This is a genomic window from Stenotrophomonas sp. KH_029, from assembly GCF_057839765.1.
This window is the reverse complement of record NZ_CM174498.1, coordinates 2,005,409-2,120,751: the sequence shown is the minus strand read 5'-3', so window position 1 is coordinate 2,120,751 and position 115,343 is coordinate 2,005,409. Positions and strand designations below refer to the sequence as shown.

General features: G+C 67.7%; 96 protein-coding genes (2 of these 96 running past the window's edge). 56 read left to right on the top strand and 40 right to left on the bottom strand.

Features of this window, described 5'->3' with window-relative positions:
* The 5 genes in view from AC3ITM_RS09710 to AC3ITM_RS09690 are tightly spaced (at most 10 nt apart) and all read left to right on the top strand, a layout consistent with a single transcriptional unit that may run on beyond the window.
* A protein-coding gene (locus tag AC3ITM_RS09710; protein WP_489269970.1) for a fimbria/pilus outer membrane usher protein crosses the window boundary here: on the top strand, window positions 1-1,917 show its 3' portion. It extends 759 nt beyond the left edge of the window; 1,917 of the gene's 2,676 nt are visible here — the last part of the coding sequence; its start codon lies off the left edge, out of view; its stop codon occupies window positions 1,915-1,917.
* Window positions 1,914-3,002: a fimbrial protein gene (locus AC3ITM_RS09705; RefSeq protein ID WP_489269969.1), complete on the top strand. Its 1,089-nt coding sequence runs from the start codon at window positions 1,914-1,916 to the stop codon at window positions 3,000-3,002. The genes AC3ITM_RS09710 and AC3ITM_RS09705 overlap by 4 nt, the downstream gene beginning before the upstream one ends.
* Window positions 2,999-3,514, top strand: coding sequence for a fimbrial protein (locus AC3ITM_RS09700; RefSeq protein WP_489269968.1), 516 nt, complete (start codon window positions 2,999-3,001; stop codon window positions 3,512-3,514). Before AC3ITM_RS09705 ends, AC3ITM_RS09700 begins: the two co-directional genes overlap by 4 nt.
* Window positions 3,515-3,523: 9 nt before the next feature.
* The gene (locus AC3ITM_RS09695) at window positions 3,524-4,018 is read left to right on the top strand and encodes a fimbrial protein (protein ID WP_489269967.1); all 495 of its coding nucleotides are present in this window, start codon (window positions 3,524-3,526) and stop codon (window positions 4,016-4,018) included.
* A 10-nt stretch (window positions 4,019-4,028) separates the two neighbouring features.
* A complete protein-coding gene (locus tag AC3ITM_RS09690) occupies window positions 4,029-4,544 on the top strand; it encodes a fimbrial protein (protein ID WP_489269966.1) in 516 nt (171 codons plus the stop codon).
* 159 nt (window positions 4,545-4,703) lie between these two features.
* On the opposite strand, the gene AC3ITM_RS09685 is transcribed toward AC3ITM_RS09690, so the two are convergent.
* Window positions 4,704-5,342 carry a twin-arginine translocation signal domain-containing protein gene (locus AC3ITM_RS09685; RefSeq protein ID WP_489269965.1) on the bottom strand — a complete coding sequence of 213 codons (639 nt, stop codon included), beginning with the start codon at window positions 5,340-5,342 and terminating at the stop codon, window positions 4,704-4,706.
* 281 nt (window positions 5,343-5,623) lie between these two features.
* Between AC3ITM_RS09685 and AC3ITM_RS09680 the strand changes: the two genes are divergently transcribed.
* Both AC3ITM_RS09680 and AC3ITM_RS09675 read left to right on the top strand, forming a co-directional pair.
* Window positions 5,624-7,210 carry an SDR family NAD(P)-dependent oxidoreductase gene (locus AC3ITM_RS09680; RefSeq protein WP_489269964.1) on the top strand — a complete coding sequence of 529 codons (1,587 nt, stop codon included), beginning with the start codon at window positions 5,624-5,626 and terminating at the stop codon, window positions 7,208-7,210.
* Window positions 7,211-7,257: 47 nt separating this feature from the next.
* Entirely contained in the window at window positions 7,258-7,782 is a 525-nt protein-coding gene (locus AC3ITM_RS09675; RefSeq protein ID WP_489269963.1) for a hypothetical protein, read from the top strand.
* A gap of 57 nt (window positions 7,783-7,839) precedes the next feature.
* Here AC3ITM_RS09675 and AC3ITM_RS09670 read toward each other — a convergent pair whose 3' ends face one another.
* Together AC3ITM_RS09670 and AC3ITM_RS09665 are read right to left on the bottom strand one after the other, a co-directional pair.
* Complete coding sequence (locus tag AC3ITM_RS09670; RefSeq protein ID WP_489270072.1) at window positions 7,840-9,027, bottom strand: autotransporter family protein; 1,188 nt, start codon at window positions 9,025-9,027, stop codon at window positions 7,840-7,842.
* On the bottom strand, window positions 9,009-11,630 hold the full coding sequence (locus tag AC3ITM_RS09665) for a beta strand repeat-containing protein (RefSeq protein WP_489269962.1): 2,622 nt from the start codon (window positions 11,628-11,630) through the stop codon (window positions 9,009-9,011). Before AC3ITM_RS09665 ends, AC3ITM_RS09670 begins: the two co-directional genes overlap by 19 nt.
* 1,048 nt (window positions 11,631-12,678) lie before the next feature.
* Here AC3ITM_RS09665 and AC3ITM_RS09660 point away from each other — a divergent pair.
* Window positions 12,679-13,191 (top strand): hypothetical protein, encoded by a 513-nt coding sequence (locus AC3ITM_RS09660; protein WP_489269961.1) that lies wholly within the window; start codon window positions 12,679-12,681, stop codon window positions 13,189-13,191.
* Between the two features lie 271 nt (window positions 13,192-13,462).
* Here the strand turns inward: AC3ITM_RS09660 and AC3ITM_RS09655 are convergent, their stop codons facing one another.
* A complete protein-coding gene (locus tag AC3ITM_RS09655; protein ID WP_489269960.1) occupies window positions 13,463-15,904 on the bottom strand; it encodes an autotransporter family protein in 2,442 nt (813 codons plus the stop codon).
* Window positions 15,905-16,300: 396 nt separating this feature from the next.
* Entirely contained in the window at window positions 16,301-18,643 is a 2,343-nt protein-coding gene (locus AC3ITM_RS09650; RefSeq protein WP_489269959.1) for an autotransporter family protein, read from the bottom strand.
* A 389-nt stretch (window positions 18,644-19,032) separates the two neighbouring features.
* Here AC3ITM_RS09650 and AC3ITM_RS09645 point away from each other — a divergent pair, with 389 nt between their 5' ends.
* The 3 genes from AC3ITM_RS09645 (at window position 19,033) to AC3ITM_RS09635 (ending at window position 22,674) form a co-directional block, all read left to right on the top strand.
* A complete protein-coding gene (locus AC3ITM_RS09645; protein ID WP_489269958.1) occupies window positions 19,033-20,553 on the top strand; it encodes a DUF2167 domain-containing protein in 1,521 nt (506 codons plus the stop codon).
* A 154-nt stretch (window positions 20,554-20,707) separates the two neighbouring features.
* Window positions 20,708-21,136 (top strand): PAS domain-containing protein, encoded by a 429-nt coding sequence (locus AC3ITM_RS09640; protein WP_489269957.1) that lies wholly within the window; start codon window positions 20,708-20,710, stop codon window positions 21,134-21,136.
* Between the two features lie 2 nt (window positions 21,137-21,138).
* Entirely contained in the window at window positions 21,139-22,674 is a 1,536-nt protein-coding gene (locus AC3ITM_RS09635) for a diflavin oxidoreductase (protein WP_489269956.1), read from the top strand.
* A 1-nt stretch (window position 22,675) separates the two neighbouring features.
* Here the strand turns inward: AC3ITM_RS09635 and AC3ITM_RS09630 are convergent, their stop codons facing one another.
* The 4 genes from AC3ITM_RS09630 to AC3ITM_RS09615 form a co-directional block, all read right to left on the bottom strand.
* Window positions 22,676-23,455: a helix-turn-helix domain-containing protein gene (locus AC3ITM_RS09630; RefSeq protein WP_489270071.1), complete on the bottom strand. Its 780-nt coding sequence runs from the start codon at window positions 23,453-23,455 to the stop codon at window positions 22,676-22,678.
* Between the two features lie 36 nt (window positions 23,456-23,491).
* Window positions 23,492-24,412: a M14 family metallopeptidase gene (locus AC3ITM_RS09625; protein ID WP_489269955.1), complete on the bottom strand. Its 921-nt coding sequence runs from the start codon at window positions 24,410-24,412 to the stop codon at window positions 23,492-23,494.
* Between the two features lie 146 nt (window positions 24,413-24,558).
* Entirely contained in the window at window positions 24,559-25,872 is a 1,314-nt protein-coding gene (locus AC3ITM_RS09620) for a protein-disulfide reductase DsbD family protein (RefSeq protein ID WP_489269954.1), read from the bottom strand.
* 488 nt (window positions 25,873-26,360) lie between these two features.
* The gene (locus tag AC3ITM_RS09615; protein ID WP_489269953.1) at window positions 26,361-27,290 is read right to left on the bottom strand and encodes a LysR substrate-binding domain-containing protein; all 930 of its coding nucleotides are present in this window, start codon (window positions 27,288-27,290) and stop codon (window positions 26,361-26,363) included.
* 104 nt (window positions 27,291-27,394) lie between these two features.
* Between AC3ITM_RS09615 and AC3ITM_RS09610 the strand changes: the two genes are divergently transcribed.
* Window positions 27,395-27,793 (top strand): tautomerase family protein, encoded by a 399-nt coding sequence (locus tag AC3ITM_RS09610; protein ID WP_489269952.1) that lies wholly within the window; start codon window positions 27,395-27,397, stop codon window positions 27,791-27,793.
* A gap of 5 nt (window positions 27,794-27,798) precedes the next feature.
* Window positions 27,799-28,350, top strand: coding sequence for a DUF4865 family protein (locus tag AC3ITM_RS09605; protein ID WP_489269951.1), 552 nt, complete (start codon window positions 27,799-27,801; stop codon window positions 28,348-28,350).
* A 278-nt stretch (window positions 28,351-28,628) separates the two neighbouring features.
* Here AC3ITM_RS09605 and AC3ITM_RS09600 read toward each other — a convergent pair whose 3' ends face one another.
* Together AC3ITM_RS09600 and fusA are read right to left on the bottom strand one after the other, a co-directional pair.
* Window positions 28,629-31,277 carry an autotransporter family protein gene (locus AC3ITM_RS09600; protein ID WP_489269950.1) on the bottom strand — a complete coding sequence of 883 codons (2,649 nt, stop codon included), beginning with the start codon at window positions 31,275-31,277 and terminating at the stop codon, window positions 28,629-28,631.
* A 312-nt stretch (window positions 31,278-31,589) separates the two neighbouring features.
* A complete protein-coding gene (gene fusA, locus AC3ITM_RS09595) occupies window positions 31,590-33,632 on the bottom strand; it encodes an elongation factor G (RefSeq protein ID WP_489269949.1) in 2,043 nt (680 codons plus the stop codon).
* 594 nt (window positions 33,633-34,226) lie between these two features.
* On the opposite strand from fusA, the gene AC3ITM_RS09590 reads away from it, so the two are divergent.
* Window positions 34,227-36,602, top strand: coding sequence for a TonB-dependent siderophore receptor (locus AC3ITM_RS09590; RefSeq protein ID WP_489269948.1), 2,376 nt, complete (start codon window positions 34,227-34,229; stop codon window positions 36,600-36,602).
* A 215-nt stretch (window positions 36,603-36,817) separates the two neighbouring features.
* Here the strand turns inward: AC3ITM_RS09590 and AC3ITM_RS09585 are convergent, their stop codons facing one another.
* The 6 genes from AC3ITM_RS09585 to AC3ITM_RS09560 form a co-directional block, all read right to left on the bottom strand.
* On the bottom strand, window positions 36,818-37,588 hold the full coding sequence (locus tag AC3ITM_RS09585) for a heme ABC transporter ATP-binding protein (protein WP_489269947.1): 771 nt from the start codon (window positions 37,586-37,588) through the stop codon (window positions 36,818-36,820).
* The gene (locus tag AC3ITM_RS09580; protein ID WP_489269946.1) at window positions 37,585-38,628 is read right to left on the bottom strand and encodes a FecCD family ABC transporter permease; all 1,044 of its coding nucleotides are present in this window, start codon (window positions 38,626-38,628) and stop codon (window positions 37,585-37,587) included. The genes AC3ITM_RS09585 and AC3ITM_RS09580 overlap by 4 nt, the downstream gene beginning before the upstream one ends.
* Window positions 38,625-39,671, bottom strand: a complete 1,047-nt coding sequence (locus tag AC3ITM_RS09575; RefSeq protein ID WP_489269945.1) for a heme/hemin ABC transporter substrate-binding protein — start codon at window positions 39,669-39,671, stop codon at window positions 38,625-38,627. Before AC3ITM_RS09575 ends, AC3ITM_RS09580 begins: the two co-directional genes overlap by 4 nt.
* A 52-nt stretch (window positions 39,672-39,723) precedes the next feature.
* The gene (locus AC3ITM_RS09570; RefSeq protein WP_489269944.1) at window positions 39,724-41,100 is read right to left on the bottom strand and encodes a YncE family protein; all 1,377 of its coding nucleotides are present in this window, start codon (window positions 41,098-41,100) and stop codon (window positions 39,724-39,726) included.
* Between the two features lie 131 nt (window positions 41,101-41,231).
* Entirely contained in the window at window positions 41,232-42,242 is a 1,011-nt protein-coding gene (locus AC3ITM_RS09565; protein ID WP_489269943.1) for an alpha/beta hydrolase, read from the bottom strand.
* A 128-nt stretch (window positions 42,243-42,370) separates the two neighbouring features.
* Window positions 42,371-42,979 carry a TetR/AcrR family transcriptional regulator gene (locus tag AC3ITM_RS09560; protein ID WP_489269942.1) on the bottom strand — a complete coding sequence of 203 codons (609 nt, stop codon included), beginning with the start codon at window positions 42,977-42,979 and terminating at the stop codon, window positions 42,371-42,373.
* Window positions 42,980-43,069: 90 nt separating this feature from the next.
* On the opposite strand from AC3ITM_RS09560, the gene AC3ITM_RS09555 reads away from it, so the two are divergent.
* Window positions 43,070-43,657, top strand: coding sequence for an NAD(P)H-dependent oxidoreductase (locus AC3ITM_RS09555; protein ID WP_489269941.1), 588 nt, complete (start codon window positions 43,070-43,072; stop codon window positions 43,655-43,657).
* 69 nt (window positions 43,658-43,726) lie between these two features.
* Here AC3ITM_RS09555 and AC3ITM_RS09550 read toward each other — a convergent pair whose 3' ends face one another.
* From AC3ITM_RS09550 to AC3ITM_RS09535, 4 genes are all read right to left on the bottom strand, one after another.
* Window positions 43,727-46,099 (bottom strand): autotransporter family protein, encoded by a 2,373-nt coding sequence (locus tag AC3ITM_RS09550; RefSeq protein ID WP_489269940.1) that lies wholly within the window; start codon window positions 46,097-46,099, stop codon window positions 43,727-43,729.
* A 345-nt stretch (window positions 46,100-46,444) separates the two neighbouring features.
* Complete coding sequence (locus AC3ITM_RS09545) at window positions 46,445-47,233, bottom strand: hypothetical protein (protein ID WP_489269939.1); 789 nt, start codon at window positions 47,231-47,233, stop codon at window positions 46,445-46,447.
* A 246-nt stretch (window positions 47,234-47,479) separates the two neighbouring features.
* A complete protein-coding gene (locus AC3ITM_RS09540) occupies window positions 47,480-48,253 on the bottom strand; it encodes a hypothetical protein (protein ID WP_489269938.1) in 774 nt (257 codons plus the stop codon).
* Between the two features lie 145 nt (window positions 48,254-48,398).
* Window positions 48,399-48,593, bottom strand: coding sequence for a hypothetical protein (locus AC3ITM_RS09535; RefSeq protein WP_489269937.1), 195 nt, complete (start codon window positions 48,591-48,593; stop codon window positions 48,399-48,401).
* Window positions 48,594-48,606: 13 nt separating this feature from the next.
* On the opposite strand from AC3ITM_RS09535, the gene AC3ITM_RS09530 reads away from it, so the two are divergent.
* Window positions 48,607-48,828, top strand: coding sequence for a hypothetical protein (locus AC3ITM_RS09530; RefSeq protein ID WP_489269936.1), 222 nt, complete (start codon window positions 48,607-48,609; stop codon window positions 48,826-48,828).
* A gap of 741 nt (window positions 48,829-49,569) precedes the next feature.
* Here the strand turns inward: AC3ITM_RS09530 and AC3ITM_RS09525 are convergent.
* The 4 genes from AC3ITM_RS09525 to AC3ITM_RS09510 all read right to left on the bottom strand — a co-directional run bounded on the left by AC3ITM_RS09525 (window position 49,570) and on the right by AC3ITM_RS09510 (window position 52,999).
* Complete coding sequence (locus AC3ITM_RS09525; protein WP_489269935.1) at window positions 49,570-49,944, bottom strand: DUF805 domain-containing protein; 375 nt, start codon at window positions 49,942-49,944, stop codon at window positions 49,570-49,572.
* A gap of 232 nt (window positions 49,945-50,176) precedes the next feature.
* On the bottom strand, window positions 50,177-50,548 hold the full coding sequence (locus tag AC3ITM_RS09520) for a DUF805 domain-containing protein (RefSeq protein WP_489269934.1): 372 nt from the start codon (window positions 50,546-50,548) through the stop codon (window positions 50,177-50,179).
* Window positions 50,549-50,801: 253 nt separating this feature from the next.
* Window positions 50,802-52,250 (bottom strand): amidohydrolase family protein, encoded by a 1,449-nt coding sequence (locus tag AC3ITM_RS09515; RefSeq protein WP_489269933.1) that lies wholly within the window; start codon window positions 52,248-52,250, stop codon window positions 50,802-50,804.
* Window positions 52,251-52,393: 143 nt separating this feature from the next.
* A complete protein-coding gene (locus AC3ITM_RS09510) occupies window positions 52,394-52,999 on the bottom strand; it encodes a glutathione S-transferase family protein (RefSeq protein WP_489269932.1) in 606 nt (201 codons plus the stop codon).
* Between the two features lie 131 nt (window positions 53,000-53,130).
* Here AC3ITM_RS09510 and AC3ITM_RS09505 point away from each other — a divergent pair, with 131 nt between their 5' ends.
* From AC3ITM_RS09505 to AC3ITM_RS09490, 4 genes are all read left to right on the top strand, one after another.
* On the top strand, window positions 53,131-54,117 hold the full coding sequence (locus AC3ITM_RS09505; protein ID WP_489269931.1) for a helix-turn-helix transcriptional regulator: 987 nt from the start codon (window positions 53,131-53,133) through the stop codon (window positions 54,115-54,117).
* A gap of 73 nt (window positions 54,118-54,190) precedes the next feature.
* Window positions 54,191-55,072 (top strand): LysR family transcriptional regulator, encoded by an 882-nt coding sequence (locus AC3ITM_RS09500; RefSeq protein ID WP_489269930.1) that lies wholly within the window; start codon window positions 54,191-54,193, stop codon window positions 55,070-55,072.
* A 326-nt stretch (window positions 55,073-55,398) separates the two neighbouring features.
* Window positions 55,399-56,016 carry a response regulator gene (locus AC3ITM_RS09495; RefSeq protein WP_489269929.1) on the top strand — a complete coding sequence of 206 codons (618 nt, stop codon included), beginning with the start codon at window positions 55,399-55,401 and terminating at the stop codon, window positions 56,014-56,016.
* Window positions 56,013-58,313 carry an ATP-binding protein gene (locus AC3ITM_RS09490; protein WP_489269928.1) on the top strand — a complete coding sequence of 767 codons (2,301 nt, stop codon included), beginning with the start codon at window positions 56,013-56,015 and terminating at the stop codon, window positions 58,311-58,313. Before AC3ITM_RS09495 ends, AC3ITM_RS09490 begins: the two co-directional genes overlap by 4 nt.
* A gap of 20 nt (window positions 58,314-58,333) precedes the next feature.
* On the opposite strand, the gene AC3ITM_RS09485 is transcribed toward AC3ITM_RS09490, so the two are convergent.
* The 6 genes from AC3ITM_RS09485 to AC3ITM_RS09460 all read right to left on the bottom strand — a co-directional run bounded on the left by AC3ITM_RS09485 (window position 58,334) and on the right by AC3ITM_RS09460 (window position 66,557).
* Window positions 58,334-58,606, bottom strand: a complete 273-nt coding sequence (locus tag AC3ITM_RS09485) for a hypothetical protein (RefSeq protein ID WP_228887047.1) — start codon at window positions 58,604-58,606, stop codon at window positions 58,334-58,336.
* Window positions 58,607-59,201: 595 nt separating this feature from the next.
* Entirely contained in the window at window positions 59,202-59,600 is a 399-nt protein-coding gene (crcB, locus tag AC3ITM_RS09480; RefSeq protein ID WP_489269927.1) for a fluoride efflux transporter CrcB, read from the bottom strand.
* Complete coding sequence (locus AC3ITM_RS09475; protein WP_489269926.1) at window positions 59,593-60,900, bottom strand: replication-associated recombination protein A; 1,308 nt, start codon at window positions 60,898-60,900, stop codon at window positions 59,593-59,595. The genes crcB and AC3ITM_RS09475 overlap by 8 nt, the downstream gene beginning before the upstream one ends.
* Window positions 60,901-61,385: 485 nt before the next feature.
* A complete protein-coding gene (lolA, locus tag AC3ITM_RS09470) occupies window positions 61,386-62,024 on the bottom strand; it encodes an outer membrane lipoprotein periplasmic chaperone LolA (protein WP_489269925.1) in 639 nt (212 codons plus the stop codon).
* 117 nt (window positions 62,025-62,141) lie between these two features.
* Entirely contained in the window at window positions 62,142-64,103 is a 1,962-nt protein-coding gene (locus AC3ITM_RS09465) for a DUF3857 domain-containing protein (protein WP_489269924.1), read from the bottom strand.
* An 84-nt stretch (window positions 64,104-64,187) separates the two neighbouring features.
* Window positions 64,188-66,557 (bottom strand): DNA translocase FtsK, encoded by a 2,370-nt coding sequence (locus AC3ITM_RS09460; RefSeq protein ID WP_489269923.1) that lies wholly within the window; start codon window positions 66,555-66,557, stop codon window positions 64,188-64,190.
* A 267-nt stretch (window positions 66,558-66,824) separates the two neighbouring features.
* On the opposite strand from AC3ITM_RS09460, the gene trxB reads away from it, so the two are divergent.
* Window positions 66,825-67,796 (top strand): thioredoxin-disulfide reductase, encoded by a 972-nt coding sequence (gene trxB / locus AC3ITM_RS09455; protein ID WP_489269922.1) that lies wholly within the window; start codon window positions 66,825-66,827, stop codon window positions 67,794-67,796.
* 72 nt (window positions 67,797-67,868) lie between these two features.
* Here the strand turns inward: trxB and AC3ITM_RS09450 are convergent, their stop codons facing one another.
* Both AC3ITM_RS09450 and AC3ITM_RS09445 read right to left on the bottom strand, forming a co-directional pair.
* Window positions 67,869-68,381: a hypothetical protein gene (locus tag AC3ITM_RS09450; RefSeq protein WP_489269921.1), complete on the bottom strand. Its 513-nt coding sequence runs from the start codon at window positions 68,379-68,381 to the stop codon at window positions 67,869-67,871.
* An 84-nt stretch (window positions 68,382-68,465) separates the two neighbouring features.
* On the bottom strand, window positions 68,466-69,956 hold the full coding sequence (locus AC3ITM_RS09445) for an N-acetylmuramoyl-L-alanine amidase family protein (protein ID WP_489269920.1): 1,491 nt from the start codon (window positions 69,954-69,956) through the stop codon (window positions 68,466-68,468).
* A gap of 192 nt (window positions 69,957-70,148) precedes the next feature.
* On the opposite strand from AC3ITM_RS09445, the gene AC3ITM_RS09440 reads away from it, so the two are divergent.
* The 4 genes from AC3ITM_RS09440 (at window position 70,149) to AC3ITM_RS09425 (ending at window position 73,084) form a co-directional block, all read left to right on the top strand.
* Window positions 70,149-71,276, top strand: a complete 1,128-nt coding sequence (locus AC3ITM_RS09440) for a GNAT family N-acetyltransferase (protein ID WP_489269919.1) — start codon at window positions 70,149-70,151, stop codon at window positions 71,274-71,276.
* Window positions 71,273-72,037, top strand: a complete 765-nt coding sequence (gene aat, locus AC3ITM_RS09435; RefSeq protein ID WP_489269918.1) for a leucyl/phenylalanyl-tRNA--protein transferase — start codon at window positions 71,273-71,275, stop codon at window positions 72,035-72,037. Before AC3ITM_RS09440 ends, aat begins: the two co-directional genes overlap by 4 nt.
* 238 nt (window positions 72,038-72,275) lie before the next feature.
* Entirely contained in the window at window positions 72,276-72,494 is a 219-nt protein-coding gene (gene infA / locus AC3ITM_RS09430) for a translation initiation factor IF-1 (protein WP_005409596.1), read from the top strand.
* A 218-nt stretch (window positions 72,495-72,712) separates the two neighbouring features.
* On the top strand, window positions 72,713-73,084 hold the full coding sequence (locus tag AC3ITM_RS09425) for a hypothetical protein (protein ID WP_489269917.1): 372 nt from the start codon (window positions 72,713-72,715) through the stop codon (window positions 73,082-73,084).
* Window positions 73,085-73,263: 179 nt separating this feature from the next.
* Here the strand turns inward: AC3ITM_RS09425 and clpA are convergent, their stop codons facing one another.
* Window positions 73,264-75,543, bottom strand: a complete 2,280-nt coding sequence (gene clpA, locus AC3ITM_RS09420) for an ATP-dependent Clp protease ATP-binding subunit ClpA (protein ID WP_489269916.1) — start codon at window positions 75,541-75,543, stop codon at window positions 73,264-73,266.
* Window positions 75,544-75,964: 421 nt separating this feature from the next.
* Window positions 75,965-76,297, bottom strand: coding sequence for an ATP-dependent Clp protease adapter ClpS (clpS, locus tag AC3ITM_RS09415; protein ID WP_228886955.1), 333 nt, complete (start codon window positions 76,295-76,297; stop codon window positions 75,965-75,967).
* Window positions 76,298-76,390: 93 nt separating this feature from the next.
* Between clpS and AC3ITM_RS09410 the strand changes: the two genes are divergently transcribed.
* From AC3ITM_RS09410 to AC3ITM_RS09380, 7 genes are all read left to right on the top strand, one after another.
* Entirely contained in the window at window positions 76,391-76,855 is a 465-nt protein-coding gene (locus AC3ITM_RS09410) for a hypothetical protein (protein WP_489269915.1), read from the top strand.
* A 1-nt stretch (window position 76,856) separates the two neighbouring features.
* Window positions 76,857-77,318, top strand: coding sequence for an NUDIX hydrolase (locus tag AC3ITM_RS09405; RefSeq protein ID WP_489269914.1), 462 nt, complete (start codon window positions 76,857-76,859; stop codon window positions 77,316-77,318).
* On the top strand, window positions 77,315-78,454 hold the full coding sequence (gene mnmA, locus AC3ITM_RS09400; protein WP_489269913.1) for a tRNA 2-thiouridine(34) synthase MnmA: 1,140 nt from the start codon (window positions 77,315-77,317) through the stop codon (window positions 78,452-78,454). The genes AC3ITM_RS09405 and mnmA overlap by 4 nt, the downstream gene beginning before the upstream one ends.
* Complete coding sequence (gene hflD, locus AC3ITM_RS09395; RefSeq protein ID WP_228886951.1) at window positions 78,451-79,065, top strand: high frequency lysogenization protein HflD; 615 nt, start codon at window positions 78,451-78,453, stop codon at window positions 79,063-79,065. The genes mnmA and hflD overlap by 4 nt, the downstream gene beginning before the upstream one ends.
* Window positions 79,066-79,224: 159 nt before the next feature.
* A complete protein-coding gene (locus AC3ITM_RS09390) occupies window positions 79,225-80,415 on the top strand; it encodes a methyl-accepting chemotaxis protein (RefSeq protein ID WP_489269912.1) in 1,191 nt (396 codons plus the stop codon).
* 97 nt (window positions 80,416-80,512) lie between these two features.
* Window positions 80,513-80,785, top strand: coding sequence for a hypothetical protein (locus AC3ITM_RS09385; RefSeq protein ID WP_489269911.1), 273 nt, complete (start codon window positions 80,513-80,515; stop codon window positions 80,783-80,785).
* A gap of 399 nt (window positions 80,786-81,184) precedes the next feature.
* A complete protein-coding gene (locus AC3ITM_RS09380) occupies window positions 81,185-82,345 on the top strand; it encodes a winged helix-turn-helix domain-containing protein (protein ID WP_489269910.1) in 1,161 nt (386 codons plus the stop codon).
* A gap of 206 nt (window positions 82,346-82,551) precedes the next feature.
* On the opposite strand, the gene AC3ITM_RS09375 is transcribed toward AC3ITM_RS09380, so the two are convergent.
* On the bottom strand, window positions 82,552-85,344 hold the full coding sequence (locus AC3ITM_RS09375) for an EAL domain-containing protein (RefSeq protein ID WP_489269909.1): 2,793 nt from the start codon (window positions 85,342-85,344) through the stop codon (window positions 82,552-82,554).
* Window positions 85,345-85,499: 155 nt separating this feature from the next.
* Here AC3ITM_RS09375 and AC3ITM_RS09370 point away from each other — a divergent pair, with 155 nt between their 5' ends.
* Together AC3ITM_RS09370 and AC3ITM_RS09365 are read left to right on the top strand one after the other, a co-directional pair.
* Complete coding sequence (locus AC3ITM_RS09370; protein WP_489269908.1) at window positions 85,500-87,605, top strand: PAS domain-containing sensor histidine kinase; 2,106 nt, start codon at window positions 85,500-85,502, stop codon at window positions 87,603-87,605.
* A gap of 4 nt (window positions 87,606-87,609) precedes the next feature.
* Window positions 87,610-89,367, top strand: a complete 1,758-nt coding sequence (locus AC3ITM_RS09365) for an EAL domain-containing protein (protein WP_489269907.1) — start codon at window positions 87,610-87,612, stop codon at window positions 89,365-89,367.
* Between the two features lie 675 nt (window positions 89,368-90,042).
* Here AC3ITM_RS09365 and AC3ITM_RS09360 read toward each other — a convergent pair.
* The 4 genes from AC3ITM_RS09360 to flgA all read right to left on the bottom strand — a co-directional run bounded on the left by AC3ITM_RS09360 (window position 90,043) and on the right by flgA (window position 92,755).
* Window positions 90,043-91,266: an ATP-binding protein gene (locus AC3ITM_RS09360; protein WP_489269906.1), complete on the bottom strand. Its 1,224-nt coding sequence runs from the start codon at window positions 91,264-91,266 to the stop codon at window positions 90,043-90,045.
* A 91-nt stretch (window positions 91,267-91,357) separates the two neighbouring features.
* On the bottom strand, window positions 91,358-91,690 hold the full coding sequence (locus AC3ITM_RS09355; RefSeq protein ID WP_489270070.1) for a flagellar protein FlgN: 333 nt from the start codon (window positions 91,688-91,690) through the stop codon (window positions 91,358-91,360).
* Between the two features lie 2 nt (window positions 91,691-91,692).
* A complete protein-coding gene (gene flgM, locus AC3ITM_RS09350; RefSeq protein ID WP_489269905.1) occupies window positions 91,693-91,995 on the bottom strand; it encodes a flagellar biosynthesis anti-sigma factor FlgM in 303 nt (100 codons plus the stop codon).
* 109 nt (window positions 91,996-92,104) lie between these two features.
* Window positions 92,105-92,755 (bottom strand): flagellar basal body P-ring formation chaperone FlgA, encoded by a 651-nt coding sequence (flgA, locus tag AC3ITM_RS09345; protein WP_489269904.1) that lies wholly within the window; start codon window positions 92,753-92,755, stop codon window positions 92,105-92,107.
* Between the two features lie 105 nt (window positions 92,756-92,860).
* Here flgA and AC3ITM_RS09340 point away from each other — a divergent pair, with 105 nt between their 5' ends.
* The 22 genes from AC3ITM_RS09340 to rpoN form a co-directional block, all read left to right on the top strand.
* A complete protein-coding gene (locus AC3ITM_RS09340) occupies window positions 92,861-93,805 on the top strand; it encodes a chemotaxis protein (RefSeq protein ID WP_489269903.1) in 945 nt (314 codons plus the stop codon).
* A gap of 914 nt (window positions 93,806-94,719) precedes the next feature.
* Window positions 94,720-95,115, top strand: coding sequence for a flagellar basal body rod protein FlgB (gene flgB, locus AC3ITM_RS09335; protein WP_259202569.1), 396 nt, complete (start codon window positions 94,720-94,722; stop codon window positions 95,113-95,115).
* A 3-nt stretch (window positions 95,116-95,118) separates the two neighbouring features.
* Window positions 95,119-95,526: a flagellar basal body rod protein FlgC gene (gene flgC, locus AC3ITM_RS09330; RefSeq protein WP_489269902.1), complete on the top strand. Its 408-nt coding sequence runs from the start codon at window positions 95,119-95,121 to the stop codon at window positions 95,524-95,526.
* A 26-nt stretch (window positions 95,527-95,552) separates the two neighbouring features.
* Window positions 95,553-96,239 carry a flagellar hook assembly protein FlgD gene (locus AC3ITM_RS09325; RefSeq protein ID WP_489269901.1) on the top strand — a complete coding sequence of 229 codons (687 nt, stop codon included), beginning with the start codon at window positions 95,553-95,555 and terminating at the stop codon, window positions 96,237-96,239.
* A 32-nt stretch (window positions 96,240-96,271) separates the two neighbouring features.
* Window positions 96,272-97,495 (top strand): flagellar hook protein FlgE, encoded by a 1,224-nt coding sequence (gene flgE, locus AC3ITM_RS09320; RefSeq protein WP_489269900.1) that lies wholly within the window; start codon window positions 96,272-96,274, stop codon window positions 97,493-97,495.
* A gap of 32 nt (window positions 97,496-97,527) precedes the next feature.
* On the top strand, window positions 97,528-98,280 hold the full coding sequence (locus AC3ITM_RS09315; RefSeq protein WP_489269899.1) for a flagellar basal body rod protein FlgF: 753 nt from the start codon (window positions 97,528-97,530) through the stop codon (window positions 98,278-98,280).
* A 115-nt stretch (window positions 98,281-98,395) separates the two neighbouring features.
* Window positions 98,396-99,181: a flagellar basal-body rod protein FlgG gene (gene flgG, locus AC3ITM_RS09310; protein WP_228886933.1), complete on the top strand. Its 786-nt coding sequence runs from the start codon at window positions 98,396-98,398 to the stop codon at window positions 99,179-99,181.
* A gap of 23 nt (window positions 99,182-99,204) precedes the next feature.
* Window positions 99,205-99,897: a flagellar basal body L-ring protein FlgH gene (gene flgH, locus AC3ITM_RS09305; protein ID WP_489269898.1), complete on the top strand. Its 693-nt coding sequence runs from the start codon at window positions 99,205-99,207 to the stop codon at window positions 99,895-99,897.
* Between the two features lie 7 nt (window positions 99,898-99,904).
* Window positions 99,905-101,056 carry a flagellar basal body P-ring protein FlgI gene (locus tag AC3ITM_RS09300; protein WP_489269897.1) on the top strand — a complete coding sequence of 384 codons (1,152 nt, stop codon included), beginning with the start codon at window positions 99,905-99,907 and terminating at the stop codon, window positions 101,054-101,056.
* 1 nt (window position 101,057) lies between these two features.
* Window positions 101,058-102,287 (top strand): glucosaminidase domain-containing protein, encoded by a 1,230-nt coding sequence (locus tag AC3ITM_RS09295; protein ID WP_489269896.1) that lies wholly within the window; start codon window positions 101,058-101,060, stop codon window positions 102,285-102,287.
* Window positions 102,288-102,295: 8 nt separating this feature from the next.
* A complete protein-coding gene (gene flgK, locus AC3ITM_RS09290; RefSeq protein ID WP_489269895.1) occupies window positions 102,296-104,176 on the top strand; it encodes a flagellar hook-associated protein FlgK in 1,881 nt (626 codons plus the stop codon).
* Complete coding sequence (gene flgL / locus AC3ITM_RS09285; RefSeq protein ID WP_489269894.1) at window positions 104,173-105,375, top strand: flagellar hook-associated protein FlgL; 1,203 nt, start codon at window positions 104,173-104,175, stop codon at window positions 105,373-105,375. Before flgK ends, flgL begins: the two co-directional genes overlap by 4 nt.
* Before the next feature lie 562 nt (window positions 105,376-105,937).
* Window positions 105,938-106,852, top strand: coding sequence for an IS110 family RNA-guided transposase (locus AC3ITM_RS09280; RefSeq protein ID WP_489266115.1), 915 nt, complete (start codon window positions 105,938-105,940; stop codon window positions 106,850-106,852).
* A 442-nt stretch (window positions 106,853-107,294) separates the two neighbouring features.
* The gene (locus AC3ITM_RS09275) at window positions 107,295-108,461 is read left to right on the top strand and encodes a flagellin (RefSeq protein WP_489269893.1); all 1,167 of its coding nucleotides are present in this window, start codon (window positions 107,295-107,297) and stop codon (window positions 108,459-108,461) included.
* Window positions 108,462-108,532: 71 nt separating this feature from the next.
* Window positions 108,533-109,708, top strand: a complete 1,176-nt coding sequence (locus tag AC3ITM_RS09270) for a flagellin (protein ID WP_489269892.1) — start codon at window positions 108,533-108,535, stop codon at window positions 109,706-109,708.
* Between the two features lie 81 nt (window positions 109,709-109,789).
* The gene (locus AC3ITM_RS09265; RefSeq protein ID WP_489269891.1) at window positions 109,790-110,962 is read left to right on the top strand and encodes a flagellin; all 1,173 of its coding nucleotides are present in this window, start codon (window positions 109,790-109,792) and stop codon (window positions 110,960-110,962) included.
* Between the two features lie 436 nt (window positions 110,963-111,398).
* On the top strand, window positions 111,399-112,781 hold the full coding sequence (fliD, locus tag AC3ITM_RS09260; protein WP_489269890.1) for a flagellar filament capping protein FliD: 1,383 nt from the start codon (window positions 111,399-111,401) through the stop codon (window positions 112,779-112,781).
* A gap of 133 nt (window positions 112,782-112,914) precedes the next feature.
* On the top strand, window positions 112,915-113,331 hold the full coding sequence (fliS, locus tag AC3ITM_RS09255; RefSeq protein WP_228886924.1) for a flagellar export chaperone FliS: 417 nt from the start codon (window positions 112,915-112,917) through the stop codon (window positions 113,329-113,331).
* The gene (locus AC3ITM_RS09250; RefSeq protein ID WP_489269889.1) at window positions 113,331-113,639 is read left to right on the top strand and encodes a hypothetical protein; all 309 of its coding nucleotides are present in this window, start codon (window positions 113,331-113,333) and stop codon (window positions 113,637-113,639) included. Before fliS ends, AC3ITM_RS09250 begins: the two co-directional genes overlap by 1 nt.
* Window positions 113,636-114,232: a PilZ domain-containing protein gene (locus tag AC3ITM_RS09245; protein WP_489269888.1), complete on the top strand. Its 597-nt coding sequence runs from the start codon at window positions 113,636-113,638 to the stop codon at window positions 114,230-114,232. Before AC3ITM_RS09250 ends, AC3ITM_RS09245 begins: the two co-directional genes overlap by 4 nt.
* A 119-nt stretch (window positions 114,233-114,351) precedes the next feature.
* The gene (locus AC3ITM_RS09240) at window positions 114,352-114,984 is read left to right on the top strand and encodes a response regulator (protein ID WP_228886921.1); all 633 of its coding nucleotides are present in this window, start codon (window positions 114,352-114,354) and stop codon (window positions 114,982-114,984) included.
* 274 nt (window positions 114,985-115,258) lie between these two features.
* Window positions 115,259-115,343: the start of an RNA polymerase factor sigma-54 gene (gene rpoN, locus AC3ITM_RS09235; protein WP_489269887.1), read on the top strand. Its footprint extends 1,325 nt past the window's final position; the window shows 85 of its 1,410 coding nt (coding positions 1-85); it begins with the start codon at window positions 115,259-115,261; its stop codon lies off the right edge, out of view.

Here is a 115,343-nt window from a genome sequence, read left to right as displayed (position 1 = left end):
ACCGCCGGGGAACTGTTCGACAGCGTGCGCCTGCGCGGCATGCGCCTGGCCAGCGATGACCGGATGCTGCCGCAGTCGCTGCGCGGCTTTGCGCCGGTGGTGCGCGGCATCGCCGATACCAACGCCAAGGTGAGCATCCGCCAGCGCGGTGTGCTGATCCACGAGGTGACGGTGGCGCCCGGTCCGTTCGCGATCGACGACCTCTACCCCACCGGCTACGGCGGCGACCTGGACGTGGAAGTCACCGAGGCCGATGGGCGGGTCAAGCGTTTCAGCGTCGCGTTCTCGGCGGTAACCCAGCTGCTGCGCCCCGGCCAGAGCCGCTGGAGCGTCAGCGCCGGCCGGCTGGCCGAGCGCGACCGCCTGGCCCAGCCGGCCCTGTTGCAGGGTACCTATCAGCGCGGGCTGACCAATGCGCTGACCGGCTATGCCGGGGCGATCGGCGCCGACGGCTATCGTGCCGCGTTGCTCGGCACCGCGCTCAACACCGCCAGCGGTGCCTACGCTCTGGACATCACCCGGGCCAGCACCCGCATCGCCGGCGACGCCGACCGCCATGGCGCCAGCATGCGGCTGAGCTACAACAAGAATTTTGCCGCCAGTGGCACCGATCTGGCGATGGCCGCCTACCGCTATTCCACCAGCGGCTATGTCAGCCTGCCCGACCTGGCGCTGATGCGCGATGCGCAGGCGCGCGGCACCGGCAGCGACATCGTGTCGCGCCAGCGCAACCGGATGGACGTCACCGTCAACCAGGTGCTCGGCGAACGCGCCGGGCAGCTGTACCTGATGGGGTCCCAGCGCGATTTCTGGAATGGCGCGGGGCGCCAGCTGGACTTCACCGCCGGCTACAGCAACCAGTGGCGTACGCTGAGCTACGGGCTGTCGGTGCAACGCACCCGCGACAGCCTGCTGCCGTGGCAGGCCAACGGCATGGCCGATGGCATGGCCGGCGGCAGCGATCCGCGCCTGTCGGCGCCGCGCACCGAGCGCAGCGATACCCGCCTGTATTTCACCCTGAGCATGCCGCTGGGGCGCGCGCCGGCCGCACCGGCGATGTCGGCCCTGTTCAACCGTTCGCAGCAGGGCGGCAGCAACGCCCGCGTGGCGGTGAGCGGCAGCGCCGGCCACGAAGAAAAATTCAACTGGGGCGCAGGCCTATCGCGCGCCAGTACCGGCACCACGGTGGATGCCAACGGCCAGTACAGCAACCCCTACGGCCAGTACACCGCCAATGCCAGCCGCGGCCCGAACTACAGCCAGGTCGGCGCCGGCATGTCCGGCGGCATGGTGCTGCATGCCGGCGGGTTGACCCTGTCCCCGCCACTGGGCGACACCATCGCCCTGGTGCATGCACCCGGCGCTGCCGGTGCGCGGGTGGAAAACGGCAACGGCACCCGGGTCGATGCGCGCGGCTATGCGGTGGTGCCCTATCTGATTCCCTACCAGCTCAACGACATCACCCTGGACCCGCGTGGCGCCAGCATGGGCGTGACCTTCAAGGAAACCAACCGCCGCGTGGTGCCGCGCGCCGGCGCGGTGGTCAGGCTGGACTACGACAGCAGCGCAGGCCGGGCGATGATCCTGGAGGCCTTCCTGGCAGATGGCAGCCCGGTCCCGTTTGGCGCGGACATCCTGGATGCGCAGGAACGCGTGGTCGGCGTGGCCGGCCAGGGCAGCCGCCTGCTGCTCAACGGCTTGACCCGGTCCGGCCCGGTCAGCGTGCGCTGGGGCGAAGGCCTGCAGGACCGCTGCCAGGTCCAGGTCACCCTGCGCAAGGAAGCGACGCCGCCGAACGGTTATCACGCCCTGCGCGCCACCTGCGAACAGACGCCGCTGCCGGTGGCTGCCAGCGCGCCGGTGCAGGCCCCGTCTTCCAGCGCCAACGCGCCCCTCCCGGATATCCAAACGCCATGAACAGTTCACCGCGCGTCGCTGTTGCCGTGCTGCTGGCGCTGCTTGCCGTGCTGTGGGCCGCGCCCGCGCAGGCAGGCCGCTGCAGCTACCTGCCCGAATTCCCGTCCCCGTTGCGCTTCAGCGTGCCGATCACCGGCAACATCACCGTGGGCCGCGACGTGCCGGTGGGCGCGGAAATCTATCGCCGCACTTTCTCCACCACCAGCGACTTCACCGTGACCTGCGACCGCGCTGTGTACGACTACAACCGCACCTACAGCGCCACGCCCTACCCGTTGTCGTCCTATACCCACCCCACCTACGGCGCACGCATCTACACCACCGCCGTCGCCGGGATCGGTGCGGCGGTACTGATCGGCCCGGGCACGGTCGCGCTGCCGGTGCAGAACCGGCTGGACTACAGCGCCACCCCGGGGATTCCGCGCATCTCCCTGTATGCCGATACCCAGTACATCCTGGTGCTGTTCAAGATCGCCGCCAACGTCGGCGCCGGCAGCATCCAGGGCAGCAGCCTGCCGTCGCCGTGGTTCAACGTGCAGGGCGACAACCGCCTGGATTTGCTGACGGCGCAGTTCACCGGTCAGCTCAACATCGTCTCGCGCACCTGCAGCACGCCGGACGTGCCGGTCGCGCTGGGCACCCACCAGATGACCGAACTGGGCGGCATCGGCACCGGCACCCAATGGGTCGATGTGCCGGTGCGTCTGAACAACTGTCCGGCCTTCTTCGCGCGCAGCCTCACCGGCAGCTACAACGACCGCGGCCAGGCCAGCCAGAGCGGCGTGGCCAACGCCGTGCAGTACCGGGTCGATCCGGTCACCAGCATCGTCAATGCCGCCCAGTCGGTGATGGCGCTGCAGCCCGACGGCGTCAACCAGACCGCCACCGGCATCGGCATCCAGATCGGCACCGCCGCGCTGGCCCCGGTCGGCTTCGGCACGCCGCGCAACAGCGGGCTGCCGTTGAACCAGACCGATGGGTCCAGCTATACCCTGTCGCTGAAGGCGCGTTACTACCAGACCGGCACCACCCCCACCTCCGGCCAGGCCAACGGCGCGGCCACCATCACCCTGGTGTACCAATGAACGCGGCGTTGCGCCGGCGCGGCGCCCTGCTGGCCCTGCTCGGCGGCCTGCTGTGCGCCGGCAGCAGCCATGCCGCCGACCTGACCCTGCGCTTCACCGGGCGTTTCCAGCCGGGCACCTGCGCCTTCGCGGTGGAAAACGCCGACCTGGGCCGTTACCAGGCCGCCAGTTTTACGGGTAGCTCGGTCACCGCCTGGCGGCGGGTGCGGATCACCCGCAGCGGCTGCACCCCGGACATCACCGTGGTGCATTTCCGCGCCAACGGCGTGGCCAGCACCGACAACAGCCAGTACTTCGCCGCGCGTACCGCCGGCGGCGCGCTGTCGGGGATCGCCATCGAGCTGTCCAACCTGAGCAGCCAGCGGCTGGTACCCAACAACACCTCGCTGGGCTGGGCCGGCGGTACCGGTACTGCCATCTACGACCTGCAGGCCCGCTTCGTGCAGACCCGTGCCAGCGTCAGCGCCGGCCAGGTCAGCACCCCCATCACCCTGCAGTTCACCTACAACTGAGGAACCACCATGCACCCGATCCGCCACGGCCTGTGCGCCGCCATCGTGTTTGCCGCCGCCAGTCTGGCCAGCCCCGCCCAGGCACAGTCGGTGACCTTCAACCTCACCGGTGAAGTGCTGCCGGGCGTGTGCCAGTTCACCGTCAACGACGTCGACCTCGGCAGCTACGTTGCCACCCAGTTCACCGGCGCCTTCAACGGCGCCTGGGTGAACGTGCCGGTCCAGGTCACCCGCTGCGACCCGTTGATCACCAAGATCGCCATGCGCATCACCGGCGTGGCCGATGCCAGCAGGGCCGCCTATTTCCGCGGCCTGACCGGGGTCGGGGTCGAACTGCAACAGGGCATCGCCCCCAATACCCCGATCGTGCCGGCCGGCACGACCCTGTCCTATACCACCGCCGCAGGCACCTACCTGCTGCGTGCACGCATGGCCCAGACCGCTGCCACCGTGGCCGCCGGCCGGTTCAGCGCGCCGGTGACCATCACTCTGTCCTACAACTGAGCCCATGGCGATGCCGGTCCCCCTCCCTTCCCGCGCGATGGCATTGGTCGGCCTGTTGACGGCGGCCGCTGCTGCGCATGGCACCGATTTCAACGTAAGCGGTGAGGTCATGATCGGCACCTGCGACTGGTCGATGGGCGATGCCGACCGCCAGGTAGTGCTGAATCCGGTCGGGGCCAGCATGCTGCCGGTCGCCCGTGGCAGTGGCTATGTCAGCTTCGAGCTGAATCTGCAGGACTGCGCCGCCGCCGTGCGCAAGGCCGTGTTCGGCTTCAGCGGCAGCCCGGCGCCGGGCGCGCCGACCCTGCTGCGCAACGTCGGCGACGCCACCGGCGTGGCCGTGGTACTGGAATCGGAGGATGGCCGGATCATCGCCGCCGATGGCTCCGACAGCGAGCGCGTGGCCACCGTGACCGGCCAACGGGCGCGGCTGCGCCTGCGCGCCGGTTATTGGCGGCTGGGCGCGCCGGCCGCCGGCGTGGGCAGCGTAGCGGCCACCGCCGTGGTCACCCTGCGCTACGAGTAGGCACTGCTGGCAACGCCTGGTGATGGCGGCGGCGGCCAGCGGGGTAGTGTTCAGCGCAGAGCTGAAGGCACGGATCAGCGACCGCTTCAGCGTGTTCGTCGCTGATGGCTGGGAGCACTCCACCGGTGATGTGCAGCATCAGCAGGGCACCGGCATCGCTCAGCTGCGGTACGCGATCGAGGCGATGAACCGGTCCCACACAGGGTCGCCGGTATGCCGGTCGGGGTAGCGGTCGACCAAGTAATAGGTATGCACCTGCGGCAGCCGGAACACCAGCACGCTCTGCACATACAGCGCGGCGCTTTCCCCGGATTCGAGCTGGTGCCGGTAGGTCCAGCGGCAGCGGGTGGCATCGGCACCGGATACCGACACCTTTACCGGTGCCTCCAGGATGCGGCACTGCTGGTAGGACCGCCCCAGCCAGCCGACCATATTGGCGTGCGCCTTCAGCTGATCGCGGGGCGTGCCGCCGCGCAATGGTTCGTCATACAGGGTAATCGCCGGTGCGAAATGCCCCTGCCGGTGTGCGCTGTTTTCAAACAGGAATACCGGCAGATTGGTCGGGTCCTTCAGCGCATGCAGCGCATCGGGAAACTCGTCCAGCAACAACGCCTGCGCGCGCAGGTTGGCGAAATCGGCAATCGAACTGAAACTCCAGCCGGCCGGCCTTTCCACCGCCAGGCCGATCCGGGCATTGCGGTAGATATCGCCCTCGGTGGACACCCCGTGCAAGGGTCTCAGCGCCAGCGACGCCGCTGCCGCGCCCAATCCCTGAAGAAACCCCCGCCTGGACAACATGCGCCACCCCTGGATCGTATCGTCCGTGATCAGGGCCAGAGAATACCAACCGGGCCGGACTTCTCAAGCCTGCCCGCTCCCCGGAAAGCACCCGGCAGCGGCCGCTGCGGCCGCTGCGGCCGGTTTCGTTCATCTCCACCGGCGCGCCATTGGCGCCCGCCCCCCCGGATCGAGGACAATAGCCGCCGCCCGGCGACCCTGGCCCGTCCCGCGTGGCCCAGCATCGACGCGGCCAGCTTTCCTGCACGTCCTGCCTTCCTGCTGCTTTCCCCGGATCCGAATTGAACACCATCGCCCCACCGCCTGCCGACGACGACCTGCCCCTGACCGACCGCCTGCGCGCCGCGCTGGACCTGCTGGAGGTGATCGAGGCCGACCGCAGCGTGCTCGACGCGCTGCCCGAGGCCGACCGCGTGCGGCTGCACCAGGTGGTGGCCAAGGTCTACCACCCCGAACCCAAGGCGCGCCGGCAGAAGCTCAAGCAGCAGGCCAAGGCCGCCCACCAGGAAAAGGTGCGCAAGGCCGAGGCATTGCTGGAACAGACCGGCATCCGCGCCCTGCGCCGCAAGCCGGTGTTCAGCACCCCGAACTATTTCCCGCCGCATGCGGCCGGCCTGCATGACGCCCACAACGGCGAGAATGCCGCCGCCGCGCCGGAGCCGGTGCACTCCCCGGAGCTGCGCCACTGCTATGTGTGCAAGCAGAAGTTCACCCAGCTGCACCATTTCTACGACCAGATGTGCCCGGCCTGCGCCGAACTGAACTTCCACAAGCGCACCGAAACGGCCGATCTGCGTGGCCGCGTTGCGCTGCTCACCGGCGGCCGGGTCAAGATCGGCTACCAGGCCGGGCTCAAGCTGCTGCGCGCCGGCGCCGAGCTGATCGTGACCACGCGCTTCCCGCGCGACTCGGCCGCGCGTTATGCCGAAGAGCCGGACTTCGCCGAGTGGGGCCACCGCCTGCAGGTCTACGGCCTGGACCTGCGCCACACGCCCAGCGTGGAAGCGTTCTGCAGCGAGCTGCTGGCCACCCGCCCGCGGCTGGACTTCATCATCAACAACGCCTGCCAGACCGTGCGCCGCCCGCCGCAGTTCTACGCGCACATGATGGCCGGCGAAACCGCCGCCCTGCACGAACTGCCCGAAACCGTGCGCAAGCTGGTGGGCCATTACGAAGGCCTGCGCAGCCCCGAACTGCTGCAGGCCGGTTCGGCCGCCGCGCTGCCGGCGGTACAGGGCCGCGGCCTCAACGGCGCCGATGGCTTGACCCGCGCCGCCGAACTGTCGCAGGTGCCGCTGCTGGATGACGAACTGGTCGGCCAGCAGCACCTGTTCCCCGATGGCCGGCTGGACCAGGACCTGCAGCAGGTGGACCTGCGCGGGCGCAATTCCTGGCGCCTGCTGATGGCCGAAGTGCCCTCGGTGGAACTGCTGGAAACCCAGCTGGTCAACGCCATCGCACCATTCATCATCAACGCGCGCCTGAAGCCGCTGATGCTGCGCACGCCCGAGCGCGACAAGCACATCGTCAACGTGTCGGCGATGGAGGGGCAGTTCTACCGCAACTTCAAGACCACCCGCCACCCGCACACCAACATGGCCAAGGCCGCGCTGAACATGATGACGCGCACCTCGGCGGCCGACTACCAGAACGACGGCATCCACATGAACAGCGTGGACACCGGCTGGGTCACCGATGAAGATCCGGCCGACATCGCCGCCAAGAAGGTGCAGGAAGAACGCTTCCATCCGCCGCTGGACATCGTCGACGGCGCCGCGCGCATCGTCGACCCGATCATCCACGGCTTCAACAGCGGCGAACACGTCTGGGGCCAGTTCCTGAAAGATTACGCGCCTACCGATTGGTAAGCGCGCGCCACGCACCATTCCCTTTCGCTCAAACCCTCCGAGACACCATGTCCGCACGATCCCTCGCCACCTGCGCCCTCCTCGCCCTCCTCGCCCCGGCCGTTGCCCAGGCCCAGGGCAGCACCGCAGCCACCTTGTCGCGCCTGCTGGAATGCAAGCTCACCGCCGCCGAAGTCGCCGGCTTTGTAGAGGCGATCAACGCCGAAGAAGTGACCGACTTCGCCCATGGCGATGCCGGCGGCGATTCGGCCCTGAGCCTGTGGAAGAGCGATGCGCCGGTCACCGCCTGGGGCGAGACCTCCACGCTGGTCAACATGTCCAGCACCACCGAAATGCACCTGGCCCTGCAGGTGCCGCAGGGCCAGGAACTGACCCGCGGCAAGGCGATCGTCGATCGCATCGGCGGCATGTCGCCGCGCCCGGACCAGGCCGCGATGGAAGCCACTTACGGTTGGAAGGGCATGGATTTCCGCAAGGCGCTGCCGGACAACCGCAACGCCCGCGTGCTGGTGGACCTGAGCTATTCGCCGGGCTGGGTGATCGTGGGCTGCTCGTACGGCGACATCCTGTAACGGCAGGCAGGTCGCTTTACCAGGCCACGGGCCGTCCATCGGCTACCTGCGCACCCACTACCAGTGGGCGCGCAGGCCGATCTGGCCGGCGACATTCTTGTAGCCAGCCTGTCCACGCTGCAGACCGAAGTCGCCCCAGGCGGTCCAGCGCCCGCCCAACTGCAGCGATGCGCCGGCCTTGGCCTCATAGCGATCCTGCGGCAAGCCGCCCTCGATACGCTCGCCATCGAAACGCAGGCTGTTGTCGCCGGCGGCATGGATCCAGTTGACCGACACGAACGGCTGCACGCGGTTGCCGGCCTCGGTATTGGCATGCCCGAACACCCGCACGCCGACCCGGCGGGTCAATCCATCGGCATCGCTGCCGTCGATCACCGTACCATTGGCTTCCACATGGGTGTCGGCCTTGAAGCGGGTGTAACGCAGCTGCGCCTGCGGCTCGACAAACAGCGCCATGCGCTCGCCATCGGCAACCTGGAAGCCGTACCCTGCTTCAATCGAGGCGCTGCTGGCCTTGCTGTCGTAACGTTCCTTGGCCAGCGCATCGCCCTGCACGCTGTTCCTGTAGCGGGCATGGTTGGCCCATGCATCCACGTAGAGGCCCGTCGTAGCAGACGGATCCTGCAACCAGCTGCCGTACACGCCGATCGACTGCCCTTCCACCCTGCCCCGGGCCGAGTAACCGGTCAGCCGCGAAGTCACCGTGTTGTTGGCGCGGCCACTGCCCAGCATCACGCCGAGCTGGCCGCGGCTGCCCTCGCCCCAGGCCAATACATCGGTGCCCAACTGCAGCACATCGGTATCGCCATTGACGCTGAGCTGGTCGCCGATCACGCCATAGTCCGCCTGGTTGCGCGCCACCCGCGCCCAGGCGCCACGCTCGGACAGGCCCAGCGCGGTACCGCCGGTGCGATCGTGCAGCGCGATGTCGAACATGCCGGTGGCCGCAGCCTGGTGGGCCAGATAGGCGCCCGCTTCGGCACGCAGCACCGGGCCGGGCGCCTCGCACGCCGGCAGCGTCGGGTCGGCCAGGCACGGGTCGCCAGGGCGCAATACCTGCGAGCGCAGGTACCAATCGCCGTCATCAGGCTGGCGGGGGCTGCCGTTGAACAGGAAATATTCGTGCGCACCGCCCACCACGCGACCGGCCAGCTCAAACCGCGCATTGGACTGGCCGTCGATCTGGACAAGGCGAATGCCATCAACGGTCTGCGCGCCACTACCGCCTACGTTGTTGACGCGCAGACGTGCATGTCCGTCGGCGTCGCCACGGAGGCGGCGTCATCACCAGCCAGCACCACGTCCATCACAAGCTCACCACCGTCGGTGACGAAGTTGCCGTCCACATTGAACGTGCCCATCGTGCCCACGGCCGTACCCGGCGCGAGTATTGCCCCCGCGGCCAGTGTGACACCGCCGACCGTGCCAATCCCTTCCAGGCGTGCACCGGTGTCCACCCGAACATGGCTGCCGAGCCGGCCATTGACCTGCAATGCCCCCTCCCGCACCGTGGCGTCCTGGCCAAAGCCCGACGAATCAGCGCCCAGCACCAGCCGGCCGTGGTCGGTCTTGACCAGTTCACCGCTGCCCGCCAGCACCACATCCACCTGCGCCTGTACCCCGGCACCTCGCGCACTGCCATCACCGACCCGGATGATGTTGGTTGCTCCGTCCAGCACCAGCGTATCGCCGACCAGCCGATAGCCGTCGGTGACAAACTGCAGGCCGGTTGTCCCCACGATGCCCAGCGTGTTGTCCACCCGAACGCTGCCCGCGTTCCCTTGAAACACCGCAAAGCCCCCCTGCCAACGATCATTGGCGATGCCCCCTGCATCGGTCCAGTGCGGCTGACCCAGATCCCATACACCGTCGCCGCCATCCACCACTGCATTGGCCGGCGCGCCCGGCCCGTCCCAGAAGCCCAGTGCCACGCCGGCGGCATTGATCAGGTTCACCTGGCCAAGCACGCTGGTCTGCAATGACAATTGCGCCGGTGGGCTGCCGATCGGCATCGGCGCGATCTGCCAGCCCTGGTCATCCAACACGCCACCATAGTCGATCACCCGGTACAGGCCCGGGCCGAAGCCCCCCTCGTCGGTGACCTGCAGAACCCCGTCCAGTCGCACATCGCCATCGACCTGGAACACCGCCGCAGTGCCGGGCATTCCCAACCCCACCTCGGTGATGGCGGTACCGGCCAGCTGCAGCGACGCCATGCGCAGCGCCGCGCCTGCGGTACCACTCAACCGCCCACCATCGGCCACCTGCACCGCCCCCTGCAGCTGCCCACTGCCGCCCAGCCCGGCGCCGCCGGCCACCTGGAAGGACGGCGCCTGCAGGGTCGCGTCCAGCAGCCACAACCGGCCCTGGTCCACCGCGAGCGGGTCGAGGAAGGCGGCATCGCCAGCCAGCCGCCAGTCCACCCCGGCCATGCGCAGTGAGGTCCAGCCCAGCAACGCGGCATCCTCCTGCCCCACTCCCTGCAGCAGCACGCGATTATTGCTGCCGGTACTGAGCGCATCGCCGCCCAGTACCGAGCCGCTGTCCAGGGTCAGCAGCGTGTCATTGCCATTGATCCGCACGGCAGTGCCGGCGCTGCCCGTGATCGCGCCGGCGTTGTAGAGGCGGCCGGCGCTACCGGTGACATCCACGCCCAGCGTTCCCTCGATCAGCCCACGATTGTCCAGCAGTAGCGTGCCGGCGGTGTTGAGCACGCCAGCGCCGCCAGTGGCGCGGATGCTGCCGCTGTTGTCGACGATTGTTTGGCCGGCGCTCAGATAGAGGCCGTTCTGTCCACCAATCAGCTGCCCGCTATTGTGCACCTCGGCGCGCTGAATGCTCAGTAGCATCGCCGCAGTACCCAGGCTGCCTGAGCCGGCCTCGAGGATGCCGCTGTTGTCCAGCACCGCATTGCCGCCGCCGGATACATAGACCCCGCTGGAGGTGGCGCTGATCTGCTGCTGGTTGTCGAGGGTGTAATCGACATCGCTACCGCCAAAGGTAATGATCGAGATGCCGCTGGACACGCCGGCTATGACGCCACGCTGGACGATATCGACCTGTCCGGCCGCCTGCCGCTGCACGGCGATGCCGCTGCCGCTGCTGCCATCGCCCTGGATCACCCCGCTGTGCTGGATCGACAAAGCCCCGCCAAACGGATTCGGGTCGGCGGCTGCCTGGATTCCCCCTGCGTTACCGGTCAATTCGATACGACCGCTGGAGACAATCTGCACCGTGCCGCCGGCGTGCACATCGATGCCGAAGCTGCCGACACCGCCGACCTGGATCAGCCCGGCATGCTCTACCCGTGCGTCACTGCCTGCATTCCAGTCGCGCACCAGCACGCCGCTTTGCAAGTCATGCGGGGCGATGATGCTGGCTCCGGCTTCCACCGTGACCGCCAGAACACCCGCCGGCGTGGCCGATCCGGTGCCCGTCAGTACACCAATTCCCAGCGTGGTCTGCACACTGTTCGGCAGGGGGATGGCGCTGCTGGTATCGACCACCGTGCCACTGCGCACGGTGAGCGCCACCGAAGGGGCGGTATAAGTGATGCCATTGGCATAGGGGTTGCCGGACGGGTCGCAGACGACCACCCCGCCGGCGCCGCATTCCTCGGCGGCACTGGCGGCGACTGCAGGCAGCCCGGCCATGATCGCCAGTGCCAGTGCAAGCGGGGCCAGCGATGCTGCCCGGCACCGGCGCCATGTCCCAGCTGAATTCTGATCAACCCGTTTCATGGCGACTCTCCGGTTGTCGAGGGCGCAGCTTGGCCGCGAAGCACCACGTGCTTCATGGTGCAATCGCAGAACGAATGGCTGTAGAAGAGCAACGCACGCAACCAGCACAATCTGACCAGTATCGTGAAGGCAAAGTGATCCAGGCGGTCAGTCGTCGACCCGGCCCGGAAACGGCAAGGACTCCCGCACGAGCCCACCCGATGCAGCCGCGCCGTTTACCCGCTGGCGCATCCCGATCCGGCCATCAACCTCACGGTCGGCGCCATTGCTGCGGTGCCGGTCCTGCCCTACCGCTCAGCGAGGGTCCAACTGCCGCCGCGCGCCGGCGCAGCGGTTCCGCCCGGTCATTACGGCCATGAACCCGGCAAAGCACGCGCCCAGCCGCCTGGAAGCTCCTCCTTCCCCAGGTGTTCATGCTGCAGGGATCGCTCTTCAATGCCAACGACGAGGCTGCCGACGGCTGAATTACCAAGCGAACGGACATCAAGGCTGCAAAACGCATTGAACCTCAACAATCAATAGATAATTCCTCTCGATTTGGCGTGAGAACTTCACCACTTTTAGACGAGGGCAGCGCAATGCTGTAAGCACTCGGACGGGGGATGGTGGTTGCGGACACGACCGGGGAGGCGCGTCCGCCCTTTTTCTATTCCATCCCGGACATCAGCACGAACGGATATCCGAAACTGGTGCGTCCGTGAACGCTCCTTTTGATCGGAATTCACTGAACCGCCCTGCTATCGGGCGGCTTCGGGGCCCAGGGGGAAGCGTGGACAGGATGTATCTTTGCGTCGTACCCGTTCCGGGCGGTTGGGCGATACGGGGGGTGGCCTGCGCTGGCAGGAACTTGTACGCCACATGCAGTGACGCTGTACAGGAAGCGCAAAGACTGGCCCTGAGTCTGCATCGCCTCAGCCTGCGCCCCACCGGCGTACGAACGTTGACGGAATCAGAGGCCTGGCTCGAGAACATCCGCTTCGGGGAAAACTGAGCCTTAAACCCAGTGCATCGATGGGCCGCTAGGTGGTGGAACAGCATCAGCCAAGCTGGTCATAGGCAGCAAACGGCCCGGTACCTGGCCGCCATCTTTTCAGCGTTGACCGTATGATTCAGCCATCCGCCGGGTTGTAGCTTCCATGCAGACCAGGAGGGATTCATGAGAGCCCATTACAAAATCGCAATGGCAGTGCTGGGCATGCTGCTCAGCGCCCCTTGCAGTGCTCTGCAGAATGACTCGACCCGATGCTCGGAGTTGCTGAAGCTCCAAGGCGTTACGGGCGATGGCATTGCAGAGTACGGCTTCTGTTTCGTCCCTGCGCAATGCCCCGGAATCGCCCAGAAGATCCGGGCTTGCGGCCATGCCGTCGCTCGTATGCAGCTGAACAGGATCCTTGCGGCAGACGGCGGAGGCGACACGCTGCACGTCTTTCTGACCATTCCTGAGTTCGAGGATAGACTGGCGTTCGTGGGGCTTCCTGCCGACCTACGACCTGGCTTTCTCAAATCCAGATTCCCCGCCATGACCGGTCAGGACGAAAGCCGTAGCTTGCTCGCCATTGACGAGGCTGTAGAAAACTGTCTGGCATGCGATGCATGCCTGGTGATGAGCGTTCCGCGCGTTGAGGTGAAAGAGCCTGTCCCCATCCTTCTGACACATTCGAAACCCTAGCTTTCCATCAAAGCCTCATGCGAGCGAAGCCGGCACGCGGCCGCGCCGACCGGCTGCACGGCCGATCCCAGGCCAGATTCGACAGCGGTGCTAGTGTGTTTACGGTGCATCCAGTGTCCTTGCGAGTATTCGAAAGAACATGCAGGTACCGAATTGCGTCGGCCGCCATCGCATTGATTGAACCTGTTCCCGCCCAGACCGGTATCTCAGATCGCCACCAACGACAAGGGCTCCCGCAGGAGCCCTTGTCGTTATAGCTTGAATGCACTGTTTACCAGCTGGCACGCATCCCGATCCGACCGTTGACCTCACGGTAACCGCCGGCGCCCCGCTGCCAGCCCAGATCGCCCCAGGCGGTCCAGCGCCCGCCCAACTGCAGCGACGCACCAGCCTTGGCCTCGTAGCGATCCTGCGGCAAGCCGCCTTCGATACGCTCGCCATCGAAACGCAGACTGTTGTCGCCCGATGCGCGAATCCAATTGACCGCCACGAACGGCTGCACGCGGTTGCCGGCCTCGGTATTGGCATGCCCGAACACCCGAACGCCGACCCGGCTGGTCAATCCGTCGGCATCGCTGCCGTCAACCACAGTACCGTTGCGTTCCACATGCGTATCCGCCTCGAAACGGGTATAGCGCACCTGCAGTTGCGGTTCCACGAACAAAGCGACACTGCCACCGCTGGCGACCTGGAAGCCGTAACCGGCTTCGACCGAGGCACTGCTGGCCTTGCTGTCGTAACGTTCCTTGGTCAGCGCATCACCCTGCACGCTGTTCCTGTAGCGGGCATGGTTCGCCCACGCGTCCACATACAAGCCGGTGGTCACGGACGGATCCTGCAACCAGCTGCCGTACACGCCGATCGACTGCCCTTCCACCCTGCCCCGGGCCGAGTAACCGGTCAGCCGCGAAGTCACCGTGTTGTTGGCACGGCCACTGCCCAGCATCACGCCCAATTGACCGCGGGCACCGTCGCCCCAGGTGAATACATCGGTGCCCAACTGCAGCACATCGGTATCGCCGTTGACGCTGAGCTGGTCGCCAACCACGCCATAGTCGGCCTGGCTGCGCGATACCCGCGCCCAGGCGCCACGCTCGGACAGCCCGCGCGCGGCGCCGCCGGTGCGGTCATGCAGCGCGATGTCGAACATACCGGTTGCGGCAGCCTGGTTGGCCAGGTAGGCACCCGGCTCCGGGCGCAGCACCGGCACCGGCGGCAGGCACTGCGGCAGGGTCGGGTCGGCCAGGCACGGGTCCGGCCCACCCGGCAGTTCCGAGCGCAGGTACCAATCGCCATCATTCGGATCGGCCTTGCCGCCCTTGAACAGGAAATATTCGTACTGGCCGCCGACGGCGCGACCGGCCAGGTTGAATTCGCCATTGGAGGCGCCGGCGACCTGGATCAGCTGGATGCCGTTGATGGTCTGCGCGCCGGCGCCCCCCACGTTGTTGACCGCCACGTTGGTCTGGCCACTGGTGCTGCCGTTGACGATCAGCTTGTCGCTGGCCGAGGCGTCACCGCCCAGCACCGTGTTGAACAGCAGCGTGCCGCCGCTGCCGGTGTAATCACCGGAGACGGTCAGGGTATTGAACGCAGTACCGTCGCCCAGCGCGACCATGCCGCCGGCACCCAGCGCAAGCTGGCCGACATCGCTATTGCCGGTGAGCTGCCAGTGGCCGCCATTGCCGATGGTCGTGGTGGTGACGTTGTCGAAGCGGCCATTGATTCGGCCGCCGTCCTGCAGCGTGACATGGGCGAACGCGCCATCTGCCACCTGGATGTTGCCATCCAGCACGCTGGATTCGACCCGCAGATTCGCTACTGCGCCAGGTTGCCGATTGTTCAGCACGTCCAGAAGAATGCCATTGCCGGCAGCCACGGTCGTGCCATTGCGCAGGATGATGTCAGCCTGGCCAGTATTCGCCAACGTAGCTTCCACCACGATGGCACTGCCTGTACCGCTTTCGATACGAGAGCCGTCCACCAGGAGGCTGGCAGATGGGGAATGTTGGCTCCCCAGAGTGGTCTGCCACATGCGCACACCGGTGACATCGCCCTTGATCAGACTGCCGGCCAGCACCTCGGCGTTGCCGGCGTTGAGCTGCAGACCACCGCCGCCGTTGCGGGGAATGGTGTCATGGCCAATGATGGTCGTGCCAACGAAGGTGACATCGCTACCCACGACGACCGCCCCGCGGCTCAGGCCCTCGATATGGCTATTGGTGATCGTCGCCGACGATCGGACCGGGTCATTCACCTCGACCGTCGCGACAAAGCCATCGCTGACGGTCGATGTGATCCGGCTTCCGGTGACGGTCGCCGACGAATTCACCAGCTGAAGCGCAGAGTTGGAGCTGCTACCCGTATCAGACGTCACCGTAGCCCCGTTGAGCGCGATATGGGACTGGGACTCGGCACGGATCCTGGCGGTTTCCGCCCCATTCTCTACGATCAAGGTCGACGCGCCGGTGACCTCCCATTGGTCCACCGCATTGCCCGGCACCACCGTATGGGTTGAACCGTTGCTGACAGGGCGGGCGGAAGCCACCTGGGGCTGCAGCGCCAGCAAGGCCAGGCCGATGGCGGCGGTCAGGGTCGTGTGGGTGCGCAGGCGCGCACCGGAGCGGAAGGTGGGAGCGGTTTTCATGATGGAATCCGGAAGTAGAATTGACTGCAAACGGGGCGCATGCCATGCCAACGCGATCCAGGGCATGACCGGCCCAGGCAGCCAAGATAGAGGCGCCCTATTGACCGAGCCATGCAACTAATACGAAAGCGCCTTGCCTTGAATGACCGGCTGTCCTTGGATTCAGTTTTCCTTTCCAGCCCCATGAATGCCCCCAAGTATGTGAAGGGCGGATGATGTCTGGAGACGCACCACGTAAAAATCGTTCTGAGCACGAGCCGCCGCGCTGCCATGCCAAATCCGCTTGGGCGCTCCAGCGCTCACTCAACTGCAGCTCTGCCCGGCCCCTGAGTTCGTAGCGATTCTTGGGCAGATTTCCTGCCCGATGCTCGCCATCGAAGCGCAGGCTGTTGACGCCCCGGAGTCCGCTGGACTCCAAGGCGTTGTGGGGCAATGGCGCGGCTCAAAGCACGCCGCTTTTGGTTACCAGGTGCTACGCAGTCCGACCTGCCCGCTCACATCCTTGTAGCCACCATCGCCCCGCTGCAGGCCCAGGTCACCCCACGCCGTCCAGCGCCCGCCCAGCTGCAGCGAGGCACCGGCTTTGGCTTCGTAGCGGTTCTGTGGCACGCCACCCGCCAGGCGCTCACCATCGAAGCGAAGGGTGTTGTCGCTGGATTCGCGGATCCAGTTGACCGACACGAAGGGCTGCACGCGGTTGCCGACGTCGGTGTTGGCGTGGCCGAAGAAGCGCACGCCGACACGGCTGGTCAACCCATCTGCATCGCTGCCGTCGATGAGGGTGCCGTTGGCTTCGGTGTGATTGTCAGCGCTGAAACGGGTGTAGCTCAACTGCAGCTGCGGCTCGACGAACATCGCAACGCGTTCGCCATGGGCGATCTGGAAGCCATAGCCGGCCTCGACCGAAGCGCTGGTGGCCTTGCTGTCGTAGCGCTCCTTGCCGAAGGCCTGGCCCTGCACGCTGTTCTTGAACTGTGCATGGTTGGCCCAGGCATCCATGTACAGCCCGGTGGTTGCAGACGGATCCTGCAGCCACGTCCCGTAGATGCCGATCGCCTGCCCTTCGACCTTGCCCTTGGCCGAGTAACCGGTCAGGCGCGAGGTCACTGTGTTGTTGGCACGACCGCTGCCCAGCATCACGCCCAGCTGGCCGCGGGCGCCCTCGCCCCAAGTGAATACATCGGTGCCCAACTGCAGCACATCGGTATCGCCGTTGACGCTGAGCTGGTCGCCAACCACGCCATAGTCGGCCTGGCTGCGCGACACCCGCGCCCAGGCGCCACGCTCGGACAGCCCGCGCGCGGCGCCGCCGGTGCGGTCGTGCAGCGCGATGTCGAACATGCCGGTTGCGGCAGCCTGGTTGGCCAGGTAGGCGCCCGGCTCCGGGCGCAGCACCGGCACGCACTGCGGAAGATTCGGGTCGAGCTTGCATTGCTCCGGAAGCGTGATCAGGCAGTCGGGGCTGCTCGGGTCGGCGAGACAGGGATTGGGGCCACCCGGCAGTTCCGAACGCAGGTACCAGTCGCCATCATTCGGGTCGGCCTTGCCACCCTTGAATAGGAAATATTCGTACTGGCCGCCGACGGCGCGACCGGCCAGGTTGAATTCGCCATTGGAGGCGCCATCGACCTGGATCAGCTGGATGCCGTTGACGGTCTGCGCGCCGGCGCCACCCACGTTATTGACCGCCACGTTGGTCTGGCCGCTGGTACTGCCATTGACGATCAGCTTGTCGCTGGCCGAGGCGTCATCGCCAAGCACGGTGTTGAACAGCAGGGTGCCGCCGCTGCCGGTGTAATCGCCGGTGACGGTCAGGGTGTTGAACGCAATGCCATCACCCAGTACGACATTCGCGCCGGTGCCCAGTTCAAGTGCACCTACGTCAGAGTCGCCCGTCAGAGTCCAGCGCCCGCCGCTGGCAAGCGTCAGGCTGTCGACATTGGTCATCCGACCCAGCAACGAAGCGCTGTTGCGCAACGTCACAGCGGCAGTCGCACTGTCGCTGACAGCGATATTGCCAACGATATCGCTGTTGTCCGCTGTAAAGTCCACCACGCTGCCGTTGATGACTTCCAGCGCGTTGCCGTTAGCCCCGATCAATTGGCTCCTATTCTGCACGGTAATCACGCTGTTGGCGCGGCCAGCATCGTATCCTTCGATCATGCCAACGTTGATGGCACTGCCTGAAGTGCTGCGAATGGTAGAACCATCAATGGCTACAACAGAGTCTCGCGAAATGACGTTCATGGCGTCGAAGTACGAGATGATCTGGAGACCGGCACGCTCGCCCATCACCTGGCTACTCGTGATCACGGAGTTCCCTGCACTTTGAAGGATGCCCCAGCCTTCGGTCCCAACCACGGTGGAGTCGCTTAAGCGCAGGCCGCCGGTAGTCAGATCAGCTCCGCCCAGGTAGCTGATACCGCTGATGCCGGAGATCACACTGTTGTCTGAGATGGTAAGCAAACCCGAAGCGCCGGATACAACTGCCCAGCCATTCGGGTTCCCGGCCGTTCGCCCCGTGGTGACGGCGCCCCCGGCGATGGTGATCTGCGATGCGCGGTTGCCCTGAATGGATATCGCCTGCGCGCCAGGCGCCATGATCAGGTTCGCACCCTGACCCACGTCACCCACCCTCCACTCTTCGGCAACATCGCCTGGATTGATGGTGTGGGAGCCACCCGGCGGCACGGTGCCAGCGATAGCGGAGGCTGCACTGGAAGCCAGTACCAGACACACCACAAGCGCCATGGCATTGCGACGGAACGGGAGGGAAGAGAGTGAGGTCTTGGAGGAGGCGCGCATGGCTAGGCCTTTTAAATAAATGATCAAGGGGCCGGCTCTCGGTGCACCCGGAGGGTTCGCAGGGAGAGCCGGCACGGCGCCGAAGATAGAGATGCCCTATCGCTACAGATATGCAACAAGTACGAAAACCCAGACACACACCCCATTCCACACCGTCCCATTCAGCCAAACCGGCACCGCAGGCGTATACATCCGCGCGACCAGATGATGCGGATGTGAATCGCCCCCCGCCCCTCCCGGCCTGATGCGATCTTCCGTGACCGGACGGCCTACTGGACGCCAAGCACCCTTCCACCCCCACTTTCGTAACAGTTGCATGGATTCCAGCGCGCTGGCCGACGAGCATGCACGGCCTGTTTCAGGCGTTCGACGCCGCACCTGGATTCCCCATGCACCCTCTTTTTCCCTGCCTGTTCCTGCTGGCCGCACTGATATGGCCGGTAGCACCGACCATGGCAACGCCGGCCGCCGGCTCCTCCATTGAAACCCTCGCCGCGCAGCCGCCCACCGAACCCAAGGACGAAGCGGCCAGAATCGACGCGGCCCCGTGGCAGCACGGCCCGCTTACGCTGCTGCTGGCTGCCGAGGTCACCTTGGATATCCCTGACGGCCACGCCTACCTCGCCCCGGCCGATGCCGCCGCGTTGTTCGGCATGGCCTTCGAGCCGGGCATGCCGGGGCTGATCCGGCGCGGCGGTGACGAACTGCCGGTGAGCGTGTCCTGGCTGCAGACCGGCCACTACCCCGCCAGTTCCCTGCAGATCGACCCCGAGGTCACCCTCGATGCACTGCGGGCAGCCAAGGTGCAGAACATCATTCCGGTCGGCATGAACCCCGAGCAGCACCGGCAGTTCTTCGCGCGACCAAGTTGGCACGTACCACCCGCGTTCGACCCGGCCACGCATACTTTCACGTGGGCGCACAGCATGCTGCAGGGCGAGGGTGTGGATGCCCGGGTGCTGCGCCTGGGCCGCGACCGGGTGGTCAGCTTCCACGCGCTGACCTCCCGCGCCAACGCCGATGACACGATGCGCGCCCTGGCCCGGCTGGCACAGGGCGTGGCCTTCGTCCAGGGCCATGACTACCCCGACGCCACCGCACAGATACCGATCGCCCGTGCCACCATCACCCAGTGGATTGCAGGCGGGCCGACCATGATGCAGCAAACCCTCGCGCTGCATGAGGCGCGGCAGGTCAGCGGCGGCAGTGGTCGCTGGCGCGGCCTCTCGCTTTCCCAGGCCATATTCGTGATGTGCCTCGTCCTCACGCTGATGATCGGCAGCTATCTACAGAAACACAGCACTGCCACCGGACGGCGCGACCGGACCAGCAGCTGGCTGCAAGGTGCACCGCAACTGGTACTGGCCAACGGCATGCAGTTGACCCCGCCAGACCATGCGACCTGCCAGCTGCTGGACGACGCCGTGCCGGAACCGGAGGGCCGCGCCTGGAAGTGCGCTTCCCTGCAATGCGATGGGCTGTCCTACGAGGTGTATGCCGCCACCCCCGGTGCCTTCGACGGCACACAGACCAGGATCGATCCGGCGCAGACGCTGGTGCTGCTGCAGCGGCGCGTGGATGCCGCCGCCGGCCCGCGCGCCGCGCGCAGCCGCCTGGCTTGGCAGCATGCGCCGGCCTACGATGCGCAACAGCAGCTGCTGGGCTGGTCGTACGCCGTCAACGGCGGCGTGCTGCATGTGGGAGGCGCGCTGCGGCTCGGCCGCACCGCGCTGTTGGCCGTGTACTGGACCGCGCCGGCCGCCCGCGCCGGCGAGGCCTACGCCATGGCCCGGGCGATGGCCGGCAGCACCCGCTTTGCCGCCGGCCAGGACCACGCCGATATACAACCAGGCGACCGGCAGGCCAGCGGCCCGCTGCAGCAATGGGTGGTCGACGGCCGTCCGGACTGACCTCCACCCCACTGCGACGCAATGTCGCAGCCCGCGCGCGCGGCGGCTTGACCAATGTCATGGCCGCCGCGCGGCGCCAGGCCGATCCTGAGCTGGACACGACGTCGGCGGTGCCAGTGCCCCGCCCCACCTGCCCCGCTCCAAGGAACCTGCCATGCACTACGCCCCTGACAACGCCCAGCTGCTGACCGCCCTGCAGAACGTGATGGTGATCTCCACCACCGACCTGCAGGGCAACATCACCTATGCCAACGACCTGTTCTGCACGCTCACCGGCTTCCAGCGCGAAGAGCTGATCGGCCAGCCGCACAGCATCGTGCGCCATCCGGACGTGCCCAAGGCGGTCTACAAGGACATGTGGGACACCATCAAGGCCGGCAACAGCTGGACCGGGATCGTGCCGAACCTGGGCAAGGGCGGCGTGCTGTACGTGGTCGATACCACCGTGCAGCCGCTGTTCGACGCCGACGGCAAGATCCGTTCGTACATCAGCATCCGCCGGGTGGTGAACGATTTGATGAGCAACTTCGACGCGGTGGAGTTCAGCAAGGAAAAGTTCGACGACTTCTACGCCGCGGCCTGACCATGGCCCTGCCGATTCAACGCGTGCTGGTCGGCTACGGCTCCGAGTCCGGCAACGCCCGCGCCCTGGCCCAGCGCCTGGGCGCGTTCCCGGCCCTGCAGGCGTTCGCCCCGCAGGTGCTGCCCTTCAACGCCATCGACGTGGCCTCGCTGGGCACCGGCGATGTGCTGCTGGCGCTGTCCAGTTCGTTCGGCGACGGCGAGCCGCCGGCCAATACCGAGCAGTTCGCCCAAGCCCTGCGCCAGGCCCCGGCGCTGCCGGGCCTGCGCTATGCGGTGTTCGGCCTGGGCGACACCGGTTACCCGCAGTTCTGCGGTTTCAGCAAGGCGCTGGACGCACTGCTGGGCGAGCGCCAGGCCACGCCGATCCTGCAGCGGGTCGACGCCGACGCCGGCTACGCGCAGTTCTTCGAGCGCTGGGCACCGGTGCTGGGCGAGGTGCTGGCCGGGCGCGTGGAGGCCGGCCGCGACCTGTGCCTGCAGGTCACCGCCTATGGGCAGGACCATGCGTTCAACGCGCCTATCCTGTCGCGGCGCCGGCTCAACGGCAGCACCCCGGCCGCCTGGCACCTGGAGCTGGACCTGCGCGGCAGCGGCATCGCCTACCGCGCCGGCGATACCCTGCACGTGGTGCCCGGCAACGACCCGGCGCTGCTGCAGGCATTGGCGCGCTGGTACGGCCAGGACGAGGCGGTTGGGCTGCTGGCCGGCAAGGAACTGCGCCTGCCCGGCAAGGGCGTGCTGCGCGAGATCGCCCGGCGCGGCGGCAGCGAGACCTTGAAGGGGCTGCTCAAGACCAGCCAGCGCCAGGCGCTGGACGCCTATCTGCACGGCAGCGACGTGCTGGACGTGCTGCACGACCACGCCAGCCCGGACACCCTGCCGCTGGCCACACTGGTGGAGCTGCTGTCGCCGTGCCTGCCCCGCGCGTATTCAATCGCCTCGCCGGCCGGCGCCGACACCGCCGCGCTGTGCATCCGCGAAGTGCGTTATATCCGCAACGGCCGTGAGCGCCGCGGCACCGCCACCGGCTGGCTGCTGGACGGCGATGGCAGCGCACGGGTGTATTGCCGCTCCAACCCCGGCTTCCATCTGCCGGCCGATCCGCACTGCCCGTTGCTGCTGGTCGGCACCGGTACCGGCATCGCGCCGCTGATCGGCCTGCTGCAGGAGCTGCACGCCAACGATGATCGCCGCGAGGTCTGCCTGGTGTTCGGCGAGAAGCACCGCCAGCACGATTTCCTGTACCGCGAGCAGTTGCAGGACTGGCAGGCGCAGGGCCGGCTGGGCACGCTGCATACCGCGTTCTCGCGCGACGGCCAATGCAAGTACTACGTGCAGGATGCGTTGGCCGAGCATGCCACGCAGGTCCGCGGCCTGCTCCAGCGCGGCGCGCACCTGTACCTGTGCGGCAACAAACAGCACCTGGAAGGCGCGGTGCAAGAGGCGGTCAACCGGCTGCTGCCCGGCCCGGATGCCGACATTACCGCCTGGGGCACGCTGCAGGCACAGGGCCGGCTGCACTGCGAGCTGTACTGACTCAGCCGGCGTCGCCGGCCTCGGCGCTGCTGGCCAGCGCGGCCAGCCGCTGCGGCTGCAACAGCTGGATCTCGCGCTGGCTGACCGCGATCACGCCCTCATCGATGAGCCGGCGCAATACCCGGCTGGCGGTCTCCGGCGCCATGCGCAGGTAGTTGGCGATCTCCACCCGGGTCATGCCCAGGTTCAGGCGCGTGGCCGAGAAACCCCGCCGTGCATAGCGCTCGGACAGGTCCAGCAGGAACGCGGCGATGCGCGTGTCGGCGCGGTGGTTGGCACCCAGCAGCGCCGCCTTGCCGATCTCGGCGCTGAGCAGGCTGAACAAGCGCGCCTGCAGGCCCGGCATGCGCGTGGCCAATACGCTCATCTTCGGGAACGAGAACCGGCACAGGTACACCGTGTCCAGCGCCACCGCGCTGCATGGGTAGCGCGCGCCATGGATGGCGTTGAGCCCGATCACTTCGCCAGGCAGGCTGAAACCCAGCACCTGCTCGTTGCCTTGGCTGTCTTCGACAAAGGTCTTGACCATGCCGGCACGTACCGCGGCGATCGCATCGAAGGCATCGCCGACCCGGAACAGGGTGTCGCCGGCATGGAACGGGCCGACGTGGTCGACCAGCACGTGCAGCTCGGCCAGGGCGCTCTTGTCGTAGCCCTGCGCGGTGCACGCATCGGAAAACGCGCAGGTGCTGCAGAAACGCAGTGCATCGCCGTCGTCGGCCGCGGCCGGGTTGGGCGTGGCCGAGGGGTTCGCGCTGCGGCGCGGCGACGAGGGCGGCATCATCGCCGGATCACGCCGCAACGGCGTGCGCGCGGTTCACCGCTGCGCCAGCGCATGGTCGAGCCCGGCGCATACCGCCGCCACCTGCGCGTCATTGCACTGCTGTGCGGTGGTGCGCGGGCTGTCCGGGTAGACCTCGGTGGTGGTGGCATAGCGCGCGTCGGTGAAGCCGGCGCAGGCGCCAATCGAGCGCGACTCGCCCCAGACCACCCCGGGCGACTGCAGCGGCATGCCGATCAGCTCGCCTTTGGCATCGGCCGGGGCGATATGGGTGATTTTCTCCACCGCGGCGATCAGTGCCTGCTGGAACGCCGGCTGCGGGTCTTCGCTGTTGCCGATCACATAGAAGCCATCGGGAATGATCTCCGGTTCCAGCGGCTTGCCGTCGCGGGCGCAGCGCGCCGGATCGAATTCGTGGGCGTCGCTGTCGGTGGTTTCGTGCAGGTCCAGGTGCACCAGCAGCGCATCGCCACGCGCGGCTATCCAGCGCATCAGCGCGGCGGCCTCCTCGATCAGCCCACCGTCACGGAAGCTGCGGTTGGGGTCGATCGCATCGGGGTTCCAGCGCTGGATACGCTCGTAGCCCCACGGGCTCACGCACGGCGCCACCACCAGGTTGATGCGCCCGGCATAGGCGCGTGCATGCTGCTCCAGGAACTGCAGCGCGCCATGCACGCCGCTGGTTTCATAGCCGTGCACGCCGCCGGTGACCAGCGCGGTGGGCAGCGCCGGATCATGGTTGCGGTTGACCACGGCAAACAGCGGGTAGTGGTCCGGGGCGTAGTCCAGCTGGCCGTACTGCACCACCTCCAGCGCATCGTCCAGCCGCCCCAGCGCGGCGATGACATCGTCGTGGTAGCTGCGCTGGCGCTGTTGTGCCGCCCGCCACCGCGCACGCTCGGCCTCGCCCCAGGGCTGGCCGGGGGTGCCGATCGGATAGAAATGGGTGTTGGCCATCAGGAACTCCAAAGCCGTGATCGGTACCGGGCGCCGCCGCTATAGACGTGCTCCCCCGGTGGCCAGTCATTGTAGCCCCGCAGGCCCAAACCCTGCCGTTCATGGCGCAATAGTAGCCACCCGCAGCACCACTGCTGCGCGCGGCACTACTGTGGCTGCAACAGCTTCTGCACGGCATCGTGGGTCAGCACCTGCGGCAGCAACACGCCGTCGTCCTGGCCGCGGTACAGCACGTACAGCGGCACGCCCGGCGCATTGTGCTGCTGCAGGAACTGGCCCACCTGCGAATCGCTGTTGGTCCAGTCGGCCTTCATGTATACCGTGCCGGTGGACACCAGCAGCTCGCGGAAACGCGACGTACCCAGGACTGTCTGCTGGTTGGCGATGCAGGTGATGCACCAGTCGGCGGTGACCGCCACCAGGACCTGGCGGCCTTCCTTGCGCGCCTGGGCCAGGTCGCGCGGCGAGTACGCGGTGGCACCGGCCAGCTGCGAGGGCGCGCCGGTGGCCGCTTCCGGTGCCGGCACGCGATGCACGACCGACAGCGACAGCAGGCTGACCAGCACCACCGCCGCACCCAGCCCGCGCCGCCAGGCCTGGCTGCGCCAGCGGCCCTGCTCGAACAGCCACAGGCCCAATGCCAACACCACCATGGCCGCCAGCATCATCGCGGCCGCGTCCATGCCCTTCTGCTTGCCCAGCAGCCACACCAGCCAGACGGCAGTGAGCAGCATCGGGTAGGCCAGCAACACTTTCAGCGTTTCCATCCACGCGCCCGGGCGCGGCAGCCAGCGCGCCAGCCGCGGCACGAAGCCGACCAGCAGGAACGGCAAGGCCAAGCCCAGCCCCAGCGCGATGAACACCGCCAGCGCCGCAGCCGCCGAGGCGCCGAACGCGTAGGCCAGCGGTGGGCCCATGAACGGGGCCACGCAGGGGCTGGCCACCACGCAGGCCAGCACCCCGGCCCAGAAATCGCCGGCGTAGCCGCGCTTGGCCAACAGTTTCTGGCCGCCCTGCCCCACCGCGCCACCCAGGGTGAACATGCCGGCCAGGCTCAGGCCGACCAGCACCATCAACCAGGCCAGCGCCGCCACGAACACCGGCTGCTGCAGCTGGAATCCCCAGCCGAGCACGTTGCCGCCGGCACGCAGCGCAATGATCAGCAGGCCGATCAGTGCGAACGACAGCACCACCCCGGCGGTATAGGCCAGCGCATGCCGCCGCGCCTGGCCGGGGGCGGCACCGGCGTCGAGCAGCGACAGTACCTTCAACGACAGCACCGGCAATACGCACGGCATCAGGTTCAACACCAGCCCGCCCAGTACCGCCAGCGCGAGGATCAGCGGCAGGCCGCCGGCCAGCGGGGCCAGGTCGGCGGGCACGGCGGCGTGAGCCTGGCTGCTGGCCAGCAGCAGGAAGGGAAGCAGCAGCCGGCGCGCGGCAGGACGGGAGCAGAGCATGGGCATTCCTGTGGGATCGCGGCGTGCCCGGCAGCGCCGCGCGCCCGGGCCAAAGCCAATCGATCAAGCTAGACATCGCCGCAGCCGATGTCTTTACAACTTTTCGTAAAAATGGGGGTGTTGTGGTTCCCATAGCGTCGGGCTCTGCCGTTTCGGTAGTGCCGGCCGCTGGCCGGATGCGGTTGCTTTTCCGCTTCGCGGATGAGCTCAACGTCAACAGCTTTCGTGCCCCTTCGGGGCGCGAGTCACCTTTCTTTGCTCGTGCAAAGAAACGTAACCCAAAGAAAGCACGCCCCATCCGCGATCCGGCGGGCTGCGCCCGCCGGTGCCCTGCGCTTCTCGCGTCGGCAAGGGACGGTGCGGAACTCGCTGCGCTCAGACACCCGCACCTCTTCGCCCTTGCCGCCGCTGCGATGCTCGGCTCGCTCCAAGGGGGAGGTGGATCAAGATCACAAGCAACTGCAACTGCAGCCGGGCAGAGCCCGAGTCTACGCGCCAGCGGAGTCGATCGATCGTGCCCTTCCCGGCACCAACCAACCGCTCGGTAGCGCTGTCTGCAATGCCTGTTCGATGATGCCGGCCAGGTGCGTGGCCGGGGCGCTGGTGTGCTGCGGCGCCCGGTGCAGGGCCAGGCCCAGCGACGGCAACGGCGGCAGGCCATGCGTACCGGGGGACAGTGCACGCAACGTGGCCGGCAGCCCGATTGGCGTGCGCAGCGCGAAACCGAGGCCGGCGGCGGTGGCCGCCCACAAGCCGCCCAGGCTGGGGCTGACGAAGGCCAGCCGCCAGGGGATGCCGTGTCGGTCCAGCGCCTCGCAAGCCAGCGTGCGCATCAGGCACGGCGCCTCCAGGGCGATCAGCGGCAGCGGCTCGCCGCTGTTGCGGTGCCATTGCGGGCCGCCGTCGGCCGCGCCCAACCAGCACAGCGGTACTACGGCGATCCGCGCCGCCGCGGCATTGCCCTCGTCCCAGGTCAGGGCCAGGTCGAGCTGGCCGCCGGCCACCTTGTCCAGCAGCTCGGCATTGCGCGCGATCCGGCCCTCGATGCGTACCTGCGGGTGGGCCTGTGCGAACTGCCCGAGCACCTGCGGCAGCACGCTTTGTCCGAAGTCCTCCTGGATGCCCAGCCGCACCCAGCCCTGCAGCGGCTCGCGGCGCAACGCGGCGATGGCTTCATCGTTGAGACCGAGCAGGCGTCGTGCGTAGGGCAACAGCGCCTCGCCCGCGCCGGTCAGGCCCAGCCCGCGACCGGCACGTTGCAGCAACGGTGCCCCGACCTGCTCCTCCAGCTTTTTCAGCTGGGCGCTTACCGCCGAGGTGGAGCGGCCCAGGCGGTCGGCGGCACGCGCATACGAGCCGGCGTCCAGGCCGGTCACGAAACTGCGCAGCGCATCCAGGTCGAGATTGGTCAGGCGCATGGAACCATCCTGTATATCGGGATTATGGATCCCGAATAATCTGATTTTCAGGATGACTCGGGCAGGCGAGAGTACACCTCCCTTGTCCACTTTGGGAGCATCCCATGCCCTTTACCCGCATCTCGCTACTTGCCGGCCGTTCGCCGGCCTACCTGCGCGCGCTCACCGATGCGCTGGACCGCGCCCTGGTCGACAGCTTCCAGGTGCCCCCGCACGACCGCTTCGTGGCCGTGCACCAGCACGCGCCCGGCGAACTGCTGTTCGACCGCGACTATCGTGGCGGCCCGCGTTCGGACCAATACGTGCTGTTCCATATCACCACCGGCAAGCCACGCAGCCCCGCCACCAAGGCGGCGTTCTACCGGCGACTGGTCGATGAGCTGGAGCGGGCACCGGGCATTCCCACCCAGGATGTGATGGTGGTGATCGCCGAATCGGGCTGGGAAGACTGGTCGTTCGGCGGCGGCATCTCGGCCGCCGATGACAGCGCGGCAACGCCATGATCGCCATGCAATACAGTTTTGCGCTGGCCGACGACCACGCCATGGCGCAGATCGACCGCCGCATCGCCGACAAGGCCCCGCAGTTCGATGGGTATTCGCAGTTGCGCATGAAAGCCTGGCTGACCGCGCGCCGGCAGCCGGACGTGCATGGCAGCGTGCACCTGTACGCGCCGTTCTATCTATGGGCGTCGCCGCAGGGCCAGACCGACTTCCTCGCCAGCCCGGCGTTTGCCACGCTGTGCCGCGATCTGGGGCGGCCGGCGGTGCAGACCTGGTTGCCGTGGCATACCGAAGTGACGCCGGGGCTGGCGCAGGCGCGCCATGCCAGCCGCACCATTACTGCCATCGCGGCCGATACGGATCTGGCGGCGCTGCGCGCGCAGGCCGCTGGCCAGGCGCGCGAGGCAATCGCGCGCGGCGCGCTGGCGGTGGTAACCGGCTTCGATCCTGCCGGCTGGACGCAGTTGTGCGTGCAGTTGTGGCGGCAGGCCCCTGCGCTGCAGGATCCGGCAGCGCAGGTATATGCGGTCGGGCATGTGTCGCTGCCGGCCGCGTGAATGCAAGGTGGGAAACAGGGCGTTGGCGTGGCCACGCAAGCCACGGCGCCCTGCTTCCCGGCTGCGGGGCCAATCCCTGGTCCAATCCCGCAGCAACGCTACTGTGCCTGCAGCGCACGCCGGGGTCCATGCGAGTATTCGTAAAATCGCGCTGATATCGGAAAAATTCAGTACGCGCCATGCGGATCGAAACTGTTCATCCCCGCCCAGCACGGCAGATTGCCGCATACAACAAGGGCTCCCGCAGGAGCCCTTGCTGATATATCCGGCCGCGCCACTTACCAGCTGGCCCGCATCCCGATCTGGCCGTTGACCTCACGGTAGCCGCCGTTGCCGCGCTGCCAACCCACATCGCCCCACGCACTCCAGCGCGAGCCCAGCTGCAGCTGCGCGCCGGCGCGGGCTTCGTAACGATCCTGCGGCAGGCCGCCGGCCAGTTGCTGCCCGTCGAAACGCAGGCCGTTGTCGCTGGATTCGCGGATCCAGTTCACCGCCACGAACGGTTGCACGCGGTTACCTGTGTTGGTGATGGTGTGGCCAAACACGCGCACCCCCATACGACTGCTCAGGCCGTCGGCGTCGCTGCCATCGATCACGGTACCGTTGCGTTCGGTATGGCGATCGGCGCGGTAGCTGCTGTAACGCAGCTGCAACTGCGGCTGCACGAACACGGCCAGCGCGCCGCGCTCGGCGATGCTGAAACCATAACCGGCTTCGACCGAGGCACTGTTGCTGCGGCTGTCATAGCGTTCCCTGGTCAGCGCATCGCCCTGCACGCTATTGGTAAAGCGCGCATGCTGCAGCGCGCCGCCTACGTACAGGCCGGTGGCGCCGCCCGGCGCCTGGCTCCAGTCGGCATAGACGCCCACCGCCCGCCCGTCGACCTTGCCACGGGCGCTGTAGCCGGTCAGCTGCGAGGTGCTGGTGCTGCTGGCGCGGCCACTGCCCAGCATCACGCCGAACTGGCCACGCGCGTCTTCGCCCCATGACAGCAGATCGGTGCCCACCTGCAGCGCCGAGGTGTTGCCCTGCACGCGCAGCTGGTCGCCGACCGCACCGTAACGCGCCTGGCCGGCACTGACCGCCGCCCACGCACCGCGCGCACCATCGCCCTGCGCGCCACTGCGCTGGCGGTCCTGCGCGCCCATCCCGAACATGCTGCGCGCCGAGCGCTGGTTGGCCAGGTACGCACCCGGTTCCGGCCGCAGCACCGGCACCGGCGGCAGGCACTGCGGCAACGACGGATCGATCTCGCACTGCTCGGGCAGGGTGATCACGCAGCCCGGCGCCGCCGGGTCGGCCGCACATGGGTCGGTCACCGGCTGCAGCGCCGAGCGCAGGTACCAGTTGCCGTCGTTGGGATCGGCGCTGCCGCCCTTGAACAGGAAGTACTCGTACTGCCCGCCCACCGCGCGGCCTTCAAGTTTGAAATCGGCCGCGGAAACGCCGTCGACCTGAATCAACTGGATGCCGTCCACGGTCTGCGCGCCGCGCCCTCCGAGGTTGTTGACCACAACCGCACCGTGGCCGGCGGTGTCACCCTGTACCCACAACCAGTCGGTCGGCGAGGTGTCATCGCCCAGCGCGCTGTCGAACACCAGGGTGCTGTCGGTGATATCCAGGTTGCCGCGCACGGTGAGCGCATCGCCCACGCTGCCGGCACCGAGCAGCAAGGTGCTGCCGTTGTGCAGGCCCAGCGCATCCACCTGCGACTGGCCCCAGGCATCCCAGCGGCTGCCGTCCAGCTGCATGTCCAGGCGCGAGGTGTCATCGGCGAATGCGCTGCCCTGCAGCTGCGAACCACGCGCCTGCAGGTCGATCTGGCCACCGTTGCGCGCCTGCGCCAGGCCCTGCCCGGCCGCCACCCGCACATCGCTGTTGTCCAGGCGCAGCTGCAACCCGGCGCCGTTGTCGGCCACCAGCGCCTGCGCGCCGCGGCCGATCAAGGTCGAATCGGTGGCATCGACCTGGCTGAAGCTGTCGGCTTCCCCGGCGAACAGCACCGCATCGCCGCCGTCGAGCACGCTGCCGGCGGTCAGGCTCAGGGTGTTGTCCTTGCCGCGCAGGAACTGCACGGCATGGCTCTGCGCCGAGCGCACCCGCGCATGCTGCATGCGCACGGTCGCGCCGATGCCGTCGGGCGTGCCGTTGTCTTCATAGCCGGCCAGGATGCCGACGCTGCCGGCGCCATGGGTGTTGACCGTGGTGTTGGTCAGGCCCAGATCGGCGCGATAGACCACGCCCGGCCGCCCGCCGATGCTCCAGCGCATCGAGCGCGCATGCACGCCATGGGCGCCTTCGCCGGTAGTTTCCACGATGGCGTCATCCATGCCGACGATGCCGCCCATCATGTGCACGCCGACCGAGCCCTGGCCACTGGTCTGGATCTGCGAACCCAGGAAATCGACTTTGTTGACGCCGCTCACGCTCATGCCATGCGACTGCTCGCCGGAGGTGGTCACGCTACTGTCGCGTACGGTGATCATGCCCACCCGGTTCAATTCGCCGGTGCTGCTGTCGAAGGTGGTCCAACTGAACAACAGGCCAGAAGCCTTGTTGCCCTGGGTGACGACGTCCGAGCTTTCGATCACCGCGTCGTAGACCACGCCGTTGTTGTAGTACTCCCCGCCGTAATAAGACACCGCAGCCATCTTTTCTCCGGTGGTGAGCACTTGCGTGCGCTCCATACGCAGGTTGCCACGGTCGACGCTCACCGCCCCCCACGTGCCATCTGCCACTTGGTGATTGATGACTTTGGAGTCATAGACTTCGGCATGGCCATAGGTAACCGGCCATACCTTCTCCACTTCGTCGTCGCGGATGATCACGGTCTCGGCCGCGAAGGCTGCTGCAGGCAACAGGGAGGCGGCCAGTGCGGCGCCGACGGCCAGGCACAGCGCATTGCTGCGCAGGGAGGAGGTAGTCATCTGATGGAGATCCTGAGACGGGGCAATGGGCCAGGAGCGACAACCGGCCCGGCGATGCGGGCATCCGGCATGTTCCGGAGCGGCGGTCCAACGGGCGTACCCTGAAAGGCGTGCCTGGCTCCTGCGAGGTGCGCATTCTCCGGATTGCTGCATTCACGCCTATACAACTAGTACGAAAACCCGGATGACGCTGAAAGCGTTCATGTTTCGTAAATTCCGGGCGGAGGCGACAACAACCGCAGCCGGACGCACACCCCGAAAAAAAGGGGCCGGTTGCCCGGCCCCTGCTCCTTACTGTTGTAGCGCAGGCCGCTACACCGACGCGGCCACTTCATACCCATTGAAACGCATGTCGCTGGACGCGCGCCCCTGGGTCAGCGAACGCAGTGAGGTGGTATAGCCACCAAGCCGGGCCAACGGTGCATAGCCCAGCACTTCGGCCTGCCCATCCTGGTCCTCGATCGAGGCCACCCGCCCACTGCGGCGGTTGAGGTCGCCGACCACATCGCCGACGTTGCCCGACGGTGCGTGGATGGCGATCTCCATCACCGGCTCCAGCAGCTGCGTGCCCGCCTGGGCCAGCGCCGCTTTCACCGCTTCACTGCCGGCACGATGGAAGGCCATGTCCGAGGAGTCCTTGACGTGGGTCTGGCCGTCGACCAGGGTCACCTCGATCCCGACCACCGGATGGCCCAGCGGACCTTCGCCCAATGCCGCACGCACGCCCTTCTCCACCGCGTTGACGAACCCGCGCGGGATCGCACCGCCCACGGTGCGGTCGACGAAGCTCACCTCGCCATCCTCACGCGGCGCCACATCGATCAGCACCTGGGCGAACTGGCCCTGGCCACCGGTCTGCTTGGCGACCTTGCCTTCCACCCGCTGCACTGCACGCTTCGGCGTCTCCTGATAGGCCACGCGCGGCTGGCCGGTGTGGACGTTGACGCTCCATTCCGTGCGCAAGCGCTCGACCATCACCTCCAGATGCAGCTCGCCCATGCCCCAGATCAGGGTTTCACCGCTTTCCGGATCGGTCTCGACACGGAACGACGGATCCTCCTGCGCCAGGCTGGCCAGTCCCTGGCTGATGCGGATCAGGTCCGAGGCCTTCTCCGCCGTCAACCGCCATGCCAGCACCGCATGCTGCGCCTGGATCGTGTCGAGCAGCAGCGGGCGCGAGGGCGCACTCAGCGTTTCACCGCTGACGGCATCCTTCCAGCCCAGCACCGCGACGATGTCACCGGCCACGGCCTGCTTGATGTCGTGGGTCTGATCGGCCTGCACCCGCACCAGGCGGCTGACGCGTCGCCCGTGTGCATGCTGCGAGCTGGCCAGCGCGTCGCCCACCTTCAGCGTGCCCGAATACACCCGCACGAAGCTCAGTGCACCGTGGTTCTGGTGCGTGATCTTGAACAGCAGCGCCGCGAGCGGACCATCGGGATCAGGGGGCAGCAGCAGATCGTTGCCGTTCTCGGTGGCGACCACCGCCGGCCGATCCAGTGGCGACGGCAGATAGTCGACCACGGCATCGAGCAACGTTTCCACGCCCTTGCTCTTGAACGCCGAGCCTGCGAGCACCGGTACGCCGGCACCGGCCAGGGTGCCGCGACGGATCGCCGCGCGCAGCTGCGCGTTGTCGATTGCCGCGCCTTCCAGCCACGCCTGTGCCAGCACGTCGTCGGCATCGGCCACGGCCTCGATCAGCGCCTCGCGCTGCGGCATCCACTGGGCCGCCTCTTCGGTCGTCCAGGCATGACGCAACGCCGTGCCCTTGTCGTCCCAGTGCACGGTGCTGCGGTCGACCAGGTCCACCCAGCCGTTGAACTGGCTTTCGGTCCCGATCGGCACGCCGAGCGCCCACGGTGTGGCCCGCAGCTTCTCGCGCAGTTGCGCGAGCACGCGTTCGAACGCAGCACCGGTGCGGTCCATCTTGTTGACGAAGGCGATCAGCGGCACCCCGTGGCGACGCGCCTGGCGCCAGACCGATTCGGACTGGGGCTGCACGCCATCCACGGCGGAGAACACCGCCACCGCGCCATCAAGCACGCGCAGGGAACGCTCCACTTCGATCGCGAAATCGATGTGGCCGGGGGTGTCGATCAAGGTCAGGTGGTGGATCGGCTGGTCGCGCGGCGCCCAATGCGCCTGCACGGCGGCCGCGCCGATGGTGATGCCGCGCTCGCGCTCGATCGCCGAGAAATCGGTGGTCGCCGCGCCGTCGTGGACCTCGCCGACGCGATGGATCTCGCCGGTTTTCCACAGCAGGCGCTCGGTGAGCGTGGTCTTGCCGGCGTCGATGTGGGCAATGATGCCGAGGTTGCGCCGGAGGGACAGGGTCTGGGTATGGGTGTTCATGGGATAGGTCTCGCTGCCAACATCGGGGAGCCGCACGCCGCCGTTGGCTAACGGGCGTGCGGCCAGGTTTGGGGCTCGGCGGTCTGGTGCATGGCACGTTCTCCTTTGCGGTGTTCTGGAGCAGGGAAGGAAGTCAAACGCGGAAACGAAAAGAGCGCCCGGTGGGCGCTCTGTCTGGGGTCGTTCAGGGTCACCGGTTGCCGGTCAACCGCCTGAGGAGCCGCAGGGCAGACGCGCCCGTACCGCGCTTGCGCGGGTGCGGGTAAAAAACGTCAGGAGCGGCATCGAAGTCATGGCGGCAGGTTCGGGGTGATGCGCGCATTCTAGACCTCGCCACGCGGCATGCAAGCGATCATTGGCACCACGGACAGAACACTGCGTGGTTTTTCACCACTTTGTCGCCATCAACATTGATCATCAGCACTCGAAGTGGTCCCGTATATGCGAATGGGTCGCAATTGCATAAATTGCCGGAATCCCTAGAATGCAGCGGCAACCGTCGCCCCGCGCGACACCGCAGACGCTGGTGGCGGCCCTGGGCCGCGCAAGCAAGGCCAGCGTCGGCGCCCCTTCCGTGTCTTCGAGTGTGCCGCCATGCCCTTCCCCACCACTCCCTTCCGCCGGTTGCGTCCCAACCTGCTTGCCCTTGCCTGCGTGCTGGCCGCCGCCGGCGCCCTGCCGGCGCAGGCGCAGACGGCCACCGACCTGGATGCGGTCCGGGTCAATGCCTACCGCGCCGCCAACAGCACCAGCGGCGCCACCAAGATCAGCACCGGCATTGCCGAAACCCCGCAGTCGGTGTCGGTGATCGAGCGCGCCGAACTGGATGCGCGCGGCGTGCAGTCGCTCAACGATGCGATGCGCTACGTGGCCGGGGTCAGCCTGGAAAGCAGCGGCATCGACAACCGCGTGGACGACTTCCGCATCCGCGGCTTCGATGCCGGCAGCTGGGCCAACAACGTGACCCTGGATGGCATGCGTGCACCGCAGGGCAGCCAGTGGAACCGCAGCATGTTCGACAGCTGGAACCTGGACCGCGTGGAAGTGCTCAAGGGGCCGTCGGCGGTGATGTACGGCCAGGTGGCGCCCGGCGGCATGGTCAACCAGGTCAGCAAGACGCCCACCCCTGACCAGCAGCAACAACTGCGCCTGGGCGTGGACGCCAACGGCCAGTACAACGCCGCCTTCGACGTGGGCACCGGCAGCGCGGACAACACCCATCTTGTGCGGCTGGTCGGGCTGTACCGCGACGGCGCCACCCAGATCCCGCACACCGCGCAGCGGCACTGGTTCCTGGCGCCCAGCTACACCTGGCAGATCGCCGAACGCACCCGGCTGACCCTGCTGGGCATGTACCAGCAGGACGACGGCGGCTCCACCTACCAGTTCCTGCCCGCCGCCGGCACGCTCAACCCCACCGCCCACGGCTACATGAAGAACACCACCTTCATCGGCGAGCCCGGCTGGAACACCTTCGACCGCACCTTGTGGACCGCCGGCTGGCTGTTCGAGCACCAGTTCAACGACCACCTCACGCTCACCCAAAGCGCGCGCCGCACCCACGTGGATTCGCTATACCGCGGCGTGGTCACCTTCGGCGCGCTCAATGCCGATGGCCGCACCCAGAACCGTCGCGGGGTGATGGGTAGCGGCGACTCGGATGGCGACACCTTCGATACGCGCCTGCAGGCCCGCTTCGCCACCGGCGCGGTCGACCACACGGTGCTGCTGGGCTGGGACTGGCAGCGCGCCGACTGGGAAGGCGTGCGCAGCGCGATGAGCAGCCCACGCCCGATCGACATCTTCAACCCGGTGTATTCCAACTACGTGCCCACGCTGAGCACCGAAACGCCCACCGCCGGGGTCAACCGGCAGAGCGGCGTGTACCTGCAGGACCAGCTGGCGCTGGGCAACTGGCGCCTGACCCTGGGCGGCCGCTACGACTGGACCAAGGACGACAGCAGCAGCGCCAACCGCAACATCAGCACCGGCATTTCCACGCCCGGTGGGCGCAACGTGATCAAGAGCGAGGCGTTCACCGGACGCGCCGGCGTGCTGTACGTGTTCGAGAACGGCCTGACCCCGTATGTGAGCTATGCCGAATCGTTCCAGCCCTCGACCAAGTCGCCGCTGGACAGCTTCACCCACGCCACCTTCGAACCGGTCACCGGTACGCAGTGGGAGGCCGGCCTGAAGTACCAGCCGGCCAGCGTGGATGGATTGGTGACGCTGGCGGTGTACGACCTGCGCCAGCAGAACATGATCGTCGACGACCCGGTGGCCAGCCATCGCACCTGCGGCGCCACCGGCACCGCCGTCTGCTCGATCCAGGGCGACGAAGGCCGCATACGCGGCATCGAACTGGAAGGCCGGATCACCCCGTTCGAGGGCTTCAGCCTGATCGGCGCGGCGTCGCGGATGGACTCGGACACCGTACAAGGGCAAGGAGCTGGCAATGGTGCCCGACTACAGTGCCTCGTTCTGGGCCGACTACACCTTCCAGGGCGGCGCGCTGCAGGGCCTGAGCCTGGCGGCCGGGGCGCGCTACAATGGGGTGAGCTACGGCGACAGCGCCAACCTGTACCGCATTCCGTCGTACACGCTGTTCGACGCGGCGATCCGCTACGACGTGGGCCGGATCGGCAGCACCACGGTGCGGCTGGCGCTCAACGCCAGCAACCTGGCCGACAAGCGCTTCGTCTCCACCTGCACCGGGGTGTCGTCGTGCTATTACGGCAGCGGCCGCACGGTCACGGCCACCGCCACATTCGGTTGGTAACCCGCGGTAGTGCCGGCCGCTGGCCGGTTGCTGTTGCTGTTGCTAGTGATCTTGATCTTGATCTACCTCCCCCTTGGAGCGAGCCGAGCATCGCAGCGGCGGCAAGGGCGAAGAGGTGCGGGTGTCTGAGCGCAGCGAGTTCCGCACCGTCCCTTGCCGACGCGAGAAGCGCAGGGCACCGGCGGGCGTAGCCCGACGGCGAGCGGACGGGGGCGTGTTCTTTGGTTACTTTCTTGCACGAGCAAGAAAGTGACTCGCGCCCCGCAGAGGCACGAAACGCTGTTGACGTTAAAACCGCGAAGCGGAAACAGCACCAAAAGCATCCGGCCAGCGGCCGGCACTCCCCTTCGCGACCACGTTCGGTTGGTAGCCCGGTGGTACCGGCCTCAACCGACCGTGGTCCCGATCAGGCAGGGTCGGCGACCACCACCAACGGCACGCCGCGCTGCGGGTGCTGCAGCACGATCACCGGCTGCTGGTAGACGCGGCCGAGATTGGCCTCGGTAAGCACCTGCGCCGGCGTACCGTCGGCAGCCACCCTGCCCTGTTCCAGCAGCACGATGCGGTCGGCGTAACCGGCGGCCAGGTTGAGGTCGTGCAGCACCACGATCACGCACGCGCCGGCATCGGCCAGCGCGCGCACGCTGCGCAGGGTGCGTTCCTGGTGGCGCAGGTCCAGCGCGGCGGTCGGCTCGTCCAGCAGCAGCAACGGCGTGCACTGCGCCAATACCCGTGCAAACGTGGTGCGCGCCGATTCGCCACCGGACAGCTGCTGCACTTCGCGCTGGCGCAACGCCTGCAACTCGGCCGCATCCAGCGCGCGCTCCACCTGCGCCTGATCCTGGTGCGGGTCCGGTGGATGCGGCAAGCGCCCCATCGCCACCACTTCCTCCACGCTGAAGGCAAAGCGTACCCCGTGCTCCTGCGGCATCACCGCGCGCGTGCGCGCCAGCGGTGCGGCCCTGTAGCCGGCCAGCGGCGCGCCCTGCAGCAGCACCTGCCCGGCATCGGGGTGCAGGTCGCCGGCGGCTACCGCCAGCAAGGTCGATTTGCCCGCGCCATTCGGGCCGACCAGCGCGGTGACCGTGCCCGGCACGAAATCCAGCGCGATGCCATGCAGGATCTCGCGCTGCTGGCGGCGCACGACCACCCCGTGCAGCTGCAGCAGCGCGCTCATGGCGTTTCCTTGCGGCGCTGCTGCAGCACCAGCCACAGGAAGAACGGTGCGCCCAGCGCGGCCGAGAACAGGCCCAGCGGAATTTCCGCCGGCGGGTCAAGCGTGCGCGCGGCGGTATCGGCCACCACGATCAGCACCGCGCCAAGCACGCCGGACACCGGCAGCAACCAGCGGTGCCCCGGGCCGACCAGCATCCGCGCCACGTGCGGCACCACCAACCCGACAAAGGCCACCGACCCGGCAAACGCCACCGCCGCACCGACCAGCAAGGCGCTGAAGGCCACCAGCCGGCGCCGCGTGCGCGCCACGTCCAGCCCCAGGTGCTGGGCCTGGCGCTCGCCCAGCGCCAGCATGTCCAGCGGCGTGGCCAGCCGCTGCAGCGCCAGCGCACCCAACGCAAACAACGGCGCCACCGCGGCCACGTCGTTCCAGCTTGCACGGGCCAGCGAGCCCATCTGCCAGAACACCAGCGACTGCAGTTCGCTCTCGCTGGCGATATAGGTCAGAAAACCGATCAGCGCCGAACAGAACGCGGCCATCGCAATGCCCACCAGCAGCAGGGTGGCATTGCCGCTACCACGGCCCGGCCGCGCCAGCAGGTAGGTCAGGCTGATCGCCAGCGCGCCGCCGACGAACGCGGCCAGTGGCACGATCCAGCCGGCAGCCCCGGCCGCGCCCAGTACGATTGCCGCCACCGCGCCCAGTGCCGCGCCCTGGCTGACCCCGACGATGCCCGGGTCGGCCAGCGGATTGCCGAACAGGCCCTGCAGGCTGGCGCCGGCCATCGCCAGCGCCGCGCCCACCAGCGCCCCCAGCAGCGCGCGCGGAATGCGCAGCTGCCAGACCACGGCCAGGTCGCGGCCGCTCACCGATTGCGGATCGACCATCCCCAGCTTCACCGCGATCGCCTGCAGTACCTCCAGCGGCGGCAACCGCAACGGCCCCACCGCGAACGAGGCCAGCACCGCCAGCAGCAAGGCCACCGAGGCCAGCAGCAACATGCCGCGGCCGCGCCGTCGGCGACGATCGGCCGGGCTCATGCCGGCGGCAGCGCCGCCAACGCCCTGGCCAGGGCCAGCGCGCCCACGCCCGAACCCACGCTGGCGTACTTGAGCTGCACATCGGGCATCACCCAGACCCGGTTGGCCTGCCCGGCCGGGGTCTGCTTCAGCGTCGGATAGGCCTTCCACAGGCCGTCGGCGCCGCCGAACAAGGCCAGGTCATGCTCGGTCACCAGGATCACTTCCGGCGCCGCGGCGACCACGCCTTCGTTGCTCAACGCCGAGTAGTTGGCCACCCCGGCTTCGGTGCCGATGTTGAGCCCGCCGGCCAGCGCGATCAGCTTGGCCGAGGCACTGTCGGCGCCGGCCACGGTCGGCGCGCCACCGGCGCCGGTGGCCGAGACATGGATCACCCGCGGCGCGCGGCCGCTGGCCTTGCCGATCGCCGCGGCCTGGTCCAGCTGCTGCTGTACCTGGCCGGCCAACTGCCCGCCGGCCGCAGCCAGGCCGAGTGCGGCGGCGATCTTGCGTACCTTGTCCGGCGCCGGCTGCAGGTCGTCGACCACCACCGCCGGCTCGCCCACCGCGCGCAGCTTCTGCGCCAGTTCGGTGTGCCGGCGCAGGCTGTTGCCCAGGAACAGGCTGCCCTGCAGGCTCAGCACGCCTTCCACGCCGGTGGTGCGGTTGAACAGGAACTGGTGCGGCGCGGCGCGGCCGGACGCCGTGGTGGTGTTCTTCGGCGCGGCAAACACCTGCCCGCCCAGGCCCAGCGCATCGATCACCGCGATCACGTCATCGCCGCCGACGATGATCCGGCTTGTGTCATCCACCAGTACCTCGGCCCCATCATCCGAATGCACCTTGGCCGGCAGCGTGGCGGCCTGCCCGACCAGGCGGGGCAACGCGCCTCCATCCACCCGCGTCCAACCCGCCGGCAACGCGGCCACCGGCAGGTCTGTTGCGGCGGCCGGGGAAGCCGGCGCGGCCGCGTCGCCGGCTGGCGGCGTGGCCGGATTGCTGCAGGCGGCCAGTGCGATGGCCAGCGCGAGCGGCAACAGCCGCCGGGACATAGTCGATTTCATCCTGACTCCTTTCGGCAAGGCGGCCGTAGCCGCCCTGCCTGTTGGCTGTGGCTCAACGCTGGCGCAGCGCGATGCGGGTAATGCGGTCGCCCTTGGGGTCGTCGGTGCCGCGCGACTTGTTCACCGCAAACACGTTGCCCTTGCCGTCGGCGCGCACATGGTTGGGGAAGGTGCCGCCGTCGAGGTTGCCCACCACCTTGCCGCCGCGGTCGACCACTGTCACCGTGCCGGCACCGCGGCTGGTCACATAGGGCAGCCCGGTCTTGGGATCGAACGCCACGTTCAACGCACCGGCGCCCACCGCCACGTCGTGCAGCACCTTGCCGCTGGCGACATCGACGATCAGCAGGTTGTCGGTGCCCTGCGAGGCCACATACAGCCGGTTCTGCTGCGCGTCATGGGCCACGCCGGAGGCGCTGATCGAATTGCCCAGGTCGATCACCTTGTCGACCTTGCCGCTGGCCACGTCGATCACCGCCGCTTCCGGGGTGCCGATGCTGACCGTGAACAGCTTGCCGCCGGCTTCATCCAGCACCAGGCTCATCGGCACGAATTTTTCGTCGTCCACCCCGGAGGCCAGGCTGATCGGCGCCAGCGCCTGGACGGTCTTGGCATCGAACACCGACAGGTGGTCTTCGCCGGCGGCCGAGGCAAACACCTTGCCGCGAGCGGCATCGACCACCACGTCGCGGGCGTGCGGCACGGTGCCGACCGGGAACTGGTGCACCAGCGACAGATCCGACTGGCGGTACACCGCCACCGTGTCCTGGCGGGTATTGGTCACCCAGACGTTGCCGTTGGCATCATCCACGCCCACCCCGTACACGGCGAACACGCTGCCGCCCTTGGCATCGGGCACCTGCGCCGGGGTGATCGCCTTGGTCACCTTGAGGGTCTTGGGGTCCAGCTTGAGCAGCTGCGACTGGGTCACCGGCGGGCGGCCCACCGCCGAGGTCACAAAGACCGCATTGCTGGCCGCGCTGTAGGCGGACTGGTACAGGCCCGGCACCAGCTTGTTGGACTGGGTGGCAAACTGCGCCTGCCCGGACAGCGGCAGTTGCGGCGACACGCGCAGGTTGAGCACCGTGGCGGCGGCCGGCTGGCTGGCGCGCACCACCACCGGGTGGGTACCCGGCACCGCATCGGTGGGAATCTGCAGCTGGGTCTTGAAGCCGCCGTCGGCACCGACGGTCAGCGGCTGGCCGTTGAGCACGGTCTCACCGCGCACCAGGCTGACCTGCTGGCCCGGCACGAAGCCACGGCCGATCACCTCGGCGCTGCTGCCGGGCACCACGTTCTCGCCACGCGAGACGACAGTGCCCTTGAACACGCTGGCGGGCTGGTCGAACACCGGCTGGGCCTGGCCGGCGACGGCCAGCAGCAGGCCGGCGGCCAGGGTGGTGAGACGGAACGAAGAACGGAATGACATGACAGGCTCCTTGCACGGGGTACCGCGCGTTGCGCGGTGGATCATCGGTTGCCTGGGCCGTGCGACAGCGCACATCGAAGCCTGGGTAGTGGGCGCACGCGCGGGGCGTGCCGAATCGGTGGGAATGACGATCAGGGCTGCGCCGGGGGCAGCGTCGCGCTGCGGTCGGCAACGCCGTACAGCGCGCTCAGCGCCGCCTGCAGCGAGGCCTGCAGCATCGGGCCGTGGCCCAGGCCGGGGAATTCGCGGTACTGCACCTCCAACCCGGACAGTTGGCCCAGGCGCTTGGCCAGCTGCATGGCCGCATCCGGGCTGGCACCGCCGATGCGGCGCAGGTGCGCGACCACGCGCGGGTTGCCCATATCGCGTTTGCCGCGGTCGCCGATGCGCTCGGCATCGCCCAGCATCACCCAGACCCTGGCGCCCTGACCATGCTGGTTCTGGGTGAATTGCTGTTCCATGTCGCCCAGCGGCGCGCCCTGGCTCCACCACAGCGACGGGCTGGCCGCCAGGTAGTACTGGAACGCGGCCGGGCGCGTGTACAGGCTGCTCAACACGAACAGGCCGCCCAGCGAATGCCCCCACAACGCCTGCTGGCTGCGGTCGATGCGCGCGCGCTTTTCCACTTCCGGCTTGATCCGGCGTTCGATCAGGTCCTGGAATGCGAACGCGCCACCGCCGGCCACCGTCGGCGCACCGTTTTCATCGTCGGCGCGGTCGATCCAGGCGGTGTAGTCGATCGTGCGCGCCGCCGAATCGATGCGCAGGTCGTTGTCGTAGCCGATGAACACCAGCACCGGTGCCGCCTTGCCGGCCAGCTCGGCCAGCAGGGCCTGGTCCATCACCATCGCCGCAGCATTGCCGTCGAGCATGTACAGCACCGGCGCCGGCGCCTTGCCGGCACGCAGCGGAACGCCGACATTGACCTGCCAGCGGCGCTGCCGGTCCGGGCTGTCCAGGCTGAAGCGCTCGAAGCGGTAGCTCTCGGCCTTCTGCTCGAAGATGGTGTCGCCGACCCGCTGCTGCGGGTTGCGTTGCTGCGCCGACGCGGGCGGCACCACGCAGGCCAGGCTCAGGAGCAGGCCGGCCAGCGGCAACAGGGCGGGCAATGGGCGGCGGCGGGCCGCGAAAAACAACGTCATCGGCACTCGGGGGTGGCAGCACGCAGCCGCGCAACCCGCTTCATAGGGGGACGCGTCAGTCTACCCTAAATGCGAATGCGTATCACATAGATCAGTGCAGCGACGTGACGCGGCCACCCGGATCGGCATCAGCTGCGCGCGACCATTGCCACGATCGCCGCGGCCAGTTCCTGCTGCGCCTGCTCCGCGGTTACATCGCCATTGACCGTCGCATAGGCCAGCCCGTCGGCGGCGCCCAGCATGCCCCACAGGCCCGCCGCCGACAGCGCGCCGGCCGGTGCGAACGGTGCCAGCAGACCGCGGCACTGCTCGATGAAGACCGTTTCGTAGGCGCGCTTGAGCCGGGCCAGTTCCGGCGTGCCGGCCAGTGCGGCCATCACCCCGGGGATCTCGCAGCCCTGGGTCTGTACGCAGGCCACGTACGACTGCGCGATGACCTCGGCCTTGTCCTGCAGGGTGGGCCCGCTGGCGGCCCACGCCGCCTCCATCACCGCCGCCTGGCGCTGGTCGAATTGTCGGTACAGCGCGGCCAGCAGGCCGGCGCGGCTGCCGAAGTGGTCGTACACCACCGGCTTGGTCACCCCGGCCTGCTCGGCCAGGCGCCCCAGCGTCAACGCTTCGGTGCCTTCCTCGCGGACCAGCCGCCAGGCCTGGTCCAGCAGCTGCTGGACCCGGTCGGCACGGCTCAGACGACGGCGCGGCGCGGCATTGGCGGGAACGGAGGATGGGCTTGACATCGCTATATACCACCAGTAACTTACGATTGGTAACTTACGAAAAGTAAGTTGTCCGCAGCATACACCCCCTCCCCCGACCGGATCCATCGCATGCGCACCCTGATCGTACTCTCCCACCCTTCGCCGGACTCGCTTACCCATGCCGTCGCCGCCGCCATCGGCAACGGCATCACCAGCGCCCGGCCCGGGGCCAGCGTGACGCTGGCCGACCTCAGCGCCGAGGGCTTCGACCCGCGCTACCGCCAGGCCGACGTCGACGCGCACCACCAGCGCCAGCCGTTCCCGGCCGACGTGCTGGCCGAGCAGGACCGGCTGGACCGCGTGGACACCCTGGTACTGGTGTTTCCGGTGTACTGGTGGTCGATGCCGGCCCAGCTCAAGGGCTGGATCGACCGGGTGTTCTCCAATGGCTGGGCCTATGCCGAGGCCGAGGCCGACGGCCGCGTCGTCAAGAAGCTGCAGCGGCTTCGGGTGCACCTGGTCGGGCTGGGCGGCGCCGATCAGCGCACTTGGTCCAAGCGTGGCTACGACACGGCGATGAAGGCCCAGATCGATACCGGCATCTTCGACTACTGCGGCGCGCAGGTGGTCTCGTCCACGCTGTTGCTGGAGGTGGACAGCACCGATGCCGCCCCGCACCTGGCCACCGCCCACGCCATCGGCCGGGCGATCGGCTGAGCCAATGCACAAGGGCTCCCGCAGGAGCCCCTGTGATCGATCTTCAACCGCTGCCGCCCACCGCAGCGGTCACCAGCTGCGGCGCAGCCCGATCTGGCCGGCGACGTTGCGGTAACCGCCGTCGCCGCGCTGCACGCCCAGGTCGCCCCAGGCGGCCCAGTTGGCGCCCAGCGTCAGCTGCGCACCGGCCTTGAGCTCGTAGCGGTTTTCCGGCACCCCGCCCTGCAGGCGTTCGCCGTCGAAACGCACGCCGTTGTCGCCGGCCTCGCGCAGCCAGTTGGCGGCCAGGAACGGCTGCACCCGGTTACCGGCCGCGGTGGCATGGCCATACAGGCGCACGCCCACGCGGGTGGCCAGGCCGCCGGCCTGGTCGGTGACGACCACCGTGCCATTGCGCTCGGTCAGCCGGTCGCTGTCGTAGTCGGTCCAGCCCACCTGCACCTGCGGCTGCAGGTACAGCGCCGATGCCGCGCTGCCGTGCAACTGCCAGGCATAGCCGGCTTCCAGCGACAGCGCATTGCTGCGCGCGCGGTAACGCTCGGCCTGCAGGCCCTCGCCTTCCACCCGGTTGCGGTAGCGGCCGTGCTGCAGCCACGCATCGACATAAGCACCGGCGCTCTCATCGGCGTGCTGGGTCCAGGTGCCGTACAGCCCGATCGCGTTGCCGTCGACCTTGCCCTTGGCGGCATAACCGGTCAGCGCCGAGCGCACCTGGTTGTTGGCCTGGCCGGTGGCCAGCATCACCCCGAGCCGGGCCTGGCCGTTGCGGTCCCAGCCCAGCAGGTCGCTGCCGATCTGCAGCACCGAGCTGTCGCTGTCCACCTCCAGCTGGTTGCCGATCACCCCGTAGTCGGCCTGGTTGCGCGCCACCCGCGCCCACGCGCCACGGCCCTGCCCGGTCAACGCCGGTTCACCGTTGCGGTCGTGCAGGCGGTGCTGGAACAGGCCGATCGCCGCGGCCTGGTTGGCCAGGTAAGCGCCGGCTTCCGGGCGCAGCACCGGGGTCGGGTCGACCGGGCCGCACTGCGGCAGGCTCGGGTCGATCTGGCACGGGTCGGGGATCACCACGCCACAGCCCGGTCCGGCCGGATCGATCACGCACGGATCGGGCGTGGTCGGCAGTTCGGTACGCAGGTACCAGTGACCGTCGGTGGGGTCGGCACGGCCGCCCTTGAACAGGAAGTACTCGTACTGGCCGCCCACCGCGCGGCCGGCCAGGTCGAACTGGCCGTTGGAGGCGCCGTCGACCTGGACCAGGCGGATGCCTTCGATGGTATGCGCGCCGGCGCCGCCGACATTGTTGACCGCCACGTTGAGCTGGCCGCGGGTATTGCCCTGCACATGCAGGAAATCGCGCACCGAGCTGTCATCGCCGAGCACGCTGTTGAAGCGCAGCGTGCCGCCGCTGCCGCCTACATCGCCGCTGACGGTCAGGGTATTGAAGGTGCTGCCATCGCCCAGTGCGACCAGGCTGCCGGCGCCGACCTCCAGCGAGGCGATGCCCGAATCGGCGGTCATGTTCCAGACGCTGTTGCCGCCCAGCACCACCGCCCCGGCATTGGTCATGCGGCCGCTGAGCTGGGCATCGTTCAAGGCCACGTTGGCATTGCCCGGGCGGTTGGCCACGATGTCACCGGCCACCGAAGTGCCATCCACCACCAGGTTGGCCAGCGCCGAATCGCGTACGTCCAGCAGGATGCCGTTGCCGGCGTCGACGCTGGCGCCGTTGCGCAGGGTGATATGGGCGATGGCGTCGTAATTGAGCATCAATGCCGAACCGTCCACGCTCTGCAGGCTGGAGTTGTCCAGGATGAAGGTGGAATCTTCGTTGGGCCCACGGCGCGCACCGAAGTGCACGCCCTCGCGCTGGCCGAACAACACGCTGCCGTTGCTGAAGGTGGCCAGGCCGCCGTAGCTGCGCAGCGCCGTCCCCCAGAAGGCGTCGCCGCGCACTTCGCTGTTGGACACATTCAACACGCCGTAGTTGCTGACACTGGCGCCGGCATCGCTGCCGGACAGGTAACTGTCGCGCACGTTGGCGGTGGAACCCAGCTCGTTCAGCCAGACATTGTCCACCATCAACCCGCGCCCGCCATTGCCGGCATTGGGGCTGCTGCCGATGATCCGCGCGCCAACGATCTCGGCATGGCTGTTTTCCAGCCGCAGCGCAGGCGCATTGGTCGGCGAGTGGATCTCGCCACCGTTCATCACCACCGTCGAGGAGGTCGACATGACCCAATCGGTCGTGCCGCCATTGATGGTCAGCTCGGCGCCATTGGTCAGCGTCCAGGTCTCGATCGGGTCACCGGCGACCACCGTGGCAGCGGTGCCATCGAGATTGCGCGCGGCGGCGACACCGCTGGTGGTCAGCAGGCACGTCGCCACCAGTACGGCCAGCGGGGCGTGCCTGGCGGGCAGGCGCGGGGATCGAATCGGCTTCATCGGGAATCCTTCGTCGAGAGAGAGAGAGAAAGAAACCGGGAACGGCGACGGCATGCGTTGCGCCGCTGCTGTTACAGGTGCCTGCGTGAAATTGGAGGCAAAAACGACGTGGCAGCAGAACCGCCCTCGCCGTTGTGAGCGACCATCGATTGATTACGCAGACAAAACCTGCCCGGATAAGTGGCGGGCACTATCCGTTTCCGTGATGCAGCGCACAATGCAATTAGTTGCAAATGCAAGCTCGGCGCAATACGGCACCGACCGGCATTCACCTTCCCGAGGCCGGCCTCGGGCGCATCTGCGGCAGACGCAGGGCGCTGTTCCGACAGCACCGCCTCCGGCCACTTACAGCAGTTGCAGCGGCAGATCAACCGCAGCTTCGCCGCTCGGCGTGCAGTGGCCCGATGCCTGGCGCGCTTGGCCGACCGTGGCGTAGTCGGCCTGGTTCGGCGACAACCAGCCCTGCAGCGACATGGTGTCGGGCAGCGCCGCTTCCTGTCGTCCACCGAGAATCAGCAGCTCATACCAGGTTCCCACCAGGTCCAGTTCATTCAACCAGGCTGCCCTGCGCTCAACCGCGCCGGCACCTTCTCCCGCCCTGGCCGCCCGCATCACCGTGCCGGTCTTGGTGGCCCGCGCGCGGATCTCGCCGCCCATCCCATGCTCGACCTTCAGGTCGTACTGCTCCTCTCCGTGGCCGTAAACCAATTGGCGCTGCAACGACAGCGACGTCCCCGCCGCCGGCAATGGCAGTTCACCGCGGGCAACGTCGAGTACCGCCGCAATACGGCCCAGGAAGGTGTCCACGTACAGCGCCGGGATTGCCTCCGCGCGCTGCTGCGCCGACAGCGTTGCCGCAACGCCGGGCAGCGTCGCGCCGATGTTCAGGTGCTGCGGCCCCCCGCACAGACCAAGCAGGGTCGGCACCCCGGACACAGTGAACAGGACGTCGCCGTTGCGGTACTGCCGGCTGCTGCTAGCCAGGCCCTCCTGCTGATCGCGCCCCTGCCGCAGTTCGATGCCCGACGCCTCGCTCGCCAGTTCTTCCAGTAAGACAGGCGCGGCCACCGCCGCGAGGGGCACGAAGGCGCACAGGAGGGTCGCGAGTATCGAAGCAGGCAGCAGGGTGCGCATGATGGCCGAGGTCCGGGGGCAAAGCCTCGAGTTTCCCGACTCATCCGGCCGCTGGATATGCAATGCGTTGCAAAAAAATGCTGGCGGGTAGATCCGGCCCATGGCCGGATGCCGTTCCTTGGGCGCCGCGCTGCCCGAAAACGCACAAGGGCGCCCGCAGGCGTCCTTGTGATCGGTATTCAGCCGCTGCGGTGGCGCTCTGTGCGTGCCCGACAATCGACGACGGCCGCGCCCGACGGCCCAGGCTCAGCGTGGGGAGCAGCCGTTGCGCGCCCGCTCCACCGTCGTGGCCGTCGCCCCTTCATTGGCCTCCCAGCCCTGCAGCGTCATCTGGCCGGGCACCTGCGCCTGCCGGGCGGCGGTGGAAATCAGCAGTTCGCGCCATGCCCCCACCGGTTCCAGTTCGGCCAATCGCGCGGCGCGGTCGTCGTCGGTACTGAACGCATCGTCGGGCGCGGACGCCGGCGTGGTAGTGAGCGTGGCCAGCTTGGTCATCAGGATCCGCAGCCGCTGCGGGTCCGAGCGCTCCACCTCCAGCGCGAAGCGCTCCTTGCCGTAGGCCCAGGACGTTTCGGCGGTGGTGTCCAGGCGCGCGCCGGGCTCGGGCAGCACCAGCGCCTTGCCGGCGGTGCCCTGCACCATCGCCACGCCACCGAGCAAGGCCATGTACTGCCCCATGCGCGCGGCCTTCAGTGCATCGCCCTGCACGTTCACCGCATCGGGCAACCCGCCCACCATATTGAAGTACACCGATTGCCCGCACAGGATCATCAGGATCGGTTCGCCATCGGCGGCGCCGGCGCCGCCCTGCAGCAACATGCTGTCGCCATTGGCGTACTGCTGCAGCTGTGCCTGGTCGGCGGCCTGCCCGGCCGCGTGACCCTGGCGCAGGGTCACGCGGGAGCTGTTTTCAAGCAGCGATTCGATCGATGCGTTCTGCGCGGCCGCAGCGCCGCCGGTACCTGTAGTGGCCAGCAACACTGCGCAGGCCACCGCACGGGACAGGGATACAACGTTCATGCTCATCATCCTTGCAGCAACAGTGCAGCGGCAATGCCGATGCGTGGGGCTGCACAGGATACGCCCACTCAAGCGATGCGGCGCTCCAAACGAAACGTCCGGCCACCCGGGCCGGACGTATTGGCTGTTTCCGCTGGAACGACGCTTATTCTTCCTCGTCCTGCCCGCCCTGCTGGCCACCGCGCTCGCGCCGGTTCTGGTCGGCATCCTGCTGCTGTTGCTGCTGGCCCTGGCGCTGGTTGTCGCGGTCCTGCTGGTTCTGCTGGCCGGGCTGGCCCTGCGGATTGTTCTGTCCCGGTGCGTTCTGCGGATTCTGCTGCGGGTTGTTCTGGTTGCCCATGACGGTGTCTCCCGTGATCGGCAACGTGATTGTCGCCGGTGAATCCATCCTCGGCGCCCACGCGTTACTTGGACGTGCGCGGCGCGGCCTTGTGCGTGCACGCGGCGGCCATCTGATTGAACAGTTCACAACCGCGCGTGCAGCGGTCACGCCACTGTCGCGTGGCGCTCGGCATGGCCTCCACTACGCCGACGCAGTCGCGCAGATCGGCAAAAAAGGTTCTTCGCCGATTTGAGGGGAGCAAGTGGCGCATTAAAGCCTCAGATCAAAGGCAATGACCTACATATGCGCTGATTGGGTTGGCGCGGCTGGGTTGGCGGGACACGCCGTAAACCCATCCGTGGGGGCTTGGCGAAAACATCCATGTTTTCGACAGTCCCGCCAACCCAGCCACGCCAACCCTCCACACATGGCTGGCACGCATGGAAAAGCGTAGGTCCGAGCCACGCTCGGACAGCGCGATGCCGAGACGATGCGTGTCCGACCATGGGTCGGACCTACCTGTGCTGGGGTTGCCAGGACCTGGAGCAACGTCAGATCGCGGTCGGATTGCTGTTGCTGTTGCTGTTGCTGTTGCTGTTGCTGTTGCTGTTGCTGTTGCCCGTGATTTTGATCTTGATCTACCTCCCCCTTGGAGCGAGCCGAGCATCGCAGCGGCGGCAAGGGCGAAGAGGTGCGGGTGTCTGAGCGTAGCGAGTTCCGCACCGTCCCTTGCCGACGCGAGAAGCGCAGGGCACCGGCGGGCGTAGCCCGCCGGCGAGCGGACGGGGGCGTGTTCTTTGGTTACTTTCTTGCACGAGCAAGAAAGTGACTCGCGCCCCGCAGGGGCACGAAACGCTTTTGAGTTGTCCGCGAAGCGGAAACAGAAACGCCAATGTATCCGGACAATGGCCGACTGTAGTCCCGCACATCGGCGAGGAACCAAAAAAAACGCCCCGCAATGCGGGGCGCTCGGTACATCAGCACGCAGGCCGGATCAGACCGTCGGCGGCACCGGACCGAAGCGGTTGTCGCCCGGGGTGCCCGGCAGCACGTTGAACACCAGCAGGACGATACCGCCCACGAACGGGATCAGGCTTACCAGCAGGAACCAGCCGGACTTGTCGATGTCGTGCAGGCGGCGGATGCCCACGGCGATCGCCGGAACAATCACCGCCAGCGAGAACACGCCCAGCAGCACGCCGAACAGGCCGGTCAGCAGGTTGCTCTCCATCGCCACGCCAATGCCCATGCCGGCATAGCCGACCAGGACCACCAGGAACAGGAACAGCTGGAACATCCAGTATTCCTTGCGGCCGGCACGGCCATCGAACTGGGCATAACGCTTAAGCGGAAGCAGCATGGATTTCATTGGAGTCACTTCATCCTGAAAGTGGTAAGCCCTGCATCTCCGTGACCGCGGCTGCGCACCACGGAACAGGGCGGCGCGCAGGATAACAGCTGTTCAGGTAGTTTTCGATGGCTGAATCGGGTATTGACAGGCCCCGGGGGGGAATCGGGTGCCATCCATCCCTGCCCGCACCCGTACGACAGCGTACGGGCACGGCATGCAAAGGAGACGATCAGAACCGGCCGACGGTGGCTCAGAGGCTCTTGTCCGGCGCGCCGAAGCTGTTCGGGCCGGGCGTACTGGGCAGCAGGGTGAACACCAGCACGACGATATTGGCCAGCGGAACCAGCATCAGCAGTACGAACCAGCCAGACTTGTCGATATCGTGTAGTCGGCGCACGGTGACCGCGAGCGAGGGCACCAGCGTTGCCAGCCCGAACACTGCCAGCAATGCGCCGCCGATCATGGTCAACACGCCGCTCTCCATCAACGCACCGGCGACGGTGAACGAATACAGCGCGGTATTGCACAGCACCAGGAACAGGGTGTACATCCAGTACTCCTTGCGGCCGGAACGACCGGAAAACTGGGCATAGCGGTGGAACGGAAGCAGCATCGAACGCATGTAGGCATCATCTCTAGGGCGGGAAAAAGCCGAGAGTGCGCACGCCGATGTCGCCGCTGCCTCTCGGCGTGGCGGCGATGATGGGGGCGCAGAGTGCCGGTTGAAATGCAACTTGTTTCAAATGCGGCGGCAGGTGCGTGTTTTACGAAAACTGTGAGAACCCATCCGACCATGGGTCGGATCTACCCGGGGATGTCCGAGCATGGCCCGGGCCTGCCCGCGCGATGGGTCCAACCCATGGCCGGACCTGCATTCAATCGCGCGCCGCCTGCCATGCGGCAACCTTGGCGCGGGTCTGTTCCAGCAGCGCATCCAGTGCCTTGCGGTCGTATACCTGCCCGCGCAGTACGACCGTGTCGATGGTGCGGGTGGCATGGATGTCCTGCAGCGGATTGCGCTGCAGCAGCACCAGGTCGGCGGCCTTGCCGGCGGCGATGCCACCGTAGCGGTCCAGCGTGCCGAACCAGGCCGGACCGGCGCGGGTGGCCGCCGACAGCGCCTGCGCCGGGGTCAACCCTTCCTTGACGAACAGGTCCAGCTCATCGTGCAGGCCGATGCCGGGATAGTTGAATGAATTGAGAAACCCCGCGTCGGTGCCGGCCATGATGGTGACGCCGGCCTGCTGCAGCAGCGGCAGTACCGCGGCCACCCGGTGGTAGCCATCGTGCCGCGCCTGGATCTGCGCCGGGCTGGCCTTGGCCGCGCGCTCCACCCGCCAGGCATAGGTCGCCTGCAGCTTCGGGCCGATATAGGCCAGGTAGGCATCGTGGGCGTGGTCGTCCTGGTCCAGGAAGTCCAGGATGCGCCCGCCGTTGAGGGTCGGGGTGACATACACGCCCTTGGCGGCAAAACCGCGGTAGGCGGCCATCGCGGTGGCGCGGTCGAAGCCGGCGTCCAGGCGCTGGTTGGCTTGCGCGCGGTCGATGCGCCCGGTGGCGAAGTCCGCGGCGATCGCCGCTTCGTCCTTGACCCCGGCCTTGTAGGCATAGTCCAGGTGCTCGATCGAACTGATCCCGGCATCGACCGCCTGCTGCACGGTCAAGGCCATCGGAATATGCCCGGACGCGCGCAGGCCGTTGGCGCGTGCGCCACGCACGGCGGCCAGGAACAAGTCCGGGGTCAGGGTGCTGTCGGTGATCTTGACGAAGTCCACCTGGTCGCGCTTGAGCCGCACGAAGGCCGCATCCAGATCGGCCTGGCTGCCCACCTCGATCGTGCCCTTCCAGACCGGCTTGAGGCCTTCGATCTTGGCCCCGGAGGTGAACAGCTGCGGGCCGGTCAGGCTGCCGTCGCGGATCTGCGCGCGCCATTGCAACACCTGCTCGGGCAGGTCGCCGGAGGCATCGCGGATGCTGGTGATGCCGTGGGCGATATACAGCGGCAGCAGCGCCTTGTTCTCTTCGATCAGGTCCGGACCCCCACCGAAGTGCACATGCATGTCCCACAGGCCTGGAATCAGGTAACGGCCCTTGGCCTGGATACGATGCGGCGCCGTCCACGCCCGGGCGATGGCCCGGTCATCGCCGACGGCGACGATGTCATCGCCGCGCACCACCACGCTCTGCCCGGGTACGGTACGGGCGTGCTCGACATCGACGACGGTGGCGTGGTGGATGATCAGGTCGGCCTGCTCGGCGGAAAACGCTGGCGTGGCCAGCAACAGCAGGGCCGGCAGCAGCAGGCGGTACGACGACAGGTTCATGGGCAGCACCGCGACAAAGGGATGGCGGCCACGATAGGACCGCCCCCAGGCATGCACCAGTTAAATTTCGACATGCGCGGCATGCAATCGGCAAATACCGCAGTCCCGGCCGCGCAACGGCGGCCGGGACTGCGGCCGGCGGTTTAGACCTCGCCCTGCAGCGCCGGGCGCGCCTGCACTGCGGCCAGCCAGGCCTTGACCGCCGGGTGCGCCTCGACGCCGGCACCCAGGTACACGCCATAGCCCACCACCGAGCCCACCACCAGGTCGGCCAGCGAGTAGTCCGCGCCCAGCATCCAGCGCTGCGCCGACAGCCGCGCCTGCAGCAGGTCCAGCAGCTCATCGGCTGCGGCCAGTACTGCGGCGGCCTGGGCCGGGCTGCGCAGCGTCTCGTCCTGGGTGGCCAGCCACAGCCGCTTCAGTACCACCGCATAGGTGACATAGGCCCAGCTGGTCCACGACAACGCCTGCAACCGCAGGGGGGTGCCCTCGGCCGGCCACAGGCCCTGGGCCACGCCATGCTGCGCGCCCAGCCATTGCAGGATCGCCAGGCCCTCGAACAGCGGGGTGCCATCGACCACCAGGCACGGCACCTTGCCGTTGGGGTTGATCGCCAGGTACTCGGCGGTGCGCTGCTCGCCGTTGCGGATATCGATCCTGACCCGCTCGTGCGGCACGCCCAGCTCGGCCAGGGCGCAGGCGACCGGAGTGGCGCTGGACATCGGGTACCAATAGAAAACCAGGGACATATGCAATTCCTTGTGGATGATCGAGGGTGAACGGTGCGGCGCGGACCCCGCAGAGGGCGGCCTTGCACCTTGGCCACAGGCTAGCCACCATTGCGGCCAGTTCCTGTCCTCGATAGCGGCCACCCTGCCCCATGCTCACCACCTCCGCCCGCCTGCTGAGCCTGCTGTCGCTATTGCAATCGCGCCCGCACTGGGCCGGCAGCGCGCTGGCCGAACGCAGCGGCGTGCATCCGCGCACCTTGCGCCGCGACATCGACCGCCTGCGCCAGCTTGGCTACCCGATCCAGGCCAGCAGCGGCGTGGCCGGCGGTTATGCGTTCCGCGCCGGCCGCGCGCTGCCGCCGCTGCTGCTGGACGACGAGGAAGCCCTCGCCGCCGCGGTTGCACTACGCACCGCGGTGACCGGCACGGTCAGCGGCATCGAACAGACCGCCATCACCGCCCTGGTCAAACTGGAACAGGTGATGCCGCCGCGCCTGCGCAAGCGGCTGGACGCCCTGCGCTCGGCGATCCTGCCGCTGGGCCAGGTCGGGCCGGTGGTCGATGCCGGCCTGCTGGCCGCATTGGCCGGCGCCTGCCGCGACCAGCTGCAGCTGCGCTTCGACTATTCCGACCGCACTGGCCAGCCCAGCCAGCGCCTCATCGAACCGCAGGGCGTGGTGCACACCGACCGGCGCTGGTACCTGGTGGCCTGGGACACCACCCGCCAGGACTGGCGCACCTTCCGCATCGACCGCATCGTCGGTGCGCCGAGCGTGGGCGCGCATTTCAGCCCCCGCCCGGGGCCCGGCGACGGCGACCTGCGCCAATGGGTGGTGCAGGCCCTCTCGCTGGGCCAGTACGCCGAACAGGCGCGGATCATCCTGCATGCGCCGCTGGCTACGCTGCGCAACCAGATTCCGGCCTCGGCCGGAACGCTCGAAGCGGTGGATGAACAACGCTGCCTGCTGCGCTGCGGGGCCAACCCGCTGGGGTCGGTGGTGTACTGGCTGATGGCGCTGGAGCTGGAGTTCGAGGTACTGGGCCCACCGGCCCTGCGCGAACGCTTGCACGATGCCGGCCAACGGCTGGCGCGCAGCCTGGCGCGCGGCGAGGCAGAAGCAGGCAGCCCCGGCTGAACCGGCGCAGCGGTTTGCCGCGCCCGGCACCCCATGCTAGAACGTCGGCCCCATGCCGAAACGGGATACCTGCTTGCCTACCAGTGCAAAACCGAATCGCGGCCTGTTCGACCTGGACCTGCTGCGCGCGATGGTGATGGTGGCCGACTGCGGCAGCTTCACCACCGCCGCCGCGCGCCTGCACTCCACCCAATCCACCATCAGCCAGAAGATCCGCCGGCTCGAAGACATGGCCGGGCACCCGTTGCTGGTGCGTGGCAACCGCGATGTGCACCCCACCGACGCCGGGCAGACCCTGCTCGGCCAGGCACGGCAGATGCTGACCCTGAACGAGCAGATGCTGCAGGCGCTGGCCGGGGCCAGCGTGGAGGTTCTGGTGCGGCTCGGCCTGCCGGAGGACTTCGTCGGCGCGCGCACGACCCGCCTGCTCGGCAGCTTCACCCGCAAGTACCCGCAGGTGAAGCTGGAAGTCACCAGCGGCCTCAGCCGCGACCTGGCCAGCGGCTACGACCATGGCGAGCTGGACCTGGTGCTGATCAAGCAGCGCCGCCACAGCCGCGCGGCGGCGGCCTGCTGGCCCGAGCCGATGCGCTGGGTGGACAGCGCGCACAGCCCCTGTATCGGGCTGGACCCGATCCCGTTGGTGACCTTTCCGCCGCGCGGGCTGTACCGCGATGAGCTGATCGCCGCGGTCCAGGCGCTGGACCGGCGCTGGCGGATCAGCTTCACCAGCGCCAGCCTGAGCGGCATCCAGGGTGCGGTCGCCGATGGCATGGGCATCAGCCTGCTGCCGGCGCGGGCGATGACCGCCGACCACCGCGCGCTGCACCGCCGCCACGGTCTGGGCAGCGCCGAGGGTTTCGAGATCGCGCTGCTGCACCGCTCCGGCGCCGACCCGGTGGTGCTCGAGCTTGCCGCGCGACTGTCGCGCCTGATCGAACGCGAGCCGCGCTAGCCCGCGCACACCGCCTGCTGCACACACCGCTTGCATGCAGATGCATCGCACGCGCACGCACGCACGCGTGATACGCCGCACCGGCACCTGCGTGCGGCAAAAAAAACAAACAGGCGCGCGGCAATCTTTCGCATGCCCTTCACGTTCGCCAGCGCGCTTTGCGGGCTATTCCGCACCCGGATAGTGACGGGGCTCGCGTACTGCGCATAGGAATCGTCCTAAATCGCAGCAAAGCAATTACTACCTGCGGATGAAGCGGGGAGAATGAATCGACCCCACGATGGCGTGCTCCCCTTGTCCAACAGGATCCTGATCACATGAGCGGAATGACCACTTCCTCCGTTTTGAAGATCGCCCTGCTCGACGACCATGACGTTGTCCGGCATGGCAGCTTCGTCCACCTCTCGGCCAACCCGCGCTTCCATGTCGTCGGCAGCCATGCCCACAGCAGCGCGCTGGTGGCGACCCTGGAAACCCAGGCGGTGGACGTGGCGGTGGTCGACTACAGCCTGTCCAACCGCGACCTGCAGGGCGCGGTGCTGCTGCGCATGCTGCAACGGCGCTTCCCGCTGGTACGCCTGCTGCTGTTTTCCGCGCACGCCAACCGGGTGACCATCTCCGGTGCGATCGCCGCCGGCGCCAGCGGCGTGGTGGGCAAGAGCGAGTCGCTGGACGGGTTGACCAACGGCGTATTGCGCGTTGCCGAAGGCCACCTGCACCTGCCGGCGGACTATCGCAATGAACAGGAGGAAGGCTCGTTGTCGCCCAGCGAACGCGAAGTGCTGCAGCTGTGCCTGTCCGGGCTGTCGGTCACCGAGATCGCCATCCAGCGCCACCGCAGCATCAAGACCATCAGCACGCAGAAGCACGCCGCCTTCCGCAAGCTGGGGCTGCGCACCGACCGCGACCTGTTCACGCTGCGCCACCAATTGGCCAGCCTGTGACCGCAGCATTGGCGCGATGGTGCTGCGCGGCCGCACTGCTGCTGCCGGCCGCGTCGATGGCGGCAACGCCGGTGCCGATGACGCGCGTGGTGCGCGTGGCCGTGGATCCGGCCCAGCACCGGGTGTTGTCGCCCGATTCGATGCCGCAACGGCATGCCAGCCTGATCAGCGGCTATGCGCGGCTGGTCAGCGAGCAGACCGGGATGGCCTTCCAGGAGCGGCGCTATTCCTCCACCACTGCCGCCCTGCAGGCAGTGTGCGACGGGCAGGCCGACCTGATGCTGCTGCTCGGCCCGCTGGAGGGCGTGCCCTGCGACAGCCTGGCCGCCTCGCCGGCGTACTACCGCGGGCAGACGCTGGTCGCCAGCCGCCACCAGCCCGATGGCCCGGGCCGGTTCGGCGGCCCCGGCCAGCATCGCGTGGCCGTGGTACAGGGCAGCCGCTACAGCGGCTGGCTGGCGATGCATTATCCCCAGTTGCAGGTGATCGGCATGCCCGACCTGCATGGCGCGCTGTCGGCGGTGGAAACCGGCGTGGCCGATGTCGCGGTGGGGCTGGACGTGGTGGTACGGCCGATGGTGCGCCGCGACTACGCCGACAGCCTGCTGCTGCACGTGGCACCGCCGGACCTGCCGGGCAGCCTGCACCTGGTTGCGCGCAACGGGGACCGCGACATGCTCGGCCGCATCGAAGCGGCGATGAATGCAATCAGCCCCCAGCAGCATGCGCAACTGTTGCAGCAATGGGCCAAGATCACCTATTTCGGCGCCCCCTCGCTGACCGTGCTGGCGCACCACTTCCGTTGGGAGCTGGGTGCGGTCAGCCTGGCCTTGCTGGTACTGCTGGCCGGCGGGCTGTGGCTGCGCCGCCAGCAGCGGTCGGCGCAACGCAACGCCCGCCGCCAGGCGCGCTTCATCGGCGTGATGAGCCACGAGGTGCGCAACGCCGCCCAGGCCCTGGTGACCTCGGTGGACCTGCTCAGCCAGTCCGGGCTGGACCAGGGCCAGCGCAAGCTGGTCAATGCCGCGCGCACCGCCGGGGTGGGCCTGCGCCAGCTGCTCGGCCATGCACTGGACTACTCGCGGCTGGCGGCCGGACAGTTCCGGCCCAACCCGGGCTGGCACGACCTCCAGCAGATGGCGCGCGACTGCGTGGCCATGGTGCAGCCGGCCGCCGAAGCCAAGGGCCTGGTGCTGTCGCTGCAATGCACGCCGGACCCGTTGCCACGCCTGTGGGTGGATGGCGATGCGCTGCGCCAGGTGCTCAGCAACCTGCTTGGCAACGCCCTGAAGTTCACCGGCCAGGGACGCATCCAGGTGTCGATGGCACTGCTACGCGAACCGGGCGCTACGCAGTTGCGGCTGGACGTCAGTGACACCGGTATCGGCATCCCCGCGCACCGCCAGGCCAACGTGTTCAGGCCATTCTCGCAGGCCCACGATGCGTATTCGCGCGAACTGGGCGGCGCCGGGCTGGGGTTGTCGATCTGCCGCGATATCGCCCAGGCGCTGGGTGGGCGCATCCGGGTCTGCAGCGAGCCGGGCCAGGGCAGCTGTTTCGAGGTGGTACTGCCGGTACTGCGCGACAGCGAGGCCGCCGTACCGCCGGCATTGCCGCTGTCGGGGCGCTCGGTGCTGCTGGTGGAAGACCACCCGCTCAACCTGGCCTTCACCACCCGCCAGCTGGTGGCGCTGGGCGCGACCGTGCGCACCAGCAGCGACGGCCTGGGTGCGTTGCGCGCGCAGGCCGCCGAACCCAGTGCGATCGTGCTGCTGGACTGCAGCCTGGCCGACATGAGCGGCTACCACCTGGCCGTATCGCTGCGCAGGATGGAACAGCAGCGCCAGCGCATGCCGGCCACCCTGGTGGCGTTGTCGGCCGCGCATTCGCCCGGCCACATCGAACGTTGCCAGCAAAGCGGGATGGACGCGATCCTGTGCAAGCCGCTGGACACCGCCGAACTGCTGAAGGCGCTGGGGCTGCCGGCCGCCGCTGGCGCCGCCGCGCCGGCACTGCCGAGCCAGGATCCGGCCCGGCCGCAGTTCCACCGCTCACTGCTGGAGGAACACCAGGCCCTGCAACGGGCCGCCCGCGCACGCGATGCCGGCCAGCTGCAATACCACGCGCACCGCCTGGCCGGGGTGCTGCAGCTCCTCGGCCTGCCGGCAGCGGCCGAAGTGGCCGGCGACCTGTATGCACTGGACGTGGAAATCGCGGTGGACCGGCGCGAAATCGACCGCCTGCTGCGGCACCTGGAACAGGTGATCGCCGCGCTGGACACCGACGCGATGGCCTGAGCCGGGCAGCGCAGGCGCGGCTACTTGAGCTGCAGGGGGTAGCGCTGCCACAGCACGTGCACCAGGAACCCGGTCAACTCCGGATCCTTGCTGCTGATCGCCGCACGGATCTTGTCCAGCAGCACCATGTCGCTGCAGCTGCGCACATCGGCGTGGTCGGCCTGCCCAGCCCGGCGCGCGCGGTAGCGCGCCGCACGTTGTGCATCGGTCATCGCATAACCGAACGTGGGCGGACGGCCGCGCTTGCGCGGCAGCGTCAGTTCCAGGGTGCCGGGGTCTTGTTCATCGCGCATGACGGACGAAGATGCGAACGGGGGCGCGCACGATATCGTGAGACATCACTTTAATCCAGCGTTTTCGACATTTATCTGCACGCTGCGTGCGTGTGATGCAGCGTGTGGTTCGGGCCGGAGCATGCCGGCCATTGGCAGGGTCGCATCCGGGATCGACTGCCCACAGCGGCGATCGGCCGTCGGTAGGGTCGCATGCCAATCGACTGCTCGTAGCGGTGATCGGCTGTCGGAGGCATGACCTCGAACGAAGCCTGCGCTTCGGATGGTGTCCTGCCTTCGCCGCACCGATCGGCAGGGTCGGCAGTCGATCCGGGATGCGACCCTACCAGCAGGTCATGCCTTCGACATCCTCGGATCACGCCGGGACTGCATGGCAGTAGCCGCATACCCGGTAGGGTCGCATGCCAATCGACTGCCCGTAGCGGTGATCGGCTGTCGGAGGCATGACCTCGAACGGAGCCCGTGTTTCGGACGGTGTCATGCCTTCGCCGCACCGATCAGCAAGGTCGGCAGTCGATCGGGGATGCGACCCTACCGGTGGGTCATGCCTTCGTCGCCCTGGTCGACGATGTCGGCCAACCCTGGCGCCCTGCCCTCAGCGCCAGGCGTCGGCCAGCCGCGCGCCGGCCCAGACCAGCACCATGCCGCCGGCCAGGCTGATGCCCAGGTACAGCGGCAACATCAGGCCGCGATCGCTGCGCGCCAGCAGCAGCGTCTCCAGCATCATCGAGGAGAACGTGGTCAGGCCGCCGAGGATGCCCACCAGCAGGAACGCGCGCCAATACACCGCCGCGCTGCCACGGCCCTGCAGCCAGACCATCACGTAACCGGCGGCAAAGGCGCCGACCAGATTCACCGTCAGCGTGCCCCAGGGGAAACCATTGCCGAACTGGCGCAGCAGCGCATCGCCGACCATGAAGCGCAGTGCCGCGCCCAGCGCGCCACCGGCCATCACCAGCCCCAGCTGCTGCCACCACAGCGCGACATCAGCCATCACCGCCGTCCTTGTCGGCGCGGGCCTGCGCCCGGGCCGCACGCAGGCGGTCGAGCTTCTCCTTCAACTTGATCTCCAGTCCGCGCGCCACCGGCTGGTAGTACACCCGCTCGCCCATCGCATCGGGGAAGCCGGTCTGGTCCAGCGCGATACCGCCGTCGGCGTCGTGGTCGTACTGGTAGGCCTTGCCGTAGCCCAGTTCCTTCATCAGCTTGGTCGGCGCGTTGCGCAGGTGCAGCGACACCTCCTGGGTGCCGGTTTCCCGCACTTCCGCCTTGGCCAGATTGAAGGCGGCGTAGCCGGCATTGGACTTGGCGGTGCTGGCCAGGTACAGCACCAGCTGCGCGAACGCCAGCTCGCCTTCCGGGCTGCCCAGCCGCTCATAGATGTCCCAGGCCTCCAGCGCCATCGACTGGGCGCGCGGGTCGGCCAGGCCGATGTCCTCGATCGCCATGCGGGTCAGGCGCCGTGCCAGGTAGGACGGATCGCAGCCGCCGTCGAGCATCCGGGTCAGCCAGTACAGCGCGGCATCGGGGTTGGAGCTGCGCACGGACTTGTGCAGGGCCGAGATCTGGTCATAGAACTGTTCGCCGCCCTTGTCGAAGCGGCGGGTACGATCGGCCAGCACCTGTACCAGCATCTCCGGACTGATCCGGCCGCCGTCACCGCCGGCCAGTTCGGCGGCGATCTCCAGCAGGGTCAGGCCGCGGCGCACATCGCCGTCGGCGGCGGTGGCAATCTCCAGCAGCGACTCGGGCGCCACCTGCAGCCCCTCCCCGCCCAACCCGCGCGGCACATCGTCCAGTGCGCGCTGCAGCGCCTCGACGATATCGGCCGGCGATACCGATTCGAGCACATGCACGCGGCAGCGCGAGAGCAGCGCCGAGTTCAGTTCAAACGAGGGGTTTTCGGTGGTGGCGCCGACGAACACGATGGTGCCGCGCTCGATATGCGGCAAGAACGCATCCTGCTGGGCCTTGTTGAAACGGTGCACTTCGTCGACGAACAGTACCGTGCGCCGTCCTTCGGCGAAGCGTTGCGCGGCCTCGGCCAGCACCTGGCGCACCTCGGGCAGGCCGGACAGCACCGCCGAGATCGCGCGGAATTCGGCATCGGCATAGTGGGCCAGCAGCAGCGACAGGGTGGTCTTGCCGCAGCCCGGCGGGCCCCACAGGATCATCGAATGCACATGCCCGGATTCGACCGCGCGGCGCAGCGCGCTGCCTGGCGCGAGCAGGCGTTTCTGCCCGACCATCTCGTCCAGGGTCTGCGGGCGCATGCGCTCGGCGAGCGGACGCATGTTGTCCCGATCCACGCTCAGCAGATCGGGCCCGTTGAATGTCGTTCGGTTTCTGGCCACCGGGCCATTCTACCGCGACGGCCGCGCCGTCGCTCCTGCTTGCCGTTGCTGCTGGCCTTTGCCTTTGCCTTTGCCTTTGATTTTTATCCACTCCCCCCTTGGAGCGAGCCGAGCATCGCAGCGGCAGCGGGGGCGAAGAGGCGCGGGTGTCTGAGCGCAGCGAGTTCCGCGCCGCCCCCCGATGACGCGAGAAGCGCAGGGAACCGACGGGCGCAGCCCGACGGATCGCGGACGGGGGCGTGTTCTTTGGTTACTTTCTTGCACGAGCAAGAAAGTGACTCGCGCCCCGGAGGGGCACGAAACGCTGTTGACGTTAAAACCGCGAAGCGGAAACAGCACCAAAAGCATCCGGCCAGCGGCTGGCACTACCTGAACGGGGCACCAGCCACCGCCGGGCAAGGCCCGGCAACAGCAGGACCTCGGCCTTATTCGCCGATGACGTCCGTACCCTTGGGCGCGGCGAAGCTGAAGGTGCCGGCGGCAAAGGCCGGGTTGCGCTTCCAGCCGGTGAAGCTGATCACCGTGCGCTGGCCCACCGCGTCCACTACTTCCATCCGGGCCAGGCCCTGGGCGTTGAAGCCCAGCGCGGCGTACTGGAAAGCGGTGTCGGTCTCGCGCTTGGGGGTCAGCGACAGCCACTGCAGGCCATCGCGCGCGGCCGCTTCCTGGCTGACGTCGTATTGTTTGTCCAGCAGCGCCGGGTTGATCAGCGCGGTCAGCGGGCTGTTCTGTTCCTGGGCGCCCTGCGCACGCACCGTGGCCTGCTCCAGGTCCGGCTCGTACACCCACACCTTCTTGCCATCGGCCACGATCAGCTGCTCGTGCGGCTTGAGGTATTCCCAACGGAACAGCCGCGGCGCCGACAGCGCGACCCGGCCGCTGGTGGTTTCCTTGATCTTGCCCTTGCTGTCGAACACCTGCTGGCTGAACTGCCCGTCCAGGCCCTTCAGGCCCTGGGTGAACCGGTTGAGCTCATCGCGGGCGCCGGCCCAGGCCGAGGCCGAACCGACGCTGGCCACGACCAGGGTGGCGGCGACCAGATAGCGGCGGAAGGAGGTGTGCATGCGGGTATCCAGACGAAAGAGAAGGATGGAAGGCAGTGTGCCCCTGCCAAGCTGAATGGGCGATCAGGACTAGTATGCACCGCCCCGCTGCGCCGGCGACATAGCCCGCCCTGCCGGCTACGGGCCGGCCTGGACGCTGCCCAGGTCGCCGTACACCACCTGGCCGCGGAAGCCGCGCCGCACCTGCTGGTACAACGCACGGAACGCGGCGTAGTCCTGCGGCTGGCACAGCGCCTGCGGGCCGCGCACCGCGCGCTGGTGCAGGCGATGGCGGGCAACGATGGTCTGCCCCTGCCGGCTCCAGTCCAGGCGGTATTCGCCGGCAGCATTCTGGAACCGCTGGCTGCGCGGGATCGCCACGATCGGCACCCCGGCCGGGAACGCCAACCGGTAGGTTTCCTCGCGCAGGCTGTCGTTGCAGTAGAACGGGGTGGCGTTGTCCGGCGCCGAGGCGGTGGCGTAGATGTCGCGGAACGATTCGCCGCCGGGCGCGTCGGGCAGCAGCATGCCGCCGACCACGCCGAAATCGACGTAGTCGCTGGCGTGGAAGTCGTAGCGGTAATTGAACGGCCGGGTCAGGTCCTGCGGGTCGCCGAGCAGGGTCAGCGTGCCGCTGCCATCGAAGCCGGAGGAGGCCATGATCGATTCCTCCACCCGCGCGCGGTTCTGCGCGTTGAGCCGGGCAAAGGAGCCGCGCATTCCAATCTCGCCGACCTCGCCAGGCTGCAGCACGGTCTGCCCGGACAGGTTGCCGGCCGCATCGAACTGGAAACCGACCTCCAGCCCGGCGCCATTGCGGCTGGCATCGTTGTCCGGGGTGCGCGCCAGCACGGCCTGGCGGGTATGCAACACCGGCGCGCCCAGGTCACCGTCGGGCAGCTGGCCGAAGCGTGCATAGGCGCTGGTCGAATCCAGGTACAGGTCGAACTCGGGCACATAGGTGATGGCATGGTTGAAGCGGCCCAGCAGCGGGATCGCCGGCAGGCTCGGCCCGCCGCCGGCGCCGATCAGCACCGGCGTGCTGTCGATGCCGCGCGCGGCCAGCAGCGCCTCCAGGATCACCACGTGGTCCTTGCAGTCGCCATAGTGGTTGTCCAGGATGCTCTGCGCCGGGTTGGGCTCCAGCCCGCCGTTGCCCAGGTACACCGCCACGTAGCGGATGTTCTGCGACACCCAGCGGTACAACACCGCAGCCTGTTGGCGGCGGTCGACGATGCCGGCGGTGAGCTGGTCGGCCAGGGCCTGGATGCCGGGGGTGACCTTGGCCGCCTGCCCGCCCTTGAGCTGGTAGGCCTGGCCTACCTGCGCCCAGTCGCGGTAGGTGCTGGCCATGATGGTCGGGCTGAATTCCCAGGCCGCGGCCGACCAGTTCTGCGCCTGCAGCGGATCGGTGCGCCGGTAGCGCCATTCCCACTGCGCCTGCCCACCACGGATCCGCGGCTGGTCGCTGCCCTGCACACCGCGCTGCTGCACGTGCATCGGCAGGCTGGCCGGGGCGCTCAGGGTGACCTGCGCATCGTCGTACTGGGTGAACACGCTGAAGGTTTCCCACAGCCCGAAATAGCCCGGGAAATACGGCGTGGTCTGGGTGCGCCGGGTCCGGTAGACCACCCGCGTGCCCGGCGCCAGGTTGGGGAATACCACCACCCGCACCTTGCGGTCGGCATACATCGCCGCGGCCGCGCTGGAATAGCTTTCCTGGGTGTAGATGCGGTCGGCCGGCACGTCGCGGCGCTGGCCATCGGCGGTCAGCGTGTAGGCGGCCAGCACGTCCAGGGTTTCCATCTTTTCGCTGTAGCTCAGCCGCACCTGGCTGAACTGCTCGACCGCCGCCTTGGTCTTGAGCAGGATTTCATACTCTTCGGTCTGCACGTTGCCGGCATCGGGGCGCACCACGTAGTCGGCGCGGTAGCGCACGAAACTGTAGTTGTTGCTGGCCTGGGCCTCGCTGGCCGGCGCAGGCGCGGCCGGGGCGACCGGAGCCGGTGGCGCGGCCGCCGGTGGTGGCGCGGCAGCGGCCAATGCCAGGGCCGGCGCGAACGCCAGCCCGCCCCACATCATCCAGACCATCGGCTTCATTGCAGGTTCCTTGGTACGCGGCCGGGCAGCGGCATGCGCGGTCAGTGCCGGGCGCACGCCGGTGCGTTCATCGCAGCGGCGTGGTTATTTCGGCGGGGGTGGCGCCAGCACGCTGCGGTCGCCGTTGTGTTCGGGCGGGCTGACCACCCCGGCCATTTCCATCGCCTCGATCAGGCGCGCGGCACGGTTGTAGCCGATCTTCAGGCGGCGCTGCACCCCGGAGATCGAGGCGCGGCGGGTTTCGGTGACGATGCGCAGGGCCTCGTCGTACAGCGGGTCGGACTCATCGCCACCGCCGCCGCTGGCCTCGGGCAGGCCGCCGGCGCCCACCACCACGCCATCGCCCATCATCTGCACTTCATCGAGCACGCCGCTGATGTAGTCGGCCGGGCCGCTGGCCTTGAGGTGTTCGACCACCCGGTGCACTTCCTCGTCGGACACGAACGCACCGTGCACGCGGTCGGGCAGCGCGGTGCCCGGCGGCAGGTACAGCATGTCGCCGTGGCCGAGCAGGGTTTCGGCGCCGGACTGGTCCAGGATGGTGCGCGAATCGATCTTGGAGCTGACCTGGAAGCCGATGCGGGTGGGGATGTTGGCCTTGATCAGGCCGGTGATCACATCCACCGACGGGCGCTGGGTGGCCAGGATCAGGTGGATGCCGGCCGCACGCGCCTTCTGCGCCAGGCGCGCGATCAGTTCTTCGACCTTCTTGCCGACGATCATCATCATGTCGGCGAATTCGTCGATGAAGATCACGATGAACGGCAACGTCTCCAGCGGGCGCGGCGCCTCGCCCAGCTCCGGGTTGGGCTTGAACAGCGGGTCCATCATCGGCTGGCCGGCGTCCTCGGCGTCCTTGACCTTCTTGTTGAAGCCGGCCAGGTTGCGCACGCCCACCGCGCTCATCAGCTTGTAGCGCCGCTCCATTTCGGCCACGCACCAGCGCAGGCCGTTGGCGGCTTCCTTCATGTCGGTGACCACCGGCGCCAGCAGGTGCGGGATGCCCTGGTAGACGCTCAGCTCGAGCATCTTCGGGTCGATCATCAGCATCCGCAGGTCTTTCGGCGAGGCCTTGTAGAGCAGGCTGAGCACCATCGCGTTGACCGCCACCGACTTGCCCGAGCCGGTGGTACCGGCCACCAGCAGGTGCGGCATGCGCGCCAGGTCGGCCACGGTCGGGCGGCCGGCGATGTCCTTGCCCAGCGCCAGGGTCAGCGGGCTGGCCGACTTGTCGTACTCCTTGGAGCGCAGCAGTTCGGACAGGTAGATCATCTCGCGGGTGACGTTGGGGATTTCCAGGCCCACCACCGACTTGCCCGGGATCACGTCGACCACGCGCACCGACTTGACCGACAACCCACGCGCGATGTCCTTGTCCAGCGAGCTGATCTGGCTGACCTTGATGCCCGGCGCCGGCTCGATCTCGAAGCGGGTGATCACCGGGCCCGGATAGGCACCCACCACCTGGGCCTCGATGCGGAAGTCCTTGAGCTTGAACTCGATCTGCCGCGACAGCGTTTCCAGGGTCTCCTCGTCATAGCCCTTGGGCTGCGGCTTGGGGTCGTCCAGCAGCGCCAGCGGCGGCAGGTCCGAGCCATCGCCATTGACCCCGCGGAACATCGGGATCTGGGTCTCGCGCTTGGCGCGGTCGCTCTTTTCCAGCACCGGCTCGGGGCGCGGCTCGATCTTGACCGGCTCGCGCTTGGCGCGCACCTCGGCATCGACCTTGCGCACTTCCTGGCGCTCCTCGCGCATGGCGCGGGTCTGCTGCCATTCGGTGGCCTGTTCCTTCTTCTTGTTGAGCATCGGCTGCAACGCCAGCACCCAGCGGCCGATCTTTTCCATCACCACGAACCAGGAGATGCCGGTGGCCAGGGTGATCGAGGCCAGCAGCAGCACCAGCACGAACAGGTTGGCGCCCAGCGCGCCGAAGCCGGCACTGAGCGAATTGCCGACCAGCCGGCCGAGGATGCCGCCGGCATGGGCGACATCGCCGGTGAACAGGCGCACGTGCAGGAAGCCGGTGCCGGCAATCAGGAAGCCGACCAGGCCGACCAGCCGCAGCGCCGGGTCCAGGTCATGTTCGCCCTTGCTCTCGCGCTTGAGCCCGAACATGGCGATCCAGGCCAACGCACCGAGCACGATCGGCAGGACGAAGGCGACATAGCCGAACAGCTGCAGCAGCACGTCGGCCACCCAGGCGCCCACGCGGCCGCCCATGTTGTGGACCGGCGCGACCACGCTGCCGGTATGCGACCAGCCCGGATCGGAGGCCGAATAGGTGAACAGGCTGGCCACCAGGTACAGCAGCGCCGGGGCGATGGCGATCAGGCCCAGGTCGCGCCACAGCCGTTGCCGCCGCGGGTTGTCGGCGGGCGCAGGCGCGGGCGCGGCCTTGCGCGAGGCCGGCTTGCTGTCGGGGGACTTGGATCGTTCCGGGAGCTGCTTCGCCACCTTAGACCACACCTTGGGAATGCACTGTTAGTGCTTGATAATAAACGACCAACCGCCACCGGGGGTAGGTACCGGCTGTCAGTCGGTACAGCTTCCCGGCGCGGCCACGCCAAAACCCCGGCACCGGACCCGGTCGCGCGCCGGCTGGGCTGCGGCGTTCCACCGGCCGCCTTGAATCGCCCCGCCCCTGCCGCCACTCTATGACCTGCCTTGGACGCCGTGCAATCACCGCCGGCGCCCCGCCCCATCACCTTAACGCGAGTCTACATGAGCCATTCCCTGCCCTCCCGCCACCAGAAGCTCGTCATCCTCGGCTCCGGCCCGGCCGGCTGGACCGCCGCGGTCTACGCCGCCCGCGCCAACCTCAAGCCGGTGGTGATCACCGGTCTGCAGCAGGGTGGCCAGCTGATGACCACCACCGAGGTGGACAACTGGCCCGGCGACGCGCATGGGCTGATGGGCCCGGACCTGATGAGCCGCATGCAGGCCCACGCCGAACGCTTCGAGACCGAGGTGATCTTCGACCACATCCACACCGCCGACCTGTCCCAGCGCCCGTTCCGGCTGACCGGCGACAGCGCCGAGTACACCTGCGACGCGCTGATCATCGCCACCGGCGCCACCGCCAAGTACCTGGGCATTGCGTCCGAGGAAACCTTCAAGGGCCGCGGCGTGTCGGCCTGCGCCACCTGCGACGGCTTCTTCTACCGTGACCAGGACGTGGTCGTGGTCGGCGGCGGCAACACCGCCGTGGAAGAGGCGCTGTACCTGTCCAACATCGCCCGCAAGGTCTACCTGGTGCACCGCCGCGACACCCTCAAGGCGGAAAAGATCATGCAGGACAAACTGTTCGCCAAGGTCGCCGCCGGCAAGATCGAGACCGTCTGGCACCATCAGGTGGACGAAGTGCTGGGCAATGACGCCGGCGTCACCGGGGTGCGGGTGAAGTCCACCCTGGATGGCAGCACCCGCGACATCGAGGCGCACGGCTTCTTCGTGGCGATCGGCCACCACCCCAACACCAGCCTGTTCGATGGCCAGCTGAGCATGAACAACGGCTACCTGGACATCCGTTCGGGCCTGGGCGGCAACGCCACCCAGACCTCGGTGGAAGGCGTGTTCGCCGCCGGCGACGTGGCCGACCAGCACTACCGCCAGGCCATCACCTCGGCCGGTTTTGGCTGCATGGCCGCGCTGGACGCCGAGCGTTACCTGGACGCCAAGGGCGCGTTGGGCTGAGGCCGGGCAGCACCGGCGCAGTAGCAACGGAAGGCCGGCGCAGTGCGCCGGTCTTTTTGTTGGTGGTGTGGGCTATGTGGTGCCATGGCAGCTCAAGCCTGGCAGCTGCGACGCATAGTGGCGTGACCCAGCTTCATTTTTGTCCGCAGCTCCACCGCCCTCCCGGGAGTATGGCCCTGGAAAGTAATGCTCAAACGGAAGCCCTTCATACAAAACATCCACCTGCACCTCGTGAAGGCCCGCCTTTTCAGCATAGACGCGCAGGCTGTTGCTGATGTACTGCTCAATTTCCTCCGTCGAGCTGTCATCCTGCGCCGGCAAAAACCCTGACCCGAAGTCAATGATCACCCGATCTCCGGCGATGTCCGCCCTCGCCTTGACGGTTACGTTCGGCGGCTTGGATCGCTTGAGCCGATCGGCATCCAGTATTCGCTGCGCTTCGCGCGTAAGCAGCAGATCCAGCCCCGTATCGCTCTCTACGACAGACCCTGCCGACCGTTGTTGCGCGACCGTCGCCCACGAGGTCCCGCTGCCAACCACCAGCAGCATCAGCGCAGCCCACCGCCAACGACAGAATGTCTTCATGCTCACTCCCAGCCAACAAAGCATCAAACGCGGCTACCCGAATACTGAGCCAGCGGTGGCGCAGCCATCCCGTGTCAACCCGGCCTACGAACTACGGATGCACTGCTGCCGATGCCGGACCGGCACCGATTTGACCCAGTCATCGTCAACCAGCGAGGTCTCCCAGAACAGCGGCGCCGAACCGACGTTGTTGCAGGCCAGCGCGATCTTGAGCGGGATGGGCTGGGGCGCATCCACGGTGACTTCATTGTCCCGGCACACCCAGCCCGGCGGGCACCCCACATTGCGGGTCACGATACGCAACGGGTACTGCGGGTAGCCCTCGAACGGCACGTCGATCTCGCGCACGCTGCCCTGGGACATGCTGACGTTCTCGATAGCCTCGCCCTTGAGCGGCTTGCAGTCCTTGCCTTCGTGGAACAGGCGGTAGCCTTTTTCAACGCCTTTCATTGAGGCAGCGCGGAAGACGGGGTCCTGCAGGGCGGCAGCGTCCAGTGCGTTCGAATGATAGGCCACCTCAACAAGCATGGATGGCATCTCAGCAAATCCGTTTTCACCATGATCTGCCGCTGATGCCGCCGTACGAACCGGGAAATCTTCATACCCAGCATGGCTAGTGATCAACTCCTTCATGTAACACAGCGCCATGGATGCCAACTCCCGGTCTCCAGGCTTGGTCGGGTGGTAGTAAACCTCCGCCCCACGCAACTCCTGATTTCTGCTTCCATTGGTATGAACGCTGATCATTCCTTCAACACCGAGGTAATTTGCGTAGTACGGCCTCGCCCGAATGTCATCCTTAACCTCGCGATTGCGTGCGGTACTGTTGGCGAAATGGCTCCAGATGTCAGTACGCTCAGGAAGCAGGCTCTTGAGGTGATAACGCGATGACATCTGCGCCCAAGGGTGCAGTGATTCAGGGTGGGCTTCCTGGTCACCCCGCCGAGCCCGATATACCACTGCGGAACTTCGATCCTGCAATAGTCGCTGCAGGTCACCAGCAAATCCCGGCGTGATGAGATCCTCCCGAATTCCGTGTGCCAACGGCCTTTGCAGCTCCCAGGCACCGGACGGGAAGACGCGGATCCAACCGTGACTTGCCGAAACCAACACGGCACCAGGCACAGCGAGACGCGCCCTAGCCGCACCCTGCCTCGGCAAAGGGAAGTGGTGATGGAGCGGCAGCCCCTCATACAAGATCTCAACCTGCACTTCCTCGAGGACAGCCCGCTCCATGTAATACCGAACCGAACCACGGATGTCCTGCACGACCTCCTCGGTGGAGCCATCGTCTTCAGCGGGCAGGAATCCCGGGCCAAAATCGATGATGAGGTGTTTGCCTGCGATATCCGCCCGGGCCGTGACGGTCACATTCGTCGGCAGCGATTGCTCCATCCGGTCTAGGTCAAGAAGACGCTGCGCCTCGCGGGTGAGAAGCAGATCCAGCGCCGCATCGCTCCCGACACCACCTGATGGCACACCCTGGCGCGCAGCTGCCCCGTGGGAAAGGCAGCCGCAAAGAACCAGCAAGGCCAGGCCAAACCGTCGCCAATGAAAGTGAATAAGAGTTTCCATGATCGTTTCCTTCGGAGAGAGTGGAAAGCGTCTTGGTGAATCGCCTCCAGCCTGCCGCGCGCAATAGCGCCAAACGCTGCGCTATCGCCCAAATACGGCGGCCTGCCGAACGGCGTTTCAATCGCTAACCCCAAAGGCATAGCCCCACCCTAAACACCCCCACAACCCATCGCTCTGCCCTATCCTTCCTCCATGCCCGATACACGCTTCCTGCACCGCCTGTCCGACCTCCCGGCCGCCGCCTGGGATGCCCTGCACGACGGCGACAATCCGCTCGTCTGCCACGCCTTCCTGGCCGGGCTGGAAGAACATGGCTGCCTGCGCCCGGAATGGGGCTGGCGGCCGCGTCACTTCACCCTGTGGGACGGCGACAGCCTGATCGCGGCGATCCCGGGCTACCTGAAGGACAACTCGCACGGCGAGTTCGTGTTCGACCACGCCTGGGCCAATGCCTATGCGCGGCACGGGCGGGACTACTACCCCAAGTGGCTGGGCGCGGTGCCGTACTCGCCGGTGACCGGGCCGCGCCTGCTGGCACGCGGCGATACCGACCGCGCCGCGCTGCTGGAGGCGCTCCGGAACGAGGTCGACCGGATGGGCTGGTCCTCGGCCCACATCAATTTCCATACCGACGCCGAGGACGCCGCGTTCGGGCCGGACTGGCTGCTGCGCCAGGACATCCAGTTCCAGTGGCACAACCCCGGGAATTGGTATTGCTTCGACGATTTCCTGGCGGCGATGAACCACAAGCACCGCAAGAACATCCGCCAGGAACGCAGCAAGCTGGCACGCAGTGGCGTCACCTACCGGATCGTGCATGGCGATGAGGCCAGCGCGGGCGACCTGCAGGCCATGCACGGCTTCTACCTGCAGACCTTCGCCGAGTACGGCAACTCGCCGGCGCTGACCCTGCCGTTCCTGCGCCACCTGGCCCAATCGCTGCCGCGCCAACTGGTGATCTTCCTGGCCGAGCAGGACGGCCTGCCGGTAGCCGGGGCGCTGTGCCTGCGCGGCGTCGACACGCTGTACGGCCGTTACTGGGGTGGGGCCACCCTGCCCGGCCTGCACTTTGAGACCTGCTACTACCAGGGCATCGAATACTGCCTGCGCGAAGGCGTGGCGCGCTTCGAGCCCGGCGCGCAGGGCGAGCACAAGCTGGCGCGCGGCTTCCTGCCGCAGACCGTGCGCAGCCGCCACTGGATTGCCGCACCGGACTTTGCCGGCGCCCTGGCCGGCTGGTGCGGGCAGGAACGCGAGGACGTGGCGCGCTATGCGCAGACCCTGGCTGCGCACAGCCCGTTCAAGGCCGAAGGCGAATGAGCCACGCCGCCCGCCCGTGGCGCCTGGACCCGCGCCCCGATGCGCCCTTCCCGCCGGCAGACACCGCGTTGCGCGAGCCCGATGGGCTGCTGGCGATCGGCGGCGACCTGTCGCCGGTGCGCCTGCTCAATGCCTATGCCGGCGGTGTATTCCCCTGGTTCTCGGCCGGCCAACCGCTGCTGTGGTGGTCACCGGACCCGCGCATGGTGTTCCGCACCGAAGGCGTGCATCTGTCGGCACGGTTCCGGCGCAGCCTGCGCGGCAGTGCCTGGACGCTGCGCGCCGATACCTGTTTCGAGGCGGTGATCGCCGCCTGCGCGGCCAGTCCGCGACCGGGCCAGGACGGCACCTGGATCACCACGCAGATGCGCCAGGCCTATGGGCAGCTGCATCGGCTCGGCCATGCGCATTCGGTGGAGGTGTTCGACGGTGACGCGCTGGTGGGTGGCATCTACGGGGTGGCGATCGGGCGGATGTTCTTCGGCGAAAGCATGTTCAGCGCGGCCAGCGGCGGCTCCAAGGTGGCCCTGGCCGGGCTGGCGCGGCGGCTGGCGCAGTGGGGCTGGCCGCTGATCGATGCGCAGGTGGAGAACGACCACCTGCTGCGGATGGGCGCCGAGCATTGGCCGCGGGCGCAGTTTCTGCAGCAGGTGCATGCGCTGGTACGGCAGGAGGCGCCTGCGGGGAGTTGGTGCGAACGGTTCGGGGAGATGCCGGCGGCGCTGCTGGCCGGGGCGGAACCGGCCAGCGGCGGGGATTGAGGCGCGATGACAGATGGCCGGGAAGCCGGCCAGCGGCCGGCACTACCGCTTCGGTGAGCGGCCGGCATGGCCGTTTCGGCCAACGGCGTTACCGTTCTGGGATCGCCTGGCCGGCGGCCGGGCGTGAAGGGCGGCTAAACAAGGGCAATTAACACAAACTTTGCATCGCGGGGCCGACACGCGTAAAATGCCCGCTCTTAAGGCCAGCTCGGCCGTTTACAGAACTGCACAGGACTACATGTCGAAAGACGACTCCATCGAGTTCGAAGGCACCGTCAGCGAGACGCTGCCTAACACCACTTTCCGCGTTCGACTGGAAAACGGGCATGAAATCATCGCCCACATCTCCGGCCGCATGCGCAAGAACTACATCCGCATCCTGACGGGCGACCGTGTCAAGGTCGAAATGACGCCCTACGACCTGACCAAGGGTCGCATCACCTACCGCATGAAGTAAGCGGTTCGGGGCGCTTCCCAACAGAAGCACCGCCAGAAGGCCAGCCCGGTGCTGGCCTTTTTGCGTGCGCGCCATTTTCCGGCCACCCCCTGCCAAGCGACACCCTGACCCTGTGCACCCTGACATCGGTCAGGCTGCCTTGCTGCAGATTCGCCCCGGCCGCGCTGGCGCCACTGTGGCGGTCGATCCAATCCGGATCGCGATCCCCCGGACCTGCCATGAAGACCCTGTCCCTGTTGAGCCTGCTGGCCATCGCCGGCGCTGCCGGTACCGCCCACGCCGCCGAAGCGGCCACCGACGCGGCCGCGTCGTGCGTGAGCCTGTCGACCGACCAGCAGATCGTGCGCGCCGGCGCTTCGGAAAACGTGCTGCTGCGCAATGCCGACCAGCACTACATCGTGCATTTCCAGGACAGCTGCAGCAGCGCGGCGCGCTCGTCGAAGCTGGCGTTCGCCACCCCCGGCCGCGACGGCCAGTTGTGCGGCGGCGGCGTCAGCAGCCTGCGCACCAGCTCGCAGAAGTGCGTGGTCAGCACGCTGGAGCCGATCACCGCAGAACAGTTCGCCACCCGCGCCCGCGCGCGGCGCTGAGCAGCACAACGCCCCCATGAGGGGGCGTTGTGGTGATGCCTCGGCCAGCACCTCACCACCAACGGTGGTGAGCTACCGTCGGCGGCAGTGGTGAGCTACCGTCCTCGTCGATGGTGAGGCGCCGTCCGCGGTGCTGAGGCGCGACGTCGCCGGCGGGGTACCCGCCGGCGATGGGTGCGTTACACCGTTGCCGGGAGCAGGCGCTCCGGTTCGGCCTGCGTTTCGACGAACAGTTCGTCGTCGCGCACATCGATGCTGACCCGGCCGCCGTTGACCAGCTTGCCGAACAGCAGCTCGTCGGCCAGCGGGCGCTTGACCTTGTCCTGGATCACCCGCGCCATCGGGCGGGCGCCCATCAGCGGGTCGAAACCGTGGCGGGCCAGCCAGTCGCGCGCGGTCGGGGTGGCCGACAGGCTGACGTGCTTTTCCTGCAGCAGCATTTCCAGTTCGATCAGGAACTTGTCGACCACGCGCAGGATGTGCTCGAAGCCCAGCGGCTGGAACTGCACCACCGCATCGAGGCGGTTGCGGAATTCCGGGGTGAAGCTCTTGCGCAGGATTTCCATCGCATCGGTGGCATGGTCCTGGCGGGTGAAGCCGATCGAACGCCGCGAGGCCTGGGCCGCGCCGGCATTGGTGGTCATCACCAGCACCACGTTCTTGAAGTTGGCCTCGCGCCCGTTGGTGTCGGTGAGCACGCCACGGTCCATGACCTGCAGCAGGATGTTGAAGATGTCCGGGTGGGCTTTTTCCACCTCGTCCAGCAGCAGCACGCAGTGCGGGGTCTTGACGATCTTCTCGGTGAGCAGGCCACCCTGGTCGAAGCCCACATAGCCCGGGGGCGCACCGATCAGGCGGCTGATCGAATGCGGCTCCATGTACTCGCTCATGTCGAAGCGGACCAGCTCGATGCCCAGCTGCAGCGCCAGCTGCTTGGTCACCTCGGTCTTGCCCACGCCGGTGGGGCCGGCGAACAGGAAGTTGCCGATCGGCTTTTCCGGGTTGGCCAGGCCCGAGCGGGCCAGCTTGATCGCCGAGGACAGGGTCTCGATGGCCGGGTCCTGGCCGAAGATCACCATCTTCAGGTTGCGCTCCAGGTGCTGCAGCACATCCTTGTCGGTGGCGCTGACCTGCTTGGCCGGAATACGCGCCATCTTGGCCACGATGGTCTCGATCTCCTCGATGTCGATCAGTTCCTTGCGCTCGCCTGCCGGCAGCAGCCGCTGGCGTGCGCCGGCCTCGTCGATCACGTCGATCGCCTTGTCCGGCAGCAGGCGGTCGCCGATGTGCTTGACCGACAGGTCCACCGCCGCCTGCAGCGCGTCATCGGCGTAGGTCACGCCGTGGTGCGCCTCGTAGCGGGGCTTGAGGCCCTGCAGGATTTCGTAGGTTTCGCCCACGGTCGGCTCGACGATGTCGATCTTCTGGAAGCGCCGCGCCAGCGCGCGGTCCTTCTCGAAGATGCCGCGATATTCCTGGAAGGTGGTCGAGCCGATGCAGCGCAGCTCGCCCGACGCCAGCGCCGGCTTGATCAGGTTGGAGGCATCCATGGTGCCGCCCGAGGCCGAACCGGCGCCGATGATGGTGTGGATCTCGTCGATGAACAGCACCGCGTTGGGCAGCTTCTTCAGCGCGGTGAGCACGCCCTTGAGGCGCTTTTCGAAATCGCCGCGGTATTTGGTCCCGGCCACCAGCGCGCCCAGGTCCAGCGAATAGATCACCGCATCGGCCAACACCTCGGGCACCGAGCCTTCGACGATGCGCTTGGCCAGGCCTTCGGCGATGGCGGTCTTGCCCACGCCGGCCTCGCCCACGTACAGCGGGTTGTTCTTGCGGCGGCGGCACAGCACCTGGATGGTGCGCTCGATTTCATCGCGGCGGCCCACCAGCGGGTCGATCCGGCCGTTGCGCGCGGCTTCGTTGAGGTTGCTGGCGAACTCGGCCAGCGCATCGCCCTTGCCCTCGCCTTCGGCGCCCTCGGCGCGACCCTCGCCCTCGGCAGCCGGCGGCACTTCGCCGTCTTCGCCCAGCTTGGCGATGCCGTGGGACAGGTAATTGACGATATCCAGCCGGGTCACGTCCTGCTGGTTGAGGTAATAGACGGCGTGGGAGTCCTTTTCGCCGAAGATGGCGACCAGCACGTTGGCGCCGGTGACCTCCTTCTTGCCCGAGGACTGCACGTGGTACACCGCGCGCTGTAGCACCCGCTGGAAGCCCAGGGTGGGCTGGGTGTCGCGGCCGTCGTCTTCGGCTAGGCGCGAGACCGAGGCCTCGATGGCCTGCTCCAGTTCCTGGCGCAGGCGCTCGGCGTCGGCGCCGCAGGCCTTGAGCACGGCCTGGGCGGACGGGTTGTCGAGCAGGGCCAAAAGCAGGTGTTCGACCGTCATGAATTCATGCCGGGCCTCACGGGCGCGCTTGTAGCACTGTCCGATGGTGTGTTCGAGGTCTTTGCTGAACATGTTCTACTCCGGCGGCAGTTAGGAACAATATGCGGCCTAGCTATGCAATTTCCATCACCCTGGCCGAGCGGTGCGTTCAGACGGCGTTGGCACTCCGGCCGCCGCGCCTGGATACGCCAGGGAGGTCCCAGCAACGCCATCATGCCCGAACTTCAGCCCACGATTGCCAGCTTGAACGTGATGGCAATGTCGTGGTTGCCCGCAAGCGCGGCCCAGCGGCATGCGCCCCGGGCACCGGCATGTTGCAGGGGGAGACGCAGGAGCAGGCATGCAACGGCCATCCCCGGGCGTGTCGGCACCGCGGCGCTGCATGGATGGAACAGTGCGGATCGTCCGCAGCCGGCCCCGTGGCGGCACTGGCGTGGCCAGCCCAAGGGGCCGGTACGGGTGGCCGGGCGCCGATCGATCGATCGGCGCGGGGTCAGCCGCTGGTCTTTTCCATCGTGCACAACAGCGGATGCTGGTTCATGCGCGAGAATTCGTTGACCTGGGCAACCTTGGATTCGGCCACTTCGCGGGTGAATACCCCGCACACCCCGCGGCCACGGGTATGGACGTGCAGCATCACCTGGGTGGCCTTGTCCAGGTCCATGGCAAAAAAGTGCTGCAGCACGGTCACCACGAAATCCATCGGGGTGTAGTCGTCGTTCAACAGCATGACCTGGTAGAACGGCGGCGGCGCCACCTCCGGGCGGGCCGGCTCGAGCAGGACGCCGTGGTCGTGGTGGGGTTCTTGGGAAGGCTGGCGTGGCATCGTCCCATTATAGAGCCCCGGCCGCGGGATTGGACGTTGCCCCCTGCCGCCCTTCACAATCCACCCGTTGTTCCACACATTCACAGGGATTTCATGAAAAGGATCGCCACCGCATTGCTGCTGACCGCCACCGTGTTCGGGGCCCATGCCGCCGAGGCCGACAAGGCCGTGGGCCGGGTGCTGGACAAGCTGGACTACCCCTACGAGATCGACGAGGACGGCGACTACAAGCTGGTCTTCGACGTCGGCGATGACCGCACCCAGCTGGTGTTCGTGCGCTCGTCGGTGGAGGAGTTCGGCACCCACAAGGTGCGCGAGATCTGGTCGCCGGGGTACAACTCGCCGGGCAAGCAGTTCCCCGCCGCGGTGGCCAACCGGCTGCTGGAAGACTCGCAGGACGCCAAGCTCGGCGCCTGGGTCAAGCAGGACCAGCTGGCCATGTTCGTGGTCAAGGTCGATGCCAGCGCCAGTGCCGAGGCCCTGAGCGATGCCATCGATGCGGCCATGCGTACCGCCGATGCGATGGAAAACGAACTGACCAAGACCGACGAGTACTGAGGTGAATGCCGTGCAGGACCCGCGCTGGGCGCCCCATGTCACCGTCGCCACCGTGGTGGTGGGTGACGGGCGCCTGTTGCTGGTGGAAGAGCGCATCGACGGCCTGGAGGTGCTCAACCAGCCGGCCGGGCACCTGGAGCCGGGCGAAAGCCTGGCCGCGGCGGCGGTGCGCGAAACCCTGGAGGAAACCGGCTGGCAGGTGCGCCTGAGCGCCTTCATCGGCGCCTACCAGTGGACCGCACCGGATGGCACGCCCTTCCTGCGCTTCGCCTTTGCTGCCGAACCGACCGCGCACGATCCGGCCCGGGCGCTGGATGCGGGCATCCTGCGGGCCCTGTGGCTGACCCCGGCCGAGCTGCAGGCGCAGGCCGCCCGCCTGCGCAGCCCCCTGGTCTGGGAGGTGGTCGCCGACTACCTGGCCGGCCAGCGCCATCCACTGGCCATCGTCAAGGAGACCGCATGAGTACCCCGCGGATCATGGTCGGCGTCTCCGGCGGCGTGGATTCGTCGGTGGCGGCGTGGCGGCTGGTCCAGCAGGGCGAGCCGGTCGCCGGGCTGTTCATGCAGAACTGGGCCGACGACGGCAGCGGCGACTGCCGTGCCGAGGACGACCGCCGCGACGCGGTGGCGGTCTGCGGCCTGCTGGGCATCCCGTTCCACTTCCGCGATTTCTCCGGCGAGTACTGGCAGGGCGTGTTCGAGCACTTCCTGGCCGAGTACGCCGCCGGGCGCACGCCCAACCCGGACGTGCTGTGCAACCGCGAGGTCAAGTTCAAGCACTTCCTGGATGCGGCGCGCGAACTGGGCGCCGAACGCATCGCCACCGGCCACTACGCCCGCACTGCCAAGGTGGACGGGCGCTGGGCACTGCTGCGCGGGGTCGACCAGGGCAAGGACCAGAGCTACTTCCTGCACCAGCTGGGCCAGGAACAGCTGGCCGCCACCGTGTTCCCGATCGGCGAACTGCAGAAGAACGACCTGCGCCGGATCGCCCGCGATGCGCGCCTGCCCACCCACGCCAAGAAGGATTCCACCGGGATCTGCTTCATCGGCGAGCGCGATTTCCGCGAGTTCCTCGGCCGTTACCTGCCGGCCAGGACCGGGGAGATCCGCGACCCGGACGGTGCGCTGATCGCCGAGCATCCGGGCGTGTTCTATTTCACCCTGGGCCAGCGCGAGGGCCTGAACATCGGTGGTGTGCGGGGGCGCCCGGCCGCGCCGTGGTACGTGGTGGGCAAGGATGTGGCCAGCAACGTGCTGTACGTGGACCAGGACCGCGACAGCCCGTGGCTGCTGTCCAGCCAGCTGCAGTCCGAACCCGCCCACTGGATTGCCGGTGCCCCGCCCGCCCGCCGCTTCAGCTGCACCGCCCAGACCCGCTACCGCCAGCCCGACGAGCCGTGCACGGTGGAGGTGCGCGATGACGGCACCCTGCTGGTGCGCTTCGCCCGCCCGCAGCGCGCCGTCACCCCCGGTCAATCACTGGTGTTGTATGACGATCAGGTCTGCCTGGGTGGCGCGGTGATCGCCGCCACCGACGCGCCGCTGGAACAGCGGCTGCGCACCGTCCCTTCCCCCTTCGAGGTATCTGCTGCATGAGTTTTTCCGTCGACGACCGCGTTCTTGCTCTGGCCGGCATCGCCCAGGCCCTGCAGCAGGTGCGCCGCATCGCCGAAACCGGCCATTCCGAGGCGGCCGTGGTGCGTACCGCGATCGACAGCGTATTGCGCATCGACGCCGACAGCCCCCAGGCCATCTTCGGCAATGCCGGCAACGTGGCCCCGGGCCTGCGCCTGCTGCACAACTATTTCCGCAACCAGGGCCAGGACGACGCGCTGCCGCGGCTGGCGCTGGCGGTGCTGCAGCTGGAACGCCGCTTCGTGCGTGAACGGGCGGTGGTCGAGCAGGTCAGCCAGGGCATCGCCCGCGCCCAGCGCCAGGCCGACGAACTGGGCGACAGCGCCCACCCGGACGTGCTGGCCGCGCTCGGCGGGCTGTATGCCGACACCATCAGCCATCTCAAGCCCCGTGTGATGGTGCAGGGCAACCCGCATTACCTCGGCCAGGCCGGGGTGGTGGCCGAGATCCGCGCCCTGTTGCTGGGGGCGGTGCGCGCGGCGGTGCTGTGGCGCCAGACCGGCGGGCAGTACTGGGATTTCCTGCTGTCGCGCAAGGCGATGATCGAAGCGGTGGACCGCCAGCTGCGCTGATCCGTGGGCGTGCGACCTGCCCCTGCCGTGCAGCCACCCATGGGGTGGCTCTACGCCGCGTACGGGGCAACGTAGGGTTTCTGATCGAATGTGCAGTGCAGCACTAAAGCAAACGGGGGTACGGCCGATACATCAACCGTGCACTTCCCGAGAACGTCCATGTACTCACGCATCTTCATCCGTCTGGCCGCCCCCCTGGTCCTGACCCTGCTCCTTCCCTTCGCCATCGGCTTTGAATGGCCCGCGCCGCTGCGTTGGGCGATTCTGACCACGATGACGCTCAGCTGGCTGGTATTTGCCTGGTGGACGGCCCGCGCCCAGACCCAGCAAACGCCCGAACATGCCCGCATGCTGCGTGAACAAGACCAGCTGCTGACCGAACTGCGCTCGTTCGTCGGCAACGAAGTCGAAGGCTCGCGTGGCGAAGTCGAACGCGCCCGTGACCTGATCCGCCATGCCGTCAGCGGCCTGGGCGGCAGCTTCGAGGCGATGAACCGCAAGTCCCGCCAGCAGAGCCAGGCACTGGCCCGCATCGTCGACCGTGCCGGTGAAGACGGCGGCGCCGGGGTCGACGTGGCCCGCTTCGCCCAGCACGCCAGCCACCGCATGGAACAGCTGGTGGAGGCGCTGGAACAGGTCAGCGGCCAGAGCAGCAATACCGTGCAGCACATCGACCAGATGGCACAGCACCTGGATGGCATCTTCGCGCTGCTGGAGGACGTCAAGTCGATTGCCGACCAGACCAACCTGCTGGCCTTGAACGCGGCCATCGAAGCGGCCCGTGCCGGTGAGGCCGGCCGCGGCTTTGCGGTGGTGGCCGACGAGGTGCGCAACCTGTCCGAGCGGTCCACCACCTTCAACGAGCAGATCCGGAAGCTGGCCCATAGTTCCAAGGACGCCATTGCCAAGGTCCGCGAGACGGTGTCGCACATGGCCTCGCGCGACATGGACCGTTCCCGCGAAGCGCGCCATGAAGCGGCGCAGATGCTGGACAACGTGGCCCAGATCAATGCCTCGCTGGGCGACGGCATGCGCGAAATCTCCGAATGCGCCCGTGCCATCGACGGCAGCGTGGCCGAAGCGGTGCGCGCCCTGCAGTTCGAGGACATCGCCACCCAGGCCCTGGGCGGCGTGCATACCCACCTGGACCGGCTGACCGCGATCAACCGCGAAGCGGTGGCGCTGCAGGAGCTGCTGCATCGCAACGGCGGGGTGTTCGACGAGGAAGTGGCCACGGCCCTGCAGCGTACCGGCAACCGCCTGCGCGACATGCGCAGCGAGTGGGAACGCCCGCCGCACAAGGCCGTGGCCCAGCAGAGCATGGCCGCCGGTGCGGTCGAGCTGTTCTGATCCAGATGACCCATGCCGGTTCCGGCACCCTGCAACGGCCCCGGTATCCCCGGGGCCGTTGCGCTTGCACCCCGCCCTGGCGGCAGATGATTACCCGATGCTGTTGAACTCCCTCCCCGTCTCTTCCGCCCCTGCCGCCGCCGTCGAGCCGACTGCCGTCGAGAGCGCCTGCGTCGCTCCAGTGCAAGGGCGCGCGCTGCTGGCGCAACTGGAAGCCCTGGCGCAATCCGAGCTGGTGCAGTTGGCCGCCGAGCGCGCGCCGATCAGCACCTCCCTCCCCCACGGCCTCGATCCGGCACTGGCCGGGCTGGCCTGGGATCTTGGCTTGAGCGGCGCTGCGCTGGAAGCGGCGGCAACCGGGCGCGATTGAGCGCCTGCAACCCGCGCCTACCGGGCCGCGCAACAGCCGCGCCCTGGTCGGGTCGCATCCCGATCGACTGCCGACCTTCTGCGGCACCCCGGTAACGGCATGGAAACCATCGAAGCCGGCTTCGGCTGGGGGTCATGCCTTCCTCGCGCCGGGCACTGCTACGTGCAGTCGATCCGGATGCGACCCTACCGGCGCCCATCGATTAACGAGAAGTTGCATCGACATCGATGCCGGCCGCCAACGTCGGTCATCACAAGAAATGCAGAAAGGCGCGACGGGCCCACGCTCTGGTAGGGTCGCATTCCCATCGACTGCACATGGCAATGCACCGTGCGTCGAAGGCATGACCGACGCCGGCTGTTGACCCGGTAACGCCATCCATCCAGAGACCCCGCCGACATGCCCACGACATCCGCCCTGAGACAACTGGCACTGCACCGGCAGGGCCTGACCTCGCCACCGGCCTTCGGCCAGGGCATATCGGCAACGCACCGGGCAATCTGCCACCTGGGCTATGTGCAGATCGATACGCTGTCGGTGGTGGAACGGGCGCACCACCATGTGCTGTGGAACCGGGTGCCCGGTTACGCGCCGGCCCACCTAAACCAGCTGATCGGCGAGCGGGAGATATTCGAGTACTGGTTCCACGCCGCCGCCTATCTTCCGATGCGCGACTACCGCTATGCGTTGCCGCAGATGGAATCGATCCGCAACGGCCAAAGCCGCTATTTCCGCCAGGGTGAGCCGCGTTTGATGAAGGAAATCCTGGCCCGCATCCGCGGGGACGGTCCCATGCGCCTGCGCAATCTCGATCAGCGCGACCAGGACAAGGGCAGCTGGTGGAACCAGGGACCGGGCAGGAAGGCCTTCGAGACGCTGTTCATGCAGGGCGATCTGATGGTCTGCGAACGCAACGGCATGGAGAAGTCCTACGACCTCACCGCGCGCTGCCTGCCCGGCGGGATCGATCTGCGCGTGCCGACACCGTATGAGCAGGCCACGCATCTGTTTGAAACCACCCTCAGGGCGCACGGGGTGTTTACCCGGCAACAACTGCTGCACCTGCGGTCAGGCAAGGACCTGCGCGAGGCGATGCGCGAGGTGGTCGACGAACGCCTCGATGCAGGGCAGATCGCCGTACTGAACGATGCGCACGGCCTGGCCGGCTATGTGGACACCGCCGTGCTGGAGGCGGCGCCGCCCCGGCGCGCATCGGCGGTGAAGATCCTGTCGCCCTTCGACAACCTGGTGATCCATCGCGAGCGCCTGGGCGCGCTGTTCGGGTTCGACTACCGGATCGAGTGTTATGTCCCGGCTGCCAAACGGCGGTATGGCTACTTCTGCCTGCCGGTCCTGTACGGCGACCGGCTGGTCGGCCGGATCGACTGCAAGGCCCACCGCAGCGAGCGCAGGCTGCAGGTGCTGAGCCTGCACCTGGAAGACGCCAGGCTCCAACGCGGCCCGTTCCTGCCGGCACTGGGCAAAGAGCTGCAACGGTTCGCCGAGTTCAACGCCTGCCCCATCCTCGATGACCGCGCCATCGCCGCAGCGAAGCCGTGACCCAGGCCGAAGGGATGAACCATGCCATCGCCACGCCCTGGCAGGGTCGCATCCGGATCGACTGCCGACCATCTGTGGCACCCCGGTGACGGCATGGAAATCATCGAAGCCGGCTTCGATTGGGTCATGCCTTCGTCGCGCCGGGCAATGCTACGTGCAGTCGATCCGGATGCGACCCTACCAAGGCGGCTGTCGCCTGCGCCCGGTTAGTTGAGCTGGCTGACGGCCGCCACGCTTTCACGCGGGCCGATGCAGGCGCCACCGGCCTTGAGCCACTGCGCCAGGTCGCGCGGGGTGAGCGGGCGGGAATACAGGTAACCCTGGATTTCGTCGCAGCCCTGGCGACGCAGCATGGCTTCCTCCTGTTCGGTCTCCACCCCTTCGGCCACCACTTTCATGCCCAGCGCGTGGCCCAGGTGCACGATGGCCTGGGTGACTTCGGCGGTGCCGGTGTCGTGCAGCATGCCCTGGACGAAGCTGCGGTCGATCTTCAGCCGGCCGACCGGGAACCGGTTGAGGTAATGCAGGTTGGAGAAACCGGTGCCGAAGTCGTCCACCGCCAGCGGGACGCCATGCTGCTCGAGGACGTCGAAGCAATGCCGCAGCAAGTCGGTGTCACGGATCAGGGCCGACTCGGTCAACTCCAGTTCCAGCCGCTGCGGCGGCCAGCCGTGCGCATGGCAGGTGTCGATCACGCGTTCGGCAAAGCCGCGGTCCCGCAGCTGTACCGCCGAGACATTGACCGCCACGCGGTCGAACTTCAGGCCAGCCGCATCCCAGGCGGCGGCCTGGCGGCAGGCCTCGGCCAGCACCCAGTCGCCGATGCGCACGATTTCGCCGCACTTCTCGGCGATCGGGATGAACTCGGCCGGGCTGCAATAGCCGATGCCGGGCCGGTGCCAGCGCAGCAATGCTTCGATCGCCGGCGGCTGGCCGTGCGCGGCATCCAGCAGCGGCTGGTAGGCCAGGCTGAACTCTTCGCGCTCGATCGCGCCCAGCAGCGCGTGCTCGATCTCCAGCTTGCGCTGGATGCGCGCCAACGCGTCCTGGCTGTAGTACTGGTAGGTATTGCGCCCGGCTTCCTTGGCCGCGTACATGGCCGCATCGGCGGCGCGCAGCAGCGATTCGAAATCGCCGCGGCCTTCATCGAGCATGGCGATGCCGACGCTGGCGCCCACCTTCAAGGTGGTCTGCCCGCGGTGCAGCGGCTCGGCCAGCGAGGCGATCAGCTTGCGGGCCACGTGGCCGGCGTCTTCGGGGGCGGCCAGGTCGCGCAGCACCACGATGAACTCGTCGCCGCTGAAGCGGCCGAACAGGTCGGCGTTGCGCAGGTTCTGGTGCAGGCGCGAGGCAGCGGCCTTGAGCAGTGCATCGCCGGTGGCATGGCCGAAGGTGTCGTTGATGGTCTTGAAACCGTCCAGGTCGATGAACAGCATCGCCAGCGAGGTACCGCGGTCACGCGCTTCCTCGATCGCCTCGGCGGTCTGCTCGCGCAGCAGCATGCGGTTGGGCAGGCCGGTGAGCAGATCGTAATGGGCCAATAGTTCAATACGTTCGTTGGCTTCACGCTCGCGGGTGATGTCACGGAACAGCACCACAAAGCGCGGTGGCAGGCCGTCGCGACGGTCCAGCTCGATCAGCACCTGTACCCAGATGCGCTGCCCGGTCTGGCGGTAGAAGCACAGGTCCAGCTGCTCGGGCAGGCCGCCCTCGGCGATCCGCAGCAAGGCCGCTTCGAAGGCGGCGCGCGAATCCTCGGAATACAGCGCCAGCGCCTGGTCCAGGCTGATCGGCTCCTTGCGCAGACCGTGGATGCGGTAGCACTCCTCGGTCCACTGCATGTGGCGGGTAGCGACCTCGATTTCGCAGCCACCGATCCGGCCCAGCGCCGAGACCCGATTGAGCAGCTCGGTGCGCCAGCGGATCAGCGCATCGGTCTGGTGCTGTTCGGTGATGTTCTGGACCTGGCCGAGCAGACGCTGGATGCGCCCGTCGGCGCCCAGCAGCGGCTGCATCCACAGCCGCAGGTGCAGCGCGCCATCGCGCGGACCGGGCAGCTCCAGCTGCAGGGTGGCCGGCTTGCCGTCGCGCAGCATGCGCCGCCAGGCATGGCGCAACAGGCTGCGCGAACGCGGCTCCAGCCGGCGCAGCCAGTGCCGGCGGCCGGTCAGCGGCGCATCGCCCACCCCCAGCAGGCTGCGGAACTCCGGCGACCACCAGAACTGGCGCAGTTGCGGGTCCCACGACCAGCTGCCCATGCTGGCGATGCGCTGCGCTTCGCGCAGGTGCACCTGCTGTTCCAGCAGCAACGACTCCATCTGCTTCTGCGCCTGGATATCGGTATGCGTGCCGACCATGCGCAGCGGCTGGCCGTCGGCGGTGCGCGCCACCACCTGGCCGCGGTCGAGCACCCAGCGCCAGTCGCCATCGGGATGGCGCACCCGGTACTGGGCGGTATACACCGGGCCATCGCCACGCAGGTGCGCATCCAGGGCGGCACGCACGGCGGGACGGTCATCGGCGTGGATCGGCGCCAGCAACGCCGCCCCGGCCTGGCCGGGCGCCTGCTGGTCGGCACCGGCCGGCAACCCGTCCCAGCGTTGCGAGCGGGTGACCGCGTCGCTGGGCAGGTCCCAGTCCCACAGGCCGTGGCCGGCGTGGTCCAGCGCCAGCTCCCAGCGGCTGCCGGCATAGCTGGCCACCGGCTCGGGCACGCTCAGGGTGAACGCCAGCAGCTGGCCATCGGCGGCGCGCACCGCGCGCAGCCAGCCATCGAAGCGGCCACGCGGGCCGCCGGGCAGCTGGCAGGGCACCGCACCGCCGTCGGCGGCCAGCAGGCGCAGGTCGTCCAGCAGCGCGCCATAGGCCGCCACGGTCGCCGGCAACCCATGCTCGCGCGCGGCCGGGTTGGCTGCCAGCGGGCGCCCGCTGTGGTCGAGGATGACCAGCGCCGATGCCAGTGGGTGCTGCAGCAGACTGGCGATGATCCCTTGGTCCACGCGGTATGACTCCGATAGCGCACCCGACAGCCGGGAACGCAATCGTTAGCGGCAAACCAACCGGTTTATTGAGCGCCCGGCACCGCTCACCCCAAAATCCACCGCAGCCTCTAAGATGCACAACGCCCGTCCCGTTCCGGTCCCCGCCCCGCCCCATGCCTGCCGCCCCGCCCGGTCCGCCGTCCCCGTCCATGCCCGAACTGCCGCTGGCCCAGGCCTTGCGTCGCGATCGCCGGCGGGTGGTGCTGGCCTACCTGGTTCTGGCCCTGGCGTGGATCGCGTGCAGCGATGCGGCGGTGCAGCTGCTGGCCGATGACATCGAGATGGCCGCGCACTGGCAGACCGCCAAGGGCGCATTCTTCGTGGTGGCCAGCGCCGCCCTGCTCTACCTGCTGCTGCGCCCGCTGGCCCAGCACGTGCTGCATACCCATGCGCGGCTGGAAGATTCGGAAACCCGCCACCGGCAGATGTTCCAAGGCAACCCGGGGCCGATCCTAGTCTACGACCTGGAATCGCTGGCGATCCTGGATGTGAACCCGGCCGCCAGCGGCCTGTTCGGCTGGAGCCGCGAGGAATTCATGGCCATGCCGGTCACCGCGCTGTGGCCCGGCGGCGACACCCCGGCACTGGCCGCCAAGCTGGAGCAGATCCGCGCCCAGCCCGAACAGCTGTGCGTGATCACCGCCGACCTGGTGCTCCGGGACGGCAGCCACCGGCGCATGGAAATGCGCAGCAATGCGATCGACTACGCCGGGCACCGCGCGCGGCTGCTGATCGCCATCGACCGCACCAGCGAGGACCAGGCGCTGCGCCGCCGCGACCAGGCCCTGGCGCGGGTGGAGGAAGCGCACGAGATGGCGCGCATCGGGGCCTGGGAAGTGGACCCGGCCACCGGGCTGGGCCGCTATTCCAACCAGGTCTATCAGCTGCTCGGCCGGCGCCCGCCCGAGGCGCGCCGCTGGCACCGTTTCGAGGAACTGCTGGTGCCGGCCGACCCGGCCACCGCCGCGCTGGCCGAACAACTGCTGCAGGACATGGGCAATGCACCGGTGCAGATCGATGTGCTGCTGCCGCTGCTGGCGATGGATGGACGCGCCCTGATGGTGCACCTGCGCGCCCAGAGCGGCAGCGACGACGCCGGGCGCCCGCGGGTGCTGGGCACGCTGCAGGACGTGACCGAACGCGAGCAGTCGCGGCGCCTGCTGCGCGAGCGCGAAGAACAGTTCCGCGAACTGGTGCGGGTGCTGCCCGATGGCGTGGTGATCCTGTCCGAGGAGCACGTGCTGTACGCCAATGCCTGCGCGGCGGCGCAGTTCGGCTACGGCCAGCACACGCTGCTGGGCGAGCCGTTGTCCGAACTGGTGGCCGCCGAGGACCTGGCCCGGGTGCGCGCGCAGCTGTTCGCGCCGATTCCGCTGCCCAGCACCGGCGCGGCCGAGGTGATCGGCATGCTGCGGCTGGATGGCGAACGTTTCCAGGCCGGGTTGGCGGTGGGCGATGTGCGCTATGGCGGGCGCAACTGCAAGCTGCTGATCGTGCGCGACCTGAGCGAACCGGAGCGGATCCGCGCGGCGCTGGAAACCAGCAACCGCGAGCTGCAGGCGATGGCCGGGCGGTTGTTCTCGCTGCAGGAGGACGAGCGCCGGGCGATTTCGCGCGACCTGCACGACGACATCGGCCAGGCGATCACCGCGATGAAGCTGTCGGCCTACGCCGCCCAGGACGAGGCCGACGCACAGCGCCGCGACGAAGACCTGGCCCAGATCATCCAGCTGGCCGATGCCACCGTGGGCAAGCTGCGCGACATCTCCATGCTGCTGCGCCCGCCGCAGCTGGACGCGCTGGGCCTGGAAGCGGCGCTGCGCTGGCAGGCCAGCGTACTGTTCCGCTCGGCGGCGATCGAACTGCTGCCGGACATCCAGGCACTGCCGCGGCGTCCGTGCGGGGACATCGAACAGGCCTGCTTCCGCATCGCCCAGGAAAGCCTGACCAATGTGCTGCGGCATGCGCGCGCCAGCCAGGTCAGCCTGCAGCTGCATGATGTGGACGACCAGGGCCTGCACCTGCAGGTGCGCGACGATGGCGAGGGTTTCGACCCGGACGGCCCGCGCGGGCTGGGCCTGATCGTGATGCGCGAGCGCGCGCAGAGCGTGGGCGGCACCTTGACGATTGAATCGGCGCACGGCGCCGGCACCCTGGTCGACCTGTACCTGCCTTACCGCAGCAGCGACCCGGCCACTCCCGATAGCCTGGATTACTGAGCCCATGTGGAACCCTTCCCTGCCCCTGGTCAGCATCGAGGACGCGCCACCGCGCCTGGGTGCGGGCAATCCCGAACTGCAGGCGATGGTCACCGACGCCGCCTCGGGCGGTACGCCGCTGATGCTGATGCACGTGGACATCGACCACTTCGCCTCGGTCAATGAAAACATGAGCGCCGAGGTTGGCGACCAGGCGTTGGTGCTGGTGGCCCAGCGCCTGCAGCACCATCTGCGCGGGCGCGGCAAATTGTGGCGGCACGGCAGCGACGAATTCCTGATCGCGGTACCGCGCGGGGTCGACGTGCCGCTGCCGGAGGACCTGGCCGAGGAGATCCGCCAGCAGCTGGAACTGCCGCTGTCGGTGCTGCCCTATACGCTGTTCATGACCGGCAAGCTGGGCGTGAGCCTGTGCCCGGAACACGCCACCGGCACTTCACGCCTGCTCGACCACGCCGAAGATGCCCTGCACCAGGCCGCGCGCGAAGGCGGCAATGCCGTGCGCATCCATGCGGTGGATACCCCGTCCAGCGCGCACAGCGAGAGCATCATCGCGCGCCAGATCGTCGATGCCATTCCCAATGCCGAGCTGAAGCTGCGCTACCAGCCGCTGGTCAGCGCCCGCGACGGCCACGTGGTGGGCATGGAGGCGCTGCTGCGCTGGCAGTCGCCGACCCTGGGCATGCTGGTGCCCGAACGTTTCATGCGCACCGCCGAGCGGCTGGGCATCATCGTGCAGATCGGCACCTGGGTGCTGGAAGGCGCGTTGAAGCAGGCCAGGTTGTGGCGCGACCAGGGCTTTGACGATTTCACCATCGCGGTGAACGTCTCCACCCTGCAGCTGCTGCGCCCGAACTTCTTTGCCGAGGTGATGGCGCTGATGCAGACCGCCGGGGTGCCTGCGCACATGCTGACGCTGGAGATCAACGAAAGCGCGCTGACCAACAACGTCAACTTCGTGCACGAAACCCTGGTCAACCTGCGCAATGAAGGCATCAGTCTGAGCCTGGACAACTTCGGCACCGGCGATTCCAGCCTGAGCGCGCTGGTGCGCTACCCGGTGGACAAGTTGAAGATCGACCGCAGCTTCATCAAGAGCGCCCCGGCCGGTAACCGCGAGGCGGCGATCGCCCGCGCGATCATCGCCATGGGCCACCAGCTGGGCATGACGGTGATTGCCAACGGGGTGGAATCGCAGGCGCAGCTGGGCTTTCTGCGCCGCAACGACTGCGATGTGTTCCAGGGCTATCTGTTCGGCGAGCCAATGTCGGCCGACGCGGCCGGGATGACCCTGCGCCGGCGCTACTTGCGCCCGGAGGCGTTCGCCGAGACGCGGCCGGACCGGACGCTGCTGCTGCTGGACGATGAGGAGAACGTGCTGCGTTCGCTGGTGCGGCTGTTCCGCCGCGACGGCTACCGGATCCTGGCAGCGGGCAACGTGCGCGATGCGTTCGACCTGCTGGCGATCAACGATGTACAGGTGATCCTGTCCGACCAGCGGATGAGCGACATGAGCGGCACCGAGTTCCTGGGCCGGGTGAAGATGCTGTACCCGGACACGATCCGGCTGGTGCTGTCCGGCTATACCGATCTGAACACGGTGACCGACGCGATCAACCGCGGCGCGATCTACCGGTTCCTGACCAAGCCGTGGAACGACGACGAATTGCGCAAGCACATCCACCAGGCGTTCCGCACGCACGAGGAGCAGCGCCGGGCCAATACCGCCCCGCCGGCGGCGATCGCCGCGCCGGAAGAAGATTGACGTTGTTGTTTTCCGCTTCGCGGTTTTAACGTCAACAGCGTTTCGTTCCCCTCCGGGGCGCGAGTCACCTTTCTTTGGTTCTTCGCCGATTTACGGAGAGTCAGCTGCGAGCTATTAAAGCCTCAGATCAAAGGCAATGACCGACGTCTGCGTTGATTGGGGTTGGCGCGGGTGGGTTGGCGGGACACGCCGTGAACCCATCCTTGGGGGCTTGGCGAAAACATCCATGTTTTCGACAGTCCCGCCAACCCACCCACGCCAACCCTCCACACATGGCTGGCACGCATGGAAAAGCGTAGGTCCGAGCCACGCTCGGACAGCTTGTTGCTGTTGCTGTTGCCCGTGATTTTGATCCTGATCTACCTCCCCCTTGGAGCGAGCCGAGCATCGCAGCGACGGCAAGGGCGAAGAGGTGCGGGTGTCTGAGCGCAGCGAGTTCCGCACCGTCCCTTGCCGACGCGAGAAGCGCAGGGAACCGGCGGGCGCAGCCCGACGGATCGCGGACGGGGCGTGCTTTCTTTGGGTTACGTTTCTTTGCACGAGCAAAGAAAGGTAACTCGCGCCCCGAAGGAGCACGAAAGCCGTTGGCTTTATCCGCAAAGCGGGAAAAAATAATAGCAGGCAGCCGGGCAGAGCCCGGCGCTACGAGTGATTACGGTACGGCCGTAGCGCCCCTCAGCGCGGCTGCTTGATCGGCAGTACCAGGCGGAACTTCGAGCCCTGGCCCGGGGTGCTGTCCAGGTCGATGCGGCCGTGGTGCTTGTTGATGATGCTGTAGGAGATCGACAGGCCCAGGCCGGTGCCGCTGCCCACCGGCTTGGTGGTGAAGAACGGATCGAAGATGCGCTGGCGCAGCTCGGGCGAAATGCCGGCGCCGGTGTCCTCGAACTCCACCCAGACATGGTCCCCGTCCACCCCGGTGCGCACGGTGATGGTGCCGCGCTCGGCAATGGCATGGCCGGCATTGAGCAGCAGGTTCATGTACACCTGGTTGAGCTCGGACGGCAGGCATTCCACCAGCGGCAGCTGGCCGAACTCGCGTTGCAGGGTCACCTTGTACTTGAGCTCGTTCCAGATGATGTTGATGGTCGACTCCAGTCCCGAATGCAGGTCGACCAGCTTCCAGGATTCGTCGCGGCCGGAGTACGAAAAGTCCTTCAGGTCGCGCACGATCCGGGTCACCCGCTCGATTCCCTCGCGTGATTCGGCCATCAGCTGCGGCAGGTCGCGGCTGATGAAGTCGATGTCGAAGCGGTTGCGGATATCGTCGATCTCCGGGATCAGCGCCTTCGGGTCGGGCGCGCGCAACGCACGCTCGTAGGCTTCGATCACGGTGAACAGGCTGCGCAGGTATTCCTGCAGGCTGCCCAGGTTGGAGTGCACGTAGCCGATGGGGTTGTTGATCTCGTGCGCCACGCCAGCGGCAAGCTGGCCGATCGAGGCCATTTTTTCCGACTGCAGCAGTTTTTCCTGGGTGCCGTTCAGGCGCAGATAGGCCTGGCGCAGTTCGGCATGGCGCTGCTGCAGTTCGCGTTCGTAGTCTTCCTGACCTTCGATGCGGCGGAACAGGGCCAGGTAATGGCGCTGGCCGGCTTCTTCGTGCTGGTAGACATGGGCGATGACCATGCGCTCACCGACCGGCAGGCTGCCGTTCCAGTGGCCGTGCAGGCGCGCATGCTCGAGCGCATCGGGCGGCAGCAGCTGGCGCAGCCACTGCGCCGGGCCCACGCCGGCATCCTGCTCGGCCTGGCCGAGCATTTCGTTGAGCGCGGCATTGGCCAGGGCCACGCTGCCGTCTTCGCGGAACAGCAGCACGCCTTCGTTGATCCGCTCGAACAGGGCGAGCAGGACCGGCTGCGGCGGCAGCGGTGCGGTGACAAGGTTGGAGGAAGCGGTCACGGTCACATCGGGCAGTCGGAACAGGCGCCCAATATACGCGTTGGCTGAACAGACGACAGCCAGGCCGGCGCGGTACCGGCCCGGCGGGCGCTCAGGCCACGGCCAGCGGCCGCCGGGTGTGCATGATATTGGCCTGGCCCTTGGCATCGTAGGCCGAGGCATCCTCGCTGCGGCCGAGCTGGCGCAGCGCCCAGTTGACCTCGCGGCGCCGGCGCGACAGCAGCACGCCGTTGGCGCGGTTGCGTTCGGCCAGCTCCTGCAGGCGTTCGCCCTGCCCGACCGGCAGCACCGCTTCCAGCGCACGCAGGGCGTCCAGCTTGGCACCGGTGGCACGGATCAGGGCGTGCACATCATGTTCGATCAATGCCTGGCGCTCGACGTCCAAGGCATCGCTGAGGCGCTGCAATGGCTCGCTCATCGCCAGGTTCATCCCTGCAGCTGCTGGTCCAGCTCGAGCATGCGCGAGGCGATCGCATCGGGATTGATCTTGTAGGTACCGTCCTGCAGCGACTGGCGCACGGCCTGCACGCGCTCGGCGTCGATCGCCGGGGCGGCGCTCAGTTCGCGCTGCATGGCCTGCAGACTGGTGGCCTCGCCGGTCAGGCGCAGGCTGTCGGCCGCCTCGACCGGACGGGTCGGCGCATCGGTGCTGGCGGCCGGCTTGTTGCCAAGCCCGACGCTGCGCAGATGGGCAGTGGCCTGCAGGTTGCCGTCGATTTTCTGGCTCATGAAGTTGTCCTGGGTGTGCGGTTCACAAGGGTTAACGGCATGGGGACCGCCATCTTTAGGGGATTCTGCAGCTTTTTCGACGCGTTCGGGCGCCGGTTCAGCATTGTGTTCAGCGCGTCACAAAAACGTCGCCGGTGGCCGCCACGGTGCCCTGCACGATCTTGCGCGAGGACAGGTTCTCCACCGAGACCCGCTCATTTTCACCGGCATCGGCCAGGGCCTTGCCCGCCACGCGGACTTCGACCCCGCCAAACCGCGACACCAGGGCGACGCTGTCGCCGCGGCGCACCAGGCGCTGGGCGACCAGATCGTTGGCCGCCAGCAGGCTGCCGGCGCTGAGGGTACGCCGTGCCACCCGCCCGACCGCGGCGGCCGGGTCGGCCAGTGCGGCGCCGGCAATGCGGGCCACGTCGCGCTGGGCAGTCGTGATATCGGCCGCGGCGATGGTTTCTCCAGCAGCGATGCCGCGGTTGAGAATGAGCACAGTCTGGTTGCGGCGGATCTTGACCGGCACGAACAGCCGCCAGCCGCCCGCATCCGGGCAGCTCACTTCTACTGTAGTGGTGCCGGTGGGCTGGGCGCGCAGGCCCTGGCCGCAGGCCGGCAGGCGCAGCGCCGAATCCAGGGTGGTGTCGCCCTCGCTGCCGGCCGGCAGGGTCGACAGGGCGGCGGCGCGGATGCTGTCCACCGGCTGCCAGGTGCCGGCGGCGAGCGCGGGCACGCCCGCCAGGGCAAGCAGGACAAGGATGATCCAACGCATGGCAACTCCACGGGCAAGGCACATGGGCAGCGTCCTGCAAGCGGCGTGCCGGACATCCCCGGGCGGGCCGCTCAAGTCGGGCGCGCCAGCGCCGATACTGCTTCCATGTCACATGACCTGCTCAACCGCATCGACCAGCGTACGCGCCTGGCCGGCCACAATCGTCTGGCCCTGCTGCTGTTCCGGCTCGGCGGACGTCAGCTTTTTGGCGTGAACGTGTTCAAGGTGCAGGAAGTCCTGCGCCGCCCGGACCTGTTCCAGGTACCCGGGCTGCCCAGCCAGTTCGCCGGGGTGGCCGATGTGCGGGGCCGCTCGGTGCCGGTGCTGGACCTGGGCCTGGCGATCGGCCACCCCGAACGCGAGCCCGACGCGGACACGGCGCCGGGCTATCTGGTGGTGACCGAGTTCAACCGTTCGATCCAGGGCTTCCTGGTCAGCGGGGTGGAACGGATCGTCAATATCGCGGTGGAGGACATCCATCCGCCGCCGGAGCTGGGCGCCGAATCGAGCTACCTGACCGCGGTGACGCGCTTCCAGGGCGAGCTGATCCAGGTGATCGACGTGGAAAGCGTCCTGGCCGATATCGCGCAGGTGCGCGGCGAGGCGGTGCTGGACCCGTCGCTGGCGATGCCGGCCGATGGCCCGCAACTGCAGGTGCTGGTGGTGGACGATTCGCGGGTGGCCCGCCAGCAGATCCGCAGCGTGCTGGACCAGCTGGGGGTGGGCGCGACCCTGCTGTCGGACGGCAGGCAGGCGCTGGACCACCTGCTGCAGATCCATGCGGCCGGGGAGAACCCGGCCGAACGCTACGCGATGGTGATCTCCGACATCGAGATGCCGGCGATGGACGGCTATACGCTGACGACGGAAATCCGGCGCCATCCGGGCCTGGCCGGGCTGTACGTGCTGCTGCACACCTCACTGTCGGGCGTATTCAACAACGCGATGGTCGAGCGGGTGGGCGCCAATGCCTTCGTGGCCAAGTACTCCCCCCACGAGCTGGCCGACTTCGTGCTGGACCGCCTGCGGAAGGTGGCGTTGGCTGCTTGATGCTGGTTGTTGGTTGACCGGTGTTTCAAGCCGCGGTTGGATGGCTGGGTGCGGGCTGGGGCGAATGGGGTGGCGGGACACGCCGTGAACCCATCCCTGGGGGCTTGGCGAAAACTTGCTCGCATGCGCTGTCCTGCGCATCCGGCAAGGCCTGGGTTGAGCATCCTGCCCAACCCGCCCGGCGCATGCGCCGGACCCATGTTTTCGACAGTCCCGCCACCCCATTCGCCCCAGCCCGCCGACAGTGGGTCGGCGCCTTGGGATCAAGCAGTCTTTTGGGGTTGGAGGAGCCGGGCAGAGCCCGGCTCTACGGCGTTTCACCGTTTTCTACGATTTCCCGCCGCCTCACCTCTCCGGTAGTGCCTGCCATGAACGCCTGCTCTGGTCATGCGTCGGCTCACAGCAGCCGAGCACGGCTCGGCTCTACCCTGGTCCGCTGCCACTCCAGGTTGAGCGCGGCATTGTTCATTGAAAAACCCAGCCCGCCGCTGGGTTTTTTTGTGGGCGTCGCAGCGCTTCAGCCGGGCATGGCCCGGCTCTACCTCGCCTGCGTAGCAGGCGTTGCCGGCCAGCGGCCGGCACTACCCTCCCCTTCGCCGGCTGTGCCCTTCCATCCGGCGACGCAGGCGTGTCCGGGCGAGGGTCGGCAGAGCCTGCCAGGACCGTTGGGCGCCATGGATGGCGCCCACGAGCCCCCAAGGGTGAAGGCGCATTGCTTGCGAGGCACTGCCTCGCATGCGACTGAACGCACAGCCGTCAGCGGCTGGGCCGGGCCGCGGAGCGGGGTTTACGGCGTGTCCCGGCAGGGTCTACCGCCCCTCGCCATACGTAGCAGCGAATAGCACGTACAGCACCAATCTCACTATTGGCACGTCGCTTGCACCCTCCCCCACATCGTCCCGTGGGAGCGCGCCATGCCCAATCTGATTTCCGACTATCTGGGGGTCCATGCCCAGGCCATGCCGTTGCGCGAGCAGCGGATGAAGCTGATCGCCAGCAACCTGAGCAATGCCGACACCCCCGGGTACAAGGCCCAGGACCTGGACTTCGATGCCGCCCTGCGCAACGCCCAGGGCCTGGACAGCAACGGCCTGATGAAAACCACCAACGAACAGCACTACGCCATCGGCGGCGGCCTCAACCCCTTCCAGATCACCAAGGAAGGCGTGCAGCCCAGCATCGACGGCAACACCGTCGACCCCGATGCCGAACGTGCCGCCTACGGCCGCGCCGCGCTGGAATACCGCGCATCGCTCAGCTTCGTCGAATCCAAGGTGCGCTCCATGCTCACCGCCATCACAGGCCAATAAGCCATGAGCAACCTGCCCATCTTCGACATCGCCGGCTCGGCCCTGCAGGCCCAGTCGGTGCGCATGAGCACCATCGCCTCCAACCTCTCCAACGCCGACAGCGTGGCCGGCTCGGCCGATGCGGTCTACAAGCCGCTCGAACCGATCTTCCAGTCGGTCACCAGCCGCACCGACCCCAACATCACCACCGTCCAGGTCAAGGAAATCAGCCAGAGCCAGGCCGCGCCGATCAAACGCTACGAGCCCGGTCATCCGCTGGCCGACGGCGACGGCTACATCTACCAGCCCGACGTCGACCCGGTCGCGCAGATGGTCAACCTGATCTCGACCTCGCGCAATTACCAGGCCGGCGTGGAAATGCTGAGCACCGCCAAGGAACTGGCGCTGGCCACCTTGACCATGGGTCGCTGACCCCACACTCCCCAGGACATCCCGTCATGAGCAGCACCAACGGCGTCGGCCAGAACAACAGCGACATCTACAAGGCGCTTGGCCTCAACGCGCCCAACAGCGACATGAGCAAGAAGAAAAGCACGCTCGACCAGGCCGATTTCCTGCGCCTGATGACCGAGCAGCTGCAGCACCAGGACCCGCTCAAGCCGATGGACAACACCCAGATGGTGGCGCAGATGGCGCAGCTGTCCCAGGTCCAGGGCATCACCGACCTCAACACCACCGTCAAGGGTTTCCAGGACCAGATGTCCGGCGACCAGATCCTGCGCGGCGCCGCCCTGGTCGGGCACGAGGTGCTGATCCCCTCGACCAAGTGGTCGCTGGAAGCCGAAGGCGGCACCAACGGCATGGTCGCCGCCCCCGGCGCCGGCTTCGTCAACGTGGACATCACCGATGCCAACGGGGTCAAGGTCAACACCCTGAGCGTGGAAGCCAAGGCCGGCGGCGAAGTCAGCTTCGCCTGGGACGGCAAGGACGCCAACGGCAACCGCATGGCGCCGGGCAGCTACACCATCGCGGCCACCTTCACCGACAGCGCCGGCGCCAAGACCAAGGCCAACACCTACGTCGAGGCACCGGTGGAGAGCGTCACCGTCGGCTCGGACGGGCTGTACCTCAACCTCAAGGGCCTGGGTACGGCCCCGATCGACTACGTGCTCCGCATCAGCTGAGCCGCCCCACCCCGCATACCAGGAGCAATCCCATGGGCTTCAATGTTTCGTTGTCCGGCATCAACGCCGCCAATGCCGATCTGAACGTCACCGCCAACAACATCGCCAACGTCAACACCACCGGCTTCAAGCAGTCGCGCGCCGAGTTCGCCGACCTGTTCTCGGCCACCAGCTACGGCCTGTCCAAGAACGCCATCGGCCAGGGCGTGCGCCTGACCAACGTGGCCCAGCAGTTCTCGCAGGGCAACAACGAACAGACCGGGCGCAGCCTGGACATGGCCATCGCCGGTGAGGGCTTCTTCACCATGACCATGAACGGTGCCCGGGTGTACTCGCGCGCCGGCAACTTCCAGACCGACCAGGCCGGCTTTGTGACCAACCCGCAGGGCGCGCGCCTGCAGGTGTTCGCCCCCAACGCCGACGGCACCAGTTTCGACGCCGGCCGCCTGGTCGACCTGCAGCTGCTGACTACCGACAGCCCGCCCAAGCAGACCGGCAACGTCAATGTCAGCTTCACCCTGCCGGCCAACGCCAAGGTGCCCACGGTCACCCCGTTCAGCCCGACCGACTCCAACAGTTACAGCCAGTCCACCGGCGGCATCACCGTCTACGACTCGCTGGGCGTCAGCCATACCCAGACCTCCTACTTCGTCAAGACCGCCACCGCCAACCAGTGGCAGGTCTACAACTACGTCGACGGCCAGGCCGCCGGCGCGCCGACCACGCTGACCTTCAACGATGCCGGCACGCTGACCGCGCCGGCCAACGGCAAGATCACCCTCAATCCGTTCACCCCCAGCACCGGCGCCGGCCAGCTGGCGCTGACCCTGGACATCAGCGGATCCACCCAGTACGGCGAGAAGTTCGCGCTGCGCAACACCCGGCAGGACGGCTACGCCGCCGGCAAGCTCAACGAAATCACCGTGTCCGAGGAAGGCGTGGTCTATGCGCGTTACTCCAACGGCGACGACAAGGCGCTGGGCCAGGTCGCGCTGACCACCTTCAACAACGCCCAGGGCCTTGAAGCCAAGGGCAACAACCTGTGGGTGGAGACCTTCAACTCCGGCACCCCGCGTACCGGCGCGCCGGACAGCTCCAACCTGGGCAAGGTCCAGGCCGGTTCGCTGGAGGCCTCCACGGTCGACCTGACCGAACAGCTGGTCAACATGATCACCGCCCAGCGCAACTTCCAGGCCAACTCGCAGATGGTCTCGACCATGGACCAGATCACCCAGACCATCATCAACATCCGTTGATGAGCCACTGACCGCATCACGGGACTACAACCATGGACAAGGCGCTCTACGTGGCGATGACCGGCGCACGTGCCTCGCTGCAGGCACAGGGCACGCTCTCGCACAACCTGGCCAACACCGATACCCCCGGCTTCAAGGAGGCCCTGGCCAACACCGAGGCCTTCCCGATCAAGGGTTCCGGCTACGCCTCGCGGGTGGACGCCCTGCACGTGGACGCCGGCTTCAACCGGCGCATGGGCGCCCAGCAGATCACCGGCAACCCACTGGACCTGTCGCTGCAGTCGGGCAACTGGCTGGCGGTGCAGGCCCCGGCCGGCGGCGGCGAGGCCTATACCCGTGGTGCGGCGCTGTCGATCACCCCCAATGGCCAGCTGGTGACCGCCGGCGGCCATCCGGTGCTGGACGAGAACGGGGCACCGATCGCCATTCCGCCGCACCAGGCGATGGACATCGGCAACGACGGCACGATCTCGATCATTCCGCTGGGCGAAGGCCCGCAGACCATGGCCAACATCGGCCGGATCCGCGTGGTCGCCGCTGCCGATGAACGCCTGGAGCGCGGCCTGGACGGACTGATGCGCAATACCGACCCGCAGCAGCCGTTCGTGCAGGCCCAGGGCAAGTCGCTGGAAAGCGGCCAGCTGGAAGGCAGCAACGTCGATGCGGCCGGTGCGCTGGTGCAGATGATCCAGCTGCAGCGCCAGTACGAAATGCAGGTGAAGGTGATCAAGCACGGCGATGACAACGCGCGCAGCGCCAACAGCCTGCTGCGCCTGGGCGGCTGATCGCGACGCCGGCGCGCCGGCGCCATGAAACCGGCGCGGTTATGGCACGCACCATGCATCTGCCCCTGCAACGGCCACCCCACGTGGCCACCCGTACCAACACAGGAATATCGCCATGAACCAGGCATTGTGGATCGCCAAGACCGGACTGGATGCGCAGCAGACGCGCATGTCGGTGGTTTCCAACAACCTCGCCAACACCAATACCACCGGTTTCAAGCAGGACCGTGCCAGCTTCGAAGACCTGCTCTACCAGCAGGTGCGCCAGCCCGGCGGTGCGTCCTCGGCACAGACCCAGCTGCCGACCGGCCTGCAGATCGGTACCGGCGTGCGGGTGGTGGCCACCTCCAAGAACTTCGAACAGGGCAGCCAGCAGCAGACCGGCCGCGCGCTGGATGTGATGGTCAACGGCCGCGGCTTCTTCGAAGTGCAGATGCCCGATGGTTCGTCGGCCTATACCCGTGACGGCTCGTTCCAGCGCAACCAGCAGGGCGAACTGGTCACCAACAGCGGCTACCCGGTGCAGCCGGGCATCCAGATCCCCGAAGGCGCGCAGTCGCTGACCATCGGCACCGACGGCACCATCAGCGTGAAGATGGCCGACGACGCCGCCTCGGTGGAAATCGGCGCGCTGACCCTGACCGACTTCGTCAACCCGGCCGGCCTGCAGGCCCGCGGCGAAAACCTGTTCCTGGAAACCACCGCTTCCGGCCCGGCCCAGAACGGCAACCCCGGTCTGAACGGCCTGGGCAGCGTGGTCCAGGGCGCGCTGGAAGGCAGCAATGTCAACGTGGTCGAAGAGCTGGTGTCGATGATCGAAACCCAGCGCGCCTACGAAATGAACGCCAAGGCGATCTCCACCACCGACGCGATGCTCGGCTACCTCAACCAGAACGTCTGATCGGTCGAACCGGGAACCCTGCCATGTCGCTCCTGCGCCCTACCCTCCGCCTGCTCCCGGCCTGTGCCGTGGTCGCCCTGCTCGGCGGCTGCGTCATCGCCGGCGATGTCCGGCCCTACCCGGCGATGGCGCCGGTCACCCCGATCGTGGCGCCCAGCGCGCCGGCCACGGCCGGTGCGATCTACGCCGCCGGCCCCGGCCTGCAGCTGTACTCGGACCGCCGCGCGCGCGATGTCGGCGACCTGCTGACCATCACCCTTACCGAAAGCACCACCGCCCAGACCACCGCCAACACCACCACCGCCAAGGACTCGGAGCTGACCATCGGCAGCCCCAACCTGTTCGGTGCGCCGGTGACGCTGGGCGGCAAGGACATCCTCAGCGCCAGCGCCAAGGGCGAACGTGATTTCGCCGGCAAGGGCACCAGCGCGCAGAGCAACCGGCTGCAGGGCAGCGTGACCGTCACGGTGATGCAGCGCCTGCCCAACGGCAACCTGGTGGTCCAGGGCGCCAAGAACCTGCGGCTCAACCAGGGCGATGAGCTGGTGCAGGTGCAGGGCATCGTGCGCGCGGCGGACATCTTCCCCGACAACACCATTCCGTCCAGCCGCGTTGCCGATGCCCGCATCGTCTACGGCGGCCGCGGCCCGGTCGCCCAGTCCAATGCGATGGGCTGGCTGAGCCGCTTCTTCAACTCGGCGTTGACGCCGTTCTGAGCCTGACATGACCCTTTCCTTCTCCCTGTTCCGGCAGCGACGCATCGTCTCGTCCTACCCGGCACGCGTCGCCATCGCATTGCTGGCGATGTTCGCGCTCGCGGCGCCGGCCTCTGCCGAACGCATCAAGGACCTGGCCCAGGTCGGCGGCGTGCGCACCAATGCACTGGTCGGCTACGGCCTGGTGGTCGGCCTGGACGGCAGCGGCGACCGCACCAGCCAGGCGCCCTTCACCGTGCAGAGCCTGAAGAACCTGCTCGGCGAGCTGGGCGTGAACGTGCCGGCCAACGTCAACCCGCAGCTGAAGAACGTGGCCGCCGTGGCGATCCACACCGAACTGCCGCCGTTCGCCAAGCCCGGCCAGCCGATCGACATCACCGTGTCCTCGGTCGGCAACGCGGTCTCGCTGCGTGGCGGTTCGCTGCTGATGGCACCGCTGCGCGGTGCCGATGGCCAGGTCTATGCGATCGCCCAGGGCAACCTGGTGGTCGGCGGCTTCGGCGCGCAGGGCAAGGACGGCTCGCGGGTGTCGGTGAACGTGCCCAGCGTCGGCCGCATTCCCAATGGCGCCACCGTCGAGCGCGCGCTGCCGGATGTGTTCAGCGGTGGCGGCGACATCACCTTGAACCTGCACAAGAACGACTTCACTACCGTGTCGCGGATGGTGGCCGCGCTCAACAATGCCTTCGGCGATGGCGCGGCGCGGGCGATCGACGGGGTCACCGTGGCGGTGCAGTCGCCCAGCGACCCGGGCGCCCGGATCGGCCTGCTGGCCCGCATCGAAAACCTGGAACTCACCCCCGGCAGCGCGCCGGCCAAGGTGGTGGTCAATGCACGGACCGGCACGGTGGTGATCGGTTCGCAGGTGCGGGTGGGCGCCGCGGCCATTTCGCACGGCTCGCTGACGGTGACGATCAACGAGAACACCAACGTCAGCCAGCCCAATGCCTTCGGCAACGGCCAGACCGTGGCCACGCCGCAGTCCACCATCACCGCCACCAACGACGGCAGCCGCATGTTCAAGTTCACCGGCGGCACCACGCTGGATGAGATCGTGCACGCGGTCAATGCGGTGGGCGCCGCCCCGGGCGACCTGATCGCCATCCTGGAAGCCCTCAAGCAGGCCGGCGCGCTCAGCGCCGAACTCGAGGTGATCTGATATGCGCATCACCCCCGCACTGGAACTCAACCCGGCCCAGGCCAACAGCCCGGCCAAGGTCGACAAGGTCGCCCGCCAGCTGGAAGGCCAGTTCGCGCAGATGCTGGTCAAGAGCATGCGCGATGCCAGCTTCGGCGATGCGCTGTTCCCGGCCGAAAACACCATGTTCCGCGAGATGTACGACAAGCAGATCGCCGAGGCGATGACCCGCGGCCGCGGCCTGGGCTTGTCGGCGATGATCACCCGCCAGCTCGGTGGCGCCCAGGCCGAGGCGGCCACGCCCACCGACACTGCCCTGAACCCGGCCGCCGCCCTGCGCGCCTACCGGCTCAACGCACCGGCGGCCGCGCCGATGGCGCTGCCGGGCGCTACCGCCCCGGCCGGCGCCAACAGCGAAGTGGAGATGCTGCAGCAGCTGCGCGGCGCCGATCCGTCGGCGGTATTGCAGCCGATGGAACGCGCGCTGGACCTGATCGCCGGCCGCGAAAGCAGCCAGATGCACGAGGCGATCGGCCGCAGCGACCCGTATGCGGCCGCGCCGGGGGTCAATGACCCGAGCCGGGAAAACTGGGCCGCGCTGGCCAACGACCGCTGGAGCGGGGTCAACGACGGCGCCGCTGCGCGCGGGCCCGGCGCGGTCGATACGCTGGCGGCCAACACCGCCGCCGCCAAGCTCGGCCCGCATACGCCGGAAGGCTTCGTGGCCAGCATCTGGGGCCATGCCCAGCAGGCCGCGCGCGAACTGGGCGTGGACGCCAAGGCGCTGGTCGCCCAGGCCGCGCTGGAAACCGGTTGGGGCCGCAAGCTGGTGCAGCGCAACGGCGGCGGCAGCTCGCACAACCTGTTCGGGATCAAGGCCAATGGCTGGAGCGGTGAGCGCGCCCGCAGCGGCACCCATGAATACGTGGATGGCGTGCGCCGCAACGAAACCGCCAGCTTCCGCGCCTATGGCTCGGTCGGCGACAGCTTCGCCGACTACGTGAAACTGCTCAAGAACAGCCCGCGCTACCAGAACGCGCTGCAGGCCGGCAGCGATGTGCGTGGCTTTGCGCAGGGCCTGCAGAAGGCCGGCTACGCCACCGACCCCGGCTACGCGGCCAAGATCGCCGCCATTGCCGGCGGCCCGACCATCGAGCGCGCCATCGCCGCCGTGGGCGATGCCAGCCAGCGCCTGGGCCAGACTTTTGCCAGCACCGCCAGCCCGACCGGGCTGGGTGCCATCCGCCGTTGAGGTAATCCATGTCCAGCGTACTTTCCACCGGCACCAGCGCCCTGCTCGCCTTCCAGCGGGCGCTGGCGACCACCAGCCACAACGTGGCCAACATCAACACCCCCGGCTATACCCGGCAGAAGGTCGACTTCGCCACCGCCAACCCGCAGAACTTCGGCTATGGCGACGTCGGCAACGGCACCCGCATCACCGACATCCGCCGCGTTGCCGACCAGCTGGCGATCTCGCGCCTGCTCGATGGCAGTGGCGAGCTGGCCCGCCTGAAACAGCTGTCGAGCATGGCCGACCGCGTCGATGCGATGTTCTCCGACACCGCCACCAACGTGTCCGGGGTCTGGTCGAGCTTCTTCGATACGGTCAGCGGGCTGTCCTCCAATGCCTCGGGCACCTCCGACCGGCAGAACATGCTCGACGGTGGCAAGACCCTGGCCAGCCGCTTCCAGCAGCTCAACGGCCAGCTCGATACGCTCAATGGCGAAGTCAACAATGGCCTGATCGCCGGCGCGTCGGAGATCAACCGGCTGGCCAAGGAGATCGCCCAGCTCAACGGCGCCATCGGCGGCAACGCGGCCAATGCCGCGCCGGACCTGCTCGACCGCCGCGACCAGCTGATCGCCAACCTGGTCGGCTACACCGGCGGCAACGCGGTGATGCAGGACGGCGGCATCATGAATGTCTACACCGCCGGCGGCCAGGCCCTGGTGGTGGGCACCACCGCGTCGCGGGTCACCACCGTGGCCGACCCGTACATGCCCGAGCGCCTGCAGCTGGCGCTGGAGAGCGCCGGCCAGACGATCTCTCTGGCGCCCAAGACCCTGGGCGGCCAGATCGGTGGCCTGCTGGAATTCCGCGACACCGTGCTGACCCCCACCCAGGCCGAGCTGGGCAAGCTGGCCATCGGCATGGCCAGCAGCTTCAACGATGTGCATCGCCAGGGCGCCGACCTGTACGGCAACCTGGGCGGCGACTTCTTCAACATCGGCAACCCGCGGGTCACCGGCAACGCCAACAACACCGGTACCGCCGGCATGACCGCCCGTTTCGGCGACCTGTCCAAGCTGGACGGGCACAACGTGGTGCTGAAGTTCGACGGCACCCAGTGGCAGGCCAGCCGCGCCGACACCGGGGCGACGATCCCGATGACCGGCACCGGCAGCGCCGCCGATCCGCTGCTGCTCAATGGCGTGGAACTGGTGATGAGCGGCACCCCGGCGCTCAACGACCGCATGCTGCTGCAGCCCACCGCCGGCGTGGCCGGCAGCCTGGCGGTGGCGATCACCGACACCTCGCGGATCGCCGCGGCCGCGCCGATCAAGGGCAGCGCCGCGATGGCCAACACCGGCACCGGCAAGCTCACCGGGGTGAAGGTCGCCGACCACAACAATGCCGCCCTGCGCAATCCGGCTGCGATCGTGTTCACCAGCGGCACCCAGTACACCATCGACGGCGCCGGCCCGTTCACCTACACCGCCGGCCAGACCATCAGCGCCAACGGCTGGAGTTTCGTGCTCGACGGCGCCCCCAAGACCGGCGACACCTTCAACATCGCGCCCACCCCGGCCGGCTCGTCGGACAACAGCAACGCCCTGCTGCTGGCCAAGGTGGAACAGGCCAAGGCGTTCAACGATGGCACGGTGACCCTCGGCGGCGCGCTCGGCGGGCTGACCACCCAGGTGGGCGCGGCCGCACGCGCGGCCGACTACTCGCTGCAGGCCCAGCAGGTGATCACCGACCAGGCCCAGTCCGCGCGCGATGCGGTATCGGGGGTCAACCTGGACGAGGAAGCGGCCGACATGCTGCGCCTGCAGCAGGCCTACCAGGCCGCCTCGCAGCTGATCTCCACCGCCGACAACATGTTCCAGACCATCCTCGGAGCCGTAAGCCGATGAACAACCGCATTTCCACCGGGATGATGTTCCAGCAGTCGGTATCGCTGATGATGGCCAAGCAGGCCAAGATGAGCCACCTCGAACAGCAGATCGCCACCGGCCGCCGCCTGGTCACCGCCAAGGACGACCCGGTCGCCTCCGGCGCGGCCGTGGGCCTGGACCGCACGCTGGCCTCGCTGGACCGCATGAAGCTCAACGCCAACAACGTGCAGAACCGGCTGGGCCTGCAGGAGAACGCGCTGGCCCAGGTCGGCGACATGATGGGGCGGATCACCGAGCTGACCATCTATGCCAACAATCCGGCGCTGGCCGCGGCCGACAAGCAGTCGATGGTGACCGAGATCGAGGCGATCCGCGGCAACCTGCTGGCGCTGGCCAACAGCACCGACGGCACCGGCCGCTACCTGTTCGGCGGCACCGCCGATGACAGCCCGCCGTTCAGCCAGGTCGACGGCAAGGTGGTCTACAACGGCGACCAGAACCAGCGCCAGGTCGAGGTCGGCCCGGACACTTACGTGCTCGACGCCCTGCCCGGCAGCGAGATCTTCCTGCGCATCGGCACCGGCGACGGCCACGTCGACGGCGCGGCCAACACCGCCAACACCGGCACCGGGGTGCTGACCAATGTCACCCGCGACGGCAGCGACAGCTGGAACGGCCAGCCCTTCAGCGTGCGCTTCACCGCCGCCGACCAGTACGAAGTGCTCGACGCCGGCGGTGCGGTGGTGTCCACCGGCACGATGAAGGCCGGCGATGACCTGGTGCTCAACGGCGTGCGCCTGCACATCGACGGCAAACCGGCCGCCGGCGACCGCTTCGAGGTCAGCGCGGCCACCAGCCGCGATATCTTCAGCACCCTGGACAGCCTGATCGGCTCGTTGAAGATGGACACCGGCAGCGCCGGCAAGTCGGCCGCCCAGCAGAACCTGCTGCAGAGCGGCCTGCGCGACGTTGCCCGCGCCTCCGAACGGATGATCGACTCGCGCGCCGCCGGCGGTGCCCAGCTCAAAGCGCTGGACAATGCCGCAGACATGCGCGAGTCCAACACGGTCACCCTCAAGGGCACGCTGTCGCAGATGCGCGACCTGGACTACGCCGACGCGATCAGCCAGTACCAGCTGGAAAGCACCGCCCTGCAGGCCGCGCAGACCCTGTTCTCGCAGATGCAGCAGATGTCGTTGTTCAACGTGTTGCGCTGACCGCGCGACACCAAAGCCTGGTTGGCCCGAAGGCCGCGATGCGTTGAGCATCGCGGCCTTTTTTTTGCGTCGTCAAATGCGCCAGCGCTGGAGTCGACGCCTGGCGCGCCCGCGCGCGCGTGAGAGCGTGCAAGCCTGCTTCGATGCGCAGCATGCGTTCGTCGCGCCGATCCCCGTTATCGGCAGTCGTTTGGGAACCGACCCTACCGCATTCTCAGCCACATGGATGCGTGTCATTGGATTGCTTGAACGCTAGCCGCCTCTCGCTCTTCCCCTGCGCACCGACCCACTTTGGAAGGGTCGGCCCGGGTGGGTTGGCGGGACCGTCGAAAACATGGATGTTTTCGCCGAGCCTTATCTGTTCGGAATCTGGCAGCGTAGGCGTCGAGAGCCGGCGTGGGCCGCCGTGCAAGCCTGGATCTCGACGATCGTCATGGAGCTTGGCGCCCACGCCGGAATCTCCCTTGATCCGCCCGAACAGTTGCTGGAGCTGACACTCGCAGTGATAAGACTGGGCAAGCGGGGGAGCTCTCGACCCTTCCAGACTATACGGAGTCGGGCGATGAACGGGATCGGGATTGATGTCAGCAAGCGCCAGCTTGATGTTGGCACGACGGACGGGGAGACCCTGCGGGTCAGCAATACCCGCTCTGGCTTTGCTGAATTGGACGCTTGGCTGAGGAAACACCCGGCGATCCAGATCGTGCTGGAGGCCACCGGCGGCTACGAGCAGCCCGTGCTGGACTTCCTGCACAAGGCAGGTCATCCGGTGGTCCGGGCCAATGCCCTGCGGGCCCGAAAACTGGCCCAAGGCCTTGGCCAGGTGGCCAAGACCGACCGTTTGGACGCCTATGCATTGGCGCAGATGGCTGCCTTGGTGAAACTGCCTTCCTATCAGCCGCTGGAGCCTTGGCAGCAGAAGATGCGGGAATTCGTGTGCGCACGTCGACAGGCGATGCACGCGCTAACCGTCGCGCGGCAGCAACAGGAAATGGTGGGCAATCGTGAATTGCGCCAGCTGCTGCAGACCAATATCACACGCCTGCATACGCTGGTTGAACGACTGGGAAAGCAGATTGCCGAGCAGGTCTCTCAGCAGCCTCAACTGGCTGTGCTGAAGTCGATGAAAGGCGTCGGTCCAGGGCTGCAGGCGGTACTGGCCAGTTATCTGCCCGAGCTGGGCAAGATCAGCGGCAAGGCCATCGCCAGTCTGGTTGGGGTGGCGCCGATGTCCCACGACAGCGGGACGATACGTGGGAAACGAAGCATCCATGGCGGCAGAGCCGAGATCCGTCAGGTGCTTTATATGGCCAGCATGTCGGCCATGCGGCATGAACCGCGATTGCGCGACTTTTATCAGTCGCTGCGAGCTCGCGGCAAGGAAGGCAAAGTGGCCATCGTGGCGGTGATGCGGAAGATGCTGGTGATCCTCAACGCCCGCGTGCGCGACGCCCAAAGCGGATCGATCCCCGCCTGACGCGCGCCCGTAGGGCCTCAAAAGGCTGCCGGCCAGCGGCCGGCACTACCGTGCCTGCGCGCCGGGCACGGGGAAGCTCCCCGGCAACACAGTTGCTCCAAGGATGGATTTACGGCGTGTCCCGCCAACCCGCCCGGGTCGGCACTCCCCCGGACGTATCCGGACTGGGGCTCGGCTGTGGCTGGCTCGGAGCAGCCGGGCAGGATCCGGCCTCATGGCAAAAACCCCTTCAATTTCAGCCTCCAGGGCCGTTAAGCCTTATGTCCGGCCGGCCCGCCATGGCCCCGGATGGCCCGCCAGGCAACCTCAGCGAGATTTCCGCCTAAAGGTTGTTGACAAAGCGCCGTTATTGATTTGGCAACAGCGAAGCACACAGCCAAACAAAAAAACAGGCGGCGCTTCGTTCCATTCACCACCGGGATTCCAATAAGGGAGACGACCCATGGCACAGGTAATCAACACCAATACGATGTCGCTCAACGCTCAGCGCAACCTGAGCACCAGCGGCAGCTCGCTCGCTACCACCATCCAGCGCCTGTCGTCGGGCCTGCGCATCAACAGCGCGAAAGACGACGCCGCCGGCCTGGCCATCAGCGAGCGTTTCGGCACCCAGATCCGCGGCACCGACGTGGCCATCCGCAATGCCAACGACGGCATTTCGCTGGCCCAGGTCGCCGAAGGCTCCCTGAGCGAAATCGGCAACAACCTGCAGCGCGTCCGCGAACTGGCCGTGCAGGCCTCCAACGCCACCAACTCGGCCAGCGACCGCAAGGCCCTGCAGGCCGAAGTGACCCAGCTGGTCAGCGAAATCGACCGCGTCGCCAAGCAGTCCGACTTCAACGGCACCAAGCTGCTGGACGGCAGCTTCACCAGCCAGCTGTTCCAGGTCGGCGCCAACGCCGGCCAGGCCATCGCCATCAACAACGTGGTCGACGCCAAGGCCAGCTCGCTGGGCAATGCCAAGTTCGCCGCCCCGGTGGACAGCACCGGCGACATCGCCACCATCACCGACCTGGCCGGGGTCACCATCAACGGCGCCACCATCGGCACCATCACCGGCAAGACCACCGCCGAATTCGCCGCCTCGGCCGCCGCCCAGATCAACAGCAGGATCGGCGAAGCCGGTGTCTATGCCGAAGTGGTCACCACCGCCGGCACCCCGGACACCCAGCGCCTGAAGCTGACCTCGGTGCAGGCCGACCGCGACCTGGTCATCACCGGCGCCACCCAGCTCAGCCTGGCCGACTCCACCGCCGCCGCGCCCAGCTCGGTGGCGGCCACCGCCACCTCCGAGTTCGTCCAGAGCCTGGATGTGTCCTCCTACGTCGGCGCGCAGAAGGCCCTGGAAATCGTCGACAAGGCGCTGGAATCGGTCAACAGCGTGCGCGCCGACCTCGGCGCCATCCAGAACCGCTTCACCTCGGTGGTGGCCAACCTGCAGACCTCTTCGGAAAACCTGTCGGCCTCGCGCAGCCGCATCCGCGACACCGACTTCGCCAAGGAAACGGCCGAACTCACCCGTACCCAGATCCTGCAACAGGCCGGCACCGCCATGCTGGCCCAGGCCAACCAGGTTCCACAGAACGTGCTCAGCCTGTTGCAGCGCTGACATGAGCCGCTCCTGAAGCACGTCAGGAGCGTCTAACCCATCGTACGTGCACTGCTCAAGGACCTCTCCTCATGGCACAAGTCATCAACACCAACACGATGTCGTTGAATGCTCAGCGCAACCTGAGCACCAGCGGCAGCTCCCTGGCCACCACCATCCAGCGCCTGTCCTCGGGCTCGCGCATCAACAGCGCCAAGGACGACGCGGCCGGCCTGGCGATCTCCGAGCGTTTCGGCACCCAGATCCGCGGTACCGACGTGGCCATCCGCAATGCCAACGACGGCATCTCGCTGGCCCAGGTCGCCGAAGGTTCGCTGACCGAAATCGGCAACAACCTGCAGCGCGTCCGTGAACTGTCGGTGCAGGCTTCCAACGCCACCAACTCGGCCAGCGACCGCAAGGCCCTGCAGGCCGAAGTGACCCAGCTGGTCAGCGAAATCGACCGCGTCGCCAAGCAGTCCGACTTCAACGGCACCAAGCTGCTGGACGGCTCGTTCTCCAGCCAGCTGTTCCAGGTCGGCGCCAACGCCGGCCAGGCCATCGCCATCGACAAGGTGGTGGACGCCAAGGCCAACGCTCTGGGCGGCGCCCAGTTCTCCAGCGGCACTGCCACCGCGATTGCCGGTGTTGCCGACACCGATACCGCCGTCGCTGCCTTCACCATCACCGACAGCAAGGGCGCGGTGGTCAACTTTGCCGCGATGACGGTCAAGAGCGTTGGCGACGTGGCCGCCAACACCGCAGCCAACGGCAAGGCCGTGGCCGCTGCGATCAACGCCAAGATCGGCGAAACCGGCGTCTACGCCGAATCCGATGACACTGGCGCCCTGACCCTGACCTCGGTCAAGGACAGCGTCGACAGCAGCGGTGCGTTCGCCGCCATCGGCAGCTCGCTGGCCGGCTTCGCCGCAGCCACCCCGGTGCCGGGCAAGCAGTTCGCCGACAAGATCGACGTGTCCACCGTCAAGGGTGCCCAGCAGGCGCTGGAAGTGGTCGACAAGGCCCTGGGTGCGATCAACAACACCCGCGCCGACCTCGGTGCTATCCAGAACCGTTTCACCTCAGTGGTGGCCAACCTGCAGACCTCCTCGGAGAACCTGTCGGCCTCGCGCAGCCGGATCAAGGACACCGATTTCGCCAAGGAAACCGCCGAACTGACCCGTACCCAGATCCTGCAGCAGGCCGGTACGGCCATGCTGGCCCAGGCCAACCAGGTGCCGCAGAACGTGCTCAGCCTGCTGCGCTGATCCACGCCTGCTGCAACGGCGCCGGGCTGACCGGCGCCGTCTCCACCGTCCCATGTTTCATCCAAGCCTGAAGGAACTCCCATGGCCCAAGTCATCAACACCAATACGATGTCGTTGAATGCTCAGCGCAACCTGAGCACCAGCGGCAGCTCCCTGGCCACCACCATCCAGCGCCTGTCCTCGGGCTCGCGCATCAACAGCGCCAAGGACGACGCGGCCGGCCTGGCGATCTCCGAGCGTTTCGGCACCCAGATCCGCGGCACCGACGTGGCCATCCGCAATGCCAACGACGGCATCTCGCTGGCCCAGGTCGCCGAAGGTTCGCTGACCGAAATCGGCAACAACCTGCAGCGCGTCCGTGAACTGTCGGTGCAGGCCTCCAACGCCACCAACTCGGCCAGCGACCGCAAGGCCCTGCAGGCCGAAGTGACCCAGCTGGTCAGCGAAATCGACCGCGTCGCCAAGCAGTCCGACTTCAACGGCACCAAGCTGCTGGACGGCTCGTTCTCCAGCCAGCTGTTCCAGGTCGGCGCCAACGCCGGCCAGGCCATCGCCATCGACAAGGTCGTGGACGCCAAGGCCAACGCTCTGGGCGGCGCCCAGTTCGCCACCGCGGCAGTGACCAAGGTCACTGGTGTCGATGACACCGACGTCGCCATCGCTGCCTTCAGCATCACCGACAGCAAGGGCACCGAAGTCAAGTTCGACAAGCTGGACATGAAGAGTGTCGGCACCGCGGCGCAGAACGAAGTGGCCGCCGGCAAGGCGCTGGCCGCCCACATCAACGCCAAGATCGGCGAAACCGGCGTCTATGCCGAAGCCGATGCTGCCGGCGCGCTGACCCTGACCTCGGTCAAGGACAGCGTGAACGATGCAGGCGTGGCGACGGTGTTCACCACCGACCTGGCCGGCGCTGCCGCTGCCACCCAGGGCACCAAGCAGTTCGCCGAGAAGATCGACGTGTCCACCGTCAAGGGTGCACAGCAGGCGCTGGAAGTGGTCGACAAGGCGCTGAGCTCGATCAACAACACCCGCGCCGACCTCGGTGCGGTCCAGAACCGCTTCACCTCGGTGGTGGCCAATCTGCAGACCTCCTCGGAGAACCTGTCGGCCTCGCGCAGCCGGATCAAGGATACCGATTTCGCCAAGGAAACCGCTGAACTGACCCGCACCCAGATCCTGCAGCAGGCCGGTACGGCCATGCTGGCCCAGGCCAACCAGGTGCCGCAGAACGTGCTCAGCCTGCTGCGCTGATCCACGCGTCCGCGCCGCCGGCCCAGGCCGGCGGCGCGGGCAACCCCGGCACGATCGCGCAGGAACGGGCCATGGCCATGGGCCGGAATCTCTCCCCGGCAGCCACGCCACCGTGGCCATGGCCCGCCCCTGCGGTAGAACTGTTATCAGCGTTGCGTTTTGACTGAACACCCCGGGTGGCTTCGTCTCCCCCCGCTTTTCAGTAAGCCTGACCCCTCCTCTGCATTGGAGGAGGGTCTTTTACAGACCACCGGCCGGACCTGCATCGCGTCCCGCCCCTAGTGCCCTGCAATGCGCGTGCCAACCTTCCGCGCCGGGCTTCTGGCACAACTCCTGCATCAACGTGGTTCTAAAGACCTGGCGGCTACGGCCGCTACATTCGTTGACGGCACGGCCACGCGGCACCCCGCGACGGCCCACAGACAGGAGAAACAACGTGGCTGACTTTGGTTACGGCGGCATCGGTTCGGGACTGGACATTTCCGGCATGGTAGCCAGCCTGGTGGCGGCCGACCGCAAGCCCTCGGACAATGCACTGAACCTGCAGCAGTCCAAGGCCAAGATGCAGCTGTCGGCGGTGGGCACGGTCAAGTCCGCGTTCGACCTGCTGAGCACCTCGCTCAAGGCGCTGAAGGCCTCCACCGCGTTCGACGCGCGCCTGGTCAGTGCGACCAAGAGCGGCACCGACGATATCCTGACGGTCACCAGCACCAATTCGGCAGCCACCGGCAGCCATGAAATCGACGTTCAGCAGCTGGCTACGGCCAACAAGTGGATCGCCGACACCGCCATCCCCAAGACCCAGACCTTCGGCGCCGGCACCCTGTCGCTGGAGGTGGGCGTGGGCGACAAGAAGAAGACCCTGGAGATCCAGGTCGAGGCCGACGACACCCTGTCCTCGATCCGCACCAAGATCGAAAAGGCCGGGCGCAGCCTGGGCGTGCAGGCCACCCTGATCGCCTCGGGCGACAACCAGTTCCTGTCGCTGTCACAGGAAAAGGCCGGTACCGCCAACGCGATCAAGCTCAGCGCCGGGGCCGGCAATGCCGGCCTGACCGCGCTGGCGGCCAGCATGTCCGAGCGCACCCCGGCCGCCGACGCCAAGCTGACCATCGATGGCGTGGCCGTGGTGGCCAGCGAGAACACCGTCACCGACGTGGTTCCGGGCCTGACCCTGAACCTGAAGAAGGCCGGCAAGAGCACCGTCACCGTCAGCACCGACGTGGCCGCCGCGCGCAAGGTCATGCAGGACTTCGTCACCGCCTACAACGGTGCGATCAGTGCGATCAACACCGCAACCAAGTACGACATGGAGAACAAGGAGCCCTCGTCGCTGACCGGCGATGCGCAGATGCGCGGCGCCTCCAGCCAGCTGCGCGCGATGATGGGCGGGGTGCTCAAGGACCTGGCCGCGGTCGGACTGGACCCCAAGACCCTGGGCCTGCAGACCCGCGCCTACCCCAACGCCGACGGCAGCCTGGTGCTGGACGGCACCAAGTTCGAAGCGGCGCTGGTCAACCAGGCCGGTGCGGTGCGCCAGGCGCTGACCGGCGATGACGGTGCGGCGGCCAAGCTGTTCACCATGGTCGACGGCTACGTCAGCACCACGGTCGGCAAGGAGGGCGCGTTCGTGTCGCGCAGCAAGAGCATCACTGCCAGCCTGACCGACATCGACAAGCGCCGCAAATCGCTGGATGTGCGCATGGCCGGGGTCGAGGCGCGCTACAAGAAGCAGTTCCTGGCCTTGGATGCCCTGATGGGCAAGCTCAGCCAGACCACTTCCTCGCTGAGTTCCCAGCTCAGCCAGTTGTCCAAGTGATGCATACGGCGGCGTGCTCAAGTTCACCGCGCACGCGGCCGATACCAGTAGCGACGCAGCACCCAACGCAGGCTCCACCCCGGTGCCGCAGACCTCGCGAGGCACGCGGCCCCGCACGAAGGAGACATGATTGATGTACGGCTCAAACCGTCAGTTCACCGAGCAGTACCGCCAGGTCGGCGTGCAGAGTTCGATCACCGATGCCGACCCGCACAAGCTGGTGGCGCTGCTGCTGGCCGGTGCGCTGGAACGCGTGCGGCTGGCCCAGGCCTGCCTGGAAGGCGGCGACCAGGCCCGCAAGGGCAAGGCGATCGGCGAGGTCTGCGCGATCGTCGGCCACCTCAACGGCTCGCTCGACCATGAAGCCGGCGGCGAGATCGCCGGCAATCTGTCGGCCCTGTACGACTACGTCATGCAGCGCCTGACCGAAGCCAACCTGCACAACGACCCCGAGGCCCTGCGCGAATCGCTGGAGCTGCTGGGCGAGATCGATGCGGCCTGGAACGCGATCCCGCGCGACCAGCGCACGCCCGCTGCGGCCACGGTCTGATGAGCGCCGCCCCGCTCTGCCTGGCCGACCTCAACGCCGTGCTGGATGCGCTGGAAACCGCGCTGCTGGGCGATGAGCACGCCCGGGCCGGCGCCTGCCTGGACACCCTTAACGCCCAGCAGGCGCGTTTCCTGGCCCAGCCCGGCGCCTTCGACGATGTGCCCGGGCTGACCGCCCTGGAAGGCCGCCAGCAGCGCATCATGGTGATGATGATGAGCCAGCGCGATGACGCCGCCCGGCACCTGCGCCAGGGCGTGGCCGCCGGCCGCGCTGCCCGTGCCTACCTCACTGCCGAAGCCCTGACATGACCGAGCCGCGTCCCAGCGCCATCCACCATCCGGCCGAAAGCGAGCTGTTCGATGAGACCTTGAGCTGCGAGCTGGCGCTGCCGGCCGAGTTCCGCCTGGGCAGCGCGGTGATCCGCCCCGGCAGTGCCGAGATGCTGCTGCGCAGCGTGGCGCTGGTGGAGGATTCGCGTGGGGAAGACCACGACGAACGCGGTGAATCCACCGCCCAGCTGCAGCGCCTGGAAGCCAAGCTGGACCTGACCATGGTGCTGCTGGGCCGGCTGGTCCGGCAGAGCGCGCAGGACCTGGATCTGCGCCCGCTGCGCTGGTCGCGGCGCGGCATCCGGCTGGAACTGGGCCTGCGCACCGGCGCGGCCACCGGCAGCCTGGGGGTGATCCGGCTGCAGCCCTGCGAGTGGCTGCCCGACCACATCGACCTGCCCGTGGCGGTGCTGGCCGAAGCGGCCACCGGCGCCGGCGCGCATTTCCTGTGGCTGCGCTTCGAGCCAATGAGCGATGCGCTGGAAATGGCGCTGGAACGCCACCTGTTCCGCCTGCACCGGCGCCAGATTGCCCAGGCGCGGTTGGCCGAGCGCCGCCCCGCGGACACCTGAGCCGGCATCCTGGGGATCGCCGGCCCAGGACCGACCAGACCGTGACGTGATCGGCTTGGCGCTGGCCCGCCACTCCGTTAAGGTGGTCACCCCGCCTTAACATCTGCCGAAGCCTGCCTGTGCGCGTTCTCATCGTCGACGATCACACCCTGGTCCGCGCCGGCCTCAGCCGCCTGCTCCAGGGCTTTGCCGACGTGGACGTGGTCGCCGAGGCCAGCAATGCCGAGCAGTCCCTACAGCTGGCGATCCAGCACAGCCCCGATGTGATCCTGATGGATCTGTCGCTGCCCGGCCGCACCGGCCTGGAGGCGCTGAGCGACATCCTGCTGCGCGCCCCGGGCAGCCGGGTGGTGATGATGACCATGCACGACGATGCAGTGCACGTGCGCGATGCGCTGGACCGCGGCGCGGTCGGCTTCGTGGTCAAGGACGCGGCCCCGCAGGAGCTGGAACTGGCACTGCGCGCGGCCCATGCCGGCCAGGTGTTCCTGAGCCCGCAGATCTCGGCCAAGATGCTGGCGCCGATGCTGGGCCGGGAAAAGCCGACCGGCGTGGCCGCGCTGTCGCCACGCCAGCGCGAGATCCTGCGCCAGATCGGCCGTGGTGAGAGCAACAAGGAAATCGCCGCCGACCTGGGCATCAGCGTCAAGACGGTGGAAACCCACCGCGCGCGGATGATGGAGTCGCTGGGCTGCCGCCGCGCCAACGACCTGCTGCTGCTGGCCGCCCGCCACCAGCACGAGCTGGAGTGAACGCCGGCGCCGGCGGCGTCGATTCCCCGGCACCCCGCCCGGACCGGACCGACTGCCGTCGGAATTTTGAACGGTGCCGGGCCACGCCAGCCCAGTATTTGCAAGGCACTGGCCGGCGGCCGCGTCAAAAAGTCGATCCTGCGTAGGGGTTTTCCTGACGCACTGTCAGGAGGATAACGACAGCACTCAGGAACCCCCTGATTCCGCCCCTGCCCGAACACAAGCAAGATGCGTTCCATACCGCGCCGGGGAGTCGGCGCAACGGGGAAAACGCATGAAACCGACGATGTCGACCCAGATGGGTCAGCAGCTCCACCTCACGCCGCAACTGCTGCAGTCGATCCGGCTGCTGCAGCTCG

Coding starts and splice junctions, on each gene's coding strand:
- AC3ITM_RS09705 (WP_489269969.1), top strand. CDS start 1,914: ATGAACAGTTCACCGCGCGTCGCTGTTGCCGTGCTGCTGGCGCTGCTT.
- AC3ITM_RS09700 (WP_489269968.1), top strand. CDS start 2,999: ATGAACGCGGCGTTGCGCCGGCGCGGCGCCCTGCTGGCCCTGCTCGGC.
- AC3ITM_RS09695 (WP_489269967.1), top strand. CDS start 3,524: ATGCACCCGATCCGCCACGGCCTGTGCGCCGCCATCGTGTTTGCCGCC.
- AC3ITM_RS09690 (WP_489269966.1), top strand. CDS start 4,029: ATGCCGGTCCCCCTCCCTTCCCGCGCGATGGCATTGGTCGGCCTGTTG.
- AC3ITM_RS09685 (WP_489269965.1), bottom strand. CDS start 5,342: ATGTTGTCCAGGCGGGGGTTTCTTCAGGGATTGGGCGCGGCAGCGGCG.
- AC3ITM_RS09675 (WP_489269963.1), top strand. CDS start 7,258: ATGTCCGCACGATCCCTCGCCACCTGCGCCCTCCTCGCCCTCCTCGCC.
- AC3ITM_RS09660 (WP_489269961.1), top strand. CDS start 12,679: ATGAGAGCCCATTACAAAATCGCAATGGCAGTGCTGGGCATGCTGCTC.
- AC3ITM_RS09655 (WP_489269960.1), bottom strand. CDS start 15,904: ATGCCCTGGATCGCGTTGGCATGGCATGCGCCCCGTTTGCAGTCAATT.
- AC3ITM_RS09650 (WP_489269959.1), bottom strand. CDS start 18,643: ATGCGCGCCTCCTCCAAGACCTCACTCTCTTCCCTCCCGTTCCGTCGC.
- AC3ITM_RS09645 (WP_489269958.1), top strand. CDS start 19,033: ATGCACCCTCTTTTTCCCTGCCTGTTCCTGCTGGCCGCACTGATATGG.
- AC3ITM_RS09640 (WP_489269957.1), top strand. CDS start 20,708: ATGCACTACGCCCCTGACAACGCCCAGCTGCTGACCGCCCTGCAGAAC.
- AC3ITM_RS09635 (WP_489269956.1), top strand. CDS start 21,139: ATGGCCCTGCCGATTCAACGCGTGCTGGTCGGCTACGGCTCCGAGTCC.
- AC3ITM_RS09630 (WP_489270071.1), bottom strand. CDS start 23,455: ATGCCGCCCTCGTCGCCGCGCCGCAGCGCGAACCCCTCGGCCACGCCC.
- AC3ITM_RS09625 (WP_489269955.1), bottom strand. CDS start 24,412: ATGGCCAACACCCATTTCTATCCGATCGGCACCCCCGGCCAGCCCTGG.
- AC3ITM_RS09620 (WP_489269954.1), bottom strand. CDS start 25,872: ATGCTCTGCTCCCGTCCTGCCGCGCGCCGGCTGCTGCTTCCCTTCCTG.
- AC3ITM_RS09615 (WP_489269953.1), bottom strand. CDS start 27,290: ATGCGCCTGACCAATCTCGACCTGGATGCGCTGCGCAGTTTCGTGACC.
- AC3ITM_RS09610 (WP_489269952.1), top strand. CDS start 27,395: ATGCCCTTTACCCGCATCTCGCTACTTGCCGGCCGTTCGCCGGCCTAC.
- AC3ITM_RS09605 (WP_489269951.1), top strand. CDS start 27,799: ATGCAATACAGTTTTGCGCTGGCCGACGACCACGCCATGGCGCAGATC.
- AC3ITM_RS09600 (WP_489269950.1), bottom strand. CDS start 31,277: ATGACTACCTCCTCCCTGCGCAGCAATGCGCTGTGCCTGGCCGTCGGC.
- fusA (WP_489269949.1), bottom strand. CDS start 33,632: ATGAACACCCATACCCAGACCCTGTCCCTCCGGCGCAACCTCGGCATC.
- AC3ITM_RS09590 (WP_489269948.1), top strand. CDS start 34,227: ATGCCCTTCCCCACCACTCCCTTCCGCCGGTTGCGTCCCAACCTGCTT.
- AC3ITM_RS09585 (WP_489269947.1), bottom strand. CDS start 37,588: ATGAGCGCGCTGCTGCAGCTGCACGGGGTGGTCGTGCGCCGCCAGCAG.
- AC3ITM_RS09580 (WP_489269946.1), bottom strand. CDS start 38,628: ATGAGCCCGGCCGATCGTCGCCGACGGCGCGGCCGCGGCATGTTGCTG.
- AC3ITM_RS09575 (WP_489269945.1), bottom strand. CDS start 39,671: ATGAAATCGACTATGTCCCGGCGGCTGTTGCCGCTCGCGCTGGCCATC.
- AC3ITM_RS09570 (WP_489269944.1), bottom strand. CDS start 41,100: ATGTCATTCCGTTCTTCGTTCCGTCTCACCACCCTGGCCGCCGGCCTG.
- AC3ITM_RS09565 (WP_489269943.1), bottom strand. CDS start 42,242: ATGACGTTGTTTTTCGCGGCCCGCCGCCGCCCATTGCCCGCCCTGTTG.
- AC3ITM_RS09560 (WP_489269942.1), bottom strand. CDS start 42,979: ATGTCAAGCCCATCCTCCGTTCCCGCCAATGCCGCGCCGCGCCGTCGT.
- AC3ITM_RS09555 (WP_489269941.1), top strand. CDS start 43,070: ATGCGCACCCTGATCGTACTCTCCCACCCTTCGCCGGACTCGCTTACC.
- AC3ITM_RS09550 (WP_489269940.1), bottom strand. CDS start 46,099: ATGAAGCCGATTCGATCCCCGCGCCTGCCCGCCAGGCACGCCCCGCTG.
- AC3ITM_RS09545 (WP_489269939.1), bottom strand. CDS start 47,233: ATGCGCACCCTGCTGCCTGCTTCGATACTCGCGACCCTCCTGTGCGCC.
- AC3ITM_RS09540 (WP_489269938.1), bottom strand. CDS start 48,253: ATGAACGTTGTATCCCTGTCCCGTGCGGTGGCCTGCGCAGTGTTGCTG.
- AC3ITM_RS09535 (WP_489269937.1), bottom strand. CDS start 48,593: ATGGGCAACCAGAACAACCCGCAGCAGAATCCGCAGAACGCACCGGGA.
- AC3ITM_RS09525 (WP_489269935.1), bottom strand. CDS start 49,944: ATGAAATCCATGCTGCTTCCGCTTAAGCGTTATGCCCAGTTCGATGGC.
- AC3ITM_RS09520 (WP_489269934.1), bottom strand. CDS start 50,548: ATGCGTTCGATGCTGCTTCCGTTCCACCGCTATGCCCAGTTTTCCGGT.
- AC3ITM_RS09515 (WP_489269933.1), bottom strand. CDS start 52,250: ATGAACCTGTCGTCGTACCGCCTGCTGCTGCCGGCCCTGCTGTTGCTG.
- AC3ITM_RS09510 (WP_489269932.1), bottom strand. CDS start 52,999: ATGTCCCTGGTTTTCTATTGGTACCCGATGTCCAGCGCCACTCCGGTC.
- AC3ITM_RS09505 (WP_489269931.1), top strand. CDS start 53,131: ATGCTCACCACCTCCGCCCGCCTGCTGAGCCTGCTGTCGCTATTGCAA.
- AC3ITM_RS09495 (WP_489269929.1), top strand. CDS start 55,399: ATGACCACTTCCTCCGTTTTGAAGATCGCCCTGCTCGACGACCATGAC.
- AC3ITM_RS09485 (WP_228887047.1), bottom strand. CDS start 58,606: ATGCGCGATGAACAAGACCCCGGCACCCTGGAACTGACGCTGCCGCGC.
- crcB (WP_489269927.1), bottom strand. CDS start 59,600: ATGGCTGATGTCGCGCTGTGGTGGCAGCAGCTGGGGCTGGTGATGGCC.
- AC3ITM_RS09475 (WP_489269926.1), bottom strand. CDS start 60,900: ATGCGTCCGCTCGCCGAGCGCATGCGCCCGCAGACCCTGGACGAGATG.
- lolA (WP_489269925.1), bottom strand. CDS start 62,024: ATGCACACCTCCTTCCGCCGCTATCTGGTCGCCGCCACCCTGGTCGTG.
- AC3ITM_RS09465 (WP_489269924.1), bottom strand. CDS start 64,103: ATGAAGCCGATGGTCTGGATGATGTGGGGCGGGCTGGCGTTCGCGCCG.
- trxB (WP_489269922.1), top strand. CDS start 66,825: ATGAGCCATTCCCTGCCCTCCCGCCACCAGAAGCTCGTCATCCTCGGC.
- AC3ITM_RS09450 (WP_489269921.1), bottom strand. CDS start 68,381: ATGAAGACATTCTGTCGTTGGCGGTGGGCTGCGCTGATGCTGCTGGTG.
- AC3ITM_RS09445 (WP_489269920.1), bottom strand. CDS start 69,956: ATGGAAACTCTTATTCACTTTCATTGGCGACGGTTTGGCCTGGCCTTG.
- AC3ITM_RS09440 (WP_489269919.1), top strand. CDS start 70,149: ATGCCCGATACACGCTTCCTGCACCGCCTGTCCGACCTCCCGGCCGCC.
- aat (WP_489269918.1), top strand. CDS start 71,273: ATGAGCCACGCCGCCCGCCCGTGGCGCCTGGACCCGCGCCCCGATGCG.
- infA (WP_005409596.1), top strand. CDS start 72,276: ATGTCGAAAGACGACTCCATCGAGTTCGAAGGCACCGTCAGCGAGACG.
- AC3ITM_RS09425 (WP_489269917.1), top strand. CDS start 72,713: ATGAAGACCCTGTCCCTGTTGAGCCTGCTGGCCATCGCCGGCGCTGCC.
- clpA (WP_489269916.1), bottom strand. CDS start 75,543: ATGTTCAGCAAAGACCTCGAACACACCATCGGACAGTGCTACAAGCGC.
- clpS (WP_228886955.1), bottom strand. CDS start 76,297: ATGCCACGCCAGCCTTCCCAAGAACCCCACCACGACCACGGCGTCCTG.
- AC3ITM_RS09410 (WP_489269915.1), top strand. CDS start 76,391: ATGAAAAGGATCGCCACCGCATTGCTGCTGACCGCCACCGTGTTCGGG.
- mnmA (WP_489269913.1), top strand. CDS start 77,315: ATGAGTACCCCGCGGATCATGGTCGGCGTCTCCGGCGGCGTGGATTCG.
- hflD (WP_228886951.1), top strand. CDS start 78,451: ATGAGTTTTTCCGTCGACGACCGCGTTCTTGCTCTGGCCGGCATCGCC.
- AC3ITM_RS09390 (WP_489269912.1), top strand. CDS start 79,225: ATGTACTCACGCATCTTCATCCGTCTGGCCGCCCCCCTGGTCCTGACC.
- AC3ITM_RS09385 (WP_489269911.1), top strand. CDS start 80,513: ATGCTGTTGAACTCCCTCCCCGTCTCTTCCGCCCCTGCCGCCGCCGTC.
- AC3ITM_RS09380 (WP_489269910.1), top strand. CDS start 81,185: ATGCCCACGACATCCGCCCTGAGACAACTGGCACTGCACCGGCAGGGC.
- AC3ITM_RS09370 (WP_489269908.1), top strand. CDS start 85,500: ATGCCTGCCGCCCCGCCCGGTCCGCCGTCCCCGTCCATGCCCGAACTG.
- AC3ITM_RS09365 (WP_489269907.1), top strand. CDS start 87,610: ATGTGGAACCCTTCCCTGCCCCTGGTCAGCATCGAGGACGCGCCACCG.
- flgM (WP_489269905.1), bottom strand. CDS start 91,995: ATGAGCCAGAAAATCGACGGCAACCTGCAGGCCACTGCCCATCTGCGC.
- flgA (WP_489269904.1), bottom strand. CDS start 92,755: ATGCGTTGGATCATCCTTGTCCTGCTTGCCCTGGCGGGCGTGCCCGCG.
- AC3ITM_RS09340 (WP_489269903.1), top strand. CDS start 92,861: ATGTCACATGACCTGCTCAACCGCATCGACCAGCGTACGCGCCTGGCC.
- flgB (WP_259202569.1), top strand. CDS start 94,720: ATGCCCAATCTGATTTCCGACTATCTGGGGGTCCATGCCCAGGCCATG.
- flgC (WP_489269902.1), top strand. CDS start 95,119: ATGAGCAACCTGCCCATCTTCGACATCGCCGGCTCGGCCCTGCAGGCC.
- AC3ITM_RS09325 (WP_489269901.1), top strand. CDS start 95,553: ATGAGCAGCACCAACGGCGTCGGCCAGAACAACAGCGACATCTACAAG.
- flgE (WP_489269900.1), top strand. CDS start 96,272: ATGGGCTTCAATGTTTCGTTGTCCGGCATCAACGCCGCCAATGCCGAT.
- AC3ITM_RS09315 (WP_489269899.1), top strand. CDS start 97,528: ATGGACAAGGCGCTCTACGTGGCGATGACCGGCGCACGTGCCTCGCTG.
- flgG (WP_228886933.1), top strand. CDS start 98,396: ATGAACCAGGCATTGTGGATCGCCAAGACCGGACTGGATGCGCAGCAG.
- flgH (WP_489269898.1), top strand. CDS start 99,205: ATGTCGCTCCTGCGCCCTACCCTCCGCCTGCTCCCGGCCTGTGCCGTG.
- AC3ITM_RS09300 (WP_489269897.1), top strand. CDS start 99,905: ATGACCCTTTCCTTCTCCCTGTTCCGGCAGCGACGCATCGTCTCGTCC.
- AC3ITM_RS09295 (WP_489269896.1), top strand. CDS start 101,058: ATGCGCATCACCCCCGCACTGGAACTCAACCCGGCCCAGGCCAACAGC.
- flgK (WP_489269895.1), top strand. CDS start 102,296: ATGTCCAGCGTACTTTCCACCGGCACCAGCGCCCTGCTCGCCTTCCAG.
- flgL (WP_489269894.1), top strand. CDS start 104,173: ATGAACAACCGCATTTCCACCGGGATGATGTTCCAGCAGTCGGTATCG.
- AC3ITM_RS09280 (WP_489266115.1), top strand. CDS start 105,938: ATGAACGGGATCGGGATTGATGTCAGCAAGCGCCAGCTTGATGTTGGC.
- AC3ITM_RS09275 (WP_489269893.1), top strand. CDS start 107,295: ATGGCACAGGTAATCAACACCAATACGATGTCGCTCAACGCTCAGCGC.
- AC3ITM_RS09270 (WP_489269892.1), top strand. CDS start 108,533: ATGGCACAAGTCATCAACACCAACACGATGTCGTTGAATGCTCAGCGC.
- AC3ITM_RS09265 (WP_489269891.1), top strand. CDS start 109,790: ATGGCCCAAGTCATCAACACCAATACGATGTCGTTGAATGCTCAGCGC.
- fliS (WP_228886924.1), top strand. CDS start 112,915: ATGTACGGCTCAAACCGTCAGTTCACCGAGCAGTACCGCCAGGTCGGC.
- AC3ITM_RS09250 (WP_489269889.1), top strand. CDS start 113,331: ATGAGCGCCGCCCCGCTCTGCCTGGCCGACCTCAACGCCGTGCTGGAT.
- AC3ITM_RS09245 (WP_489269888.1), top strand. CDS start 113,636: ATGACCGAGCCGCGTCCCAGCGCCATCCACCATCCGGCCGAAAGCGAG.